General features: G+C 67.3%; 88 protein-coding genes and 1 tRNA gene (1 of these 89 running past the window's edge). 34 read left to right on the forward strand and 55 right to left on the reverse strand.

Annotation, left to right across the window (positions count from 1 at the left end; all coding sequences use genetic code 11):
* The 3 genes from BZF59_RS04620 to BZF59_RS04630 form a co-directional block, all read right to left on the reverse strand.
* On the reverse strand, positions 1–5,928 hold a 5,928-nt coding region (locus BZF59_RS04620), incomplete at its 3' end, for a beta strand repeat-containing protein (protein WP_086607092.1).
* 1 nt (position 5,929) lies between these two features.
* Positions 5,930–7,774, reverse strand: coding sequence for a ShlB/FhaC/HecB family hemolysin secretion/activation protein (locus BZF59_RS04625; RefSeq protein WP_245806025.1), 1,845 nt, complete (start codon positions 7,772–7,774; stop codon positions 5,930–5,932).
* A 280-nt stretch (positions 7,775–8,054) separates the two neighbouring features.
* Complete coding sequence (locus BZF59_RS04630; RefSeq protein WP_086607094.1) at positions 8,055–8,906, reverse strand: hypothetical protein; 852 nt, start codon at positions 8,904–8,906, stop codon at positions 8,055–8,057.
* Positions 8,907–9,161: 255 nt separating this feature from the next.
* Here BZF59_RS04630 and BZF59_RS04635 point away from each other — a divergent pair, with 255 nt between their 5' ends.
* The 3 genes from BZF59_RS04635 (at position 9,162) to BZF59_RS04645 (ending at position 15,157) form a co-directional block, all read left to right on the forward strand.
* Positions 9,162–11,300 carry a S46 family peptidase gene (locus BZF59_RS04635; protein ID WP_086607370.1) on the forward strand — a complete coding sequence of 713 codons (2,139 nt, stop codon included), beginning with the start codon at positions 9,162–9,164 and terminating at the stop codon, positions 11,298–11,300.
* A gap of 99 nt (positions 11,301–11,399) precedes the next feature.
* Positions 11,400–12,386 carry a glucokinase gene (locus BZF59_RS04640; protein WP_086607095.1) on the forward strand — a complete coding sequence of 329 codons (987 nt, stop codon included), beginning with the start codon at positions 11,400–11,402 and terminating at the stop codon, positions 12,384–12,386.
* Positions 12,383–15,157: a phosphoenolpyruvate carboxylase gene (locus BZF59_RS04645; protein ID WP_086607096.1), complete on the forward strand. Its 2,775-nt coding sequence runs from the start codon at positions 12,383–12,385 to the stop codon at positions 15,155–15,157. The genes BZF59_RS04640 and BZF59_RS04645 overlap by 4 nt, the downstream gene beginning before the upstream one ends.
* Before the next feature lie 181 nt (positions 15,158–15,338).
* On the opposite strand, the gene BZF59_RS04650 is transcribed toward BZF59_RS04645, so the two are convergent.
* A complete protein-coding gene (locus tag BZF59_RS04650) occupies positions 15,339–16,358 on the reverse strand; it encodes a LacI family DNA-binding transcriptional regulator (RefSeq protein ID WP_086607097.1) in 1,020 nt (339 codons plus the stop codon).
* Between the two features lie 166 nt (positions 16,359–16,524).
* Between BZF59_RS04650 and BZF59_RS04655 the strand changes: the two genes are divergently transcribed.
* From BZF59_RS04655 to eda, 4 genes are all read left to right on the forward strand, one after another.
* Positions 16,525–17,958, forward strand: coding sequence for a sugar MFS transporter (locus tag BZF59_RS04655; protein ID WP_086607098.1), 1,434 nt, complete (start codon positions 16,525–16,527; stop codon positions 17,956–17,958).
* 88 nt (positions 17,959–18,046) lie between these two features.
* A complete protein-coding gene (gene zwf, locus BZF59_RS04660) occupies positions 18,047–19,486 on the forward strand; it encodes a glucose-6-phosphate dehydrogenase (protein ID WP_086607099.1) in 1,440 nt (479 codons plus the stop codon).
* Positions 19,479–21,293 carry a phosphogluconate dehydratase gene (edd, locus tag BZF59_RS04665; protein WP_086607100.1) on the forward strand — a complete coding sequence of 605 codons (1,815 nt, stop codon included), beginning with the start codon at positions 19,479–19,481 and terminating at the stop codon, positions 21,291–21,293. The genes zwf and edd overlap by 8 nt, the downstream gene beginning before the upstream one ends.
* Before the next feature lie 2 nt (positions 21,294–21,295).
* Positions 21,296–21,904 (forward strand): bifunctional 4-hydroxy-2-oxoglutarate aldolase/2-dehydro-3-deoxy-phosphogluconate aldolase, encoded by a 609-nt coding sequence (gene eda, locus BZF59_RS04670; protein WP_086607101.1) that lies wholly within the window; start codon positions 21,296–21,298, stop codon positions 21,902–21,904.
* A 108-nt stretch (positions 21,905–22,012) separates the two neighbouring features.
* On the opposite strand, the gene BZF59_RS04675 is transcribed toward eda, so the two are convergent.
* From BZF59_RS04675 to BZF59_RS04690, 4 genes are all read right to left on the reverse strand, one after another.
* Positions 22,013–22,936: an alpha/beta hydrolase gene (locus BZF59_RS04675; protein ID WP_086607102.1), complete on the reverse strand. Its 924-nt coding sequence runs from the start codon at positions 22,934–22,936 to the stop codon at positions 22,013–22,015.
* Between the two features lie 51 nt (positions 22,937–22,987).
* Positions 22,988–23,848: an ROK family protein gene (locus BZF59_RS04680; protein ID WP_086607103.1), complete on the reverse strand. Its 861-nt coding sequence runs from the start codon at positions 23,846–23,848 to the stop codon at positions 22,988–22,990.
* Entirely contained in the window at positions 23,848–24,939 is a 1,092-nt protein-coding gene (locus tag BZF59_RS04685) for a glycoside hydrolase family 68 protein (protein WP_086607371.1), read from the reverse strand. Before BZF59_RS04685 ends, BZF59_RS04680 begins: the two co-directional genes overlap by 1 nt.
* A gap of 111 nt (positions 24,940–25,050) precedes the next feature.
* Positions 25,051–27,525 carry a TonB-dependent receptor domain-containing protein gene (locus BZF59_RS04690; RefSeq protein ID WP_086607104.1) on the reverse strand — a complete coding sequence of 825 codons (2,475 nt, stop codon included), beginning with the start codon at positions 27,523–27,525 and terminating at the stop codon, positions 25,051–25,053.
* Between the two features lie 177 nt (positions 27,526–27,702).
* Between BZF59_RS04690 and BZF59_RS04695 the strand changes: the two genes are divergently transcribed.
* From BZF59_RS04695 to BZF59_RS04710, 4 genes are all read left to right on the forward strand, one after another.
* On the forward strand, positions 27,703–29,031 hold the full coding sequence (locus BZF59_RS04695) for an MFS transporter (protein WP_086607105.1): 1,329 nt from the start codon (positions 27,703–27,705) through the stop codon (positions 29,029–29,031).
* Between the two features lie 8 nt (positions 29,032–29,039).
* Positions 29,040–30,062: a LacI family DNA-binding transcriptional regulator gene (locus BZF59_RS04700; RefSeq protein ID WP_086607106.1), complete on the forward strand. Its 1,023-nt coding sequence runs from the start codon at positions 29,040–29,042 to the stop codon at positions 30,060–30,062.
* Positions 30,063–30,102: 40 nt separating this feature from the next.
* A complete protein-coding gene (locus tag BZF59_RS04705; protein ID WP_086607107.1) occupies positions 30,103–30,378 on the forward strand; it encodes a hypothetical protein in 276 nt (91 codons plus the stop codon).
* Between the two features lie 133 nt (positions 30,379–30,511).
* A complete protein-coding gene (locus BZF59_RS04710; protein WP_086607108.1) occupies positions 30,512–32,308 on the forward strand; it encodes a DEAD/DEAH box helicase in 1,797 nt (598 codons plus the stop codon).
* A gap of 7 nt (positions 32,309–32,315) precedes the next feature.
* On the opposite strand, the gene BZF59_RS04715 is transcribed toward BZF59_RS04710, so the two are convergent.
* From BZF59_RS04715 to BZF59_RS04750, 8 genes are all read right to left on the reverse strand, one after another.
* On the reverse strand, positions 32,316–32,972 hold the full coding sequence (locus BZF59_RS04715; protein ID WP_086607109.1) for an NrsF family protein: 657 nt from the start codon (positions 32,970–32,972) through the stop codon (positions 32,316–32,318).
* A gap of 2 nt (positions 32,973–32,974) precedes the next feature.
* Positions 32,975–33,499, reverse strand: a complete 525-nt coding sequence (locus tag BZF59_RS04720) for a sigma-70 family RNA polymerase sigma factor (protein ID WP_086607110.1) — start codon at positions 33,497–33,499, stop codon at positions 32,975–32,977.
* 103 nt (positions 33,500–33,602) lie between these two features.
* The gene (locus BZF59_RS04725) at positions 33,603–34,733 is read right to left on the reverse strand and encodes an acyl-CoA dehydrogenase family protein (protein ID WP_086607111.1); all 1,131 of its coding nucleotides are present in this window, start codon (positions 34,731–34,733) and stop codon (positions 33,603–33,605) included.
* 24 nt (positions 34,734–34,757) lie between these two features.
* A complete protein-coding gene (locus BZF59_RS04730; RefSeq protein ID WP_086607112.1) occupies positions 34,758–35,954 on the reverse strand; it encodes an acyl-CoA dehydrogenase family protein in 1,197 nt (398 codons plus the stop codon).
* 171 nt (positions 35,955–36,125) lie between these two features.
* Positions 36,126–37,211: an LLM class flavin-dependent oxidoreductase gene (locus BZF59_RS04735; RefSeq protein ID WP_086607113.1), complete on the reverse strand. Its 1,086-nt coding sequence runs from the start codon at positions 37,209–37,211 to the stop codon at positions 36,126–36,128.
* A gap of 117 nt (positions 37,212–37,328) precedes the next feature.
* Positions 37,329–38,243, reverse strand: coding sequence for an aldo/keto reductase (locus BZF59_RS04740; RefSeq protein WP_086607114.1), 915 nt, complete (start codon positions 38,241–38,243; stop codon positions 37,329–37,331).
* A gap of 2 nt (positions 38,244–38,245) precedes the next feature.
* Entirely contained in the window at positions 38,246–39,250 is a 1,005-nt protein-coding gene (locus tag BZF59_RS04745; protein ID WP_086607115.1) for a LacI family DNA-binding transcriptional regulator, read from the reverse strand.
* Entirely contained in the window at positions 39,247–41,235 is a 1,989-nt protein-coding gene (locus BZF59_RS04750; RefSeq protein ID WP_086607116.1) for an alpha-glucosidase, read from the reverse strand. The genes BZF59_RS04745 and BZF59_RS04750 overlap by 4 nt, the downstream gene beginning before the upstream one ends.
* A gap of 164 nt (positions 41,236–41,399) precedes the next feature.
* Here BZF59_RS04750 and BZF59_RS04755 point away from each other — a divergent pair, with 164 nt between their 5' ends.
* The 8 genes from BZF59_RS04755 to BZF59_RS04790 all read left to right on the forward strand — a co-directional run bounded on the left by BZF59_RS04755 (position 41,400) and on the right by BZF59_RS04790 (position 50,453).
* Positions 41,400–43,712 (forward strand): TonB-dependent receptor, encoded by a 2,313-nt coding sequence (locus tag BZF59_RS04755; protein ID WP_086607117.1) that lies wholly within the window; start codon positions 41,400–41,402, stop codon positions 43,710–43,712.
* Between the two features lie 96 nt (positions 43,713–43,808).
* Positions 43,809–45,071 carry an MFS transporter gene (locus BZF59_RS04760; RefSeq protein WP_086607118.1) on the forward strand — a complete coding sequence of 421 codons (1,263 nt, stop codon included), beginning with the start codon at positions 43,809–43,811 and terminating at the stop codon, positions 45,069–45,071.
* Positions 45,072–45,145: 74 nt separating this feature from the next.
* Positions 45,146–46,237 (forward strand): YeiH family protein, encoded by a 1,092-nt coding sequence (locus tag BZF59_RS04765; RefSeq protein WP_086607119.1) that lies wholly within the window; start codon positions 45,146–45,148, stop codon positions 46,235–46,237.
* The gene (locus BZF59_RS04770) at positions 46,234–47,724 is read left to right on the forward strand and encodes a glycerol-3-phosphate dehydrogenase (protein WP_086607120.1); all 1,491 of its coding nucleotides are present in this window, start codon (positions 46,234–46,236) and stop codon (positions 47,722–47,724) included. The genes BZF59_RS04765 and BZF59_RS04770 overlap by 4 nt, the downstream gene beginning before the upstream one ends.
* The gene (locus BZF59_RS04775) at positions 47,721–48,293 is read left to right on the forward strand and encodes an NADPH-dependent FMN reductase (RefSeq protein ID WP_086607121.1); all 573 of its coding nucleotides are present in this window, start codon (positions 47,721–47,723) and stop codon (positions 48,291–48,293) included. The genes BZF59_RS04770 and BZF59_RS04775 overlap by 4 nt, the downstream gene beginning before the upstream one ends.
* Positions 48,293–48,916 (forward strand): 3,4-dihydroxy-2-butanone-4-phosphate synthase, encoded by a 624-nt coding sequence (locus BZF59_RS04780; RefSeq protein WP_086607122.1) that lies wholly within the window; start codon positions 48,293–48,295, stop codon positions 48,914–48,916. The genes BZF59_RS04775 and BZF59_RS04780 overlap by 1 nt, the downstream gene beginning before the upstream one ends.
* Positions 48,913–50,127 (forward strand): molybdopterin-dependent oxidoreductase, encoded by a 1,215-nt coding sequence (locus tag BZF59_RS04785; protein ID WP_086607123.1) that lies wholly within the window; start codon positions 48,913–48,915, stop codon positions 50,125–50,127. The genes BZF59_RS04780 and BZF59_RS04785 overlap by 4 nt, the downstream gene beginning before the upstream one ends.
* On the forward strand, positions 50,124–50,453 hold the full coding sequence (locus BZF59_RS04790; protein WP_086607124.1) for a hypothetical protein: 330 nt from the start codon (positions 50,124–50,126) through the stop codon (positions 50,451–50,453). The genes BZF59_RS04785 and BZF59_RS04790 overlap by 4 nt, the downstream gene beginning before the upstream one ends.
* A gap of 10 nt (positions 50,454–50,463) precedes the next feature.
* Here the strand turns inward: BZF59_RS04790 and BZF59_RS04795 are convergent, their stop codons facing one another.
* Together BZF59_RS04795 and BZF59_RS04800 are read right to left on the reverse strand one after the other, a co-directional pair.
* Positions 50,464–52,806 carry a putative bifunctional diguanylate cyclase/phosphodiesterase gene (locus BZF59_RS04795; protein ID WP_158094274.1) on the reverse strand — a complete coding sequence of 781 codons (2,343 nt, stop codon included), beginning with the start codon at positions 52,804–52,806 and terminating at the stop codon, positions 50,464–50,466.
* Positions 52,803–53,462, reverse strand: coding sequence for a cupredoxin domain-containing protein (locus BZF59_RS04800; protein WP_245806027.1), 660 nt, complete (start codon positions 53,460–53,462; stop codon positions 52,803–52,805). The genes BZF59_RS04795 and BZF59_RS04800 overlap by 4 nt, the downstream gene beginning before the upstream one ends.
* 119 nt (positions 53,463–53,581) lie before the next feature.
* Here BZF59_RS04800 and BZF59_RS04805 point away from each other — a divergent pair, with 119 nt between their 5' ends.
* Together BZF59_RS04805 and BZF59_RS04810 are read left to right on the forward strand one after the other, a co-directional pair.
* Positions 53,582–54,619, forward strand: coding sequence for a DUF3034 family protein (locus BZF59_RS04805; protein ID WP_245806028.1), 1,038 nt, complete (start codon positions 53,582–53,584; stop codon positions 54,617–54,619).
* Between the two features lie 22 nt (positions 54,620–54,641).
* The gene (locus BZF59_RS04810) at positions 54,642–55,181 is read left to right on the forward strand and encodes a group I truncated hemoglobin (RefSeq protein ID WP_086607126.1); all 540 of its coding nucleotides are present in this window, start codon (positions 54,642–54,644) and stop codon (positions 55,179–55,181) included.
* Between the two features lie 66 nt (positions 55,182–55,247).
* Here the strand turns inward: BZF59_RS04810 and BZF59_RS16190 are convergent, their stop codons facing one another.
* From BZF59_RS16190 to BZF59_RS04835, 5 genes are all read right to left on the reverse strand, one after another.
* Positions 55,248–58,388 (reverse strand): autotransporter outer membrane beta-barrel domain-containing protein, encoded by a 3,141-nt coding sequence (locus tag BZF59_RS16190; RefSeq protein ID WP_086607127.1) that lies wholly within the window; start codon positions 58,386–58,388, stop codon positions 55,248–55,250.
* A gap of 77 nt (positions 58,389–58,465) precedes the next feature.
* Positions 58,466–60,919 (reverse strand): TonB-dependent receptor, encoded by a 2,454-nt coding sequence (locus BZF59_RS04820; protein WP_086607128.1) that lies wholly within the window; start codon positions 60,917–60,919, stop codon positions 58,466–58,468.
* A gap of 4 nt (positions 60,920–60,923) precedes the next feature.
* The gene (locus BZF59_RS04825; protein WP_086607129.1) at positions 60,924–61,859 is read right to left on the reverse strand and encodes a FecR family protein; all 936 of its coding nucleotides are present in this window, start codon (positions 61,857–61,859) and stop codon (positions 60,924–60,926) included.
* A 39-nt stretch (positions 61,860–61,898) separates the two neighbouring features.
* Positions 61,899–62,432, reverse strand: a complete 534-nt coding sequence (locus tag BZF59_RS04830; protein ID WP_245806029.1) for an RNA polymerase sigma factor — start codon at positions 62,430–62,432, stop codon at positions 61,899–61,901.
* A 119-nt stretch (positions 62,433–62,551) separates the two neighbouring features.
* Entirely contained in the window at positions 62,552–63,955 is a 1,404-nt protein-coding gene (locus tag BZF59_RS04835; RefSeq protein ID WP_143738094.1) for an NAD(P)-binding protein, read from the reverse strand.
* 113 nt (positions 63,956–64,068) lie between these two features.
* On the opposite strand from BZF59_RS04835, the gene BZF59_RS04840 reads away from it, so the two are divergent.
* The 9 genes from BZF59_RS04840 (at position 64,069) to BZF59_RS04880 (ending at position 75,633) form a co-directional block, all read left to right on the forward strand.
* Entirely contained in the window at positions 64,069–64,659 is a 591-nt protein-coding gene (locus BZF59_RS04840; RefSeq protein ID WP_086607374.1) for a TetR/AcrR family transcriptional regulator, read from the forward strand.
* Between the two features lie 272 nt (positions 64,660–64,931).
* Positions 64,932–66,566, forward strand: a complete 1,635-nt coding sequence (locus BZF59_RS04845) for a TldD/PmbA family protein (protein ID WP_086607132.1) — start codon at positions 64,932–64,934, stop codon at positions 66,564–66,566.
* Positions 66,567–66,589: 23 nt separating this feature from the next.
* Positions 66,590–67,912 (forward strand): TldD/PmbA family protein, encoded by a 1,323-nt coding sequence (locus tag BZF59_RS04850; RefSeq protein WP_086607133.1) that lies wholly within the window; start codon positions 66,590–66,592, stop codon positions 67,910–67,912.
* Positions 67,913–67,940: 28 nt separating this feature from the next.
* Positions 67,941–68,672: a DUF4159 domain-containing protein gene (locus BZF59_RS04855; RefSeq protein WP_245806030.1), complete on the forward strand. Its 732-nt coding sequence runs from the start codon at positions 67,941–67,943 to the stop codon at positions 68,670–68,672.
* Positions 68,673–68,686: 14 nt separating this feature from the next.
* The gene (locus BZF59_RS04860) at positions 68,687–69,670 is read left to right on the forward strand and encodes an AAA family ATPase (protein ID WP_211277351.1); all 984 of its coding nucleotides are present in this window, start codon (positions 68,687–68,689) and stop codon (positions 69,668–69,670) included.
* 3 nt (positions 69,671–69,673) lie between these two features.
* Positions 69,674–70,570 (forward strand): DUF58 domain-containing protein, encoded by an 897-nt coding sequence (locus BZF59_RS04865; RefSeq protein WP_086607135.1) that lies wholly within the window; start codon positions 69,674–69,676, stop codon positions 70,568–70,570.
* Positions 70,571–70,580: 10 nt separating this feature from the next.
* Positions 70,581–71,723: a BatA domain-containing protein gene (locus BZF59_RS04870; RefSeq protein WP_086607136.1), complete on the forward strand. Its 1,143-nt coding sequence runs from the start codon at positions 70,581–70,583 to the stop codon at positions 71,721–71,723.
* A complete protein-coding gene (locus BZF59_RS04875) occupies positions 71,720–73,828 on the forward strand; it encodes a DUF4175 family protein (RefSeq protein ID WP_086607137.1) in 2,109 nt (702 codons plus the stop codon). The genes BZF59_RS04870 and BZF59_RS04875 overlap by 4 nt, the downstream gene beginning before the upstream one ends.
* Positions 73,828–75,633, forward strand: a complete 1,806-nt coding sequence (locus tag BZF59_RS04880) for a hypothetical protein (protein ID WP_086607138.1) — start codon at positions 73,828–73,830, stop codon at positions 75,631–75,633. Before BZF59_RS04875 ends, BZF59_RS04880 begins: the two co-directional genes overlap by 1 nt.
* On the opposite strand, the gene BZF59_RS04885 is transcribed toward BZF59_RS04880, so the two are convergent.
* The 12 genes from BZF59_RS04885 to BZF59_RS04940 all read right to left on the reverse strand — a co-directional run bounded on the left by BZF59_RS04885 (position 75,614) and on the right by BZF59_RS04940 (position 92,581).
* Positions 75,614–78,952 carry a S41 family peptidase gene (locus BZF59_RS04885; RefSeq protein ID WP_086607139.1) on the reverse strand — a complete coding sequence of 1,113 codons (3,339 nt, stop codon included), beginning with the start codon at positions 78,950–78,952 and terminating at the stop codon, positions 75,614–75,616. The genes BZF59_RS04880 and BZF59_RS04885 overlap by 20 nt on opposite strands.
* A gap of 110 nt (positions 78,953–79,062) precedes the next feature.
* Positions 79,063–79,860, reverse strand: coding sequence for a lipase family alpha/beta hydrolase (locus tag BZF59_RS04890; protein ID WP_086607376.1), 798 nt, complete (start codon positions 79,858–79,860; stop codon positions 79,063–79,065).
* Between the two features lie 35 nt (positions 79,861–79,895).
* The gene (locus tag BZF59_RS04895; protein WP_086607140.1) at positions 79,896–81,371 is read right to left on the reverse strand and encodes a WS/DGAT/MGAT family O-acyltransferase; all 1,476 of its coding nucleotides are present in this window, start codon (positions 81,369–81,371) and stop codon (positions 79,896–79,898) included.
* Positions 81,372–81,484: 113 nt separating this feature from the next.
* Positions 81,485–82,480, reverse strand: coding sequence for a DUF2891 domain-containing protein (locus tag BZF59_RS04900; RefSeq protein WP_086607141.1), 996 nt, complete (start codon positions 82,478–82,480; stop codon positions 81,485–81,487).
* Positions 82,471–83,421, reverse strand: coding sequence for a DUF979 domain-containing protein (locus tag BZF59_RS04905; protein ID WP_086607142.1), 951 nt, complete (start codon positions 83,419–83,421; stop codon positions 82,471–82,473). The genes BZF59_RS04900 and BZF59_RS04905 overlap by 10 nt, the downstream gene beginning before the upstream one ends.
* The gene (locus BZF59_RS04910) at positions 83,418–84,089 is read right to left on the reverse strand and encodes a DUF969 domain-containing protein (protein WP_086607143.1); all 672 of its coding nucleotides are present in this window, start codon (positions 84,087–84,089) and stop codon (positions 83,418–83,420) included. The genes BZF59_RS04905 and BZF59_RS04910 overlap by 4 nt, the downstream gene beginning before the upstream one ends.
* Positions 84,086–87,655, reverse strand: coding sequence for a hydantoinase B/oxoprolinase family protein (locus BZF59_RS04915; RefSeq protein ID WP_086607144.1), 3,570 nt, complete (start codon positions 87,653–87,655; stop codon positions 84,086–84,088). The genes BZF59_RS04910 and BZF59_RS04915 overlap by 4 nt, the downstream gene beginning before the upstream one ends.
* A gap of 100 nt (positions 87,656–87,755) precedes the next feature.
* On the reverse strand, positions 87,756–88,964 hold the full coding sequence (gene manD, locus BZF59_RS04920) for a D-mannonate dehydratase ManD (protein ID WP_086607145.1): 1,209 nt from the start codon (positions 88,962–88,964) through the stop codon (positions 87,756–87,758).
* A 101-nt stretch (positions 88,965–89,065) separates the two neighbouring features.
* The gene (locus tag BZF59_RS04925) at positions 89,066–90,556 is read right to left on the reverse strand and encodes a mannitol dehydrogenase family protein (protein ID WP_086607146.1); all 1,491 of its coding nucleotides are present in this window, start codon (positions 90,554–90,556) and stop codon (positions 89,066–89,068) included.
* Positions 90,553–91,989: a glucuronate isomerase gene (gene uxaC / locus BZF59_RS04930; protein ID WP_086607147.1), complete on the reverse strand. Its 1,437-nt coding sequence runs from the start codon at positions 91,987–91,989 to the stop codon at positions 90,553–90,555. The genes BZF59_RS04925 and uxaC overlap by 4 nt, the downstream gene beginning before the upstream one ends.
* Before the next feature lie 35 nt (positions 91,990–92,024).
* Complete coding sequence (locus BZF59_RS04935) at positions 92,025–92,216, reverse strand: hypothetical protein (protein WP_143738095.1); 192 nt, start codon at positions 92,214–92,216, stop codon at positions 92,025–92,027.
* Positions 92,217–92,490: 274 nt separating this feature from the next.
* A tRNA-Ser gene (locus BZF59_RS04940) sits at positions 92,491–92,581 on the reverse strand.
* 222 nt (positions 92,582–92,803) lie between these two features.
* Between BZF59_RS04940 and BZF59_RS04945 the strand changes: the two genes are divergently transcribed.
* On the forward strand, positions 92,804–93,907 hold the full coding sequence (locus BZF59_RS04945) for a peptidylprolyl isomerase (protein WP_086607149.1): 1,104 nt from the start codon (positions 92,804–92,806) through the stop codon (positions 93,905–93,907).
* Between the two features lie 7 nt (positions 93,908–93,914).
* Here the strand turns inward: BZF59_RS04945 and BZF59_RS04950 are convergent, their stop codons facing one another.
* From BZF59_RS04950 to pdeM, 9 genes are all read right to left on the reverse strand, one after another.
* The gene (locus BZF59_RS04950) at positions 93,915–94,754 is read right to left on the reverse strand and encodes an SDR family NAD(P)-dependent oxidoreductase (protein ID WP_086607150.1); all 840 of its coding nucleotides are present in this window, start codon (positions 94,752–94,754) and stop codon (positions 93,915–93,917) included.
* A 129-nt stretch (positions 94,755–94,883) separates the two neighbouring features.
* On the reverse strand, positions 94,884–96,197 hold the full coding sequence (locus BZF59_RS04955; RefSeq protein WP_086607151.1) for a cystathionine gamma-synthase family protein: 1,314 nt from the start codon (positions 96,195–96,197) through the stop codon (positions 94,884–94,886).
* A gap of 169 nt (positions 96,198–96,366) precedes the next feature.
* A complete protein-coding gene (locus tag BZF59_RS04960) occupies positions 96,367–97,869 on the reverse strand; it encodes an SLC13 family permease (RefSeq protein WP_086607377.1) in 1,503 nt (500 codons plus the stop codon).
* Positions 97,870–97,959: 90 nt separating this feature from the next.
* A complete protein-coding gene (locus BZF59_RS04965; protein ID WP_245806032.1) occupies positions 97,960–99,051 on the reverse strand; it encodes a DUF547 domain-containing protein in 1,092 nt (363 codons plus the stop codon).
* A 218-nt stretch (positions 99,052–99,269) separates the two neighbouring features.
* Complete coding sequence (locus BZF59_RS04970) at positions 99,270–100,469, reverse strand: DUF547 domain-containing protein (protein WP_245806033.1); 1,200 nt, start codon at positions 100,467–100,469, stop codon at positions 99,270–99,272.
* A 90-nt stretch (positions 100,470–100,559) separates the two neighbouring features.
* On the reverse strand, positions 100,560–101,669 hold the full coding sequence (locus BZF59_RS04975; RefSeq protein ID WP_143738096.1) for a DUF547 domain-containing protein: 1,110 nt from the start codon (positions 101,667–101,669) through the stop codon (positions 100,560–100,562).
* An 85-nt stretch (positions 101,670–101,754) separates the two neighbouring features.
* Positions 101,755–102,882, reverse strand: coding sequence for a DUF547 domain-containing protein (locus BZF59_RS04980; protein WP_086607153.1), 1,128 nt, complete (start codon positions 102,880–102,882; stop codon positions 101,755–101,757).
* Between the two features lie 260 nt (positions 102,883–103,142).
* Positions 103,143–103,661 carry a translation initiation factor IF-3 gene (infC, locus tag BZF59_RS04985; RefSeq protein WP_086607154.1) on the reverse strand — a complete coding sequence of 173 codons (519 nt, stop codon included), beginning with the start codon at positions 103,659–103,661 and terminating at the stop codon, positions 103,143–103,145.
* A gap of 97 nt (positions 103,662–103,758) precedes the next feature.
* Positions 103,759–104,466 (reverse strand): ligase-associated DNA damage response endonuclease PdeM, encoded by a 708-nt coding sequence (pdeM, locus tag BZF59_RS04990; protein ID WP_245806034.1) that lies wholly within the window; start codon positions 104,464–104,466, stop codon positions 103,759–103,761.
* A gap of 102 nt (positions 104,467–104,568) precedes the next feature.
* Between pdeM and hemF the strand changes: the two genes are divergently transcribed.
* On the forward strand, positions 104,569–105,426 hold the full coding sequence (gene hemF, locus BZF59_RS04995; RefSeq protein ID WP_086607156.1) for an oxygen-dependent coproporphyrinogen oxidase: 858 nt from the start codon (positions 104,569–104,571) through the stop codon (positions 105,424–105,426).
* 13 nt (positions 105,427–105,439) lie between these two features.
* On the opposite strand, the gene BZF59_RS05000 is transcribed toward hemF, so the two are convergent.
* Positions 105,440–106,327, reverse strand: a complete 888-nt coding sequence (locus tag BZF59_RS05000; protein WP_086607380.1) for a glycoside hydrolase family 16 protein — start codon at positions 106,325–106,327, stop codon at positions 105,440–105,442.
* 136 nt (positions 106,328–106,463) lie between these two features.
* Between BZF59_RS05000 and BZF59_RS05005 the strand changes: the two genes are divergently transcribed.
* Positions 106,464–108,554, forward strand: coding sequence for a RelA/SpoT family protein (locus tag BZF59_RS05005; RefSeq protein WP_086607157.1), 2,091 nt, complete (start codon positions 106,464–106,466; stop codon positions 108,552–108,554).
* Between the two features lie 27 nt (positions 108,555–108,581).
* On the opposite strand, the gene BZF59_RS05010 is transcribed toward BZF59_RS05005, so the two are convergent.
* The gene (locus BZF59_RS05010; protein ID WP_086607158.1) at positions 108,582–109,115 is read right to left on the reverse strand and encodes a J domain-containing protein; all 534 of its coding nucleotides are present in this window, start codon (positions 109,113–109,115) and stop codon (positions 108,582–108,584) included.
* A gap of 198 nt (positions 109,116–109,313) precedes the next feature.
* Between BZF59_RS05010 and BZF59_RS16195 the strand changes: the two genes are divergently transcribed.
* A complete protein-coding gene (locus BZF59_RS16195) occupies positions 109,314–109,463 on the forward strand; it encodes a hypothetical protein (RefSeq protein ID WP_158094275.1) in 150 nt (49 codons plus the stop codon).
* Positions 109,464–109,466: 3 nt separating this feature from the next.
* Here BZF59_RS16195 and pal read toward each other — a convergent pair whose 3' ends face one another.
* The 9 genes from pal to hisF form a co-directional block, all read right to left on the reverse strand.
* Entirely contained in the window at positions 109,467–109,988 is a 522-nt protein-coding gene (gene pal / locus BZF59_RS05020) for a peptidoglycan-associated lipoprotein Pal (protein WP_211277352.1), read from the reverse strand.
* A gap of 25 nt (positions 109,989–110,013) precedes the next feature.
* The gene (gene tolB / locus BZF59_RS05025; RefSeq protein ID WP_086607160.1) at positions 110,014–111,396 is read right to left on the reverse strand and encodes a Tol-Pal system beta propeller repeat protein TolB; all 1,383 of its coding nucleotides are present in this window, start codon (positions 111,394–111,396) and stop codon (positions 110,014–110,016) included.
* Positions 111,396–112,217 (reverse strand): hypothetical protein, encoded by an 822-nt coding sequence (locus BZF59_RS05030; protein ID WP_086607161.1) that lies wholly within the window; start codon positions 112,215–112,217, stop codon positions 111,396–111,398. Before BZF59_RS05030 ends, tolB begins: the two co-directional genes overlap by 1 nt.
* A gap of 12 nt (positions 112,218–112,229) precedes the next feature.
* On the reverse strand, positions 112,230–112,670 hold the full coding sequence (locus tag BZF59_RS05035) for an ExbD/TolR family protein (RefSeq protein WP_086607162.1): 441 nt from the start codon (positions 112,668–112,670) through the stop codon (positions 112,230–112,232).
* Complete coding sequence (tolQ, locus tag BZF59_RS05040; protein WP_086607163.1) at positions 112,670–113,368, reverse strand: protein TolQ; 699 nt, start codon at positions 113,366–113,368, stop codon at positions 112,670–112,672. Before tolQ ends, BZF59_RS05035 begins: the two co-directional genes overlap by 1 nt.
* 4 nt (positions 113,369–113,372) lie before the next feature.
* Positions 113,373–113,825 (reverse strand): YbgC/FadM family acyl-CoA thioesterase, encoded by a 453-nt coding sequence (locus tag BZF59_RS05045; protein ID WP_086607164.1) that lies wholly within the window; start codon positions 113,823–113,825, stop codon positions 113,373–113,375.
* A 91-nt stretch (positions 113,826–113,916) separates the two neighbouring features.
* Entirely contained in the window at positions 113,917–114,297 is a 381-nt protein-coding gene (locus BZF59_RS05050) for a histidine triad nucleotide-binding protein (protein WP_086607165.1), read from the reverse strand.
* Positions 114,297–114,614 carry a phosphoribosyl-ATP diphosphatase gene (locus tag BZF59_RS05055; protein WP_086607166.1) on the reverse strand — a complete coding sequence of 106 codons (318 nt, stop codon included), beginning with the start codon at positions 114,612–114,614 and terminating at the stop codon, positions 114,297–114,299. Before BZF59_RS05055 ends, BZF59_RS05050 begins: the two co-directional genes overlap by 1 nt.
* A 309-nt stretch (positions 114,615–114,923) precedes the next feature.
* Positions 114,924–115,343, reverse strand: partial view of an imidazole glycerol phosphate synthase subunit HisF gene (gene hisF / locus BZF59_RS05060; RefSeq protein ID WP_086607167.1) — the 3' portion only. Its footprint extends 345 nt past the window's final position; 420 of the gene's 765 nt are visible here — the last part of the coding sequence; its start codon lies off the right edge, out of view; its stop codon occupies positions 114,924–114,926.

Raw genomic sequence — 115,343 nt, forward strand, 5'->3', positions numbered from 1 at the left:
CTCCCCGGTGATGAAGGTGCCCGCATCGGTCAGGCGGCGGCCATAGGCGAAGACATCCAGCGGCGCGGGGTTGGCAAAGCCCCCCACGCCCGACCCGCCCTGATTGACCGCAGGATCGAAGCCGATGATCGACAGGCCCCCATTACCCACCAGAATCCCGCCCTGTTCGAGCGCGGTCCCGGTGTTGCGCACCAGCAGCCCGCGGCTGAGGGCGATGTTGACCTCGCGCGCCCGGATATAGCCGAGCGGATCATTGCTCCCCGGTGCGGCAACGGCGAGCAGCGCGTCGCGTCCGGCGAATTCGGGATCGAACCGCAACTGCGCGATCATGTCGGCATCGGCGACCCAGATATAGCCCGATTGCAGCGACAGGATCCCGGAGAGCGCATTCGCTTCGTCGGTGATGCGGATGCTGCCCGGCGTGACCAGTTCGATCCGCTCGCCCGAGCGGATTGAAAGCTCGTCGGCTAGGCCGGCGCCGATCAGGGCGAGATCGCCCTCGATCCGGATAATCCCGCTGGCGAATGCCCCTGCGCGGATGCTAACCCCGGCGAAACCGCCGTCCTGGCTGCCAATCAGCGACAGGTCACGGATGATAAGATCGGGCTGGTCGGGGTCGCTGGTGGCGGTCACCTCAGGCACCCGGATCGTGAGCCCGCTGCCGGTGATCCGGCGCGCCTCGTCCGCGGTGAGGCTCCAGCCTTCGCCTTCCGTATTGCCGCCCAGAATCGCGGTGAAATCGGTGTTGAGCGAGGTCAGCACCACACCGGCCGCGGCGATGCGCGCTCCGGGAAGGATGTCGATCTGGCGCGAGGTCAGTCTGATCCTGTCGCCCCGGAGTCCGGCGAAGCCATCATCATCGCCCAGAATGGCGATCGCGCCCTGACTGGTGATGTCGATCACGGTCACCGGCTGCGCGGTGTTGGCGGGCGTACCGATGAAGCCGGCCTGACCGGTCTCGATCCGGATATTGCCGGTGGCATTGGCGCTCAGCGTATCGGCAACAGCGATGATGCCGCTGATCGCGCTCAGCACCGATGAAGGCGGCGTGCCGTCGACCCGATCGCCGGTGGCCAGCGCGGTCAGGTTGACGGCATTGACCACACCGCTGGCGATATCGACCACGAAGCGCCCGGCGAAGTTCTCTGGCAGGGCGTCTGTCGATCCGCTGGCATTGGCGAAGAGGTTGATTGTGCCAGCGGTGATGGCCGCATCGCTGTCGTCGCGGATCTGCAGCACGGCAGTGCCGCCGAAGGCTTGGCCGGTGGCGCCGGTGACGGCATTGGCCGCAATCTCGATCAGGTCGGCGCCGATCTGCGAGGTGCCGCCAATGGAGACCCGCGCCTCGCCCGCACGCGCGATTCCCCCCTGCCCGCGCTCGGCGAAGGCATTGGCGGTGACAAACAGCTCGTCAGCCGTCACCGTGGAGCGAGCAAGATTGAGCTCCACCCGCGCGCCGGTGGCATTGCCCGAGGTCGCGCCCTCGCCGCCGCGATAGATCGATTCGACTCGCAGGATCCCGGCGCTGCTCTGATTCTGGTTCACGGTCAGGCTCGAGTTGTTCAGCGTGACGCTGACCGGGCCCTGATTCGAGTTGATCGGCAGCGCATTGCCGCCCCGCAGCGCGCCATCGCCGCCGGTGACATTGTTGGCGATCAGCAGCTCGCCGCCGACGGTGAGGTTCGAATCGAGCAGATCGACGAACAGGAACCCGCTCTCGGCATCGCCGCCCACCCCGTCTGTCGCCTGTGCATCGCCGCCGCGTGCGGTGGTCTCGATCCGCAAGGTGCCGCCGCTGAAATCGGTCTGCGACAGGTTGAAGCTTGCGCTCGCACCCTGCGCATCGCCGCCGCGCGCGAAGCCAAGCCCGCCCTGCGCCGCGCCGCCCAGCACGATCCCGCTCTGGCCCTGCCCGTCGGGCGTGAAATTGATCGTCGCGCCGCTGGCGCTGAAACTGACCACCCCGGATTCGCCGTTGCTGATCGCATCGCCGCCGCGCTGGCCGCTGCCGCCGGTGATCTCGTCACGCACCGTCAGCACGCCGATCACGTTGAGTGTCGCGTCGCGCACCTCCACCTCGTTGCGCCCGCCAAAGGCGTCGCCGCCATCGCCGGTGCCCGAGCCATCGCCGCCGATCCCGCCGCTACCGCTGCCGATCAGCCCGAGGGTCGCCTCGGCCCCGTTCAGGACCCGGATCTGGCGCGAGCCGCCGAAAGCTGTCCCGCCGTCGACGTTGCTGGTCGAAGCCCCGCTGTTGCCGCCTTGCGAGAAGACAGTGAAGACCGTCTGGCCGGTGATGATCCGCGATCCGGCCCCATCGGCCAGTATCTCGGCAAACCCGCCCCCGCCGAGGCCGCCGGTGCCGCCCTCGACCGAAGAGCTTCCGCCGAACCCGCGCGCCGTCAGGGTGATCACCGGGATCGCGCCGATATCCGCCGCCGGATCGAGCGGCAGTTCGATGCCGCCGCCTGCCTCAGCACGCAGGCGGATGGTGCCGCCGTTGCCATCGCCGCCAAAACCGTCGCCGCCATTGGTGCTCCCACCGAATCCGTCGGCGTTGAGGATCGCGCCATCGCCGGGGGCGAACTGGAGGTCGGTCGGGACGTTGCGCTGCACGATCAACCGGCTGCCGGCGCCGATGCTGACAAGCTCGGCCTGCCCGCCAAAGCCGTCGCCGCCTTCGTGCACCGCGCCGGTGCCGCCGCGCCCGGTGGCGATGGCTTGCAGCGAGCCGAAGGTGAGGCTCGTCCCCCCCTGCGCCTGCACCAATGCGCGTCCGCCCGTGCCATTGCCCGCGGCAAAATCCGTCTGGCTTTCGCCCCCCTGTCCGCTGGCGAACAGCTGGGTGTGGCCTGTAGCGGTGAGGCTGCCGGGCGCGGTCGCCCCGATGTTGCCGATGAAGGCATCGCCGCCCAGCCCTTCGCCGCCCGCGCCGTCGGCGCTGGTTCCGCCGGTGCCCGAGGTATCGAGCAGCACGCTGCCGAGGGTGATGATGGTGCCATCGGTCTCGATCGCGGCGCGCCCACCGATCCCGTCGCCGCCGCGCCCGAGATTGGCAAAGCCGCCCGATCCGGTGGCCAGCAGGCTGAGGTCGAGGCTGTCGAGCCGCCCGCCCTGCCCGCCGACCACGCTGGCCGTGCCGCCGAGCCCGGTGCCGCCCGTGCCGCCAGTGCCGCCGGCGCCGAGCGCCTGAATCAGGACCTCGCCGACACTCACCGCCCCGGCGTTGAGCTTGAGCGAGGCATTGCCGCCGCTGCCGTCTCCGGCACGACCGGCGCGCAGATTGACGCTCGCATCCAGACCGCCGCTACCGCCAAAGCCGCTGGAGTCGATTGTGAGGAAGGCAAAACCGGCCGTGCCGTCACCCAACGCGCCGGTGCCGCTTAGCAGCGCCACGCCCGCTTGCGCGGTCCCGCCCGTGCCGTTGCCGCCGCGTCCGGCAGAGGCTGCGGTGGCCCCCGCACCGCCGGTCCCGCCTGTCCCTTGCGCCGAGGCGAGCGCATTGCCGCCGACGCTGAGTTCGCCGAAATCGCCGTCGGCCAACAGATAGGCCCCGCCATTGATGGTGGGATCGGCCTGATTGGCGGTTCCGGCATCGCCGCCGAGGCCATCACCACCCGCGCCGCCTGCGCCGCCGCCTTCGCCGCCGAACCTGCCGTCCCCCCCGCGTCCGTCGACACGGACGCTGGCGAGCCCGGCGATGGCGAGACGCCCGCCCTCGTCGGCGGAGCCGACTGCCTGAAACAGCGCCGTGCCGCCGCGGCCGATCCCGCCTGTACCGCCTACGCCGAATTCGGCATTTCCGCCGCTGGCCGAAGCATCGGCGGAAGCGTTACCGCCGAGTTCGATCGTTCCGCTTTCGGCCAACGCGCCCGCCACGCCGCCGAAGGCATCGCCGCCGGTGACACCGCCGCCGCCACTCGCCCCGGCCTCTGCGAGGAACGTGCCGCCCACCCGCGCCAACCCGCGGTCGCGGGCGATCATCCGCGCCACCCCGCCAAGTGCGAGCCCGCCGCTTCCGCTGACGTTCTGCCCGCCCGAAGCGAGCGCCAGCAGGTTGAGCGCGCCCTCGATGGCAAGCACCCCGTTCCGGTCGACCACAATCGTCGCCTCGCCCGCATCGGCCAGCGCGCCCGGGCCGGTGATGCTGGAACTGGCATTGGCAAAGGCATTGGCGCTGAGAACGGCATCGCCGCGCACCGTGATATTGCTCGATCCGGTGATCGCGATCCGGGCATTGCCGCCGAAGGTATCCGACGCGGTGGAGGGGCTGGTCGTGTCGCCGTTCGCTCCGGTCGCATCGGCCAGCACGAACAGGTTGCTGCCGAAGCTTGCCTGCCCGCCGCCGCTCACCAGCACTTGCGCGGTGCCGCCGCGCGCTTCGGCGCCGGTGCGGATATTGCCGAGCGTGGTGCCGAACGCCCCTGCGCGCACGTTGGTGAGCCCGCCGATCGTCACCTGCCCGCCGTCAATCGCGATCTCCGCCAGCCCGCCGCGCGCGCTGCCGGCGGTGCGGTTGAGGTCCTCCGCCCCGCCAAAGGCCTCCGCGGTGACCGTCACCCGGCCACCGATCGTGAGCACCGAGGTCGACCCGCTCGACACGATCCGCGCGGTTCCGCCGGTAGCATTGATCTCATCAAGCGATTGCAGGCTGGAACTCACCACCCCGTAATCGCGCGCGTCGACCAGCACGTCGCCGTCGATCGTGAAAGTGCCGCCCGACACCGATCGGACCGCTGCGCCAAGGCTGCCGACCAGCCAGAGGTTGCCCGCATAGGAGGAATTGCCAGCGGCGGTTTCAGCCACCGTCTGCCCGGTGCCGATCGCCAGCACGTTCGATGTCGCGGCCAGATCGCGCAAAGTGATATCCGCCCGCACGTCGCTGGTCGCGCGGGTACCGCGGAACTCGACCGAATCGAAATCGTCGCGGATCGAGCCGGTGTCGACGTCGCGGCCCGAGACGTCGTAATTGGCCGCCAGAATGATCTCGCCGTTGATCACGCCTGCGCTCTGCGCCGGATCGAAGCCGAGATTGCCCGAAAACAGCATCGAAATCGGATCCTGCGAGGCACGGGCCAGCGCGTAGATCATGTGATTGTCGCCCGCGCCGGTGCTCGACGGGCCGCCGATATTGCCGTCAAGCGTCACCACCTGCCCGCTCGCCGCGGTGCCGACGGGGATGGAGATATCGAACAACCCGTTCGACAGGCGCAGGTTCACTACCTCGCCCGCGACATAGGCGTGGGTGCCGTTGACCCGCGCCGTGCCGGACATCTGCACGTCTGCGGCGACAACGGCAAAGAAGGAATTCTCCGCCAGCGCGCTGATCCGCGCGCGCGGGTTCACCTGCACCCGCGCAGTCGATCCGGGCTGGCCCTGCAGGGTCAGGAACCCGCCGCCGACGAAATCGTCGAAGCTCTGCGGCGTGGTGTCGAGCGTGGTCAGCAGCAGACTGCCGACATCGAAAGTCGCGGTCTCGCCCACCAGAATGCCGGTCGGCGAATAGAAGGCGAGAAACCCGCCCGGCACGAACTGGCCCGATGCATCGCGCACCTGCCCCAGCACGCTGCCGTTGATGACGACGATGTTGTTGTTCTGGGTCGGCAGGATGCGGTTGAGCACCGCGAAATTGTCCCCCTGCGCGGCGCGGAAGATCGCGGTGGCCCCGGTGCGCAAGAAATCGAGCGCATTGCCCGAATTGTCGACATCCGGTGTCCAGTCGATCACCGCGGTGGGCGAGAACACGTCGACCTGCGTGGTGGTGCCGTTGGGGGTGGTGATCTCGGCCGATCCGACCACGACATTGCCGCCCGCGGCAATCCCCTGCGCCGCCGCGCGCTGGGGCACGCCCAGCACCAGCGCGAGCGCCAGCGCCGTGCTGCCGCAACCGACCATCAGGCGTGAACGTTTGGCATGCGTGCGGGTCATCTCAGAATCTCCACGGGAACAGGCGGGCGGTGAGCGTGAACATGAAGCGCACGTCGCCCCTTTCGGCAGCAAGATCGGGGCGGGTCAGGGGCACCGCGACGAGGAAATCCCCCTGCACCCCCGGCCCCCAGGCCATGCGGACCCCGGCGCCGGCCGACCACAGCCGGTCGGGGTTGGTCGCGCGGCGGCTCGGGTCTTCGTTCCAGACATGGGCCACGTCGGTGAACAGGTAGGTCTGCCAGGCAGTCGCGGTGATGCTTTCAGGCATCAGGGTGCCGAAGCGCACTTCGAAACTGTTCATGATGCCGCTGTCACCCAGCACCGCGCCCGGATCATAGCCGCGCCCGATCGAGAAACTGCCCGCCGCGATCTCCTCGAAGGCGGGGAGCGCATCGCCGGTGATCTGCGCCTGATTTTCCAGCACGAAAGCGAGCTTGGGGATCGGGCGATATTCGAGATCGGCGTTGAGCCGCAGCAGGCTGGGGGTGGGATCGGCCTCGATCCGGCTCGGCGGCGCCACCCCGCCGAACAGGCAGGCGAGCAGGTTGGGACGGCAATCGGGACTGGCCGAGAGCACATCGAGCCCCTGCCGCGCCTCAAGCGCATAGCGCAGCCGGAATTTAGGCTCGAACGGGGTGTAGCCGTCCCCGCGCTGCACCGAACCGCGGTCCAGCACCTCGCCCGCAACCCGCGCAAAGACCATCCGCACCCGGTCGCGCGTCAGGGCAATGTCGTTCACATCGACATCCTGATCGACCAGATCGACCCCGCCATCGACATAAAGGCTGTGCTGGCGCGAGCGGATGATCGGATAGCTGGCGAACAGGCTGGCAAACAGCGTGTCGGCCTCGACATCGAAGCCCGCGATGCCGGTGTCGGGATCGGTTTGGCTGAGCGTCAATTGCCCGCCCAGCCGCAGGCCTTCGCTGCCCACCCGAAAATCGTGGCCGATCTGGACGGTCTGCTGCTCGCGGAATTCGAGCGTGCTGAACACCGCCACAGACGTGCGGTCGCCGAGGCCCGTGACGTCGTAGATCTCGCCCCGCACCGTGCCCCCGAACCGCCCGATCGCGCGCGAGCCCAAATTCTGGACGTTGACATCGACCATGCCCTTCTGGCGCAGCACCGCGATCTCGCCCACCAGATCGCCCGGCGCGCCGCCCGCAGCCGGACGCAGCGACAGGCGCACGTCGAGCCCGGGCAGATCGTCGGCGAGCAGCAGGTAACGCTCGGCCTCGTTGGTGTTGAACACCTCCGCTTGCGTCAGCTTTTCGAGATAGCCCGCGACCAGCCGTTCCGAAGGCCCCGCCTCGCCGCGCACGCGCACTGCCGTCAGCCGTCCGAACACGACCGTGAAATCGGGGACGCCATCCGACAGGCTCTGCTCGGGGATTTCGACCGTGGCGAGATAGCCTTGGCGGCGCAGGATGGCGTTGGCCTCGGCGCGGATGTCGCACAGCACCGCCACCGGCAGTTCGCGCCCGACGTAATCGGCATAGGCGCCTTCAAGCGAGAGGCCCGGCACTCGCTCCAGCCCGGCAAAGGCCGCGCCTTTCACGGTGAAGCGGATGTCCTTGAAGTCGGGCCGGTCGAGCGCGCAGGGCGGGCGCTCCATGTCGCCACCGATGGTGAGCGTCGGGGCCTGTTCGGCGCGGCGCAGTTCGGGCGGGATCAGATCGGTGCGGTTGGGCGGGGTGATGCCGGGCGGCAATTGCTGCTGGGCAAGCGCCGGGCTGGCCACAGCCGCCAGCGCGGTGGCCGACGCGGCGAGCGCGAGCAGACGGCGGAGCGCAAGCGGCACGGGGCCGGGCCGCTCAGCTGGCAGGCTGGTAAGACGGTGCAGCAATGTCCCCCCCACAAATGTGCGGGACGACAAGAGGGCAGGCAGTGCGCAATCCCCCGTCGTCACGCCCGTTGGCAACAGCACGAGCGACACGGCACTTCCCTTGTGCCGGTCGTCGTTTCGTTGCGACCCCTTCCTTGCGGCGGAACCTACTCTTGCGTCCCGCAAACACAAGCGCACAGCGCACTTGCCGTGCGTCGGCAGGACACTTTGTCGCGTTTACACAAATGTTAGCGCTGTCACCGGCGCGCAGGTGGAGTGCGAGGCCGGTGGGCGGGGCCCGTCAGCCAGCCGCGGAGAGCATCACCTTGGCCGAAGCGCCCGACAAGGCGCCGGGCTCGGCGGGGAGCTTGGCCGGGCGGGCCGCGCCGGGATAGGCCTGCTTCAGAAGCGCCAGTGCCTCAGTGATGCGGGCATGGGCGGCGGGGTTCTCGGCCTTGATCGCCGCGCCGTGGGTGGCAAAGGCGCTGGCGGCGACGGCGGCAAAGCCATAGCCGTCGAGATAGGGCTCGTAGGCGTCGTTGCTGGCAAGCTGGCGATACATCGCGCTCGACCGCTCGATCATGTCGGCGATCACCCCGGTGGCGACCTTGGCGCTGCTGGCGTCGCTCTTGGGCGCCTTGGTCGCGGCCTGACGCAGCGCGGCGATGATGGCGTCATAGGCTGTATTGACCTCGGCCACCGGCTTGCCCGCAAAGGCCGCGTCGGAGGCAGCGGTGAACAGCGGCTTCACATCCTTGACTCCCAGCTTGGTGAAGGTCGGGTCTATTTCGACCAGCACTTCGCTGACCGGGTGGGCGAACATCTCGGCAGCGGCCTGCTTGTTGCCCGCCGCATAGGCATCGCGCGCGGCGGCGACATGGGCTTCGGCGACCGCAAGCGCGATGCCATAGGCGACCGGATCGGTGGCCGCATCGGCAGCTGCGACGCCGCCCTCGCCTTCGCCGCCTGCCCCCACAGCGCCTTCACCCTCGCCCCCGGCGCTCTCGCCGCTCTCGCCCGCGACTGCCGCGCTTTCGCCGCCAGCCTCGCCCCCGGCCTCACCGCCCGCTTCGCCGCCGCAGGCCGCGAGCAGACCGCCCGCCAGCGCCGTGCCGAGGCCGAGCTGGGTCCAGAGTTTGAGCGTGCTGTTCATGACGGGCGTGATCCTTCGGTGGGGAGAAATTACGTAGTGCGCTCCCCATGGAGCAGATGATAATGGTTCGCAAGAGCCTATCGCCTGGAATGTCGCTCGCCGAACGGCGTGGGCGGTTCGTCGATGGCGCACAATGCCTCTTCCCAGCCGCTGCGCATCTGGCCTAACAGCGCGCCTTCGCCCGTCCGCGGGCCAAGCCATAGCCACTGCGTCCCTGCGGGCGCGGTGCAGCGCAATACCAAGGGGAAGCACCTGATGAAGAATTTCCTGCTCGCCGGGGCCAGCGCCCTGATGATCGCCGCGCCCGTCGCAGCCACTGCCGACGAAGGCATGTGGCTGCCGAGCCAGACCGGCGCCATCGCCGAAGACATGAAGGCCGCCGGGCTTGAACTCGACGCCAAGACGCTGGGCGACCTCAATCGCCCGCCGCTGACCGCGATCGCCTCGCTCGGTGGCTGTTCGGCCGCGTTCCTTTCGCCGCAGGGCCTCGTTGCCACCAACCATCACTGCGTTGCGGGCTCGCTGCAGTACAATTCCTCGCCCGAGAACGATTATCTCACCAACGGCTTTCTCGCGAAGACGCTGGGTGACGAACTCCCCGCCGCGCCGGGCAGCCGGGTCTATGTGATCGAGGATCTGCGCGACGTGACCACCGCGATGCTCAAGGGCGCCGACAAGCTTGAAGGCCGCGCGCGTTACGACCGGCTGCAGGCCAACCGCACCGCGCTGATCGAGGCGTGCGAGAAGCAGGCGAACCGCCGCTGCGACGTGCGCGCCTATTTCGGCGGCGCCCAATATTGGCTCCAGCAGCAGCTCGAGATCAAGGACGTTCGCCTTGTTTATGCTCCGGCGGCAGGCGTCGGCAATTTCGGCGGTGAGAAGGACAACTGGATGTGGCCGCGCCACACCGGCGATTTCTCCTTCTACCGCGCCTATGTCGCGCCCGATGGCTCCTCGGCCGATTTCTCGAAGGATAACGTGCCCTTCAAGCCCAAGGCGTTCCTGCCGATCGCCAAGACCGGCGTGAAGGAAGGCGACTTCATCATGGTCGCAGGCTTCCCCGGCACCACCGAGCGCCTGCGCACCGCCGAGGAAGCGCGCTTCGAATTCGCCGAACTGCTGCCTTACCAGCAGCGGATGCTGGCCGAATATGGCGATCTGATCGACGCGCTGACCGCGGGCAACCAGGCCGCCACCATCGCCTATGCCGCGACGCTGCAGGGCGTTGAGAACTACGAGAAGAAGATCGCGGGCCAACTGGCCGGAGCCGATGCCATCTCGCTGATCGAAAAGAAGCAGGCCGAAGAAGCCGCCTTCCGCGCATGGATCGCGGCCGATCCCAAGCGTGAGGCGCAATATGGCGCAGCGCTGGCCGAGCTCGATCGGCTGATCGCCGAAGAAAATGCCGAGGCGCTGGCCGATGCCCGCCGCGGGATGCTGGGGCGCAGCCAGATGCTGGGCGCCGCCACGCGCCTCTATCGCTGGGCCAACGAGCAGGCCAAGCCCGAAAAGGACCGCGAGCCGGGCTACCAGCCGCGCGACAAGGCCTTCTTCGTTCAGTCGATGCAGCGCATCGAGCGCCGCTATGTGTCCGAGATCGAGCAGGCGATCTGGGCCGACGCGCTGGAGGAATATCGCCAGCTGGCGCCGGAAGACCGCAACCAGAGCTTCGATGCCTATATGGAAAGCCGCGACATCGCCTCGCTCTATGCCGCCACGCAGCTGGGCGACACCGCCACGCGCATGGCATGGATGGACAAGCCGGTCGCCGAATTCCGCGCCAGCAACGATCCCTTCATCCAGCTGGCGGTCGCCATGTATGACGAAGGCCTCGCCAATGAAGCCGAAGCCAAGGAACGCTCCGGCACGGTCCAGAAGGCCCGCTCCAAAGTGATGCAGGCCCGCCTCGCCTATGCCGCCGCGCAGGGCAAGACCATGTATCCCGACGCCAACGGTTCGCTGCGCTTCACCTATGGCAAGGTTACCGGCAAGGCGGTCGACGGGCAGATCTGGACGCCCTTCACCACTGCCGAGGGGATCGTCGCCAAGCACACCGGCCGCGGCGAATTCGATGCGCCCGACACAATGATCAAGCTGATCAAGGCGAAGGATTACGGCCAGTATGCCTCGCCTGAGCTGGGCACCCTGCCGGTCGATTTCATGTCGACAGTCGACATCACCAACGGCAATTCGGGCTCCTCGACGCTGAATGCGCGCGGTGAGTTCGTGGGGCTGGCTTTCGACGGCACGATCGAGGGCGTGGTCAGCGACTGGATGTATGATCCCGCGATCAACCGCACCATCCACGTCGACAGCCGCTTCATGCTGTGGACCATGGAAAAGGTCGACGGCGCGACCCGTCTGCTTGAGGAAATGGGCGTCGCCGCCGAGTGAGCGGGACCGCTAAAATCTGAATAAGTATGCGGCGCGTGGGATTTCCACGCGCCGCCTGCTATTGCTCCTCGCCAGACGGCAACAAGCGGGGAGAGAGCAATGCAGGACGTGGTGGTGGTCGATATCGGCGGGACGCACGCCCGCTTCGCGATTGCCAGCATCGCTGCCGATGGCGCGATTGCTCTCGACGAGCCCGAAACGCTCCACACCGCCGATCACGCCAGCTTTCAGACCGCCTGGCAGGCCTTCCGGGAGCGCAAGGGCGGCACCCTGCCCAAGGCGGTGAGCATGGCGATTGCCGGGCCGGTTGGCAGCCCCGGCAAGCCCAATCCGGTAATCCGTTTCACCAACAATCCGTGGATCATCCGCCCCGCGCTCATCAACGAAAAGCTGGGGGTGGAGCGCTTCACCCTCGTCAATGATTTCGCCGCCGTGGCCCATGCCGTTGCGCGTGCGGATGACAGCCAGTTCCTGCATCTCGCCGGCCCCGACCAGCCCTTGGGCCGCGAGGGCACGATCAGCGTGATCGGCCCGGGCACCGGGCTTGGCGTGGCGCATCTCTACCGCTCGCCCGGCCACTACCGCGTGCAGGCGACCGAGGGCGGGCATATCGACTTCGCCCCGCTCGATTCCATCGAGGACGCGATCCTTGCCCGGCTGCGCCAGCGACATATCCGGGTCTCGGCGGAGCGTGTGGTCGCCGGCCCCGCCATCGTCGACATCTATCAGGCGCTCGCCGCTCTGGAACACCGCACCGTGCCCGAACAGGACGCAATCACGATCTGGAACCTTGGCACCAGCGGCGAAGACCCGCTCGCCGCCGCTGCGGTCGACCGCTTCTGCCTCTCGCTGGGCTCGGTCGCGGGGGACCTGGCGCTGGCGCAGGGCGGCTTTGCGGGCGTGGTGATCGCCGGCGGGCTCGGCTACCGCATCCGCGAGACGCTGCTCGCCTCGGGCTTCGGCTCGCGGTTCAAGGCCAAGGGGCGCTTTGAAAGCCTGATGGCGGGCATCCCGGTCAAACTCATCGTCCACCCGCAGCCCGGCCTGTTCGGCGCGGCAGCGGCCTTTGCTTCGGAACATTCATGAAAACCATCGCCTCCCTCGAAGCCCGGCTGGGCGACCTGCACCAGCGCACGCGCGAGACCCCGCTGTTCAACCCGGTGTTTCAGCTGTCGCTCGATCTGTCGCGCGCGCTGGAGGGGGGCGAGGTCAGCCTCGACGATCTGACCGCGCTGGTCGCCGAGCTGGAATGCGATGGGCTGAAGGCCCGCGCGGGCAAGCTGCGGCGGCTGCTGGCCCCGCCTGCTGACCCCGCGACGCTCGCCGAAGATGGCGAGGATTTCGAAAGCTTCGCCGCGCGCTGGCAGCGTCCGCAACTGCATGCGGTGTTCACCGCGCACCCGACCTTCCTGCTCACCCCGGCGCAGGGCGAGGCGGTGGCGCGCGCGGCTTCGGCCGAAGGCGCGATTGGCGATGCCGCCTGCACCGTTTCGGCGGCGCGCGAGCCGGTGACGCTCGATTACGAACACGGTGCCGCGATGGCCGCGATGGCCCGCGCGCAGGACGCGCGCGACGTCATCACCGCCCGCATCCTGACCGAAGCGCAGGGGCGCTGGCCGGACGAATGGCGCTCGCTTCGCCCCCTGCCGTTCCGCTTCGCCAGCTGGGTCGGCTACGACATGGACGGGCGCACCGATATCGGCTGGCACACCTCGATCGGCTTCCGCCTCGCCGAGAAGGCCGAGCGGCTGGCGCGCTACACCGCCAGCCTTGAAAGCCTCGACGCCGCCCACCCGCTGCTCGCCACGCTGAAACCCGCCGCCGCCTTCGCCAGGGCGCGCGCCGAGGATTTCGCGGGCGACCTCTCCAGCGCCGATGCCCTCGCCGCCGCCGCCAACCGGCTGACGACGCACAGCGCGGACAACCTGCTCTCGCTCACCCCGCTGATCGCTGCGCTGGAAAGCGAGGCCGAGACCGCCGCGCCTGATCTCGCCGTCAAGCTGCTGACGCTCGCCGCCGCGATGCGCGCCGATGGGCTCGGCATGGGCTGGATCCACTTCCGCGTGAACGCCAAGCAGCTCCACAACGCGATCCGCCGCCGCCTCGGCGAGGACGAGCCGATCGACCTCGCCAGCAAGGGCGCAATTGCCACGCTGCGCCGCATGGTCGAGGAGGCGCGTCCGCTGCGCACCAATTTCGCCGCGCTCGCCACCGAAAGCTCGACCGCGATCCGCCAGTTCCTCGCGATGGCGCAGATTTTGAAGCACATCGATGCCGACGCGCCGATCCGGATGCTGGTCGCCGAATGCGAACAGCCCGCCACGGTGCTCGCCGCGCTCTATTTCGCGAAGCTGTTCGGGGTGGAGGACAAGGTCGATGTCTCGCCCCTGTTCGAGACCGAGACCGCGCTGGAGCACGGCGGCCGCTTCCTCGACGCGCTGCTCGCAGAGCCCGCCTACCGCGCCTACGCCCGCACCCGCGGGCGCGTGGCAGTGCAGACCGGATTTTCGGACGCGGGCCGCTTTGTCGGCCAAGTACCCGCCGCCCTCGCGATCGAGCGCTTGCAGGGGCGTCTCGCCGAAGCGATGGCCGCCAACGGCCTCGGCGATGTCGCTGCGCTGGTGTTCAACACCCACGGCGAAGGCATGGGCCGCGGCGCGCATCCGGCGAGTTTCGCCGACCGGCTCGAATGGCCGCTGTCCCCTTGGGCGCGGCGGCGATTTGCACGCGCCGGCATCCGGCTGGAGCCCGAGGTCAGCTTTCAGGGCGGCGACGGCTATCTGTTCTTCGCCACGCCCGAACTGGCGCTCGCCACGCTCACCCGCATCGCCGAACTGCGCCCCGCCGAAACCGACATGGCCGCGCCCGCCGATCCCTTTTACCACCGCACCGACATCAGCCTCGATTTCTATCGCGCGATCAAGGAGCATCAGAGCGATCATCTGGCCAGCCGCACCTATGCCCGCGCGGTGACGGCTTTCGGGCTCGGCCTCTTGAACCCCACCGGCAGCCGCGTCTCGCGCCGCCAGAGCGACATCAACGCGGACCGCGAGATGAGCCTGCGTCAGATCCGCGCGATCCCGCACAACGCGATCCTCCAGCAGCTCGGCTACCCGGTCAACATCATCGCCGGGATCGGCAGCGCCGCCGACACCAACCGCGAGGAAATCGCCGCGCTGCTGACCGATTCTCCGCGCGGACGGCAGATCATGCGGTTGGTGAGCGCTTCCAACGCGCTCGCCAGTATCAAGACCGTGGCGGCCTATGGCGAGCTCTACAATTCGGCCTACTGGGCGAGCCGCACCTATCGCGGGACCGAAGATCACTTGGCGGGTGCCTGCGCCGCGCTGGCCGAATATCTGGTCGGCGACGACCGGACGGGCGTGTTTCGCCGCCTCGCCTCGCGCCTCAGGATCGATGCGATCAAGCTCCACCGGCTGACCGACCTGCTGCCCGAAGCGACGTGGGGCGCAGCGCGGGACGAGGCGCGCGAGCATGTGCGCCGCCGCATCGGGGTGTTGCAGGCGCTGCGTCTCGCGCTGCTGCAACACATGTTCCTCAAAGCCGTCGCCGTCCCTGCCTTCAGCCGCGCCAACGACATCAGCCGCGGCGACGTGATCGAGATGGTGATGACCTTGCGCGTCGAGGAAGCCCTCGCCCAGCTGCGCCGCGCCTTCCCCGTGCGCGTCCCCGGCCCGCGCGATTTCCCGCTGGACGAGGCGAGCGACTACCCCGACGGCGGCGAGGAAGGCTATGGCGCAATCGAGCGCGACTTCATGACGCCGATCGCGCGGGCGCATGAATTGTCGCTGCGGATCAGCACCGCGATCGCGAATGAGTTCGGCGCGCACGGGTAATCCCGATCCGACCCGCACTCGCCGGCTAAGCACTGGTCGGTCGCGGAGCGACCGCAAGGGCGCCAAAGCTTTCAGGCGCCCGCCCGCAGCGGAAGCGAAGCTGAACAGCCGAAGGCTGGACACCCGGCCTTAAGGCCGCATGAGCGAGGATTTCGCACGCCGGATGGCGTGCGAAAAACAATTACCTCACCGTACTGCCCCGCACGATCAGGCTCACCGGCACGCGGCGGCGCGCTGCGGCGGTGTCATCCAGCACGGCTTCGACCAGCGCCGTGCCCGCTTCGGCGGGATCGGGCGCAATCGTGGTGAGCGGCGGGCGGCTGTAGCGGCCTGCCACCAGATCATCGAAGCCCATCACGCCGATATCCTGCGGCACGGCAATATCGGCGGCAGCAAAGGCCTCGATTGCGCCCAGCGCCATTGCGTCGCAGGCGGCGAAAAGCGCGTCGATATCCTCTCCCCGCTCGATCAGGCGCCTCGCCGCGCGGCGGCCTTCCTCCTCGCGGGTCGGGGCGTTGACGGTGGGAGCAAGGCACGGCTCGAGGCCCGCTGCACGCATGCCTTCCGCATAGCCTTCGTAGCGTTCGGTAAACTGCACCTGAGGGGTATTGAGCGCGCCGAGGAAGCACGGTCGCTTGTAGCCCGCCGCCAGCAAATGCTCGACCGCCAGCCGCCCCGCCGCACGATTGTCCGAACGCACCCAGTCGAGCTCGTCGAAGGGCGATCCCCAATAAGCCACCCGCCGGCCTTCGCTTTCGAGGCTGCGGAAATGCTCCCACGCCGCCTGATTGGTAGTGGTGCCGATCACAACCAGCCCGTCCGCGCGGCCCTGTTCCTGATGGTGACCGAAGAATTCGCCGGGCCGTGCCTGAAAGCTCACCAGCGTCTCGAACCCGCGTTCCGAGGCGGCGACGCACACAGAGCCGAGCAGGGCATAGGCGAAGGGATTGATGCTCGCCGCGCTGTCGCCTTCGCGGCAGATCACCACCACCGCGAGCGTTCCGGTCGAGCCCCGGCGCAGGCGCGCGGCGCGTTCGTCGACGAAATAGCCGAGCGCCTCGGCCGCCTCGATCACCTTGCGGCGGGTCGCCTCGGCAATTGCGGGGCTGCCCGACAGCGCACGGCTGACGGTCGGCTGGCTCACGCCCGCCCGCTCCGCCACATCGAAGGATGTCGGCCGTCTTTTCGGTCCCCCGTTCATAGGCCAAGCTTCTAGGGCGGGAAGGCGCGCGCACGCAAGCGCGGGCGTGCATTTGCCCTGCATTGCTATTCGCACTGGATTTGTGGGGCGAGGTCTTGCATTTCTCGGACAGCGCGCGGATTGTGAACGTTAGCAAAAATATTGCGCGCTATGGGAGAGAGCGACAATGGCGATGGCACCTGGGGTGAGCGCGGCGGCGACGGCGGGGGATGAGCTGGGCGATGAACGCCAGATCCATGCTCCGGGGCTGAATTATTTCGTCTTCGCGCTGTTCTTCATCTTCGGCGGGATCACCAGCCTCAACGATGTCATCCTGCCCAAGCTGAAAGAGCTGTTCACGCTCAGCTACACCGAGGCGATGCTGGTGCAGTTCTGCTTTTTCACCGCCTATCTGCTGATCGGCATTCCCGGCGCGGAGCTGGTCAAGCGCGTGGGTTATATGCGCGGCGCGGTGGTTGGCCTCTTGACGATGATGGCGGGATGCCTGCTTTTCATTCCGGCAAGCCAGACCGCGACCTACGGCTTGTTTCTGGGCGCGCTTTTCATTCTCGCCAGCGGCGTCGTGGTGGTGCAGGTCGTCACCAATCCGCTGATCAGCCTGCTCGGCCCGCAAAAGACCGTGCACAGCCGGTTGACCTTCGCGCAGGCGTTCAACAGCCTCGGCACCACGATTTTCCCGCGCGTCGGATCGGGCCTGATCCTCGGCGGGTTGGCAGGCGTGTCCGCCGCGGAGCTGAGCGGCGCCGAGCTCGACGCCTATCGCACCGCCGAAAGTTCGGCGATCGTTTCGACCTATATCGGCCTTGCCGTGGCGCTGGCAGTGATCGCGGCGGTGGTGTGGATCTATCGCAACAAGCTCCCCGCCGATGCCGGGGCCGGCAACGAAGCAGCGCTGACGACGCCCGGCCGCTATGTCGCCGGTCTGGTGCCGATCGTTCTTGGGGGCTGGCTGGTCATTCAGGGCGGCTACTGGATCGCGGGCAGCGAACTCATCGGCATCGCGCTGCTGATCGGGGGGCCGGCGGTGTGGTTGTGGGGCAACCCGCTGCTGACACGCACGCGCTTCTCTTATGGCGCGGCCTGCATCTTCCTCTACGTCGGCGCGGAAGTCGCGATTGGTTCGCTGATCGTCAACTACCTGATGCAGTCGAACGTCATGGGCCTCACTGAACGGGCGGCGGGTGATCTCATCTTCCTCTACTGGGGCGGCGCGCTGGTCGGGCGGGTCATCGGTTCGGCGGTGCTGCGCTTCGTTAGCCCCGGCATGGTGCTGGCGGGCGTGGCGGCAGGCGCGATCCTGCTGGTCCTATTCTCCACCAACGCCACCGGCACCACTGCGGGCTACAGCCTGCTGATGGTGGGCCTGATGAATTCGATCATGTTCCCGACGATCTTCAGCCTCGCCTGCGAGAAACTGGGGGCCAAGGCCGCGGATGGATCGGGGATCATCAACATCGCCATCTTCGGCGGCGCGGTCATCCCGCTGCTGACCGGAATGCTCGCCGATGCCAGCGGCAGCCTCGGCACCGCGATGCTGCTGCCAATCGCCTGCTACGCGGTGATCGCGGGCTTCGGCTTCTATGCGAGAAGGCCCGCCTAAGCCATCGCCCGACTTGAATAAGTATGCGCCCACTGGCGGATAATTCCTCGTGCGCCTAGGTAGGGCGCACGAGGAAAGGGCACTCTGCATGAGCTTCACCGCTGACCGTCTGCTGCTGTTCGGAGCCACCGGCGACCTTGCGCAGCGGATGCTGCTGCCGAGCCTCTTCGCGCTCGACGCCGACGGGCTGCTCGCGCCCGGCCTCAAGATTATCGGCACTGCCCGCAGCAGCATGTCCGACAGCGAATACCGCAATTTCGCGCGCGCGGCGCTGGAGAAATATCTCCCCGCAGACCGGCGCGGGCGGATGGCGGATTTCCTCAACCGGCTGAGCTACCAGACGCTCGATGCCACCACGCTCGAAGGCTATGACGAACTGGCGAAGAAGGTCGGCACGCCCAAGCGCGGCCTTGCGATCTTCCTATCCACCGCGCCCAGCCTGTTCGGCCCCACCATCAAGGGCCTCCAGTCCGCCGGGCTGACGGGGGCCAATGTGCGGATGTGCCTCGAAAAGCCGCTCGGCACCGATCTTGCCACCAGCTGCGAGATCAACGACGCGGTCGCCGAGGCTTTCCCGGAAGAGCGGATTTTCCGCATCGACCACTATCTCGGCAAGGAGACAGTGCAGAACCTGCTCGCCTTGCGGTTCGCCAACATCATGTTCGAGCCGCTGTGGAATGCGGCGCATATCGACCATGTGCAGATCACCGTCGCCGAGACCGTCGGTCTCGAAGGCCGCGTCGCCTTCTACGACGATGCCGGCGCGATCCGCGACATGGTGCAGAACCACATGCTCCAGCTGCTCGCGCTCGTGGCGATGGAGCCGCCCGCCCACTTCGATGCGACCGCGGTGCGTGACGAGAAGGTCAAGGTGCTGCGCGCGCTGCGCGATGTCGACAAGGGCGAGACCGTGACCGGCCAGTACCGCGCGGGCGCGATCGGCGGGCAGGCGGTGCCGGGCTATGACGAGGAGCTGGGCAAGGACTCAGACACCGAAACCTTCGTCGCGATCAAGGCGCATGTCGACAACTGGCGCTGGAAGGGCGTGCCCTTCTACCTTCGCACCGGCAAGCGGATGCCCAAGCGCGTGACCGAGATCGTGATCCAGTTCCGCTGCGTGCCGCACTCGATTTTTGCTGGAAAGGGCGCGACCATGCAGCCCAACCGGCTGGTGATCGGCATCCAGCCCGAAGAGAACATTACCCTGTCGCTGATGGCCAAGGTGCCCGGCCTCGACCGTGAGGGCATTCGCCTGCGCTCCGTGCCGCTCAACATCGCCATGCCCGATGCCTTCAGCGGCGCGGTGCGGCGCATCGCCTATGAACGCCTGCTGCTCGATCTGGTCGAGGGCGACCAGACCCTGTTCGTCCGGCGTGACGAGGTCGAGGCGCAGTGGGAATGGGTCGATGCGATCCGCGCCCTGTGGGATGCCGAGGGCCTGACCCCCAAGACCTATACCGCTGGCAGCTGGGGCCCCTCTGCGGCCATCGCGCTGGCCGAACGCGACGGAGTAACGTGGCATGAGTAAGCCTCTCAACGATACCCTCCACCGGGTCACGCAGCGTGTGATCGAGCGTTCGAAGCCCTCGCGGCAGGCCTATCTCGACCTGATCCGGCGCGAAGGCGACAATATGGGCGAGCGTAGCGCGGTCTCGTGCTCCAACCTCGCCCACGCCTATGCGGGTGCGCTGGAAGATCAGACGGCGCTGATGACGGGCAAGGGCGCCAATATCGGGATCGTCACCGCCTATAACGACATGCTGAGCGCCCATCAGCCCTATGGCCGCTATCCCGACCGGCTGAAGATTTACGCGCGCGAGATCGGCGCCACCGCACAGGTCGCAGGCGGGACACCCGCAATGTGCGACGGGGTGACGCAGGGCGAGACGGGCATGGAGCTCTCGCTGTTCAGCCGCGACGTGATCGCACTCAGCACCGCGGTCGCGCTCAGCCACGCGATGTATGACGGCGCGCTGATGCTCGGCATCTGCGACAAGATCGTGCCGGGCCTGTTGATGGGTGCGCTGCGGTTCGGGCATTTGCCGACCATCTTCGTGCCCTCCGGCCCGATGCCCACCGGCATACCGAACAAGGAAAAGCAGCGCGTCCGCCAGCTTTATGCCGAAGGCAAGGCGACCCGCGCCGAACTGCTCGAAAGCGAGATGAAGAGCTACCACTCGCCGGGCACCTGCACCTTCTTCGGCACCGCCAATTCCAACCAGATGATGATGGAGATGATGGGGCTGCACATCCCCGGCAGCGCCTTCATCCAGCCCGGAACGCTGCTGCGGCAGGCATTGGACCGCGAGGCGGTGCACCGGGTCGCGGCGCTGGGGCGCAAGGGCGAGGATTACCGTCCGCTCGGCCACGTCGTGGACGAGAAGGCGATCATCAACGCGGCCGTCGGCCTGCTGGCGACCGGCGGATCGACCAACCACGCGATCCACCTGCCCGCCATGGCGCGCGCGGCAGGCGTGATCTTCGATTGGGACGATCTCAGCGAGCTTTCGGGCGCCGTCCCGCTGATCGCGCAGGTCTATCCCAATGGCTCGGGCGACGTGAACAACTTCCACAACGCCGGGGGCATGGGCTACGTGATCGGCGAATTGCTCTCCGAGGGGCTCGCGCATCCCGACATTCTCACCGTCGGGCGCGGCGATTTCTCCGACTACGCCCGCGAGCCCGGCCTTGATGCAGAGGCGCTGGTGTGGCGCGAGGTCGGCCCCTCAGGTGACGACACGATGCTCCGCCCGGTCACGAACCCGTTCAAGCCCGATGGCGGGATGCGGCTCCTGCAAGGCAATCTTGGCCGCGCCTGCTTCAAGACCTCGGCGGTGGATGAAAGCCGCTGGACGATCGAGGCGCCGGCCCGCGTGTTTCAGGATCAGGCCAGCGTTGCTGCCGCCTTCAGGGCGGGCGAGCTTGACCGCGACGTGGTGGTTGTCGTCCGTTTTCAGGGCCCGCGCGCCAACGGGATGCCGGAACTGCACAAACTCACCCCGGCCCTCGGCGTGTTGCAGGACCGCGGGTTCAAGGTCGCGCTGCTCACCGACGGGCGCATGTCGGGCGCGAGCGGCAAGGTGCCCGCCGCGATCCACTGCACGCCCGAGGCGCTCGGCGGCGGCCCGCTTGCGAAATTGCGCGACGGCGACATCGTCAAGGTCTGCGCATTCACCGGCACGCTTTCGACCACCGCCGATCTCGCAGGCCGCGAGCCTGCCGCAGATCCGCAGCCAGACATGGGTACGGGCCGCGAATTGTTCGGCATGATGCGCCGCTTTGCCGACGGGGCCGAACAAGGCGCCAGCGCGATGCTCGCCACCGGAGGAATGTGACAATGAATATCGACGCCATCATGCGCACCGCGCCGGTCATCCCGGTGATCGTCATCGACGATGTCGCTCACGCCGTCCCGCTGGCCGAGGCGCTGGTGGCAGGGGGCCTGCGCGTGCTCGAGGTCACGCTGCGCACGCCTGCTGCGCTCCCCGCGATCCGGGCGATGAAACAGGTCGAAGGCGCGATCGTTGGCGCTGGCACAGTCACCAACCCGCGCGAGCTGGACGCGGCGCTGGAAGCGGGGAGCGAATTCATCGTCTCTCCCGGCCTCACCGAAAACCTCGGCAAGGCTGCGGTGGCGGCAGGCGTGCCCTTCCTCCCCGGCATCGCCAATGCGGGCGACATCATGCGCGGGATGGATCTGGGGCTGGATCGCTTCAAGTTCTTCCCGGCGATGGCGGCGGGCGGATTGCCCGCCCTCAAGGCTTTGGCTGCACCTTTCGGCCAGTGCCGTTTCTGCCCCACGGGCGGGATCAGCCTCGACAACGCGCCCGAATGGCTCGCCTTCGATCCGGTGCTGTGCGTGGGCGGTTCCTGGGTCTCCCCCAAGGGCGCGCCGGACAAGGCCATGGTGGAGCGGCTGGCGAAAGAGGCTTTCGGCTTGCGCTGATTGCAGACACCGTTCGCCCTGAGCCTGTCGAAGGGCCGCATTTTCTTTCGGCAATCGGCGCAGAAAAAGAACGGTGCTTCGACACGCTCAGCACGAACGGCGTTTGTTTTACTTCTTCAGCAGCCAGCCGAAAATCTCCGGCAGGCGCGCGGCCCAGGCGTTTTCTTCGTGCTCGGCGCCTTCATAGACCCGGCTCTCCCAGTCGCGGCCCCGCTGCCAGCCTGCCGCGGCAAAGCGCGCGTCGACGACCTGCTGATAGGGCGCATAGAACTGATCGAGCGTCGCGGTGCCGTGGTCCAGCCACACCCGCCGCCCGTCGGGTGCGCCCAACCTTGCGGCGAACCATGCGTCCCACAGCGCCTTTACGCTCTCGCTCTCGCGTTCAACGCTACGCGGATCGACCGCTGGCCAGTGCGACGAGACGCAGCCTGCCCGGCCGAACACTTGCGGCGCTTCGAGGAAGGCATAGCAGCTCATCAACCCACCCATGCTCGATCCGACGATGGCGGTATCGTCGCGCCCCGGCCGGGTGCGGAAGGCGGTGTCGACCCATGACTTGAGCGGCCCGGTGAGCCAGGCGAGATAGCGGTCCGACACAACCTCGCCGCCCGCCGCCGCGTCCATCTGCGCCTTGAGCGCCGGCGGTGCGGCGTCATAGGCGCTGCGGGGGAGATACTGGCGATAACGGTCCGCTCCCGGTGCCCAGATGCCGACGATGATGTGCGGTTCGACCGTGCCGCTCGCCATCGCCGCCAGCATCGCCTGATCGGCGGCCCAGATCTTGTTGAAGTTGGACTTGGCCACGTCGAACAGGTTGTGCCCGTCATGCATGTAGAGGACAGGATAGCGACGTTCAGAGCCGTCGTAGCCGGGGGGCAGCCAGATCGTCAGGCGTTGGTCCGGCAGGCCCGCTGCGGGGAACTGCTGATACTCGATCAGCCGCGCCGGATACTCGAAGACAACGGGGGCCTCGGCGTGGAGCGGTGCGGTCAGCCCCAGCAGGGCCAGACATGCGACAAGCCAGCGAAACATCTGCAACCCTCTCTCCGGACAGGCCGACTATCGCTGCGAGGGGGCGCGGACTCAAGCCTCGAGCGCGGCCTCGGCCAGCATCAGGGCTCCGGTGATCCCAGAATCGCCACCGAGCCGCGGGCGGATGATGGCATGGCGCGCGCCGCCGGGGAGGTAGCCCGCGTCGAGCTCCCGGGCGCGGGCGGCGATGCGCTCGACGAGGCTGGGGGTGTTCGACACGCCGCCGCCGAGCACCACCTCGCCCACCGCGAGGCTGGCGAACAGGGTGTGGCAGGCCTGCGCGATGGTCTCAGCGATGATCGCGTGAGCCGGGTGATCGGCGGGCAGTTCGGAGAGCGAGGCACCCCAGCGCGCGGCGATGGCGGGGCCGCTGGCGAGCCCTTCGAGGCAGTCGCCATGCACCGGGCAGATGCCGGGAAAGTCGCGGTCGTCCGCGTGGCGACGCGGGAAGAAATGGCCCATCTCGGGGTGAGCGATGCCGTGGACGGGCTTGCCATCCAGCACCAGCCCGCCGCCGATGCCGGTGCCGATGGTGAGGTAGGCAAGGCCCCCCTCGCCTCCGCCCGCTGCGGCGTGCTCAGCGAGGGCGGCGGCGTTGACGTCGGTGTCGAAGCCCACCGGCACGCCCAGCGTCTGGCCGAGCCAGCCGGCGATATCGCAGTCCGCCCAGCCGGGCTTGGGGGTGTTGGTGATGAAGCCCCACTTGGGCGCACGGCGATCAAGCTCCACGGGGCCGAAGCTGCCGATGCCGAGCGCGGTGAGGCCGCCCTGCCCCGCCAGCCACTCCGCCGCCTCGGCCAGCGTGGTCTCGGGCGTGCGGGTGGGGATCGTGTGGCGAGCGAGGATACGGTCCGGCGAGGGGCCGACCGCGAGCACGAACTTGGTGCCGCCCGCCTCGATGCCCGCGAGCATCAGGCGGCGCGCTCGGGCGCAAGCGCGGCGAGGTGCGCGCGCTCGCCATCGAGCGTCAGTTTGAGCAGCGGCGCGGGCACCCCGCCAAAGCCGCCGCCCGGCAGCACATCGACGAAGGAACACACGGTGAGGCTCGCATCGACATACCAGCTATAGGTCTGCTGCGGCCGGTCCGCCGGGTTGGCGAGCACCAGTCCGGTGCCGTTCAATGGCCGCCACGGTCCTGCCATGCTGTCTGCGACCATGCCGTAGAGCCCTCCCGGTGCGTGGCGCAGGCCTTCCGCGAAGGTCACGGTCTGCGTCGACCAGAAGGCGTAATATCGTCCGGCGTGAAACACCAGATGCGCGCGTTCGAGCTCGTTGTTCACGCCCTCGGCGTGGAGCAGCGGGGCGGCCAGTTCCCAGCCCGCCGCACTCTTGCGGGCGAGGCCGAAGGCGCCGTTGAAGGCGTTGGTCGATCCCGCCAGCGAGGCGGTGAAGGCGATGTAGTCGGTGCCATCCGCCGGGTCGCGGAAGAAGGCGGGGTCGCGGAAGGCCTTGATCTTGCCTGCTTCGCCCTCATGCGCGTCGGCGGGCATGTAGTGCGGGCCGTAGCCCGTCACCAGCGGGGCGGGCTGCGACCAGTTCTGGGGCCAGCCATCCGCGCCGAGCCGTGCGTGCGAGGCCCACAGCTCCTGCTGGTAGCCCCCCGCCTTGGCGCTCGTCCCGGCGGCGGTGAAGAACAGCGTCAGCACGCCGTCGTCGAGCAGCGCCGAGCCGGCCCACTCGCGCTCGTAAGGCACGGCGAAATCGGGGAGCACCGGGCCGCAATCGGTCCAGCCATCGCCGACGCGCTCGATCCAGTGGATCTTGGCCTCGAAGTGCCGCAGCGCCGGATCGCCGCGGTCGGGCGCGGTGAGCGCCATCCACATGGTGCGGCCCGCCAGCATGACGCGCTGCCCGGCGGCGTACTGCACCGGCCACATGTCCCAATAGTAGCGCGCCGGATCGAGCCCCGAGCGGTCGGGCGCGCCCACCGGCGGGATCAGCGCCGCGTCGCTACTCGCGGGCCCGAGCGCGCGCACATGTTCGGCTGTCCAGGCGCTGGTCATGGCGGCAGTCTGTCCCACTTCATGCATCACAAGACAGGCTGGCCGCACGCACCCCAAGTCTTGGGGGAGATCAGGTGCGGCGGCCAGCCCATGGGCCTCGGCGGCGGTTCGTCAGAAGTCGAACCGCACCGAAGCAAGCACCGTGCGCCCGGCGATCGAGCGGGCCCGGACGATGTTGTTGCCCGGGATCGAACCTTCTTCTGCCTCGGTATAGCCGGTGGCGTTGAACAGGTTCTGGGCGTTCAGCCCGACCTCGATCCGCTCGATCGGGCGGAAGGCGAGGAAGGCGTTGACCTGCGCGAAGGCGGGCAGGACGAGATCATTGTTATCCTGCGTGAAGCTTTCGGTGGTGCCCACGATGTTCGCGCCCAGCGTGAACATGTCGGCATCGTATTGCGCGGTCGCTTGATAGACGAGATCGGCCTGACGGCGCGGCGTGTTGCCGATGGTGGCCGTGTTGAGCGCGTCCTTGATCTCGGCATCGGTCCAGGTCGCACCCGCCGAAAGGCTGAACGGCCCGCTGCGATAGCTGCCTTCCAGCTCGATCCCGAAGGCCTCGAAAGTGGTGTCGAACAGCACCAGCGGGGCGATGTCGACATTGGTTTCCGAGGTTTCGGCATAGAAGCCGGTGGCATAGAGCGCGAGCCCGCCGGATTGATACTTCAGACCCGCCTCGAGCTGGTCGACCCGTGCGACCACCCCGGCATCGCCGCCCGGCAGGCTGCCGTCGGTGGTGCTGACCGCCGGGCTGAACAGCGAACGGTCCGCGGTGTGGCGGCCGCCCTGACTGTAGCGCGCGAAGATCCCCAGATCGTCGGTGAGCAGATAGTTCGCGCCCAGCGAGAAGCTGAAATAGTCGAAGTCGTAATTGACCGGGCGCGCATTGGTAAGCGGGAGCACGGCGGTCTGCGCTTCGGCGGGGCTGATCGTCCCGTCATTGTCGAAGTCGAAGCTGGCGATCCCGGCGCCGAAGCCGCTGTCCGATCCGGTGATCGTGCCGCTGGCATCGCCATAGTCGTAACGGATCGAGGCGTCGATCGTCAGGCGGTCGAAATCCAGCGAGACCGAGGCGAAGGGCGCATAGGTCGAATAGTCGACATCATAGCTGCGGCGGCAGCAATTGCCGAAGAAGCTGGCGCTGTAGCCGACCGTGCCGTTCTGGGTGACGAGATCGCCGCCCGCATCGCGGATGTCGACCAGCACCGCCTGCCCCTTGCCTTCCACGGTCTGCACATGGCTGGTCCACAGCCAATCGGTATCGACCGTCTGGCGCGACATGTAGAAGCCGGTGGTGAAGTTCGCCGTGCCGCCGCCGAAATCGAATTCCTTGTTCACGCGGAAATCGTTGGTGACGTTGTCGAGGCTGTTGAGGCGGACGTTGAAGACCACGATGTTGGCGAGCAAGCCATTGCCGCCGATATTGGCCGCGTTGGCAACCTGCCCGGCATTGGGGCCAGTGGCGAATTCGATGGTCGAGCCTGCGCCGCCGATGCCGTTGGCGATGGTCTGCGCAGAATCGGCCCCGGCCGGGAAGGGCGACTGGAAGCTGCCCGAATTGTCGGCGAAGCGGAAGCGGTTGGTCAGCGTCCAGCCGCCGCCCACGTCGATCTCGGCCTCGATCCCGAAGGCCTTGGACTGCACCGAAAGACCGTCACGGAAGTCGTAGCTGGCCGGGTTGTTGCCCCCGTCAAGGCTGACGGCCGGGGTCAGGAAGGGGCTGTAGAGCGAATCGGTGCGCGGGTCGAAACCGGGGATCGCCTGATAGTCGGGATTGCCGCCCGAGCCCGTGACGCGCACCGGCTGGGGCAGGATCGTCGGGGTCTTGTCGTCGAGATACTTGGCATGGAAGCGCACGTATCCGCCGTCGAATTCCTTGGTGATATTGGCCTTGATCTGGCCGCCGTCATAGCCGTTGTAGCCGATGTCGCGCGGGCCTTCGCCGGTGCGGTAGAAGCCGCCGACGTGAAAGTAGAGATCGTCCGCGAGCGGTGCGCCGTAATCGAAATCGAGCCGGTAGCTTTCGAAATCGAGGCCGACCGAACCCTGGATCGCGCCGCCTTCCTGCGCGCCGGTCTTGGAAATGAAGTTGATCACCGCGCCCGGCGCGTTCGACGCAAAGGTCGAGGCCGAGCCGCCGCGCACCGCTTCGACGCGGGCAACCGAGCGGTCGGCGCGCAGGAAGTTGTCGGCGTTGCCGAAGATGATGTCGCCGAATTCGAGGATCGGCAGGCCATCTTCCTGAAGCTGGATGTAGCGCGCACCGCCGGTCGAAACCGGGATGCCGCGAACCGCGATATTGGCGTTGCCCTCACCGCCCGATGCTTCGGAGCGGATGCCCGGAATCTGGCGGATAAGATCGGCCGAGGACGGCGCATTGAGATTGGTCAGGGTGTCGGCGCCGATGGTGCTGACCGAGACCGAGCTTTCGATCCGGTTCTGCCCGCGCGCAACCGCGGTGACGATGATTTCTTCGCCCTCGGCCTCGTCCATGGCGGCATCGCCGGTGGCATTGTCCTGAGCAAAGGCGGGGGTCATCAGCAGGCCGGACAGGGCTGCACTGGCGCAAAGCGCATAACGCAATTTCATGGCTGTTCTCCTCTCGGGTGCGCGCTTCTTTGGCGGCGACGACCTATGGCCTAACCAACTTGCAAACGTTTGCAACAGGAATCTTGCAAACGTTTGCAAATGACGTGGAAACATGTCACTTCTGTGCCACAGCATGGCATAGACCATGCAGCAAAGCTTTTGGGATTGAGGGATCATATGTCGGAAAAGCCGCGCCTTTCGCTGCTGCGAATCATCGAGATGAATATCGGCTTCTTCGGCCTGCAGTTCAGCTTCGGGCTGCAGCAGGCCAATATGGGGCCGATCTACGGGTTTCTCGGCGCGGACGAGGCGGAGATGCCGCTTTTGTGGCTGGCTGGGCCGATGACCGGCCTCATCATCCAGCCGATCATCGGCGCGATGAGCGACCGCACCAACACCCGTCTCGGCCGCCGCACACCCTATTTCCTGATTGGCGCGGTGATCTGCACGCTCTCGCTGTTCGCCATGCCTTATTCCTCGGCGCTGTGGATGGCCGCGAGCCTCTTGTGGATCCTTGATGCGGGCAACAACATCACGATGGAGCCCTACCGCGCCTATGTCGCTGACCGGCTCGCGCCCGACCAGCGATCAACCGGGTTTCTGACTCAGAGCGCCTTCACCGGCCTTGCCCAGACGCTGTCCTACCTCGCCCCCAGCCTGCTGACCGCCTTCGTCGCGAAGGACGTGCTCGACGCCAACGGTATTCCGGTGATCGTGCGGGTGGCTTTCATCATCGGCGCGATCCTCTCGATCTCGACCATCGTGTGGTCGGTGTGGCGGGTGCGCGAACTGCCCCTCTCCGCCGAGGAACAGGCCGAGCTGGCCGCCAAGCCGCTGACGGTGCGCGCCACCTTCGCCGAAATCGGTGACGCGATCCGCGACATGCCGCGCCCGATGCGCCAACTGGCCGGCGCGATGCTGTGCCAATGGTATGCAATGTTCGCCTATTGGCAGTACATCACCTTCGCGGTGGGCCGCTCGCTCTACGACACCAGCGATCCGGCGAGCTCTACTTTCCGCGACGCGACGCTGACCACCCAGCAGGCGGGCGCGTTCTACAATTTCATCGCCTTCCTCGGCGCGCTGGTGCTGATCCCGGTGGTGCGCCGCTTCGGCGCGCGCCACACCCACGCGGCGTGCCTTGCCGCCTCGGGCGCGGCGATGCTGCTGATACCGGGCGTTTCCACTCCAATCGCGCTGTTCGTGCTGATGATCGGGATCGGGATCGGCTGGGCCGGAATGATGGGCAACACCTACGTCATGCTCGCTGACTGCATCCCTCCGGAACGCAACGGCATCTACATGGGGATCTTCAACCTCTTCATCGTGATCCCCATGCTGATCCAGACGCTCACCATGCCGCTGATCTACCGTCCGCTGCTGGGCGGCGATCCGCGCCATGTGCTGATGCTGGGCGGGGTCTTGATGCTGGCGGGCGCTGTGGCTACGCTGCTGGTGGACGCCGGGCATCGTGCCCCGCGCGGACGGGAACTGTCCCTTCACTAGGAACCACCATGCCCGACCGGGACACCAAGGCGACGGTTCGCAACATCACCGATCTGGCCCGGCTGGCGGGGGTCTCTCCCGGCACGGTCAGCCGCGCGCTGGCGGGCAAGAGCCTCGTGAACACCCAGACGCGTGAAAAGATTCAACGTCTGGCGCGCGAACATGGGTTCCGCCCCAACCAGATGGCGAGCGGCCTCAGGCGCCAGAAGACCGGGGTGATCGGCGTGGTGATCCCGCTGGGGCATGACAGCCGCCAGCAGATTTCCGACAGCTTCTTCATGACCCTGCTAGGCTTCCTCGCCGACGAGCTGACGCGCCACGGATACGACCTGATGCTGCGCCGGGTGGTGCCCGAAACCGACGCCGACTGGCTCGACCGTTTCATCGGTTCGGGCATGATCGACGGGGTGATCGTGATCGGCCAGTCCGACCAGTTCGATCGGATCGAGGAGGTCGCCGACGGCTACACGCCGATGGTGGTCTGGGGCAACCATGCCGAGGGCCAGCGCCACTGCGTGGTGGGCAGCGACAACCGGCTCGGTGGCAGGCTCGCAGCGGAGCGGCTGATTGCGGCCGGTGCGCGGCGGATCGCCTTTCTCGGCGATACCACCGCGATCGAATTCGCCGCGCGCCTCGCCGGAGCGCAGGATGTCGCCGCGCGCATGGGCCTGCCCCCGGTGCTGGCGCTCCCCACCCACCTCTCCCCCGACCGGGCGAGCGAGGAAATCGCAGGCCACCTTGCCGCCCATGCCGGTGAGATCGATGGGATCTTCGCCGCCACCGACACGCTTGCCGCGCTGTGCCTGACCGAATTGCGCCGCCAGGAAATCGCCGTGCCCGATACCGTGCGGCTGGTCGGCTTCGACGATTTGCCGATCGCGCGCCAGACCGTGCCGCCGCTCACCACCGTGCGGCAGGATATTGCCGCCGGCGCGCGCGGGCTGGTCGATCTGCTGCTGCGGCGGCTGGCGGGGGAGACCACCGAAAGCCTCGTCCTGCCGCCCGAGCTGGTGGTGCGCGAAACCGCCTGAGCGCTTGCCACCGGCATCGCCCACCCCTAGGCCCGCCGCGATGGACATGGCCGACCTTCTCCAGCGCTATTTCGGCACCCGCGACCTTGCGGAGGTCTCACCGGCGGCGCTACCTGCCGGGACCGAGCGGATGCGGGTCGATCTCGGCATGACCGCCGATCCCGGCCACCGCTTTGCCCTGTGGAGCCTGCTGCTGGTGCTGGGCGAGGGCCCCGATCTCGATGTCGCCTTCAAGGACGAGGAAAGCCGCGAGGCTGCGCGCAACCTGATGGACCTCATCAACGCTGCCCCGCCGGAAGATGCCCCGACTGAATAGGTCTGCCCTTGCGATGAAAGCGCAAGCCAAACCCGGCAAAAGCGTGTATGGGGCCCGCTTTGACGCTTCGCGCGTCCCCGATTTTGCCTGTCCGCCTGGTGCGAACGGCCCTTTTTCCTGAAAGCTTGCCTCCATGTCCTTTCCCGATCTGCCCGCTGGCCTCGCCGAGGCCCTGACCGCGCGCGGCTATGAAACGCTCACCCCTGTGCAGTCCGCCGTGCTCGAACCCGAAGCCCACGGGCGCGATCTCGTCGTCTCGGCGCAGACCGGCTCGGGCAAGACGGTCGCCTTCGGCCTCGCCTTTGCCGATCAGGTGCTGGGCGAGGATGGCCGCGTGGCCCGCGCGTCGGGCCCGCTCGCACTTGTGATCGCCCCGACGCGCGAACTCGCGCTCCAGGTCGCGCGCGAGCTTGACTGGCTCTACAAGTCGGCAGGCGCGCGCATCGCCACCTGCGTCGGCGGCATGAGCCCGCAGGTCGAACGCCGCGCGCTGCAAGCGGGCGCGAGCATCGTCGTCGGCACGCCGGGCCGGTTGCGCGATCACCTCGAACGCGGCGCGCTCGACCTTTCGGCGCTCGCTGCCGTGGTGCTCGACGAGGCGGACGAGATGCTCGACATGGGCTTCCGCGAGGAGCTGGAAGAAATCCTCGACGCGACGCCGGATGAACGCCGCGTGCTGATGTTCTCGGCCACCATGCCCCGCCCGATCGAGGCGCTCGCGCGCCGCTATCAGCGCAATTCGCTGCGGATCGAGACCGGCGGCTCGGAGCGCGGGCACGGCGATATCGCCTATCAGGCGGTCACCGTCTCGCCTTCGGAAATCGAGAACGCGGTGGTCAATCTGCTGCGCTTCCACGAGGCGGAAACCGCGATTTTGTTCTGCGCCACCCGCGACAATGTCCGCCACCTCCACGCAACCTTGCAGGAGCGCGGCTTCGGCGTCGTCGCACTGTCGGGCGAGCATTCGCAGCAGGAACGCAACCAGGCCTTGCAGGCCCTGCGTGACCGCCGCGCGCGGGTGTGCGTGGCGACCGATGTGGCCGCGCGCGGGATCGACCTGCCCAGTCTCAGCCTTGTGGTTCACGTGGAGATCCCCCGCGATGCCGAAACGCTCCAGCACCGTTCGGGCCGCACCGGGCGCGCGGGCAAGAAGGGCATTGCCGTCCTCATCGTCCCCTTTCCGCGCCGCAAGCGGGTGGAATCGATGCTCCGCCACGCGCGCATCAACGCCGAATGGATCGGAGCGCCGAGCCGCGAGGATATCGTCGCGCAGGATCGGGTGCGGCTGCTCGACAGGCTGATGCAACCGGTTGAAGTGACCGATGGTGACCGCGAGCTGGCCGACAAGCTGCTCGAAACCAAGAGCCCGCAGGAAATCGCGGCGATGCTGGTGCAGGCGCACCGCGCATCGATGCCCGAGCCGGAAGAACTGCTGGCGCAAAGCCAGGAGGCCCAGCGCGAGGCGCAGAAGGCCCGCCACCGTGAAGGGTTCGAAGACACGGTCTGGTTCCGGATGGATATCGGCCGCCGCCAGAACGCCGATCCGCGCTGGATCATGCCGCTGATCTGCCGCCGCGGGCACATCACCCGCAACGAGATCGGCGCGATCCGCATCGCTCACGCCGAAACCTATTTCCAGATCCCGCGCGCCATCGCAGGCAAGTTCGCCGAGGCGGTCGCCGCAACGGCAGGCAGCGAGGAGAACGGCGGCTATATCGCGATCGAGCACTCGCAAGAGCCGCCGCGCATGGCCGCGCGCGAAAATGCCCGGCGTGGCAAGCCCAATGCCGGTCCCGCGCCGCAGCGCCACTTCAAGGCCAAGCCTTCCGCACCCGGCGGCGCCCACGCCAAGCCGAAGCACTTCGCCAAGGGGCCCGGCAAGCCGGGCGGCCCGTTCAAGGGCAAGGCGAAACCCAAAGACCGCGGCTGACGCGTCTCTACCAGCGGATCAGCCGGGGCACGATCGCGCGGCCCAGCAGCGCCATCGCGAACACCGGCGCGCTGTGCCACAGCCCGATATGGACGATATCATTGTCCGGGCAGTGGAGCGCAAAGGCAAACGTGCCGAAGGCCCCGGCGGCGATCCCGGCGACCAGCCCCGCCCGGTCAGGCGCGGTTGGCGCGCCCCGGCGCAGCCACATGACCAGCGCGGCGAACACGATCAGCGAAGCCGCCGCGCCCACGGTGAAACACTGCACCCCGTGATTGGCAAGGTGGAGCGGGATCGTGTCCCCGCCTCGGCTCAGCCCGATAATCAGCGCCGCCAGCGGCAGCGCACCGGCCATCCCTGCCGCCCAGCGCCATCCGCCATGTTCGTTGCCCACCAGCGGACGGCTCATCACGATCACGGCGAAGCTGGCGGCAAGGCCGAGGCCCAGAAACAGCCCCGTCGATACGAGATGCATCGGATCGAACCGGCCCGCCGCAAGATCGGCGCGCAGCCCGTACATTGCCACGACCAGCACCGTCGCAGCAGCGGCCGCGATCAGCGTCAGCGCCATGCCGGTCCCGAAGCGCAGCGGCTTCACGGGCTCAAGCCCGCCGACCAGTTCTGCAATCAGGGCCTCGGAGTTGCGGGAGGGGGTGCGGGGCATTGTCATTCTTTCTCAATCATGTGGGCGAGCTTCTTCAGCCCGCGGTGAATATTGACCTTGACCAGCGCCTCGCTCTGCCCGGTCGCGGCGGAGGCTTCGGCGATGCTCAGGCCCTCGATCTTGACCAGCGCGATCACCCGTTCCTGCGCAGGCGGTAGCAGGCCGAGCAGCCGGTCGAGGCTGATGCGCGCCGCGATCGCGGGCTCGTCGTCGGTGCCGATCAGCTCCTCGTGCAATTCCTGCGCATCGGCGCGGTAGAGGCGGCGCAGGTGATCGACCCAGCGATAGCGCGCGATCGCTGCGAGCCACGGCAGGAATGGCCGCGCCGGGTCCCACGAAGCGCGCTTGGTGTGGAGCGCGATCAGCGTTTCCTGCACCAGATCGTCGAGCTGCGCGGGCGCGATCCGGCGGCTGTAATAGCCGCGCAGCCAGCGCTGGCAGCTTTCGAGCAGCGTCGCATAGGCCTGCCGGTCCCCGGCTTGCGAGAGCGCCATCAAGCGGGCGAGCGTGGCTTCATCGGCTCTCATGCCTCGCGGTTCGCGCAGGCGCGGCGCAAGGTTACACCGCGCAGCAAAAAGCCCCGCCCTCGGCTGGCCGGGAGCGGGGCTTTTTGCATTTGGGCAAGCGTCCTCAGCTGAGCGCGACGTGGCGCTTCAGGTGGTGGTCGACATTGCCGAACTCGCTGTCGAAGATCGTCAGCCGCTTGAAATAGTGGCCGATGGCATATTCGTCGGTCACGCCGTTGCCGCCGTGGATCTGCACCGCTTCCTGCCCGATCAGGCGCGCGGCCTGCCCGACGCCGACCTTCGCCGCGCTGACCGCCTTCTTGCGCTCGACCTCGTCCGAGCCGAGGCGCAGCGTCGCGAGATAGGTGAGCGAGACGGCCTGCTCGTAAGCGGTGTACATGTCGACCATGCGGTGCTGGAGCACTTGGAAGGAGCCAATCGGCACGCCGAACTGCTTGCGCTGGCGGCTGTATTCCACCGTCATCGCATGGGCGACCTTCATCGCCCCGCAGGCCTCGGCGCACAGCGCGGCGATGGCTTCGTCGGTCACGAGCTCGATCAGCGCCAGCCCCTCGCCCTCGGCACCGATCAGCGCTTCGGCAGGGACCGACACGTTCTCGAAATAGACTTCCGAGGCGCGGCGGCCATCGACCGTCACATAATCGCGGGTTGTGACCCCAGCGGTGTCCTTGGCCAGCACAAAGACCGAGACGCCCGAACGATCCCGCCGCTCTCCGCCGGTGCGGGCGGTGACGATCAGGTGGCTCGCCCAAGGCGCGCCGATCACGACCGCCTTGTGGCCATTGAGCACATAGCCCGCACCGTCCTTCTTGGCGGTGGTTTCGAGGTCGGCATAGTCATAGCGGCCCTTGGGCTCGGCATAGGCAAAGGCGAAGACGCAGCTGCCCGCCACGATCCCGCCGATATGCTCTTCCTTCTGCGCCGCGGTGCCGCCGTGCTTGAGGAAGCCGCCCGCGCAGACCACGGTGGGCAGGAAGGGCTCGATCACGAGGCCCTTGCCGAACTCTTCCATGATGACCATCGCATCGACCGCGCCGCCGCCGAAGCCGCCGTCGGCTTCGGAGAAGGGCATCCCGAGAATGCCGAGCTCGGCCAGCTGCGCCCACACTTCGGGCCGCCAGCCTTCGCTCGACGCGATCGCCTTGCGGCGCTGCTCAAACCCGTATTGCTCACGCACCAGCCGCGAAAGGCCGTCGCGCACCATGCCTTGTTCTTCGGTGAAATTGAAATCCACGAATTCTCTCCCGTCGTCAGCCGCTTAGAGGCCGAGGATCATCTTGGTGATGATGTTGCGCTGGATCTCGTTCGATCCGCCATAGATGCTGGTCTTGCGCATGTTGAAATAGGTCGCCGCAGCATGGGCCGCATAGTCCGGGCCGACCGGGTGCTCGTTCGACCCGTTGTCGTTCGACACCCCGCCCATGTACGGCGCAGAGTATGTGCCGACCGCTTCCAGCGTCAGCTCGGTGAGGCGCTGCTGGATCTCGGTGCCCTTGATCTTGAGGATCGAGCTTTCCGGCCCCGGCCCCTTGCCCGCCTGCTCGCCCGCCAGCGTGCGCAGTTCGGTGATCTCGAGCGCGGCCAGATCGATTTCGAGCTGGCTCACCTTCTTGGCGAAATCGAAGTCCTTGATCAGCGGCGCGCCGTCCAGCGTCTCGTGCGTGGCGATCTCGCGCAGCTTTTCCACGCCGCGCTTGGAGCGGGCGACGCCGGCAATGCCCGAGCGTTCGTGGGCGAGCAGGAACTTGGCATAGGTCCAGCCCTTGTTCTCGACCCCGACAAGGTTTTCGACCGGCACGCGCACGTCAGTGAGCCAGGTCTCGTTGACCTCGTAGCCGCCGTCGAGCAGCTTGATCGGCTTCACTTCCACGCCCGGCGTCTTCATGTCGATAAGGATGAAGCTGATGCCTTCCTGCGCCTTGGCGGTGGGATCGGTGCGGCACAGGAAGAAGCCCCAGTCGGCGTGCTGTGCCAGCGTCGTCCAGGTCTTCTGGCCGTTGATGACGTAGTGGTCGCCGTCACGCACCGCGGTGGTCTTGAGGCTGGCAAGGTCGGAACCCGCGCCCGGCTCCGAGTAGCCCTGACACCACCACACTTCGCCGCTGCGGATGCCCGGCAAGTGCCGCGCCTTCTGCTCTTCGTTGCCGAAGGTGTAGATCACCGGGCCGACCATCGACACGCCGAAGGGCAGCGGCATCAGCGCGTTCACGCGGGCGTTCTCTTCCGACCAGATATAGCGCTGGGTCGGGGTCCAGCCGGTGCCGCCGTATTCCACTGGCCATGCGGGCACGGACCAGCCCTTCTGGCCCAGCACCTTGTGCCAGGCGAGGAAGTCTTCGCGCACCATGTCCTCGCGCATGCCAAAATCGGCGAGGTGCTTGGGATAGTTCTCGGCGATGAAGGTGCGCACTTCCTCGCGGAAGGCCTGCTCTTCGGGGGTGAATTCGAGGTTCATGGTCGCTCTCTCCAGATGGCCGTTTGTGCTTTGACATACGCTTTGTCATGCCCGGCGGACGCGGAAAAGAGGCAATTGTGAGGGCCCGCGTCGCCGTAGCGGCAAGGCGAGCGGTATTAGGCGACGGGGCGAGCCAAGGGGGCGAATCGGGCTGCGCCGATTCCCCCGATCTCACATTTCGAGCGGGCCATGCTGGATATGCGGCAGCACGTGCCGCGCGAAGAGATCGGCTTCCTGCATGTGCGGATAGCCCGATAGGATGAACGCCTCGATCCCTTCAGCCTGATAGGCGCGCAGCTTGGCGAGCACCTGATCGGGCGTGCCGACGATCGCCGCCCCGCAGCCGGAACGCGCCCGGCCGATGCCGGTCCACAGGTTCTCCTCGACGAATCCGTCGCCGTCGGCAGCCCCGCGCAGTTCCTGCTGCCGCTGGACACCGTAGTTTTTGGCATCGAGGCTCTTCTCGCGGATCGCGCGGCCCGCCTCGTCGTCGAGCTTCGAGAGCAGCCGGTCGGCATAGGCGCGCGCCTCGTCCTCGGTCTCGCGTACGATCACGTGGACGCGGTAGCCGAACTTGAGCGTGCGGCCATAATTGGCGGCCCGCGCCTTAAGGTCGGCGATGTTCTCGCGCACCTTGTCCATGGTGTCGGGCCACATCAGGTAGACGTCCGCCGCCTCGGCCGCACATTCGCGCGCTTCGTGGCTGAGGCCGCCGAAATAGAACGGCGGGCACTTGCCGCTGAGCGTGGTGATGCGCGGCGGATCGAGCTTCAGCTTGTAGAACTCGCCTTCGAAATCGAGATGCTCGCCGTTCAGCAGCGTTTTCACGATCTTCATGATCTCGGTGCCTCGGCGGTAGCGCGGGCCGCTCTCGATTTTCTCGCCCGGCATGTCGGACGAGATGATGTTGACGTTCAAACGCCCGCCGGTGCCGGCGGCATTGGGGCCGAGGATGCGGTCCAATGTCGCGATCCGGCGCGCGAGCTGCGGCGGCCAATCCTCGCCCATGCGGGTCGCCCACAGCAGCTTGATGCGCTTGACCTGCGTGGCGACGGCGGCGGCGAAGATCGTGGTGTCGACGCCAAGCTGGTAGCCCGAAGGCAGCAAGATGTTATCGAACCCGCCCTCCTCGGCGCGAGTGACGATGTTGCGGCAATGCTCCCAGCTGGATTGCAGATAGGGATCGGGGACGCCGAGTAACTCGTAATCATCGTCGCACAGCGCGGAAAACCACGCGATTTCGCATTGTTGGGTCATATCAGGTTCCTCCGATTTCCCGTTCGCCCTGAGCTTGTCGAAGGGCCGTTTTTCTTTTGGGCTGGGGTGGAAAAGAATGTGCAGGGCTTCGACAGGCTCAGCCCGAACGGTGAAAGGTCAAGGCAAAGGCACGCCCCGCGCCGCGATCAGCACGGCGTACCAGTCGGTGCGCGTCCAGCGCACCTTGAGCGCCTCGGCCCCTTCGGCGATCCGCGCGGCGTTCTGCGAGCCGATGATCGGAATGATGCCCGCCGGGTGTGCCATCAGCCAGCTATAGGCACAGGCCGTGCGCGAGACGCCTTGCGCCTCGGCCACAGCATCGAGCGCCGCCGCCACAGCCTTTTCGCGAGCGGTTTCCGGCGCGGCGAGCCTGCCGCCCCCCAGCGGCGACCATGCCATCGGGGTGAGGCCAAGCATCATCGCCTGATCGAGTTCACCGTTCTCGAAGCAGTCGATCCGCAAGGGGCTGATCTCGGGCTGGGTCGTCGCCAGCTTGTTTCCGAGGAAGTGCTGGAGCGCCGCGATCTGCGCTTGCGTGAAGTTCGAGACGCCCAGCGCGCGCACCTTCCCGCTCGCCACGGCGTCGTCCAGCACCCGCGCGACCTCCTGCGGGTGAGCGAGAATATCGGGGCGATGGATCTGCCATAGATCAACCGAATCCACCTGAAGGCGGCGCAGCGAATCGTCGATCGCCTTGCGCAGATAGTCGGCGCTCTGGTCGTAGGGCAGCGGCGGGAGAATGCCGCCCTTGGTCGCCAGCACCATGCGGTCGCGCAAGGCAGGTTCGGCGGCGATCACCTCGCCCAGCAGCACCTCGGCATCGCCGAAGCCGCCAGAACCGTCAAAGCCATAAATGTCGGCGGTGTCGAGGAAGGTGATCCCGGCATCGAGCGCCGCATGCACAAGCTTCGCGGCGTCCGCTGTGGTGCGCCCGTCCTCGGCCAACCGCCACATGCCCCAGGCGATGGGCGAAACCTCGATAGTGCTCGCGCCAAGGCGGCGCGTTGCAGGCGGCAGGGGCAGTTCACTCATGGTCAGTTCCTCTTTGGGGGCGCGACCGAGGCGCGCTCGACAAGGTCGTGGGGCAGGCGCTTGTGGGTGATGTCCCCGCCTGTGATCAGGATTTGGGTGGCGGTGCGGGCAAGCTCGGCCATCGGCTGGTGGATGGTGGTGAGCGGCGGCCACACGGTGCGCGCCAGCGTGGTATCGTCGAAGCCCGCGACCGACAGTTGATGGGGCACGTCGATCCCGCGATCATGCGCCACGGCGAGCACCCCGGCGGCCATGTCGTCATTCGACGCGAAAATCGCCGTCGGCCGGTCAGGCAGGCCCAGCAGCGCATTCGCCCCGGCGACACCGCTGTCGAAATCGAACGCGCCATCGACCACGAGGCCGGGCTCGAACGGAATGCCCACGCGGTCGAGCGCGCGGCGGTATCCGAAAAGGCGGTCGTCAGAGGCCATGTGGTTGGTGTGGCCCTTGATGAACCCGATCCGCCGATGCCCTGCGTTGATCAGATGCGTGGTCATGTCGTCGGCGGCCTGCGCGTCGTCCATGAACACGCTCGAGGTCAGCGCATGATTGGTCCCCGGCGAAATCCGCACGAAGGGCACGTCCATCCCCTCCAGCGCGCGCAGCACGGGATCGCAATCGGTGACGGGGGAGGAGAGGATGATGCCATCCACATGGGTCTCGCTCACCAGCCCGCGCACCTGATCGCCGACCCGCGGATCGGCGACGTCGACGGGCTGGGCGAGCAGGCGGATGCCGGCCTCGTGGCACACATCCCAGCAGCCCTTCTGGATCTGGAACATGTAGTACGGGCTATGATTGTCGTAGATCAGCGCGACCTGATTGGACTTTGCGCCCGACAGGATGCGCGCGGCGACCGAGGGGCGGTAATCGAGATCGACCATTGCCCGCTCGACCCGCTCCCGCAGCTCGGCACTTACGTAAGGGTGGCCGTTGAGCACCCGGCTGACGGTCTTGACCGCCACCCCGGCGCGTGCGGCGACATCCCGGATATTGGCGCGGCTCATGCGGCTACTCCCGCGAACAGGGATGCGAAGGCACTTTCGGGGCGGTAGAACACCGGCGGCTGCCCGATGGGCGCGGATACGTCGTGCCAACCCGGCGCGTAATCCGCGCCGCTCCACAGGTGCCGCCAATCGCCATCCGGCAGATAGACCTTGCGCATCACCGCCCCCGCCTCGATCACCGGTGCCACCATCATGTCCGCACCATAGAGGTATTGGTCCTGAATGGTGAAGCTCTGGCGGTCGTCCGGGTAGTGCAGGAACAGCGCGCGTTGGGCCGGAAGCCCCGTGGCCCGCGCCTCGGCGACGAGGTGCTGCACATAGGACGCGAGGTGCGCGTGGATGCGGCTGCAGCGGACGAAGCCTTCGATCAGTTCGGCGGTGGAATCGATCTGGAGGTTTTCGTCCGGCCGGTTGCCCTCATGCGTGCGGTACACCGGGCTGAAGGCGCCCAGCTCGTACCAGCGCAGCAGCAGTTCGGGCGTGCGGATATTGCCGAACAGGCTGGTGTAGCCGCCAACATCGGAATGGCTGAAGGCATTGCCGACGAGGCCCGATGACAGCGCGGCGGTGATCACGGTGCCGATGCCGTCATGGCGCGAGAAGTCGACCGACTGGTCGCCCGCCCACAACAAGGGGCAATGCGCCTGCACCCCCGTGTGCCCGGCGCGCATGAACCATAGGACGTCGCCCGTCCGCCCGCGCGAGGCAACTGCGCGCGCGTTGACCTCTGCCCAGCGCACCGGCCAGCGGTTGTGCTCCTGCATCGGGTCGCCATCGAACAGGCGCAGATCGGTGGGGAGGTATTCGCCGAAGTCTGCCATCCAGCCATCGAGCCCGAAATCGAGCATCCGTTGGCCGATCACCTCCTCGGCGAACCATTCGGCGGCGGCGGGGTTGGTGAAATCGACCACGCCCGCGTGAAACTCGCCGAAGTCGACGGCATAGGGCTCGTCGCTGTCGAGGCACTTGGCGAAGTATCCCTTGGCGGCAGCCTCCGGGTAGAGCGGGCCGTCGACCGCGAGATAGGGGTTCACATAGCCAAGGAAGCGAATGCCGCGCGCCTTCAGAGCGGCGATGCGCGCGGGGAGATCGGGATAGCGCTCGGCGTTCCACTGCCAGTCCCAGAACAGGCGGCGACCGAAGCTGGTCTCGCGGATGCCGACCCAGTCTTCGCACCACAGGCCCGCGACCGCGGCGCCTGCGTCAATCAGGGCTTCGAGCCGCTCGAAGCTCGCCTCACCCTGCTTAAAGCCGACGATCGCACCCCCCAGCGCCCACTCGGGCAGCGCCGGGCGCGAGCCGAAGCGTGCGCCAAGCTGCCGGGTGAGATCGGCGGGCGCGCCTTCGAACAGGTCGATGCGGGCCTCGTGCGACCAGACATGAACCCGCAGCCGCCCGGCTTCGCGCGCGTCGAGTTCGACATATTCGGCGTTGGCGAGGCTGATCGCCCACCCGGCCGAACACAGCACCGTTGGCTCGGGATAATTGGTCGTCCAGTAGTCCCCGCCGGCAAAGCTGCCGTCCGCGCTCGCCTGATCGGTCAGCGGCGTTCCCGGCTCGCGCCCGACACCCGGCTCGCTCGTCCACATCGGGAAATTGCGGCCATTGAGAACGAGGTAGCTCATCTGCTCGCCCCCACCCCACAGCACATCATCGGGCGCGAGATCGAAGTCGATGGTGACGCGGTCATGTCCGGTCGGCGCGACGAGAGTGAGCCGGGATGCATCAGGCGCAAGATTCGCGGCCAGTTTCACGCTGCCATCGGCGCTCGAGAGCACCATCGCGTCCTCCCCCGCCACTTCGCACTGCGATAGTGGCATCGCCGCCACAGGGGCATCGGCGAGGCGAAAATTGCCGCGCACCATCGTCACCTGAGGATCGCCCGAAGCCACGGAAATAGCGAGGCTTTCAGGCCGGTGTCGCAGCACAACCCGCCCGGCCAGCCGCAGGTCAAAACCCCCCTCGCTTGGCGTCAGCTGCACCATTCCAGCCCCGTAATCCTCCGCAGACCTGTCCCTTGGCTCTGTCTGACACCGCTTGACAGATCGGGGTAGAAAGCGCAACCCGAAGGCTGAAAGATCGACCGCACGGGCGATGGTCTTGTGACACGCCCGAAAGAACCGATCACGACGCAGGGGAGAACATCACGATGCCGACCACCACCCGTATTGCGCTCAAAGCGTTGGCCCTGTCGGCCAGTTCGCTCGCGCTGATCACCACTGCCCCTGCCATGGCGCAGGTCGAGGAAATCATCGTTACCTCGCAAAAAGTCGAGGAAAATGTGCAGGATGTGCCGATCGCCATCACGGCGGTGAGCGGCGACCGGCTGGATCAGGCGCTGGTCTTCAGCCTCGAGAACATCTCGACCGTCGTCCCCTCGGTGACCTTCCGCAAGGGCACCACCAGCGCCAACAGCGCGATCGTGATGCGCGGCGTCGGCACCATCAGCTTCTCGGTCGCGGCCGAGCCCAGCGTGTCCACCGTTGTCGACGGCGTGGTGCTGAGCCGTTCGGGCCAGGCCTTCATGGACCTTGTTGACCTAGAACGGCTCGAAGTGCTGCGCGGTCCGCAGGGCACGCTGTTCGGCCGCAACGCCTCGGCCGGCCTCGTCAATATCGTGTCGAAGGGCGGCACCGACACATTCGAGGCTCAGGCCAGCGCCGACTGGTTCGAAGGCGACGAATACCGTCTGCGCGCCGCAATCTCCGGCCCGCTGGCCGAGAACATCAGCGCGCGCCTGACCGGTTTCTACGGCACCTTCGATGGCAACATCACCAACATCAACGGCGGCACCAACAACACCGTCAACGGCTATGAGCGCTACGGCCTGCGCGGGATCGTCGATTATGACGACGGCAGCAACAAGGTCCGCCTGATTGCCGACTATTACGAGGCGGACGACGACTGCTGCGCCGACGTGACCGGGGTCAGCCGTGGCAATGCGGTGCAGGATGCCGAGCTCGGCCTGCCCGGCGGCCCGGCGCAGGGCGAAGACCAGCGCTTCATCAACCACAACCTCGTCACCCGCACGCAGGACAAGCAGTGGAGCCTGACCGGCACCGGCGATTTCGACATCAGCGACACTTACACGCTGAGCGTGGTGCTGGGCTACCGCAACTGGTTCAACCGCGAGCTGCGCGAAGGCGACTTCCTGCCCCGCGCCATCGTCGGCGTGGGCGAACTGCACGATAACGGCGTGGTCAAGACCGAGCAGGTCTCGGCCGAAATCCGCATCGCATCGGACCAGAGCAAGGCCTTCTTCTATCAGGCGGGCGCCTTCATCTGGCAGTCGGACAACACGCAGGACTTCACCCGCAACAACATCACCTGCGCCAGCTCGACCTTGCCGCTCGCCCCCAGCGGGGCGCGGCCGTGCAATCTCAACGATCCGGTCAACACGATCTTCCCGACCGCCACCTCGCGCAGCGAAGTGCGATCGGTCAACTACGCGCTGTTCAGCCAGGCGACCTATCGCTTCACCGAGCAGCTCTCGCTGACCGGGGGCCTGCGCTACACGTGGGACGATCTTGAGTTCACCCACACCCGCGCGCCGGGGATCAACCGCACCACCGGCCTCCCGGCGACCGGTCCGGGCGTCAACGGCAACCCCGCGGGCGGCACCATCGCCAACGGCGGCAACGGCACCAACACCTCCTCGGGCGAGACCACCAACGGCAACCTCTCGGGCCGCGCGGTACTGCAGTTCGAGCCGTCGGACGACATCATGCTCTACGGCTCCTACACCCGCGGCTACAAGGGCCCGGCGTTCAACGTGTTCTTCAACCACACCGCGCCCAACAACGCCCGCCCGATCGACGAGGAAATCTCCGACAGCTTCGAAATCGGGGTGAAGTCGCAGTTCCTCGATCGCCGGGTGCAGCTGAACGTCGCCGCCTTCTCGGTCGAATATGACGGGTTCCAGGCCAACAACTTCGTGCTGATCAACGGCGCGACGGTGTCGAACCTGACCAATGCCGGGACGGTGAAGAGCGAAGGCTTCGAAGCCGATCTGATCGTCAACCCGGTTGGCGGGCTGAACCTGCGCGCGAGCGCGGCCTATGCCGATGCCCGCGTCAAGGAGTTCAACCCCAACCCGCTCACCAATGCGCCGAGCGCGATCAACGGCACTCAGCTGCCGCTCGCGCCCAAGTTCGTCTACACTCTCGGCGGCGATTACACTGCCGATCTGGGCGACAAGGCGGTGCTCTACCTCAACACCGATTTCCGCCACACCAGCCGGCAGTTCTCCGATCTGGGTGAGGCGGGGCCGATCGATCCCTATGGCATCTGGAACGCCTCGGTCGGGTTCTCCGATCCGGAGGACAAGTATCGCCTGACCTTCCACGTCCGCAACATCACCGACGAGAGCTACGTGCTGCTCAACGTCGAGAACGGACGCCGCCTGCAGATCCCGCGCGATGCGGATCGCTATTTCGGGGTCAGCTTGCGCGCCCGGATGTGATGAGCACCTTCAGGTCGTGACATCACCAAACGGGGCCGCCGGAGCGATCCGGCGGCCCTTCTTGTCTGCCCCCGCGATGAAATCTAGGAACCCTTGATGCACGCCAACCCCTCGCCCATTGCCGCGCGCCTGCGCTGGTCGCTGTTCACGGTGCTGTGCATCGCGGGGGTGTTCAACGCGATGGACCGCCCGATCATCGCGATCCTCAAGCCCGACATGATGGCCGATTTCGGCTGGAGCGACAGCGATTTCGGCGATCTGGCCGCAGTCACGCAGTTCTCCGCCGCCTTCGCTTTCCTGTTCACCGGCTGGCTGGTGGACCGGCTGGGGGTCAACCGCTCGATGCAGGTGGGCGCATCTGCCTGGAGCCTTGCTGCGATGGCGCACGGCTGGGCGCTGACGACATGGCAGGTGGTCGCTGCGCGCGTGGGTCTCGGCGTGACCGAGGCGGTGCAGACCCCGCTCACCATCAAGACCGTCGCAGCGCTGTTCCCGCCCGACAAGCGCAGCTTCGCCTTCGGCTTTGCGACATTGCTAGCGGGCGCGGGGACGATTGCGATGCCCTTCGTCATTCCGGCGTTGGCGCTCAGCGTCGGCTGGCGCGGGGCGCTGGTGGCGGGCGGGATCGGCGGCTTCATCTCGCTGCTCGCATGGATGTGGCTCGCGCGCGGCATCAGCCAGCTGCGCCAGCGCGGCGGGGAGGAAACGGCGGCGGAAACCGCGGGCGGCGAGGCCTATGGCCCGATCCTGATGAACCGCCAGACCTGGGCGATCGTCGGTGCCAAGGCGCTGTCGGACATGACCTGGTGGTTCATCAATTTCTGGCTCGCCGATTACTACCGCAAGGAATTCGGGCTCTCAACCCTGGAACTGGCGGTGCCGCTGGCGATTGCCTTTGCCGGATCGGGCCTCGGCGCACTGCTGGCTGGCTGGGCCTCGACCCGCTTGCTCGAAGCCGGGTGGAGCCCCAACCGGGTGCGCAAAGGCGTGATGCTGGTCTCGGCGCTGATCGTCGCTCCGCTGCCGCTGGTGCTGGAGCTGAACGCGTTCTGGCCGGTGGCGGTGATGATCGGCGTGGTGATGGCCGGGCATCAGGGCTTCTCGCTCTCGCTGTTTTCGACCATCACGGACGTCGTGCCGCAGGTTAAGGTCGGGCGGGTGACGGCCTTCGGTGCCTTCATGGGCAACATGGGCGGCGTGGCGATTTCGCTCGTCGCGGGGCGGGTGCTCGATGCGGGGCTCGGCTTCGTGCCGCTGTTCATCTTTGCCGCTTCGTCCTATCTGGTGGCACTGGCATGGTTCCAGTGGCTGCTGCCGGAGATCCGCCGTCCGGAAGAAGCGGACGCCGTCTTCGCCTGAGGCCGGGCGGTTGCCAAACCGGGCGACGCGGGCTAGGAATATGACACCGTGAGACAGATAACGGATCAGCCGGCATGAAGCGCGACGCGCGCCCCGATTTCGAGGCCTTTGCCGGCGATCTGTTCGGCGAGATGGTGCTTGCCGAAAGCGCGGCCGCCACTCCCCGCGCGCGCCGTCCGCTCTCGCGCTTCGTCCCCGGTCTTGCGATTGCCGCCATCGCGGGCGCGGCGGCGGCGTGGCTGGCGCAGAACTACGGGGTGCCGGTGATCCTCGCCGGGCTGCTGATCGGCCTCGCGCTCAATTTCGTCGCGGGCGATGTGCGCACCCATGACGGGCTCGACGCCGTCTCGCGCCATGGCCTCAGGGCCGGGATCGTGCTGCTGGGCTTTCAGGTGACGGCGATGCAGGTGATGGGCATGGGCGCGGTGCCGTTCCTCGGCCTCGCGCTGGTGATGGCCGCCGCGCTCGCCGCCGCGCTCGCCGCGGCGCGGGTGACGGGGCAGAGCCCTGCCATCGGCCTGCTCGCCGGGGGCGCAACCGCGATTTGCGGCGCATCAGCGGCGCTGGCGCTCTATGGCGTGATCGGGCGCGAGCGGGTCGATCAGGCGCAGTTCACGCTGACGCTGGTGATCCTTGCCGCCGCATCGGCCATCGCGCTGGTCACCTATCCGATGCTGGCGACCGCGCTCGATTTTTCCGACGCGCAGGCCGGGTTCCTGACTGGAGCCGCGATCCATGACGTCGCGCAGTCGATCGGCGCAGGCCTTGCCGTGTCCGACGCGGCAGGCGCGCAGGCGACGGTGGTGAAGCTCACCCGCGTCGCCCTGCTTGCCCCGCTGGTGACGCTCGCCGCCTTGTGGATCGCGCGCGTGCAGCCGCTGCCCGCCGGGGTGGGCAAGGCGCGCGTGCCGCTGCTGCCCGGGTTCATCCTCGCATTCCTGGCGCTGGTCGCGGTGAATTCGCTCGTCACCCTGCCCGCCCCGCTGGCGGCGCACGCGCTGACAGCCTCCAAGACCCTGCTGCTGCTCGCTGTCACCGCCACCGCGATGCGCACGCGCACCGACCTGCTGCTCGACCTCGGCTGGCGCGCGGTGATGCCGGTGCTGGCGGCGACCATCGCTTCACTTGTGGTCGCGCTCGCCTTCGCGATAGGGGTGATCCCATGAGCACGATGTTCGATCTGGCCGTGATCGGCGGCGGCGTGAACGGCGCAGGCGTCGCGCGCGACGCCGCCGGGCGAGGGGCGCGAGTGCTGCTGCTGGAACGCGGCGATCTGGCCGAGGGCACTTCGTCCAATTCGACCAAGCTGATCCACGGCGGCCTGCGCTATCTGGAGCATTACGAATTCAGCCTGGTGCGCGAGGCCTTGACCGAGCGCGAGGTGCTGTGGGGCATCGCGCCGCACATCATCTGGCCGCTGCGCTTCATCCTCCCCCACCGCCCCGGCCTGCGCCCGCGCTGGCTGCTGCGGCTGGGGCTGTTCCTCTACGATCACTTGGGCGGGCGGAAATATCTGCCCTCGGCCAAGAGCATCGATCTGGCGAACCACCCCGCGGGCGCACCGCTGAAGCCCGAATTCAACCGTGCCTTCGCCTATTCCGATGGCTGGGTGGACGATGCGCGGCTGGTGGTGCTCAACGCGCGCGACGCCGCCGATCGCGGCGCAGAAGTGCGCACCCGCTGTGAAGTCACCGCGCTCAGCCGTGAGGGCGATCACTGGCGGATCGCGGCGGGGGGCGAGACCTTTACTGCCCGCGCGGTCGTCAACGCAGCCGGGCCGCGCGTGCTCGATCTGCTGGGCCGGGCAGGCGAGCCGACCACCCAGCGGATGCGGCTGGTGCGCGGGTCGCACATCGTGGTGAACAAGCTGTTCGACCATAACTTTGCCTATTTCTTCCAGCTGCCCGACGGGCGGATCTTCTTCGCCATTCCCTACGAGAGCGACTTCACCCTAATCGGCACCACCGATGTCGATCACACCGGCAGCCTCGACGAGGTGCACGCCAGCCCTGAAGAAATCGCCTATCTGTGCGAAGGCGCCTCGGAATATTTCCGCACGCCCGTCACCCCGGCCGACGTGGTCTGGACCTATTCCGGGGTGCGCCCGCTGATCGATGATGGTTCGGGCAAGCCGGAAGCCGCGACCCGCGGCTACAGTTTTGAGCTTGATGGCGGGGCGGACGGCACCGCGCCGCTGCTCTCGGTGTTCGGCGGCAAGATCACCACCTATCGCGAACTGTCGACCGAGGCGGTGGAGAAGCTGGCGCCCTTCCTGCCGGTGCTGCAAGGCGCGGACTGGACAGGCAGCGCGCCCTTGCCCGGCGGTGATTTCGGGCGCTTCGATGCCCCTGCTCTCGCCCGCGAACTGATGGCGCAGTATCCCTTTCTGAGTGAGCACGACGCGGCGCGGCTGGTGCGCCTCTACGGCACGCGGGCACGGTCGATCCTCGGCACCGCCAGCACCGCCGCCGACCTTGGCGAGGATTTCGGCCACGGGCTTACCGCCGCCGAAGTCGACCACCTTGTCGCACACGAATGGGCCCGCACACCCGATGACATCCTGTGGCGGCGCACCAAGCTGGGGCTGCGCTTCACGCCTGAACAGACGGCCCGCCTAACGACCTATCTCGCTGAAAGGATCACCCCTGCATGACCCGCATCGTAGCCCTTGGCGGCACGGTCAATCCCGGCTCCTCCACCGAGCAGGCGCTGCGCCTTGCCGCCAGCGTCGCGGCTGCCGAAGGGGCCGAGGTGACGGTGTTCGGCGGCGAATACCTCACCGCCCTCCCCCACTATCTCGGCCCGGATCACAGCGCCGGATTGGGCTCGGAAATGGTTGCTGCGGTGCGCGCGGCGGACGGACTGCTGGTCGCCGCACCCGGCTATCACGGCACTATCTCAGGCGTGGTCAAGAACGCGCTCGATTACCTTGAGGATCTGGCGAAGGACGAGCGCCCCTACCTCGATGGCCGGGCCGTGGGTCTGATCGCCACGGCTTTCGGCGATCAGGCCTCGATGTCGACGCTGCTGACGATGCGCGCCATCACCCACGCCCTGCGCGGCTGGCCGACCCCGATGGGCGCAACGATCCGCACCTATCGCGGGCTGTTCTCGCCCGACGGCGAGTGCCTTGACGAGCGCGCGCGCGGACAGCTGGAACTGGTCGGCAAGCAGGTCGTGCTCGGCGCGAAGAGCTTTGCCGCCGGGCGGGATCTGGCGTGATGACCGCGGCGCTCGACCACGATCTCGACGGCGCGCTCGCGGCGATTGCCGCGGGGCGGATCGTCGTGCTCGCGGGTGACCGGCTGCGCGGCGGGGATATCGACTTCATGTGCCCGGCCAGCGCGGTGACGCCCGAGGTGATCAACTTCATGGCCACCCACGGGCGCGGCCTGATCTGCCTCGCGGTGACGCCCGAGCGCGCCGCGCGGCTGGGGCTGACGCTGATCAATCCCGGCCCGCACCGCCAGACCGGGCGCCCCTTCGCCCGCTCGATCGAGGCGGCGCATGGGGTCTCGACCGGCATTTCCGCCGCCGACCGCGCGCATACCGTGCAGGTCGCCATCACCGAAGGAGCGTGCGCGGCGGACATACACTCGCCCGGCCACGTCTTTCCGCTGATCGGTCAGCCCGGCGGCGTGCTCGCGCGGCCCGCTGCCTGCGAAGCTTCGATCGACCTCGCGCGGATGGCGGGCGTGGGCGATGCGGCGGTGATCTGCTCGATCATGCGCGACGATGGCGAAATGGCGCGGATCGACGATATCGGCGATCTGATCGCCGCGCACCGGCTCGCAGTAGCGGATATCAGCGCGCTGATCGAGCGGCTTGAAAGGGCAGACGCATGAGCGAGGGCAAGCTCACCCGCCGCACGCTGATCGCCGGGGCAGGCGTTACCGCGCTGGCCGCACCGGTGCTGGCGCAGCAGGCCGGACGGCTGATCGACCTTGGCCTCCCCGGCGGGCCGAGCCTGCGCCCGCTGGAACCCGTCTTCCCCGGCAAGGGCGAAATGATTGTCCACCGCGTCCGCCCGCCGGTGCTGGAAACGCCGATGAGCGCCTTTCGCGAGGGCGTGATCACGCCCAATGACCGGATGTTTGTGCGCTGGAACTGGCCTTTCCCGACCGAAATCAAGGCGAACGAGCACCGCGTGGCGGTCGGCGGCGCGGTGAAGCGGGCAGCGTCGCTGACGCTGGACGAGGTGGCCGCTGCGGGCGAGCATGTCTCGGTCGTCGCGGTCAACCAATGCGCGGGCAACGGGCGCGGGCTATCGCAGCCGCGCGTCACCGGTGGGCAGTGGGGCAATGGCGCGATGGGCTGCGCGAAGTGGACCGGCGTGCGGGTGCGCGATGTGCTCGCCAAGGCCGGCGGCACCGCCCCCTGGGCCAAGCGCGTGCGCTTCGCCGGGCTCGACGTGCCGCTCACCGACGGCGCGCCGCAATTCATCAAATCGCTTCCGATGGACATGGCGATGCGCGACGACGTGCTGGTCGCTTGGGCGATGAACGACGAACCGCTCCCGATCCTCCACGGCTTCCCCTTGCGGATCGTGGTGCCGGGGTGGTTTTCGACCTATTGGGTCAAGATGCTCGCCACGATCGAAGTGATCGATGACGAGGAAGACCCGAGCCACTATATGGCGGACACCTATCGCTTTCCGGCAGCGCCGGTGCAGCCGGGCGACAAGGGCTTCCCCACCGTCCCCATCACCACCATGCCGCCGCGCAGCTTCATCACCAGTCATGCCGACGGAGACACCGTCGCGCTCGGCAAGCCGCTGGTGCTGGAGGGGATCGCCTTCGGCGGCGATGCCGCACTCGACCGGGTCGATCTGGTCGGAATGGGCTGGGAGATTCCCTGCACCCTCGCCCCGGATGACCTTGGCCCCTACGCTTTCCGCCGGTGGTGGGTGGAGCTGCCGCAGGTCGCGGGTGATTTCGAACAGGTCGGCGTGCGCGCCCGCAACGTGAACGGCGCGGTGCAGCCCGAAACCTTCGTCTGGAACCCTTCGGGCTATGCCCGCAACGTGATCGAACGCATCACCCTGAGGGCACAATGAGAGCGCTTGCCATCCTCCCCGCACTCGCGCTGCTGGCCGCCTGCGACAGCGCGCCGGGCGTCTCCTTCGCCGACGCCAGCATCACCCTGCCCGACGATCCCGTCGACCTTCCCGAAGGCCCGGGGCGCGAGGAAGTGCTGGCCAATTGCACTGCCTGCCATTCGCCCTCGACCATGTTGCAACAGCCCAAGGTGCCCCGCGAAAAGTGGGAGGGCATCGCAAAGAAGATGATCGAGACCTACAAGGCCCCGGTCGACGAGACGACGATCCCGAGAATCGTGGATTACATGGTGTTCGTGCAGGAACAGGGCGAAGCGGCGCAATAGGCAGCTGCTCTCAGGCGCGCAGCTCGCGCTGATAGCCTGCCCCGTCGCGCAGCAGCCCCGCGACCGCGTCGGCGGCGACAGGTCTGGAGAAGAGATAGCCCTGAATGTTCTGGCATCCCTCGCGTTCGAGCACTTCGAACTGGGCGATGTCCTCCACCCCTTCAGCCAGCGTTTCCATCCCCAACGCGCCTGCAAGCATGGTGATCGCACGGATCATGGCATGGCCATTGGTGCTGGTGCCGAGGTCCTCCACGAAACTCCTGTCGATCTTGACCTTGTCGAAGGGGAAAGAGCGCAGGTAGCTGAGCGATGAATAGCCCGTGCCGAAATCGTCGAGCGCGATCTTGACCCCAAGATTGCGCAAGCTGTGCAGCGTCGACAGCGTGGTGTCGACATCGGCGATGAAGATGCTTTCGGTGATCTCCAGCTCGAGCCGGTGCGGCGGCAGGCCGCTGGCCGACAGCGCCGACAGCACCGTGCTGGCGATCCCGCTGGCGGCGAACTGCTTGGGCGAGACATTGACCGCCACGCTGACATCATCGGGCCACATGCTCGCCTGATGACAGGCCTCGCGCAGCACCCATTCGCCGATCGGGATGATGAGGCCGGTTTCCTCGGCCAGCGGGATGAATTCGACTGGATTGACCCGCCCGCGTTTGGGATGGTTCCAGCGGATCAGCGCCTCGAACCCGGTCAGGCGCTTTTCCGCCAGCGAATAGAGCGGCTGGAAGTGGAGCTCGAAGCCGCCGTCCTTGATCGCGGCGCGCAGGTCCAGCTCCAGCTGGCGGCGCTGGCGGGCGGCTTCATCCAGCGCGGGTTCGAAGAAGTGATACCCCGCCTTGCCTTCGTGCTTGGCCCGGTAGAGCGCGAGGTCGGCGTTCTTCATCAGCGTGATGCCGTCCTCGCCATCGACCGGGGCCATCGCGATGCCGATACTCGCCCCGCAGGTCGCGGCCTGACCATTGACCGAAAGCGGACGATCGAAGCTGCGCTGGAGTCCGTCGGCGATGTTGCCGAGGCTCGCCTTGTCGTCGATTCCATCGATCAGGATAGCGAATTCGTCGCCCCCCAGACGTGCGATCAGGGCATCGGGGTGGTCTTCCCTGAGGTGATCGGCGACCATCCGCAGCAGTGCGTCACCGGCGGGGTGGCCAAGCGTATCGTTGACCATCTTGAAGTCATCAAGATCGACATAGACGACCATCACCCGCTCCCCCGCACGGCGCCGCGCGAGGGTGTTGGCGAGCTGTTCGGTAAACAGCTTGCGGTTGGGAAGACCGGTCAGCCCGTCATGCAGGCCGACATGGATGATCTGCCGCTCGCGCTCCTCGATCGCGGCGACCATCTTGTTAAAGCTTTCCGCCAGCCGCCCGATCTCATCATCGGTTTCGACCGCAAGCGTGACTTCGCGCCCCTCGCCGATCAGCCGGGTGGCGGTATCGAGCTGCTGCAGCGGCTCGGTCACGGTGCGCGCGACCTTCCAGCTGAGGCCCAGCACCAGCGCGATCCCGCCCGCGGCGAGCGCGATCAGCCAGCCCTTGAGACTGCTGTAAGCGGCGAGCGATTCGTCCAGTGCGTGGCGCAGCACCAGCCGCGGGGCGATCCCGTCTTGCAGCACCGCCAGATCGGAAACGTGATAGAGCGAGCGTTCGCCTGCGGCTTCGCGTTCGAACACGGCATCGGCGGCGGCGTCTTTCAGCCACGGGGCCTGCGCACCCGCTTCGACCACCTGCGCATCGAGCGCGATCGGGGCGAGTTCCACCAGCCGGTCAAGCTCGGCGCGGTCGAGGGGTTGGGCGATCACCAGCCAGCCGATCAGATCGGGCGCCTCGATCGGCGCGGCGGCGGCGAGGGCCAGCCCCTTGTCCGACGCGATGATCCCGCGGGTGCCGCCTTCATCGAGCCGGGTCCACAGCGTTTCAGGCGCGGGGACACCGCTGGCATCGGCGGCGAGCACCTCGCCCTCCAGCGTCAGCACGAAGGCCATGTCGCTGCGCACCCGGCTTTCGAGGCTTTCGAGCGCGCTGGCGATAGTCGGCGCATCACCGGTGGCGACCGCCTCGCGGAAGCCGAAATCACGCGCCAGCACTCCGGCCTGATCGCCCATCTGCCGCGCCCGGCCGGCGAGGATTTCGTCGAACACGCGGGCATTGGCACCAAGGTCGCGCGCCGCACCTGCCTCGGCAAAGCGTTCCAGACCGCCGGCGGCAAGGCTCACCACCAGTCCCAGCACCGCCGCAAACAGCCCGGCGTAAAGCAGCGCGATGCGCGCGCGCAGCGATCCGAAGCGCAGCCCCGACACGCGCGCCCATGCCGCGCGCGCGGGCAATCGCACCAGCGCCGCCGGGCTCACTTCACCGCGACCTTGAGCTTGTGCGCCTGCGCGCCGCCGGTGATGGTGATCGCGGATTTGCTCTCGTTGGCCATCCCGCGCAATTGCGGGTGCCATACCGTCAGGCTCGCCCCGCCGCCCGCCATGCCGGTGAGGGTGACATAGCCATTGCCATCGGTCTTGCCCGTAAAGGGCGTGTCTGTGACGCGGATGTAGCCGCGCATCTGATCGTGGATATTGCACCCCAGCTTGACGCTGCCGGTCACGGCAAAGGTGTGGCTGCGGGTCTGATCGCGCCCATAGAGATCGATCTCGAAGCGGGCGGGCTTGGAGAAGGAATAGATCGAATGGCGCACCGTATCGAGATTGGGAAAGGCCACGGTGCTGCCGCGGGCGACGATCAGCGTGCCGGGGGTGAATTGCAGGCTCTTCTGCGCCATGCCCATCTTCCAGGGGAAGCGAATCGCGCCCGCCGGGGGCTTGGCACTGCGCAGTTCCACCACCGCATCGCGCACCGGCAAGCCGGCCTCGTCGACCACCTGCACGCGCAAGCTGGCAGGGCCGGCTGCTTCGGCCAGTGGCGCGCCTGCGAGCACGATCCCGGCGGCGGCGAGGCCAGCAAGGGCAAGTGCCGCGCGGGGGCGGGAGACGGTGTGGGGGAGGCAAATCGGGCGCATGGCTGAGGGTGGCCTTACGGCACACCCCTTAAGAAACCTTCGCCGCATGGTTTAGGGCAATTTTACCCTTTCAGGCTAGCCGGGCAGGCGAGATGACGATGTGCCTTGCCAGCCTGATAGTGCTTGCGACTGCCGCGAGCGCTGTCCCCACCCTGCCCGCCGATCCCGACGCGCCCGCAGCGACGGCCCCCGGCGTGCTTCCACCGCAGATCGCCTATATCGAGGTGCTGGACGCCGAGATTCCGGCGATGACTCCGGCCCCGCCACCGCTCGCCGCCCCGGCCACGGCGCGCGCGCTGCAACCGCTGGGTGAGAGCACGGCGCTGGCGGATGAGGGCTTGCGGCTGGGCAAGGTTGATCTGTTCAAGGGCGGCAAGCTGCTGCTCACCAATGGCGTGACCACTGTCGAAGGTTCATCGGGCGGGGGCCTTGCGCGCTGGGCGACGATCGGCGGGCGGCAAATGCCCGGCGGGATCGGGGTTTCGGCCCATGCCACTGCTGTCGAACTGCCCGACTATGGCTGGCGCTCCTACGGCGTGGCGATCGGGCTCGGCGACCGGGTGGAGCTCTCCTACGCCCGCGCCAATTTCGACACCCGCGATGTCGGCGCGCTGCTGGGCATCGGGCAGGGCTATACCTTCAATCTCGACACCTTCGGCGCAAAGCTGCGGGTGGCGGGCGATCTTGTTTACGGCGAAAGCTGGCTGCCGCAGATCGCGGTTGGCATCGAGCACAAGCGCAGCGCCGACGGCGCGCTGGTGCGCGCGCTGGGGGCGGCGGACGACGAGGGCACGGACTACACGCTCAGCGCCACCAAGCTGCTGCTCGCGCAAAGCCTGCTGGTGAATGCGACGCTGCGCTACACCGAGGCGAACGAGCTCGGCCTGCTCGGCTTCGGATCGGCAGCGGGGGCGGGCTACAGGCTGCAATTCGAAGGCTCATTGGGCTACCAGCTGTCGCGCCGCGCGCTGGTGGGGGCGGAATATCGCTCCAAGCCCGACAATCTCGGCCTCGGCGATGATGACTGGATTGACATCTTCGCCGCCTATGCCCTGACCAACAATCTGACCCTGACGGCGGCCTATGTCGACCTGGGTTCGATCGCCACTTTCTCCGATCAGCGCGGCGGGTTCCTGTCCGCGCAGGTCGCGTTCTGACACTGCCTCCGGAGTTTTTGCCATGCTGCTGCTGACCGCCACCACTGCCGCCGCATTGCTGATCGCCCAGCAGGCCCCAGCCGAGGGGACCGACTGGGACGCCGAATTCGGGGTCGAGGTAAAAGAGCGCGATCCGGTAACGGGCGAGCTGCCGGTTGATCCTTACGAACAGTCCAACGCCAACGCCGGGGCCGCGCCCTATGACAGCGCCGCGCTGGTCGCCGACTTCGGCGGGCGCGAGGGGATCCGCCGGATTGCCGAGCGCACAGTCGAATTATCCGAAGCCGATCCGCGCATCGCCGATATCTTCGCCGCGCATGACATGGTGCGTCTCAAGCGCACGCTTGGCGAACAGTTCTGCTACCTGCTCGGCGCGGGCTGCGATTACACCGGGCGCGACATGGCGGCCTCGCACGCCGAAATGGGCGTGACCAAGGCCGACATGAACGCGCTGGTCGAGAACCTTCAGACCGCGATGCGCGAGGCGGGCGTGCCCTTTGCCGCGCAAAACCGACTGCTCGCCAAGCTCGCCCCGATGTCGGGCAAGGTGGTTACGCGATAGCGATCAGAAAAGCGGGTGCCGACGGGGCCTGCGGGGGGGCATTGGGCGGTCGGCACCCGGCGCGCATCACCAGCCGAAGCGGATCGATGCGCGCAAGCTGTAGCCGATCTCGCCGAACTGTTCTTCCAGTCCGAGCTCGCCTGCGATCTTGTAGCTGCCATCCCCGCCCAGCGCGCGGGCGCGCGCGAACCAGCCGCTGTCGCGTCCTTCGGGGTTGAGCGTGAAGAGGTTACCCTCGCCATAGCGCGCGCGGGTCGCGCCGAGATCGCTGGTCAGCAATTCGCGCCAGCCGCCTTCGGCCTCGAGCCGGAACCAGCCGGTATCGCGCGCCTGCATCCCCCACAGGTCCGCACCCACGGTAACCGCGCCGTTGATGCCGACTTCCTTGCTGGCGCGGTCCTCGACCGTCAGGTTCAGCGCATCGCCGCCGCCGGTCTCGGTGTAGCCGTCTTCCTTGAGGCGCAGATAGTCGATCACCAGCGAGGGGCGGAAGAAGAAGAACTGCGACCCGCCCTCGATCGACACGCCGCCGGTGGCGGTGACGAAATCGCCGCTCCAGTCGCGCTGGATGGTGTAGTTGACGGCATCAGTGCCCGTCCCCCCGGCAAACACGCGGCTGCCCGAGAAATCCGCCTTGCCCGCGCCGACGCGCGCAAAGCCGATCACCGGGCCGAATTTGCCGCGCCAGTGGACGCCGGCTTCATAGCTGTCGCCGAGCACCGAATTGTCGAACGGGCCGTTTGTGTGCTTGCTCCACAGCCAGCTGCCGGTCACGCCGACCGCGCCGAAGCCGGTGAGGTATTCCGCCCCGCCCCGGAACCCCAGCCCGGTAAGGTCGAAGGCCGCCGAATCCCCGCGCGCCTTGTCGAGATTCCAGTTGGCGAAATCGGCGATGATGCGGAACTTGCCTTCCTCGTCGAAGGGCGTGTTCGGGTCCATGAAGTGCCGGTCGAAGGCGCGCAGGCCCTGGCTCAGCCCTTCGAAGGTGCCCCCGGCGTGATCGGGCAGGGTCTGCGCGACATAGGCCTGAAACACTTCGGCATTGTTGATCCCGAGGAACAGCCCGGCGACCTTGTCGTCCTCGTCCAGCGCGGCGAACAGGCTGTCGAAGGCCGCACTTTCCGAAGCGTTGAGGCCGAGGTCGGCGGTCGCCTTGCGGGTGATCGCGACATTGATGTTGTTGCCGCTGACCGCCAGAGCGGCCTTGTAGAGGAACGGCACCAGCGCGCTGTCGGCGGTGAGGTTGCTTCCCCCCGTCAGGCTCCCGGCCGAGATCACCGTGTAGGTGCCGCCCGCCGTATCGAGATCGGCAAGGCGGATGCGGATCTTCGATCCCGTGGCGAAATTCGCGGTGCCGGTGACGGTGATTGCGGTGTCGGTGCCCGCCGCGCCGCCCAGCGTCGCGCCGATGACGCCGTTCGCGCCGATATCGAGGCTGGCGATCGTGGCCGGGCCGGTCAGCGCGAGCGTGCCGCCCGCGAGATTGACCGCGACATTCTGCGCATTGGCCAGCCGCCCGCCGAAGCCTGCCGTGTCTGCAATCCGCAGCGTTCCCGCGCCGCCGCCGAAATCGGCGGTGCCGCTGAAGATCGCATCGCCGCTCATCAGGAGCTGGTTGGTGCCCCCGCCGAAGCTGACCGTGCCGCTTGCCCCGCCGTCGAGCAGCTCGAGCAGGTCATTGCCGCTGCCGAAGCGGATGTCGCCGATGATCGAAGGCGCGGGATTGCCGCTGCTGACTGCGGTCTGGCGGACAATGCTGCCCGCGGTGCGCGCCGACAGGTCGATGGCGACATTGCGGTTCGAGGCCGTGTCGGCCCCGCTCGCCGAGATGGTGCCGCTGTTCTCGATCAGCCCGAGCGTGCCCGAACGGTCGAGAATGGCGACAGCCGATCCGGCCTTGGTGGTGGCCGCCGTGATCGACCGCGAATTGCGCAGGATGCCGAGGCTCGCATTCTGGTCGACCAGCAGCGCGGTCGCCTGGCCGGTGGTGGTGTCGGTGCCCGCGACGCTGGCGGCGATGGTGCCCGCGTTGTTGATCACGGGCACGGTGGTGCCAGCGCCGAGTTCGAGCGCGGTAGCATTGGCCGCGCGCGCCGCGCCGCCGATCTGGCCGTTGATCTGGATCCCGTTGACGATGGCGACGTCTCCGCCGCGCCCACCGATCCGCATCCCCGTGCCGGTGACGCCGCTATAGACCCCGTCGCCCAGGATCGTTCCTGCCATGACGATGCCGAAATTGTTTGAGGTGCCCTCGGTCGCGCCGATGGCGATGTCGTTTGCGCCGCCGATCTGCACCGCCGGAGCCGCGCCATAGGCGATGATGCGGGTGTTGCCTTCCTTGGCGTCCTCGATCCCGTCCTTGTCCTCGTCATTGTCGTTGGGCAACGCGTTGGCGGGTGCGATCTCGAAGATGATCCCCTTGGCGACATTGCCCTCGATCACCAGCGCGCTGCCGCCTTGCAGCAGATCGTCGGCATCGAGCCGCGAGACATCCGCCGGAGCAGGTACGGTCCGATAGCCGCTTACCGTGATCGCGCTCTGGACTTTCAGGGCACCGCCGAGATTTCCGCCCAGCACTGCCCCTTGCGCATTCAGCCCACGCGCGGTGATCTCGCCCGCCAGTCGGACGTTGCCCGAGATGTCGCTCATCGCCACGCCAACCGAATTGTTGCCGGTCACGGTGGTCTTGCCTTCATGCGTGAAGGTGCCGGTGATCGGCCCGGTCGCGCGGATGCCGGCGGAATTGTTGCCCTCGACCAGAATCGTGCCGGTGTGGCTGAGATTGCCGGTCAGCGCGCCGTCTATGCGGATCGCGGTGCGGCCCGTACCGATCGCGAAGAGCCCGTCGAGATCGCCGTCATTGTCGGTGTCGGTCGCGGTGTAGGTCTCGTCGATGGTGATCGTGCCGGAATTGGTGATGTTGGCGGTGCGCGGCCCGGTCACCAGAATGCCGGTGGCGTTGTCGGCATTGCTGATCGCGATATTGCCCGCGTTGGTCACCGAATTGTTGCTGTCGACCGTCACCGCCGTGCCGCTCGTCACTGTCACCGATCCGGTCGTCTCGATCCGCACATCGGCGGGCTGGCCGTTGTTGACGGTCGAGGTCACCACCGGGGTTGTGCGCGCGGTGGTGATGACGGTCTGCGCGGCCAGCGGCCCTGACAGAGCGGCAAGCGCGGTGCCAGCCAGAAGCGTGCGGGTGTTCATGTTCGGGGTTCCTCCTGATCCTTTGTCTCAGGAGACGGAGACCTTGCGCGCGCGCCTTGGCCCGATGTGCAAAAAAGTCAGAACCGCGTGTCGAACCCGATGCGGATGGTGCGCGGCTGAAGCGGGGTGATCTGCGCCCGTCCGGTCGAGAAGGGCGTGCCCAGCGCAAAGCGATTGCCCTGACTTTCGAACAAGTTGGAAAGCGTCAGCGTCAGCCCGGCATTGTCGCGTCCGAAGCGCACGATCAGCCCGCTGTCGAGGTAATCGCCCTGCAATTCGCCCAGCTCCGGCCCGACCCCGAGGCGGGATTTGCCGACATAGCTGATCCAGCCATCGGCCAGCAGCGCGGTGCCATTGCCGAACTCGCGCCGCCATTGCAGCCCGGCCCGGCCCGAAACCTGTGCGATATTGGGGATGCGCCCCAAGCGCGGCGCAGCAAGAACGCGCGCTGCGCTTTCGGCCCCGCGGGGCGGCACGATATCGAATCCGGCCAGCGAAAACGGAGTCAGCGCGAAGAATTGCGGCACGTCGACCCGGCTGTCATTGATCGTCGCACCCGCATCGAGCCGCAGCCCCGGCGCCAGGCGCACGCTGCCCGACACGCTCGCCGCGAGGATCGTGCCGTTGCCGATATTGGCGGTCGAAGGCAGGCCGCCCTCGTCGATGAAATCGGCCTGAATGTCGCGCCAGCGGGTGTAGGAGAGGCTCGCCGAGACATCAAAGTCGCCCCGCCCCGGCACGCCCCAGCCGCCTCCCAGCTCCACCGTGCGGGCGTGGTCGGATGTGAACTGGCGCACGAAATCGCCCGACACCGCCAGCCCGCCGGGGCGGAAGCCCTCCTGATAGCGCAGCCAAGCGCGGCCATCATCGCCGACATCGACCAGCGCCGAGGCTGAGGGAAGCCACGCGGTCTGCCGCCGGGTCGCCGTCACCGCCCGACCTGCGATCGCGACCGGCAGCGGCACGTTCTCGCCCTCCCCGCCCAGCTCGACACTGGTGACACGCAGGCCCGCCGCCAGCGTCAGCACGGGCAGCAGGCGGTAGCTCGCCTCGCCATAGCCGGTGATCTCGAACACGGTGTTCTCGACCCCGGTGCTGGCCGTTTCGGGCTCTCCCGCAGGCCCGATCCCGCGGGTCAGTGTGTTGCGGTTGTCGATGATGCTGCTGCCCAGCACCCAGCCGAGCGCACGCCCCGGCAGGGCGGGCTGCCAGATGCGGGTCTCGTTGGCGATCATGCGCGTTTCATTGCGCTGGCGGAACACCCGTGGGATGCCGCCGGGCGCGGTCGCGTCGTAGCGTTCGGTCAGATCCTGCGCGCCGATCCCGGTCGAGGACTTGATCCTGACCCCGCCGATCGCGCCGTTCACCACCAGTTGCGCCTGGCCGTATTGCGCGCGGCTGCCTTCGGTGACGCGGGCCGAGCTTTCGAGCCTGCGTCCCTCGCGGTCGGCATATTGGCTGTCCTGGCCCTCGGTATCCTGCCCCAGCAGGATCACATCGGCGCTCCAGTCCGGCGCAAGATCGAGCCTCAGCGCTGCCCGCCCGGCGAGGATCTCGGTGCGGTTGACGTTGCGCTGGCCCAGCGCGGGCTTGTCGATATAGCCGCCCAGCGTCGCCGCATCGAAATTGAGCCTCAACGTCGCGGTCTCGCCGACCAGCGGCAGGTTGATCGTGGCATTGGCATCGCCGCCCGGCTCGCCCCCGGCGATCAACGCCGCCCCGCCCGAGACCACCAGACTGGTCTCACCCGGCTCCGGCGCACGCGGCACCAGCCGGATGATCCCGCCAAGCGATCCTGCGCCATAGAGCGTGCCCTGCGGCCCTTCGAGGATCTCGACCCGCTCCATGTCCGACAGGCGCAGATCGGGATCGGGCGCGTTGTAGGACAGGCGCAGGTCGCCGAAATATTGCCCCACCGTGGCCTGCGTCGGCCCGGTGAAGCTCGAATCCGCGATGCCGCGAATGAACAGCTTGTTGCGCCCGCTGCCCAGATAGGTGGAGCTGACCGCGGCGCTGCGCTGCATGATCTTCTCGGTCCCCCCCACCCCGCCGCGGGCGAGCATTTCGCCGCCCAGCAATGTCACCTGCGCTGGCACCTCGGTGAAGGTGAGGTCGCGCTTGCTGGCGGTGACGATGATCGGCGGGCCCTCGGCCTCGGGAAGGGGTTGCGGCGCGGCGGCGGATGCGCGCGGTGTTTCGGCGGCGGGGCGCTGTCGCCCGGCCTTTGCGGTGCGCGGCGGAGCGGCCACCAGCCGCCATGCATCGGGGCCGACCTTCACCGCCTGCATCCCGCTCGCGCGCGCCAGTTTCCTGACAGCGCTCGCGGCATCCATCCGGCCCTTGATCGCGGCGATCTTGCGGCGTCCCAGCGCCGGATCGGCGATGACGATGCTGGCATCGGTCGCCCGCGCGATCGCGATGGCGGCCTCGGCCACGGTGCCGGGCGGAATCGCAAGCTCGACCGGACGCGCCGCCAGCCCAGCGGGCGCGGCGAGGACGGCTATCGCGGCAAAAGGGACGAGCTGACGCATCGGATTAACGGGCCGCGATCACCCAGCCATCGCCGCCATTCTGCGGCTGCACCCGCACCCCCAGCAGCGGCTCCAGCGCGCGCGGATCGGCGCGCATACTTTCAAGCGCGATGCTGCCCGACAGCCGGGTTGCCCCGTCATCGCTGGTGAAGTCTATGCCGGTCGCGCGGGAAAGTTCGGCGGCGATCTCGGCGAGGCTGGCATCGGCAAAGCTGATCCGCCCGCGTCGCCATTCGCCCACTGCCGCGACGTCGACCGGGGCGACGTTAAACCGCCCTCCGGCACTGCCCACGGCCCGCTCGCCCGCATCGATCCTGACGGCCTGCGCTTCAGGGTCGATGATCACCGCGCCCTCGGCCACCGCCACGTCTAGCCCCTCGCCCGCAAGGCGCACGTCGAAGACCGTTCCGGCATCGACCAGCCGCGCCCCGCCCGCTTCAAGGACGAAGGGGTCCGCCGCATCATGTCGGATCGTGAACAGCGCCTGCCCGGCTTCGAGCCGTGCGGCGCGTGCGTCTGCGACCGCCAGACGGCTCCCGCCGCCAAGTTCGACTGTGCTGCCATCATCCAATGCGATCATCCGCGTCTCGCCCGGCGCGGTGGTGTAGAGCGTCTCGCCCTGCGGCCAGACACCGAGCAGGAAAGTGGTCGCCAGCACCAGCACCGCCGCGACCGCTCCGCCCAGCCACACGCGGTGCCCGGCCAGCCAGCCGGGGTTGTCATTGGCGGCGCTCGGCGCTGGCTCGGCCTCGGCTTCGGGTTCAGGAACCAGCGCTGCCGCCTCATCCAGCGCGGCCTGCACCGCATCATAGGCGTCGGCGTGCGCAGGGTCGGCCTCAAGCCAGTCCGTAAAGCCGTCCCAATCGGCAAAGTCGGGCTCGCCCGTCCTGATCGCCCAGGCAAGCGCTGCATCGCGGATCGCGGTCTGGTCAGGTGTCATTTCGAACAGTCTCCTGACTGCAAGACGGAGTCGCACGCCTCAAACCTCATCGAACGCCTTCCGAGCCTCAAGGATACGCGCATAGGCGCGCCGCAGATCGCTCTCGACCGTGCTCAGGCTGACGCCGAATTCGGCGGCGATGTCGCGCTGGGCGATGCCATCGACACGGTGGCGGCGGAAGATCGCGGCGGCGCGCGGGCCGAGATCGGTCAGCGCGGCCTCTATCGCGGCGACCTGCTGGCGCGCGGCGATTGCGCGCTCGGGGCCGGGCGCCGGGGCGATATTGTCGGCTAGGCCCGGCTGCGTATCGGCCCAGGCCTTGTCGCGCAGGCGGGACTGGCGCTCGGCACGATAACGATCGATCATCAGCCGGTCGGCGGCCCGCATCATGTAGCCGATGCCCGCCGCCGCCTCGGGATCGGCCGCGCCCGACAGCCGCAGCCACAGCTCATGCAGCAGGTCCTCCGCCGCCTCCCCAGCCCCACGCGCACGCAGAAAGCGCAGCAGCCGGTCGCGCTCGGCGAGAAAGGCCTCCGCAAGCGGGGCGTTGGGGGCGGCGGGCGGTTCGAACACGGGACTCGCGGGGTCAGCATTTGACGGCCCGCTGGCTGAACGCGGGCCGAATGCCGCCCTCATAGGCACAAATCAAAGGCCCGAACAGGCCCGAGCAAAAGCCTCGGCGCGCCGCGCGATCAGCCCTGCTGCGCGAGCCGCATGAGGTTGCCGACCGCCTGCGGCCCCGTCGCGCGCAGCTCCTGCAAGACCGCCACCCGCGCCGCATCGCTGCGGTCGACCCCTGCGGCGATCTTGCCGAACCCGTCGAGCCGGCTGCGGCGAATCCATGCGCCCAGGCGCTCATCGCCGAACCACGCGCCCTGATTCATGATGTTGACGATGTTGGTGGTGAGGTAGCTCTTGAGATCGTGCGGGAAGGGCACGGTGCGGCACAGAGCGTTTCTCGCGGCATCGTCATCGGGGTAATGCGCCTCGACAAAGGCGATCAGCGCCGCCGAGAAGCATGGCTGCGGCACGCGCACCAGCTGGGGGACGATGCGGTCGCCTTGGAAGATCGGCACGGCAGCGCGCGGCTCGACCGCCGAGGCGGTGCAGTCGATATAGAGCGCACCCGCCACTGCCGGTTCGCTGCCCTCCTCCAGCATGATCGCGTCAGGCGTGATCGCAGTCACCCGGCCCTTGCGCACCACATTGGTCACGCGCCGCAGCTCGGCGACTTCACCGTGCGAGATCGTGGCATAGTGGAACATGGTCGGAGTCACGTCCGGGTCGATCCGCAGCACCACGCCCGCCGTTTCGAGCCGGGCGAAGATATCCTCAGGCGACGTCCCCTCGGCAAAGGCCCGCATCTGTGCGAGCTGGCGGCCGAACACCGCGTCGAAGAACTCCTCACCCGGCTGGGTGCCGGAACGGTCGATCAGCCAGCTGTCGCGCGGCTTGATCCACTGAATTGCTTCGGAAGGCGTGCCCATCGCGAGCAACCAGCCGATCGCATCCATCGCGGTTTTGCCCGCGCCGAGCACCACGAAGCGCGTGGGCCGCTCGCTTTCCAGCCACAGCCGGGGGAGCGCACCGGGGGGCACCATCCTGACGCCCTCCTCCACCGCGAAGCGCGGAGTGTGGTTGGCGGGAATGACCGGGCTGTTGTGGGTGGTGTCGACCGTCTTGCGGCGCACCGTGATCGCCGTCTCCTCGCCCGACATCAGCGACACCGCCCGGCCATCGCCGCGCCACTCGGTCATCGGCAGATAGGTCACCCGGCCCGAAGCCAGCAGGCTCTGGCGCATCACGCGGTCATAGTAGCCGCTCACCTCCGCGCCAGACGCGAGTTCGTAGAGCCCCGCGTTGACGCCGTGCGTGTCCTTGCGATTGGCGCCCAGCGGCAGCGAGTTCACCCCGTAAAAGGCCGAGGGCTGGTGCAAAGCAACGAAGCCATAGGCATCGTTCCAGTGCCCGCCGGGCCGCGACTGCCGGTCGATGATCGTGATATGGGCATCGCTCTCGGCGAGGAGCGTGTCGGCAAAGGCCATTCCCACTGCGCCAGCGCCGATGACGAGATAGTCGGTTTCAAGGGACGTCACGAACGGCTCCGATCCTGGGTTGGATGATTCGATTTACAATGTAAATTTACACTGTAAGCTTGATCCGTCAAGTGATCGCTGCAAACCTGCCCTGGACTTCGAAAGGCCCCCACGTGTCCCGCCCGCTGACCGACGACGAACTCCACGCCTTCAAGGCGCGCCTGTGCGACGTGGCCGAGGGCCTGTTTGCCGAGCGCGGGGCGGAAAATGTCTCGCTCCGCCAGATCGCCGCCGCGCTGGGGGTCAGCCCGATGACACCCTATCGCTATTTCGCCAGCCGCGACGCAATCCTTGCCGCAGTGCGCATCCGCGGGTTCGCGCGCTTTGCCGAAAGGCTCGAGGCCGCCCATGCCGACACCCCGGGCGACGGCGCGGCCAAGGCGCTGGCGATGGGGCGCGCCTACATCGCCTTCGCGCTGAGCAACGCCAACACCTACCGCCTGATGTTCGAGCATCACCAACAGGAGGACACCGATGACGGCCCGCTGGGCCGCGCCGTGGCCCGCGCCCGCGCGACTCTGTCGGTGATCGGCGACCGCTTGATCGCGCGCGGCCTGCCCGAAGCCGAGGCCCGCGCGACCGAGGCGCTGATCTGGTCAACGCTGCACGGCGCGGTCGCGCTCGAACTGGCGGGCACCATGCCGCCGGGGTCGGCTGAGGACACTCTTGCCCTTCTCGCGCGCAGGCTGGCTCCTTCGCGCTGACCGCTGTCCGCCTTGCCCTGCCGGGTGGTGGCCTGTTCGTCGATAACATCATGCGTTTCGTCGTGTGCTGCCCCCACAGCCCGCCGTCCGGTGGTTAGGACAGGGCAACGCGGGGCTTTGTCACAGGTCGCATGGAAATTGCCTCGGGCCGGGTCAAAGCCTTTGACCTGCCTCGGCTCCATCGGCCATCATTCCCCCGCCGCAATGCAATGGCAGCCATCGCCTTGGGGAGTGCCCGGGGGACGAGGCTGGCCCGGTCGGGGAGAATTCACGTGGACAGACGGGACTTTTTGGCGCTCAGCACCTTCTTCACGGGCGCTGCGCTTTCACCCTCGATCTTCGGCAAGGCGATTGCGGCTGAGCAATTGCAGGACCGGATCGACATCGCCGTGAAGAAAAGCCTCGCCGATGCGGCGCTGGCTGCGGCGACGAGCGCGGGGGCAAGCTACTGCGACGTGCGCGTAGGCCGCTATCTGCGCCAGTTCGTCATCACCCGCGAACGCAATGTCGAGAACATCGTCAACACCGAAAGCACCGGCACCGGCGTGCGCGTGATCGCAGACGGGGCATGGGGCTTTGCCGCGACCGACGTGATGACCGAGGACGCGGTCGCCGCCGCCGCCCGGCAGGCGACCGCGATCGCCAAGGCCAATGCCCGCATCCAGACCAGCGCCGTCCAGCTTGCCCCCACTCCGGGCGTGGGTGAGGTCAACTGGCGCACTCCGATCAAGAAAAACGCGATGGAAGTGCCAATCGCCGACAAGGTCGCGCTGCTGATGGATGTGAACGATTCGGCGCTGAACGCCGGGGCGAGCTTCGTCAATTCGCTGCTGTTCCTCGTCAACGAGCAGAAATATTTCGCCTCGACCGACGGTTCCTACATCGATCAGGACGTGCACCGCATCTGGGCGCCGATCACCGTCACCGCGGTCGATACCACCACCGGCAAGTTCCGCTCACGCGAGGGGCTTTCGGCGCCGATGGGGCTGGGCTGGGAATACATGGACGGGCGGGCCGAGGACAAGTTCGTGCTGTCGAACGGCCTCACCACCTACGGCATGTCCTACGACATGAAGGAAGACGCGATCGCCGCCGCGAACGAGGCGCAGGCCAAGCTCAAGGCGCCTTCGGTCAAGCCGGGCAAGTATGACCTCGTGCTCGATCCCAATCACCTCGGCCTGACGATCCACGAAAGCGTCGGCCACCCGCTCGAGCTTGACCGCGTGCTGGGTTACGAGGCGAATTACGCCGGCACCAGCTTCGCGACGATGGACAAGCGCGACGAGGGCTTCAAATACGGCAGCGACATCGTCAACCTGTTTGCCGACAAGACCCAGGTCGGCAGCCTCGGCGCGGTCGGTTACGACGACGAAGGCGTGAAGACCAAGCGCTGGGATCTCATCAAGGACGGCGTGCTGGTCGATTACCAGACGATCCGCGATCAGGCGCATATCGTCGGCAAGAACGAGTCCGACGGGTGCTGCTATGCCGACAGCTGGTCATCGGTGCAGTTCCAGCGCATGGCCAACGTCAGCCTCGCCCCCGGCAAGACCAAGATGAGCCCCGAAGACATGATCGCAGGGGTCGAAAACGGCATCTACATCGCCGGGCGCGGCAGCTTCTCGATCGACCAGCAGCGCTACAACGCGCAGTTCGGCGGGACGGTGTTCTACGAGATCAAGAACGGCAAGCTTGGCCCCATGATCGAGGACGTCGCCTACCAGATGCGAACCCCCGAATTCTGGGGCTCCTGCTCTGCCATCTGCGACGAGACTGACTATCGCATGTTCGGCTCCTTCTTCGACGGCAAAGGCCAGCCAAGCCAGATTTCGGCGGTGAGCCACGGCTCTTCGACCACCCGTTTCGACGGGATCAACGTCATCAACACCGCCCGGTCGCTGGGCTGAGCTGCGCGCGAGGAGAGACAGACATGAGCATTCTGACAGAAGCGCAGGCCAAGGCCATTCTCGACAAGGTGATCGCCTTTTCGACCGCTGACGAAATCAGCGCGCAGATCGGTGGCGGGATCAGCGGCAATGTCCGCTTTGCCCGCAACGATATCTCCACCTCGGGGATCGTCGACAGCACATCGCTGGGCGTGCAGGTCGCCTTCGGCAAGCGGGTGGGCACGGCCTCGATCAACCAGTTCGACGATGCCTCGCTTGAACGCGTGGTGCGCCGGGCGGAGGATCTGGCGCGGCTGGCTCCGGAAAACCCGGAATTCATGCCCGCGGTCGCCAAGCAGACCTACACCCCGACCGACACCTACAGCGCCGCCACCGCCGCGCTGACCGCCGAGGCGCGGGCCAAGATCGCCGAAGCCTCGATCCTGCCCTGCCGTGAGCGCGGGCTGATTGCGGCGGGCTTCCTCGAAGACGGCGCGAGCTTCTTCGCCCATGCCAATTCCAACGGCAATTTCGGCTATCAGCAGTCGACCGTCGCCGACTACACCTGCACCGTGCGCACCGAAGACGGCCGCGGATCGGGCTGGGTGGCGAGCAACGTGCAGGACGTGAGCGAGCTTAATGCCGGCGACGACGTGCAGATCGCGATGCGCAAGGCCGCTGCCTCGGTCGAAGCGCAGGCGCTGGAACCGGGCAAGTACACCGTCATCCTCGAACCGGCGGCGGCTTCGGGCCTCATCAGCTTCATGATGAATTTCTTCAGCGCACGCTCGGCGGATGAGGGCCGCAGCTTCCTGTCGAAGCAGGGCGGCGGCAACAAGCTCGGCGAACAGATCATGGACCCGCGGGTGATGATCTACACCGATCCCGCCCACCCCGGCGTGCCCGCCATGCCGTGGGACGACGACGGCTTGCCGCGCGAAAAGACGATGATCATCGACGCGGGCAAGGTCGCCAACCTGCAATACTCGCGCTACTGGGCGAACAAGCAGGGCAAGCCCGAGACTGCCGGTTGGGGCAACACGATCATGGAAGGCGGCACCAAGTCGACCTCCGAACTGATCGCGGGCACCGATCGCGGCATTCTGGTGACGCGCACCTGGTACATCCGCATGGTCGATCCGCAGGCCGTGCTGCTCACCGGCCTCACACGCGACGGCACCTTCTACATCGAGAACGGGCAGCTGAAATATCCGATCAAGAACTTCCGCTTCAACGAAAGCCCGGTGATCATGCTCAACAATATCGAGGAACTGGGCCGTTCGGTCCGGGTCGAGGATGGCAGCATGATGGTTCCGGCGATGAAGCTGCGGGACTTCACCTTCACCTCGCTGTCGGACGCTGTCTGACGGTGCATCATGAACGGGCGCGGGTCACATGAGCCACAGCGGCATGACCCGCGCCGGTTTCCTGAAGCTGCTTGGCGGCGCGATCGCGGGTGCGGCGCTTCCCGGTCCGCTGGCCGCCCTGCGCGCGGGCGGGCCCGGCATGGGCGGCTACGACTTCTGGTTCACGCGGCTCAAGTACAATTCGGGCGACTGGGACGTCGACCAGCGGATGCCCGCCAACCTCATCACGTCACTGATCGATTACACCTCCCTGCGGGTCGATCCCAAGGAGCACGTCGTCGACCTCGCCGACCCCCGGATGCTCGCCGCGCCCTTCTGCTATCTCGCCGGGCACAAGGCGGTTGAATTCTCCGACGCGGAACGCCGCAATTTCGAACGCTATGTGAGGAACGGCGGCTTTGTCTTCGTGGATGATTGCAACCACGACATCGACGGGCTGTTCGCCAAGTCCTTCGAAAGCCAGATGGGCCGCATCTTCGGCGGCGATGCGCTGAAGAAACTGCCGAACACCCACCCGCTCTATTCGAGCTTCTTCACATTCGACGGCCCGCCTGCGACGTCATTTGAACTCAACGGATGGGGCGATGACCTCATTCACGATTACCTCAAGGGCATTACCATCAATGGCCGGCTGGGCCTGCTCTACAGCAACAAGGATTACGGCTGCGAGTGGGACTACGACTGGCGCAACAAGCGTTTTCTGGCCGAGGACAACACCCGCTTCGGGGTCAACATCATCATGTATGCGCTGAGCAATTGAAGGGTTCGCAAGGAGTGACGCAGATCGAACAGCAGACGGGCAAGCTTGGCGAATTGAAGCACGCGATCGCGACCGCGATCGTCGGGCAGAAGGACGTGGTCGAACAATTGCTGATCGGCCTCCTGGCGGGCGGGCATTGCCTGCTCGAAGGTGTGCCCGGCCTCGGCAAGACGCTGCTGGTGCGCACACTGGGCGAAGCGCTGAAGCTCGATTTCCGGCGGGTGCAATTCACCCCCGACCTGATGCCGAGCGACATTCTCGGCACCGAGCTGCTGGAAGAGGATCACGGCACCGGCCATCGCTCGTTCCGGTTCCAGAAGGGGCCGGTCTTCACCAACCTTTTGCTCGCCGATGAACTCAACCGCACGCCGCCCAAGACGCAGGCCGCGCTGCTCGAGGCGATGCAGGAAAAGACCGTCAGCTATGGCGGGCAGACCTACCAGCTGCCCCGCCCCTTCTTCGTGCTGGCAACGCAGAACCCGCTGGAGCAGGCGGGCACCTACCCCCTGCCCGAAGCGCAGCTCGACCGGTTCCTGCTGCTGGTGCGCGTCGGCTATCCTACCGCCGCGGAGGAGCGCGATATCCTTGCGCTCACCACCGGCAAGGCCGGGGATGCCGTGCCCTGCGTGATGGCAGCCGAGGACGTGCTGGCGCTGCAAGCGATGGTGCGCGAGGTCTATCTGTCCGACGACCTGCTCGAATGGATCACCACGCTGGTGCGCGCCACGCGCCCCGGCGATGCGCACGCCCCTGCCGATGTCGCGACCTATGTGCGCTGGGGCGCAGGGCCGCGTGCGGGGCAAGCGCTGGTGCTGTGCGCCAAGGCGCGCGCACTGCTCCACGGCCGGCTCGCCGCCACGCGCGAGGATATCGCCGCCCTCGCCGCGCCGGTGCTGCGCCACCGACTGCTGCTCAGCTTCGCCGCCGAGGCCGAGGGCAAGAGCACCGACGACGTGGTCGCCGCCCTGCTCGCGCACCTGCCCCCGCCCGCGGCCTGATTGATGGCGCGCGCGCCGCTCACCATCCCGCCGGAAATCCGCAGCCGGCTGAAGCGGCTGCGGCTGACGACCCGCCGCGACATGGGCTCACGCGGGTTCGGGATGCACGCCAGCCGCAACAAGGGCGCGGGCCTCGAATTCGCACAATACCGCGCTTACGAGCCGGGTGACGAGCCGCGCCGGATCGACTGGAAGCTGTTCGCCCGGTCGGACAAGTTCTTCGTGCGCGAGGCGGAGCAGGAAAGCCCGGTCTCGGTCTGGATCCTGACCGATGCGAGCGCCTCGATGGCGCAGGCCGACCGCGCGCGGCCCGATTGGCAGCGCATCGACGCTGCCGGGCTGCTCGCGCTGTGCACGGCGCAACTTGCCTTGATGCAGGGCGACCGCTTCGGCTGGATCGCGTTGCGTGATCATGGGCTGGTCGTTGCCGATCCGCACCGAGGTCGTGCGCAGTTCGAACGGATGCAGATCGAGCTTTCGCGGCTCGAAGGCGCGGGCGGTTTTCCCGACGCGCACGCCCTCGCGCCGCTGTGGGAGCGGATCGGCGCGAACGACCTTGTGCTGTTCCTCTCCGACTGTTTCGACGAAGGCGGGATCGCGCTGATCGAGCGGCTCGCCAAGGCCGGGCGCGAGGTGCTGGCGGTGCAATTGCTGACCGTCGAGGAGCGTGATTTCCCCTTCGATGGCGGCTACCGCTTCCTCGAACCGGAGACCGGCGAGGCGCTGATCGGTGACGGCAAGGCCCTGCGCGAGGATTTCCTCGCCCGCTTCGCCGCCGCGCGCGCCGCGCTGGCCGAGCGGCTCGACAAGGCCGGCATCCGCCACACCGCGCTGGTGCTCGACGAGAGCATCGACCGGCCACTCCACGTCTTTTTCGGCCGTGGAGCGCCGCCCCCGTGACCCCGCAAACATGACCCCGCTGCTGCTCGCCCCGCTCGGCCTTGCCGCGCTCGCTGCGCTGTTGGTACCGCTGCTGATCCACCTGCGCCGCCGGACCGAGGAGGTGCCGGTGGAGTTCGCCGCACTGCGCTGGCTCGACCCACGCCCGCGCCCGCGCAGCCGCTTGCGGTTCGACGAGTGGCTGCTGCTCGCGCTGCGGCTGCTGCTGGTGGCTTGCCTCGCGCTGCTGCTGGCGCGGCCTGCGGTGCTGGGATGGCATGACGACACGCCGCAGGTGCTGGTCGCCCCCGGCGTCGATCCCGCCGCTGCGCGCGCCGCTGCCGGCGAAGATGCAGAGTTGCGCTGGATCGCGCCGGACTTCCCCGATGTGGCAGACGGCACGCCGGTCCCCGATACGCCGGTATCGAGCCTCATCCGCCAGTTCGATGCCGAGCTGCCGGAAGGCACACCGCTGACAATCCTCGTGCCGCCGGTGCTGGGCGGGGTCGATGCCGGGCAGCTGCGCCTGACGCGCGAGGTGACCTGGCGGATCGTCGACAGTCCCGCCCTCCCGGTCGAAGCCGCTCCTCCACCAGCTCCGGCGCTGGCGGTGCGCCATGCCGAGGGACAGACAGCGCCGCTGCGCTACTTCCGCGCCGCTGCGCAGGCGTGGAGCACAGCGCCGCGGTTCGAGGCGGCAACCGGCGATGCGCTGCCGCCAGCCGATCAGGTGCTGGTCTGGCTCACCCCCGGCCCGGTTCCGCAGGCGGTCACCGACTGGATCGACGACGGCGGCACCGCGCTGCTCGGCGACACCGCCGCCATTGCCATGCCGGCGACCACGCAAACCCTGTGGGCGGACGAGGCCGGGCAGCCGCTGGTGGAGGGCGGGCCGCTGGGCGCAGGCCGGGTGCTGCGCTTCACCCGTCCGCTGGTGCCCGCGGCCATGCCCGACCTGCTCGCCCCGACCTTCGCCGAGAGCTTGCGCGATCTCGTCTCGCCCCCCGCCCCGCCCCCCGCGCGCGTCGACGCAGCCGCCTACGCGCCCACGGCAGGCGCCGCGCCCTATCCCCTGCCGCCGCGTGAGCTCTCCGCCTGGCTGGCGGTGCTGATCGCGCTCCTGTTCTGCGTCGAACGGTTCCTCGCCACCCGTCGCAAGCGGTTCGCCACATGAGCCGCCCGGTCGCCGCTGCCGAATGGCTCCGCCCGGCCCGCCGCCGCGCAGTCGCGGATCATGTCGCGATCTGGAGCCCGCTGGCGCTGGTGCTGGGCGCGCTGGGCTGGGCGCTGGAAGGATTCGCGCTCGCGCTGGGCCTGTTTGCGCTGGCCGCACTCGCGCTCGCATGGAGCGCCAAGAGCGTCGCCGCAAGGCTCGACCGGACATGGCTGGTGCGCAGTCTCAATGCGCGCGAGGCGGGACTCGAAGACAGCGCCGCGCTGGTCTTTGCCGCCGACGCGTTGACACCGTTTCAGCAGATGCAGGCCGACCGCATCGCCGCGCGACTCGCCACGCTCGACCCAGAGCGGCTGGCCGATAGCTGGTCGCAGCGGCGCATCGCGCTCGCCTGGGCGCTTGGCGCGGCGGCGCTAGCGGCCATTGCTTGGTGGCAGACGCAGCAGTCCGCCCCGCCCCCGCTCGCCCCAACCGCCGAGGCAACCGCCACGCCCCCCGCCGCGCCGCGCCTCGTCGGACAGCGCGTGCGGATCGTGCCCCCGGCCTATACCGGCCTCGCGCCCAGTTTTTCCGACAGCCTCGACATCCGCGCGCCGGCGGGATCGCGCATCGAATGGACGTTCGGCTTCGACCCCGCCCCCGCCTCCGCCGCGCTGCAACTGGTCGGCGGCCAGCGTATCCCGCTGTCGCAAGGCGACGACGGGTGGAGCGGCGCGCTGCGGCTCGATGTGCCCGCGCTCTACCGGGTCACTGCGGCGGGAATGGAAGGCGAACTGCCCGCCCACCGGCTCGAACCCATCCCCGACGAGCCGCCGCAGGTGCGCGTAGTCGAGCCTGCCTCGGGCCTCGTCACCATGACCCCCGGTCAGCGCAGCTGGCGTATCGTCTTCGAGGCGAGCGACGATTACGCGGTCGATCCGCTCGCCCGGCTGACACTAACCACCGCGATCGGCCAGGGCGAGAACGTGCGCTTTGCCGAGCGCAGCCAGACCGTGCGCGGGACGGGCGATCCGCGGCGGCGACGCTTCGTGATCGACCTGCCGCTGGCAGCCTTCGGGCTCGAGCCGGGGAGCGATCTGGTCGCCCAGCTGACCATCGCCGACACGCGCTCCCCCAGCCCCCAGATGGTGCGCGGCCCCGGCTTGATCCTGCGTTACCCCGCCCCGCAGCCACCGCAGGCCGAGGGGCTCGACCTCATGGCCAAGCAGCAGATGCCCGCCTATTTCCGCAGCCAGCGGCAGGTGATCATCGACACCGAGGCGCTGATCAGGCAGCGCGGTAGCCTCTCCGCCGATGAATTCATGGTGCGCTCGGACACCATCGGGGTCGATCAGCGGCTGTTGCGGCTGCGCTACGGCCAGTTCGTCGGGATGGAGGCGGAAGAGGCACCGCGCCCGCCGCTCCCCACCGCCGACAAGGACGAGCCCGCCGAGCCCGAGCACTACGATGGCGACGGCCACGATCACGGCGCGGCACCCGAAAGCCCGATTTTCGGATCGCTCGGCGATGTCACTGCCGAATATGGCCACGTCCACGACGAGAGCGAGGCGGCGACCCTGCTCGATCCCGATACGCGGGAGCTCCTGAAGAAGGCGCTCGATGCAATGTGGCAGGCGGAGGTGAGCCTTCGCACCGGCAAGCCGGAAGCGGCGCTGCCGTTCGAGAACACAGCCCTCGACTATATCAAGCAGGTGCAGCAGGCGAGCCGGATCTACCTGCCGCGCATCGGATCGCAGCAACCGCCGATCGACATGACGCGGCGGCTGACCGGCAAGCGCGCAGGGATCGTTGGCAAGGGCGCACAGCTGACGCCCTTTGCCATCGACGATGCCGTGCCCGCGACCGCATGGCGCGCGCTGGCGCAGCCGGGGGCGATCGACCTTGCCGGGCTCGACCAGTGGGTGCGCGCCAACACTGGGCGCATCCGCGATCCGCTGAGCGTGCTCGCCGCGATTGATCGGCTGCGCGCAGCACCGCAATCGCGGGCCCTGCGCGAAAAGCTGCGCGGCGCGCTGTGGACGGTGCTCACCCGCCCGCCGACGACCGTCCACCGCCGCCCTGACGGTGGCACGCTGGGCCGCCGCTACACCGAGGGCCTGCGTTGATGCCCGATGCGCAAACCCTAGCTGCGCTGCTGATCGGCGCAGGTGCGCTGGCAGCAGCGGTGCGGCTCCTGCTGCTGCGGCGCGGGTGGGCGGGCGGCGCGCTCGCGGCACTTTCGCTGGCCAGCGGGGCGCTGCTCTGGCTCACGCTGTTCCCGCCGCTGCTCCCGGTGGGGGGCGAGACGCTGGTGGTGGCGACCGCCGAGAGCCCTCCCGGCACCCGTGCCGCGCCCGGAGAGCGGCTGGTCGCCCTGCTCGAAGCCCCCGCCCTCGCCGGGGCAGAGCGCGTGCCCGATCTCGCAACCGCGCTGCGCCGTCATGGACAGGTGCAGCGTTTGCGGATTGTGGGACGCGGCCTGCCTGCGCGTGATCGTGACGCCGATGCCGGACTGCCCACCCGCTTTGACCCGCTGCCCCTACCGCGCGGTCTCGTCCGGCTCGATCCGCCTGCCGACACTCCGGCGGGAGGGGTGTTCGCGCTGGGCGGCGCGGCGCAGGGCTTGGAGGGCGGGACGGCGGAGCTGCTCGATCCGGCGGGCCGCGTGGTCGATAGCCGCGTGATCGGCGCAGACGGCGCCTTCACGCTCGGTGCCGCCGCCCGCGCACCGGGCCTCGCGACCTTCACGCTCAGGCTGCGCGCAACCGACAAGGCGCTGGTTTCGGACACCCCCGTTCCGCTGCGCACCCTCGCCGCGCCTGAGCCCTTGCGCGTGGCGCTGATCGGTGCCCCCTCGCCCGAGGCGAAGTATCTGCGCCGCTGGGCCGAGGATGCGGGGTTCGACCTTGGCTCCAGACTCAATGCGGGGGCAGGTGTCGATCTGGGCGGAGGCGGCGGCGTACGGCTCGATGCCGCCTCGCTGCGCAAGACCGATGTGGTGATCATCGACGATACCGCGCTCGCCGGCCTCGGCGGCGGCGGGCGCGCGGCGCTGGCGCAGGCGGTTGCGGGCGGGCTCGGCGTGGTGGTGCGGATGACCGGCCCGGCCTCGGCGGCCAGTCGCGGCCAGTGGCGCTCGCTCGGGCTGGCCGTGGAGGGCGGCACCGAGGCCGCGCCGATCGCACTTCCCCCTCTCGCCGCAGACGCCGATGCGCTCGCCGCGCTGCGGGGGCCTGGGAGCGGGGATGCGCCCGCCGGTCTCAACACGCTCGAAGACCCCGTCCCCGAACTTGGACGCTGGGCCGTCAGCGCCGGGTCGCAACTCGTGCCGGCCGTCACCGATGCCGAGGGCGCTTTGGTGGCCGGCTGGCAGCAGCGCGGACAGGGTCGGGTGTTGCTGTGGACGATGCCCGAAAGCTTCGCGCTGGTGCTGAGCGGGCAGAGCGATCGCTATGCGCAATGGTGGAGCAGGGCCCTCAGCGCCGTGGCCCGGCCCGACCGGCAATTCCGCCCGACGCTGGCACCGCTGGTGCAGACGGGCGAGCGCATGGCGATCTGCGGGCTGGCCGAGGGCGCTCGGATCACCGCTCCCGACGGCGCCGAAACCGCGCTTGCCATCGATCCGGCGGCAGGAGCGGCGGGCTGCGCGGCGTTCTGGCCCAAGGTCGCAGGGGTCTACACGATCCTCCAGCCCGGCGATGAGGCGGAGGCTCGGTTCGACTTTCTCGTGCTCGTCGAAGGGGCCTTGCAGACGATCCGCGCGGCCGAGACGGGCGCGGCCACCGCCCTCTGGGCGGCGCGGCAAGATGCCCCCTCCGCCCGCACCCCGCCCGAGCGGCGCGGGCCGGCGTGGCCGTGGCTGCTCGGCTGGCTGGCGCTGACCGCAGCTCTATGGTGGGGCGAGCGCCGCCTCAGGAACGCGGCGGCCTGACATCGCCTCCCGGCGTGCCGAGCGGCGGGAGCGGCTGCGGCACCAGCGCGGGCACCGGCTCGCGCGCGATGGTTTCCTTGAGGAGACCAACCGCGGCTTCAAGCTGCGCATCGCTGCCCTCGAAGGTCGCGTGCGGCAAGTTTTCCACCTCGCGGTCGGGCGATACTCCGCGCCCCTCGACGATCCAGCGGCCGTCGATCGCATATTGCGCGTTCTCCGCCGCACGCACCATGCCGCGATCGGCGAGGCTGTTGCGGTCCGATAGCCAGATCCCCGCTCCCGCCGTGCGCGTACCCACCAGCGGGGCGATGCCCAGCGCCTTGACCGCCGCGGCAAAGGTCTCGCCATCGGAATAGGTGCGCTCGTCGATCAGCACCGCGACATGGCCGCGATAGGCGTTCTGCATGTTGGTGGTGGCAATTCCGCTGCCATCGGGCTCGGCCCAGAAGGCCCAGGCGCGGCGCAACAGCATGGCGACGATGAAGCTGTCGATATTGCCGCCGCTGTTGCCGCGCACATCAATGATCAGCCCCGGCTTTTCGAGCAGCGGGAAGTAGTCGCGGGCGAAGCTGGCAAGATCGTTCGGCCCCATCGCGCGCAAGTGCAGATAGCCGATCTGCCCGCCGGAAAGCTGCGCGGTCGCGGCCCGCTTGGCCTCGACCCAGTCGCGGTAATGCGCGATGTAATTGCCATCCAGCGTCATCGGCTCGACAATCGCACTGAGCCTGCGCCCCGCACGCGTCAGATCGAGCCGCACCTGCTGCCCAGCCTTGGCGGCGAGCGCGGTCTGGAGGTCGGCATGGGTGGCGACCGCACGGCCATCGATCATCCGGATCACGTCGCCCTCGCGCACGTCGACGCCGGGGCGGCGCAGCGGCGGGCGCAGGTCGACCAGATCGGCCTCGGCGCGCAAAATCGTGTCAATCCTGAGCCCGCCTTCGACCGGTGTGACCTTCGCACCGAGGAAGGCCATCGCCGGGTTCTCGCGGTCGCCCGGCACCTCGCCCCCGCGCACCTGACTGTGCAGGATCCCGATTTGCGAGGCCATCTCGCCCAGCACCACATCCAGCTCGGCGCGGCTGCCGATCCGGTCGAGGAACGGCTCGCGCGCGGCCCGCACCGCGTTCCAGTCGACCCCGCGCAGCGCCGGATCGTAGAGGAAATCGCGATGCAGCCGCCACGCGTCCACGAACATCTGCCGCCATTCGGCGCGCGGATCGATGGTCAGCCGCCAGTCGCCCAGCCGCACCTGATGCGGCCCCGGCTTGTCGGGCTGCTTGGCCGCTGCCGGAACCAGCCACAGCTGCGGCTTGTCATTGGGCCCGCCGAGGATCAGCGCCGTCTCGCGGTCGGCGGACAGCTCCATGCCCCGCGCACCGGGGGCGAAGACCTCCTCGCGCGGGTCCTTCTTGTCGATTGCGATCGAGACCAGATTTTCGTCGCGCCGGGTGTAGAGGAACTTTTCGGTCGCCAGCAGGAAGCCCTCGACCCCCGGCTTGACCGGAAGCTTGTAGAGCCGCTCGGCCACGCCATCGAGCACGATGTTGGCTTTGGCTTTATCGGCCTTGGCGCCCTTGTCCTTGCCCTTGCCGGCCTTTTGCGGGGTCTCGTCCGGGGCGGCGGTCTCGCTCGCTTCGGTTTCGGCGTCGGGCTCGGCGGTGCGGGTCAGCTCGTTGTCCTCGCGCATCCGGAACGCGGCCTTGGGATCGAGCTGGAGCGCATAGGCCTCGCCGCGTTCGCGGAAGGCGGGGCCCATGTTGCGATCCCCCCACGGCGCACCGGGCGAGGGGGTGAAATTGCGGTCGGAGAGGAAATAGAGCCAGGCCCCGTCATGCGCGAAGGCCGGGGCATAGCTGTTGTACTTGCCGGAGGTCGCCTGCACCCGCTGCCCGGTTACAAGGTTCTGGATGATGATGTCGGCGGTGTTGCCGCCATTGGTCGTTCCCGCTTCGGCATAGGCGATGTGGCTGGAATCGGGCGCGAAAGCGAGGTCGAAGAAGGCATCGTCGCTCCCCGTGGCGTTGCGCGCCAGCAGCGTCACGCGGCCGGTGGCGACATCGACCTTCTGCAGCCGCGCTTCCTTGTCCCAGACCACGATCGTCTTGCCGTCGGGGGCGATGGCGAAGGACCAGATGTGCGCATCATAGCCCTTGGTGATCGGAACCGGCGTGCCGGTGCCATCGGCGGGCATGGCGACGATGTCGCCGCGATCGCCGGAATCGAGGATCATCATCACCCGCTTGCCATCGGGCGTCGGCACCGCCTGCCGCGCGCGGGCGGCGAGCGGCACGGGCAGTTCCACGCGCCGGATCTGGCCCGGCGCGGCGAGCGTGGTGCGCCCGCGCGCGGTCACCGCCACGCCTTCGCCCGACGGCGCGATCCGCGCACTCTCGAACCAGCGCAGCGGGTCTTCCAGTGCGCGCACGCGGGTCTGTTCGCGGTCGGTGACGAGGTCGATGCCGATCTTGCGCAACTCGCCGGTACTGGCGCTGAACACGTGGAGATCCGCGCCGTTCTGGAGGAAAATCTCGCCCGCATCCTGATAGGTCTGCAGCACCGGGAAAGGGAGTTCGCCCGACATCCGGCGCACGTCGCTGCCATCCTCGGCGACCGACCAGACCGCGTCCTTGCCGCTCTTGTCGGAGACGAACCAGATGCGCCCGCCATGCGCCATCGGCATCCGGATCGGCGCACCGAAATCGGCGAGCAATTGCACCGCCTCGGCCTCGGAACCGCCATCCCAGCGCCACAGCTGCTCCATCCCCCCGCCGCGATAAAGCACGGCATTGTCACGCGCCCGGGCATAGAGCCCGCGCCGGGTGACGAACAGCGTCCGCCCGTCCGCGCCATAGGTCGCATCATTGGCGCGCCACAACGGCACGGGCTGCGCCGCGCCGCCTGCCGGATCGACCGTGTGGAGCACCTCCCCCTGCCCGCCGCCGGTGATAGAGGACGAGAAAATCACCCGGCCATCGGGCGTCCAGCCGATCGTGCGCACAAAGCCGCCCTCGAAGGTCACCCGCTGCGGCCTGCCGCCGGCGACCGGCATGACATAGACATCGCGGTCGCTGTCGTAGCTGGCGGTGAAGGCGATCATGGTGCCATCGGGCGAGATGTGCGGCTCGCTCTCCTCGCCCTCGTGATTGGTGAGCCGGATCGCGCTCCCACCGCTGCGAGCGCTGCGCCACAGATCGCCTTCGCTGGCGAAGACCAGCACATCGCCGCTGGCCGCAGGGTGCTGGTAGAACCCCTCCTCGGCGGTCGCTGGCAGTGCGGCAAGGGCAAGCAGGCTGGCGGCACCGAGGAACAATGGCTTCATCGAAAGGCTCCGTGAATGGCTGTCACGGAGTGAATGTCGCGCTTTGCCGGATCGCGCAAGCGGGCCTGTGTACGGGGCGTGTCAGCGCAAGCCTTGATCCTCGTGACGGCCTAGTCGAGCGCAGTCTTGGGGAACATCCACCGCGTCGCGGCGGGCGGCGCGAAGGGCTCCCAGTGGCCCTCGGGCTGCGCGAGGCGATCGGCAATCGCAAGCATGACGCTGGGGTTGACCCCAAGCCCGCAATGGCTGGCATAGACCTCGATGTTTTCGGTCGGCGTCGCGCCCGGCTTCTGCACCGATCCGCGCCAGTGGACGATGCCGTCGGTCTTGGTGAGGATCGAGGTGGTCGGCACAGGCGGCGCCTGATCCAGCCGCCGGAAGCGCCCGCCGCGCATTGGCTCGGGCTCCTTGCCGTTGAGCAGTTCGAACAGGCGCGAGGCATTGGTGTGATTGCGGTCGTCCGAAATCGGGCTGCCGAGACTGATCACCAGCCGCACCCGGTCGGGGTGAAGCTTGGCCAGCTCGCGCGCCAGCACCCCGCCGAGGCTCCAGCCGACCAGCGAAACCTTGCGCCCGCTATCGTCGTTCAGCCGCATGAGCTGCGCTTCGAGCCGGGCGATCAGCGCATTGTCGACCCGGATATTGCGCCCGCTGTCCCAGCCATGCGCGTCGTAGCCCAGCCGCGCCAGCAGCCGCCGCATCGGCACGGTGGAGCTGTTGCTGGCCATGAAGCCCGGCAGCACCTTCACCGCGTGTCCATCGCCCTTGGGCAGATGCGCGAGCAGAGGTCGGCTCATGAAAAACGCGCCCAGCTCGAACATGGCACGCCCTTCGGCGAGCGTCCAGATCCGGTTCGGCGGGCGCGGCGGCGTTTCGAAGATCGTGTCAGTCGCGGCGGCAGTGGCCATGCTTTTGTCCTTTGTTGTTATGGTCTTGCGGCCGGTCATGCAGGCTGGGCTTTGCCGGTGGCGCGTTTGCGCCGCTTGGCAGGTTCGGGCTTGGCTTCAGGAGCGGCAGCAGCGGTGGCTGCGGCCAGCAGCTCGGCGAAACTGTCGGTGATGCAACCGACGTAGACATCGGGATCGGGGAGCAATTCGCGGTCGGCGGTGAAGGCGATGGTCGCCTCGTCGCAATAGGATTGCACCACATGGCCGAGGCCGAGCCCGTCGGTGAGGCACAGCAGCCCCATCATGCTCTCCAGCCGGGCGCCTGCAAAGTGGATCGGCACCGGCGGGCCGGGCACGTTGGTGACGATGGTGGTGAACGGCGGGGCCGCGCCGCGATTGGCGAGGCCCAGGCGGGTGTAGAGCTGCGCGCCCAAGGCCATGAACAGCGCCGGGGAAACCTTGCTCATTTCAGTCATGTTGCGCGCGCCGATGGCGTCGGACATGGCCTTGGAATTGGCGGTCTGCGAATAAACGAACGCGAGCCGCCCGGCCGGGTCTTCGATATGCGTGCCGAGCGGCGCGATCATGGCTGCGACCTGATTGCCCATGTCGCCCTTTTCCGTGCCCGCGCGGACCGAGATCGGGGCCATGGCGGTGAGCGTCTTCTTCGGCAGGTCGTCCTTGGAGAGGAGATAGCGGCGCAGCGCTCCGCCGATGATGGCGAGGAACACGTCATTCACCTTCGCGCCTTCCGCCAGCGCGCGGATCGCCTTGATCTCGGCGAGCTTGAAGCTCTTCCCCTCGACCACGCGGTGCGGGCTGATCGCCCGGTTGAAGCGCGACTTGGGCGCGATGAGATCGGGGCTGACGGTGAAGTCCTTGACCACTAGGCCTTTGATTGCCTTCGCCAGTCCGGGCGCGGCCTTGGCGGCGACTTCCAGTTGCTTGAGCGGATTTGTCACCGCGTTGAAATAGCTCTTGCCGAGCAGTTCGATGGGATTGGGGATGCGCTCGGGCTTCCACGTATCGGGGGTGCTCGGAGGCGGATCGCCGGGGCGCAGGGTGTGGAGCGCCTCCATCAGGTCGATCCCGCTCATCCCGTCAATCGCGGCGTGGTGAACCTTGGTCACCATCGCGAAGCTGCCGGGGGTTACGCCGGGGACATTGTCCAGCCCCTCGACCACGGTGAACTCCCACGGCGGGCGATCGAGATCCAGCGGGCGGGCGAAGATGCGCGCGGCCTGAATGCAGAGCTGCCGCCAGTCGCCGGGCTTGGGCAGGGCGATATGGCGCACGTGATATTCGAGATCGAAGTCCGGATCCTCGACCCAATAAGGGTAATCGAGATCGAACGGCACCCGCACCAGCCGCTGGCGCATGGTGCGGCTCAGCTGCGCGCGCTCGCCGATAAATTGCAGGATGTCCTTGAAGCGCACGAAGCTGCCGGGCGCGGTCTCAGGATTGTAGACGAGGATCGAGCCGATGTGCATCGGCGAATTGCGCGTTTCCAGCGCCACGAAGGACGCATCCATCCCCTGCAATTGGCGCAAGGTTCTCTCCCCGGAATGCCCTCTTGATGAGGATTTATTGCGCGCAAGGCTAACAGACGCACTGGCGCGGTCAACTTGCCGCCCCCGTAAGGCGCTTACGTCGCGGCGCGGGGAAGCAGCGCCAGCAGCGCGAAGCTCGCCAGCCAGTGTTCGCCCATGTAATCGCCCGCGACATGGGGGAGCGCGGCGGCGAGGTGGTCTGCGGCGCGGCGTTGCAGGAGGTCGTCCGGCGCGGTGCGGCCGAGCGCGCGGGCGATGTCCTTGAGGCACCAGGCGCGGCTGAGGTTCAGCCCGTCGAGGTGCGCGATCTTGCCGTCCGAGCGGTCGGAGACGGTGACGGAGCGGCATTCGCGCTCCAGCCAGCCGTTGGCCTCGACCAACCGCTCGAACCACGGCGCGAAGGCGAGGTGGGGCAGGACCTCGCTCATCAGCAGCGCAGCAGTGAGGACGGGGGAGAGGAATTCGTCGCCGCCCGGCTCCCAACCGGCATAGTCGCGCCGGTGGGCGAAGGCGCGGGTGGCCCAGTCGTCGATCAGGGTGACGAGTTCGGGGTCACGCTCAATCGCCCAGCGCCGCGCCAGCACCAGCGCAAAGGCGGTGTTGAAATGCGTGCCGACGGTGATCGGATAGGTGAGGATGTTCAGATAATCGTGTAGCCGCTTGGCAAAGGCGCGCGCCAGCGGTTCGAGCCTTTCGCCCCACGCCTTGTCTCCGTGCCGCGCGGCTTCGTGATGCAGATACATCAGCCAGCCCCAGCCATAGGGTCGCTCGAACCCGCGTGCCGAGGGGCGTTCCAGATAGGCCAGTTCCGTCGCCAGCTTCTCGGGCGTGAAGGTCGTGTCGGCCAAGGCCTCGATCTGCGCAGCCTCAGGCATGTCGGGATAGAGCCGCCGCAGCGTCAGCAGCGTCCACCAGCCGTGGACGCAGGAATGCCAGTCGAAACTGCCGAAGAACACCGGATGCGCGGCTTGCGGCAGGCGCAGATCCTCCGGCCCGGTGAAGACATGGTCGTCCTTGTAGGGAAAAGGCCGCGCCACATGGCCCAGCGCAATCGCGGCAAAGCGGCGGGCGGTGTCCTCGGTCAGTTCCACAGCCAGAAGCCCCCCACATAGATGATCACGACATTGCACGCCCACAGCGGCACGGCGGTGCCGATCTGCTGGCGGATCACGCCGTTCTCGTCCTTCAATTCGAGCAGCGCGGCGGGGACGATGTTGAAATTCGCCGCCATCGGAGTGAGCAGCGTGCCGCAGAAACCTGCCAGCATCCCGACCGCGCCGATCACTGCCGGGTTGCCGCCATATTCCCCGATCAGCAGCGGGATACCGATCGCCGCCGCCATCACCGGGAAGGCGGCGAAGGCATTGCCCATGATCATGGTGAACATCGCCATGCCGAGGGCGAAAACGACGACGGTCAGGAACACACTGCCTTCAGAAATGATGCCCTGCGCCACGCCGCCGATGATCTCGCCCACTCCCGCCAAGGCGAAGACCGCGCCCAGCGCTGCCAGCATCTGCGGCAGGATCGCCGCCCAGCCGATCGAATCGAGCAGCCGCCGCCCTTCCTCGGCCGGAGCCATCAGCGGCGGACGCAGCCACACCATCGCCCCGGCGAGCGCCGCGACGACGCCCACGCCGAACAGGATCAGCGTCTCGCGCCGCGCCTCGAACAGTCCCGTCTCGCCGAAGGGCGTGTAATTGTAGAGCAACGTGCCCGCGACCGCCGTCAACGGCACGACCAGCGCAGGCAGGAACAATCGGTTGCCGAGCTGCGCTGCAAAGGCCTGCCGCTGCGCGGGCGATGTCGTGGGCGGATCGCTGCGCTTGAGCCCGCCCAGCCCGGCAATCGCGACCATCGCCAGCACCAGCCCGCCATTGGCAAGGTCGGAAAGGTGGCTGCCGAGCAGAAAGCTTGCCGCCAGCAGCCCCCAGAAGGCGGCATTGCCCCAGCGCCTATCCTTCGCCGACAGTGCCGCCCAGACCGCAAAACCCGCTCCGGCGAGCACATAGAGCCACTCGTAAGTGATCATTTGCCCGCCCTCCCCAGCCGCCGGTCGAAGGCGAGAATGCGGCCGGCGTGGATCACGAAGGCGCAGATCGCGGTCGGGATCGCCCAGACCGAGAGTTCCAGCGGCGTAAGCGGATAGCCCGCCGCCTCGAACACGCCCTGGATCAGCAGGATCGAGGCGATGGCGAAGAAGATGTCCTCGCCGAAGAACAGGCCGACATTGTCGGTCGCGGCAGCCATCGCCTTGACTTCGTCCCGCGCGTCCTCGGACAGGTCGCCGTGGGTCTTGACCGCGGCGGCCTCGGCCATGGGAGCGACCAGCGGGCGGACGGCTTGCGGATGCCCGCCGATGTCCTTCATTCCCAAGGCCGAGGCCAGCTGGCGGAAGGCGAGATAGGCGACCAGCAGCTTGCCCATGGTCGCCCCGCGCATCCCTTCGATCACCGCGCGGGCGCGCTGCTGCAGACCGTAGCGTTCGAGCAACCCAATCACCGGCAGGATGATCCACGTCACCGAGATATAGCGGTTGTCGTTGAAGGCCTTGCCCAGCGCCTCGATCACCGCGACGAGGTCAAACCCCGCCAGCACGCCCGTCGCCAGCGCGGCGCTGACCACCACCAGCAGCGGGTTGAAGCGCAGCGCAAAGCCCAGAACGACGATGGCGATCCCCGCCAGCGGCCAGTAGTTCATTCCTGTGTTTCCCCAAAGCCCCCGCCGCCGGGCGTCAGGATCACGAAGGTGTCGCCCGGCTGCATTGCCGCCGATCCGGTCGCGCCCAAGTCCTCGCGCGTGCCGCCGGCGCGTTCGATCCAGTTCCGCCCCGGCGCCGGATCGCCCCCGCCCGCGAGCCCGCGCGGGGGCACCTTGCGGCGATTGGCGAGCATGTTGGCGCGCATGGCTTCGAGGAAGGTCACGCGCCGCACCACGCCATCGCCGCCGCAATGCCGCCCTGCCCCGCCCGATCCGCGGCGGATGGCGAATTCGTCCAGCCGCACCGGCAGGCGGGTTTCGAGGATTTCGGGATCGGTCAACCGGCTGTTGGTCATATGGGTCTGCACTGCGCTTGTTCCGTCATGGTCCGGCCCCGCGCCGGAGCCGCCGCAGATCGTCTCGTAATATTGGTGCGCTTCGTTGCCGAAAGTGAAGTTGTTCATCGTTCCCTGCGACGGCGCGAGCCTGCCGGTGGCGGCGAAAAGTGCGTCTGTGACGACCTGACTGGTTTCGACATTGCCCGCCACCACCGCCGCGCCGGGGCGCGGGTTCAGCATCGAGCCTTCGGGCACGATCAGCGTCACCGGCCGCAGGCAGCCGTCGTTCATCGGGATCGCGTCGTCGATCAGCGTGCGCAGCACATAGAGCGCGGCGGCGCGGGTGATCGAGCGCGGGGCGTTGAAATTGTCGGGCAGCTGATCGCTTGTGCCGGTGAAGTTGAACACCGCCGAGCGGTCCTGCCGGTCGATGCGGATCGCCACCTGCACCTGCGCGCCATTGTCCATCGGATAGGCGAAAGCGCCATCCTCCAGCCCGCTGAGCAAGCGGCGCACGCTTTCCTCGGCATTGGCGAGGACGTGGTTCATATAGGCGGCGAGCACCTCTGCTCCATGCTCGCGCGCTGCGCCTGCGAGTAACTCCGCACCGCGCGTGCAGGCGGCGAGCTGCGCGCGCAGATCGGAAAGGTTGCGGTCGGGATTGCGGGCGGGGAACTGCGCTGTCGCCAGCGCAGCGCGGATGGCCGCCTCGCAGAACCGGCCCTTGTCGACCATCAGCAGATTGTCGATCAGCACGCCCTCGTCGGCGATGGTGCGGCTTTCGGGGGGCATGGAGCCGGGGGCGATCCCGCCGATATCGGCATGATGCCCCCGCGCGGCGACGAAGGCGTCAGGCTCCTCGCCCGCATCGCCATAGAACACCGGCACGATCACCGTGATGTCGGGCAGGTGTGTGCCGCCGCGATAGGGATCGTTGAGGACATAGGCGTCGCCCCTGCGGAAGCCCCTGCCATCCCGCGCCGCGCCTCTGGCCTCAATCACCCGCGCGATGGAGTCCCCCATGCTGCCCAGATGCACCGGAATATGCGGCGCATTGGCGATCAGCGCTCCGCTCGCGTCGAACAGCGCGCAGGAGAAATCGAGCCGCTCCTTGATGTTCACCGAGGTCGCGGTGGATTGCAGCACCACGCCCATTTCCTCGGCGATGGCCATGAAGAGGTTGTTGAAAATCTCGAGCCGTACCGGGTCGACCGCCGTGCCCGCCGCCCGTTCGCGGGCGAGCGGCGCGGTGCGGGTGAGGACGAGGCTACTCTCGTCCGCCAGCCGCGCCTGCCAGCCTTCCTCGACCACGGTGGTCGAGCCGGGGTCGATGATCAGCGCGGGCCCGGCCACCGTCTCGCCCGGCTTCAGCGCGGTGCGCGCCACCACCGGCCAGTCGCCGGGCAGCATCGCCGCGACCTCAGCCGTGGTTGCGGGAAGGCCCGCAGCCCCTGCCAGCCCGCCCGACCGGCCCCGCGCCTCGACACTCAGCGCCTCGACGATGATCGTGCCTTCCGCATCGGAATAGCCGAAGCGTTCGCGGTGGAGTCGGCGGAAGGCTGCATCCATCGCCGCCGCCTCGTCGCAGGGGATCGCCAGCAGGCTGTCGCTCCCTGCAAAACGGAGGCGTGCGCGAAGCTCGGTGCGGATCGCCTCGGCGGCGATGCCCTGATCCAGCAGATCGCTCCGCGCCTGTTCTTCCAGCGCGGCGAGTTCCTTCGCGAAACTTTCGCCCAGTGGCCGCATCAGGCTGACCTCGCGGATCGCTTTCACCGGGGCGAGACCGATGCCATAGGCCGAAAGCATCCCGGCGAGCGGATGCACCAGCACGGTCTCCATCCCCAGCGCATCGGCGACGCGGCACGCATGCTGGCCGCCCGCTCCGCCGAAGCAGGCGAGCGCATAGGTCGTCACGTCATGCCCGCGCGCGACCGAGATCTTGCGGATCGCCGCCGCCATGTTGTCGATGGCGATGGCGAGGAAGCCTTCAGCGATAGCTTCGAGGCTGCGCGGCTCGGGGAGTGCGGCGGCGACCTCCTCCAGCCGTGCGCGGGCCGCTTCGGGGTCGAGCGGTTCATCGCCGTCCGGGCCGAACACGGCAGGGAAGAAGGCGGGGTCGATCCGCCCGAGGAACAGGTTGCAGTCGGTGACCGTCAGCGGCCCGCCCTTGCGGTAGCAGGCGGGGCCGGGGTCGGCACCGGCGCTCTCCGGCCCGACACGAAAACGCGCACCGTCGAAGCGGCAGATCGAGCCTCCGCCCGCCGCCACGGTGTGGATCTGCATCATCGGTGCGGCGACCCGGACACCTGCCACCACGCTGTCGCCGGTCAGCTCGACCGCACCCGCATAATGCGCGACATCGGTGCTGGTGCCGCCCATGTCGAAGCCGATCAGGCGGTTGTGACCGAGCGGTTCGCACGCTGCCACCATCCCCACCACCCCGCCGGCCGGGCCCGAGAGGATCGCATCCTTCCCCCGAAACGCGCCGACCTCCGCCAGCCCGCCATTCGATTGCATGAACCTGAGCGCCCCCGTCGCCGGCAGGCTCGCCGCCAGCTGATCGGTGTAGCGCCGCAGTACGGGGGAAAGATAGGCATCGACCACGGTTGTATCCCCGCGCGGGATCAGGCGGATCAGCGGCGCGACCTCGTGGCTGACGCTGACCTGCGCAAAGCCTGTTTCGCGCGCGATCTCCGCCAGCCGCGCCTCGTGCGCGCGATACTGCCAGCCGTGCATCAGCACGATGGCGAGCGCATCGAAGCCCTCGGCGCGAAGCCCCTCGAAGGCTGCGCGGGCCGCAGCCTCGTCGAGCGCGCGCAGTACCGTGCCGTCCGCTGCGACGCGCTCTTCGATCTCGACCACTCGCGCGGGCAGTTGCTCGGGGAGCACGATATGGCGCGCGAAGATGTCGGGCCGCGCCTGTGTGCCGATCCGCAGGGCATCGGCAAAGCCGCGCGTGATCGCCAGCGCCAGCCGCTCGCCCTTGCGCTCCAGCAGGGCATTGGTGGCGACCGTGGTGCCGATCCTGAGCTCGGCGACCGGCCCATCGCCATATTGCGCCATAAGCCGCCGCACCGCCTCGCTCGCGGCGTCGGCATAGTGGCCCGGATTTTCGGACAGCAGCTTGGCCGTCACCAGCTGGCCGTCAGGCGTGGTGGCGACGACATCGGTAAAGGTGCCGCCGCGGTCGACCGCAAAGCGCCAGGCGGGAGATTGTGTCACAGGCATGCCGCCCGAGTGTCGTCCAGTGCTGGCAACAAAGCAACCGCGGCGTCCGCCCTACCCGATGTTGGTTGAGGCCCTCGAACTGTAGCGCCTAGCCAGCCCGTCACCAGTTCCACATCGTGCCATCGGCCAGCCGGGCGACGGGCAGTTGCATCGGCGTGTAGGGATACTTCGCCGCCAGCGCCTCGTCGATCTCGACCCCGTGGCCTGAGGCTTCGCCGACGATCATGTGGCCGTCTTCAAACCGGTAATCATGCGGGAACACCGCATCGGTCTCGGGCGTGTGGCGCATATATTCCTGAATGCCGAAATTGGGCACCCAGCTATCGAAATGGAGCGCGGTGCCCATCGTCACCGGCGAGAGGTCGGTCGCGCCGTGGCAGCCGGTGCGCACCTGATAGAGGCTGGCAAGATCGGCGATGCGACGCAGATGCGTCACGCCGCCCGCGCCGACGATGGTGGTGCGGATATAGTCGATCAGCTGGTTCTGGATCAGATCCTTGGCATCCCAGATCGTGTTGAACACCTCCCCTACGGCGAGCGGCGTGGTGGTGTGCTGACGCACCAGCTTGAACGCCTCCTGATTCTCGGCAGGGGTGCAATCCTCCAGCCAGAACAGCTGGTAGGGCTCAAGTAGCTTGCCAAGCTGCGCAGCCTCTTGCGGGGTGTAGCGGTGATGCGCATCGTGGAGCAAGTGGTGATCGAAGCCATAGGTATCGCGCAGCCGCTCGAACAGCTTGGGCACATAATTCAATGCCTTGCGCGTGTCCCACCCGGTGACCGAGGGCAGCGCCGCATCCGCCGGCTCGTAGAACAGCGTCCCCCGGCCCACGCCATAGGCCTTCTCGACCCCCGGAACGCCGCTCTGCGCGCGGATCGCCTTGTAGCCCATGGCGATGTATTGACCGACCGCTTCGACGGTGGCGTCGATATCCTCTCCGTTGGCGTGGCCATAGACCATGATCCGGTCGCGGCTCTTGCCGCCGAGCAGATCGTAAAGCGGCATCCCGGCCGCCTTGGCCTTGATGTCCCACAGTGCCACGTCGACCGCCGCGATCGCGCGCATCGTCACGGGCCCGCGCCGCCAATAGGCACCGCGATAGAAATACTGCCAGATATCCTCGATCCGCCGGGCATCCATCCCGATCAGCGCCGGGCAGACGTGATCCTCGAGATAGGAGACAACCGCCAGCTCGCGCCCGTTAAGGGTCGCATCGCCGATCCCGGTAAGCCCGCCTTCGACCTCGATCTTGAGCGTGACGAAATTGCGCCCCGGGCATGTCACGATCACCCGCGCCGATTTGATCTTCATCGCTGATATTTCCTGTCGTGTCGGGCCGGGCCGGACGATCCGGCAGGCTCTTGTGGTGTGGTTGAGCGGTGCGAGGCGGGGGCCGGGTCTGCCACGTGTGCTCAGCTCCGCGTAGCGGCGAAAGCCCGCACACTCGCCCCCGCGCCGTGCTCTGCGATTGCGATATAGCTGCGGGTCAGCGCTGCGACGAATTCGGCATCGGCAGGAAGGGCATCTCCGAAGATCGCACCGATCGACAGCAGCGAGCGGACCTGCGCAGCCGAATCGCCGCCGGCACGCGCGAGCGCAGCGGCCAATTCCGCGGCGAGCGGATCGTCGACTACAAAAGAAGCGCCAGCATCGTCGCGCCCTCCCTGCCAGCGCATCCAGCCCGCCAGCGCCAGCGTGAGTGCAGGCGGCACCCCGCGTCCGGCCTTGCGATAGTCCTGAATTGTCCGAAGCCAGCGCTGCGGCAGCTTCTGGCTCCCGTCCATCGCGATCTGATGGGTGCGGTGCATCAGCGCGCCATTGGCAAAGCGCGCGCGCAATTGCGCCCGGTATGCGGCAGGATCGAACCCTTCGACGGGATCGAGCGTCGACCCGGCCTCGTCCCACAGGGCGTCGATCAGCGCGCCGAAACCGGGCGCGGCCATGGCGTGGTGGACATGGGTGTGCCCCGCAAGCCCGCCGAGATAGGCGATGGCCGAATGCGCGCCATTAAGCAGCCGCAGCTTGGCCCGTTCCCACCCGGAGACATCGCGGGTGAAGGTCACGCCCACCGCGTCCAGCGCAGGCTTGCGATTGCAGAACCAATCCTCGACGACCCACTGGGCGAAGGGCTCGGTCTTGACCAGCGCCTCGTCGCGCCAGCCGGCCGCGCTTTCGAAATTGTCGCGGTCGTCGGGCGTGGTCGCAGGCACGATCCGGTCGACCATCGAGGACGGGAAGGCAACCTCCGCCGCGATCCACTGGGCGAGCGCCGGATCGATCGCTGCGGCAAGTGCGATCACCGCCGCGCGGGTGCGTTGGCCGTTTTCGGGAAGGTTGTCGCAGCTCAGTACGGTGAAGGGGGCCGTCCCCTCTGCCCGGCGCGCGGCAAGTCCCGCGACCAGATAGCCCGGCGCCGTCTGCGGGGCGGCGATGTTGGCGATGTCGGCCGCAACCGCCGGATCGTCTTTGCGCAGGGCGCACGTCACGGGGTTGAGGCAATAGCCCTTCTCGGTCACGGTCAGCGTCACCAGTGCCACGGCCGGGTCGGCCAGCGCGCGCACCAGCGCCGCCGGGTTGTCCGGCGCGAACAGCACCTCGCGGACCGATCCCACCACCTGAGCGGTCTCTTGCCCGTCATCGCAGACCAGCATGGTGAAGAGGCCGTCCTGCGGGTTCATCGCCTGCGCCACATCCGCCGACCGCAGGCTTGCGCCGCGGATCATCCAGCCGCGATGCCCCGCCGCCGTCAACGCATCGAAATACCACGCCTGATGCGCGCGGTGGAACGCCCCCGTGCCCAGATGCACCACCCCGCAAGGCTGGCCTCGATCATAGTCGGGCCGCCCCCAAGTGGCAGGCAAATCCGCCAGCACCGCATCCGACAGGCGTGAGGCCCGCTTCATGCGCGCGGTTCGCCCAGCTTGTAAGCAGCCTTGACGAGATTGTAGGCGAGATCCTGTGCGACTTGGTGCGCGTCGTCCTCCAGCATCCGGTGCTCGGCCACTAGGCGCGCGAGGAAAGCGCAGTCCATCCGCCGCGCGACATCGTGGCGGGCGGGGATCGAGAGAAACGCGCGGGTGTCGTCGTTGAAGCCGACCGTGTTGTAGAAGCCCGCCGTCTCGGTCGTGTTCTCGCGGAAGCGGCGCATGCCTTCGGGGCTGTCATGAAACCACCACGCAGGGCCGAGCTTGAGCGCAGGATAATGCCCGGCAAGCGGAGCCAGTTCGCGCGCATAGGTGCTCTCGTCGAGCGTGAAGACGATGAGGCTGAAGCGCGGATCATTGCCATGCCGCGACAGCAACGGGTGCAGGGCGGTGACGTAGTCGGTGCGCATCGGGATATCCGCTCCCTTGTCGCGCCCGAAGCGGGCGAAGACCTGCGCGTTGTGATTGCGCGAGGAACCGGGGTGGAGCTGCATCACCAGCCCGTCCTCAAGGCTCATCCGCGCCATTTCGGTCAGCAACTGCCCGCGGAATATCTCGGCGTCCTGCGGCGAGCCTTGGCCTGCCAGCACCCGGGCGAACAGCGCCTCGGCCTCCGCACGGGGCAGATCGGCGGTGGTGGCGGTGGGGTGGCCGTGATCGGTCGCGGTGGCGCCGTGGCGTTTGAAATAGGCGCGGCGATCGATCAGCGCGTCGAGATAGCCCTGATAGGTCGTAGTATCGCAGCCGGTGATCGCACCCAGCTGCGCGACATTGGCGGCGAACCCTTCATATTCGGGATCGAGAACATTGTCCGGACGGAAGGTCGTGATCACTTTCCGCCCCCAGCCATCGCGCTGCAATCGGGCGTGATGCACCAGCGGGTCGAGCGGGTCTTCCGTGGTCGCGATCAGCGCGATATTGAACCGGTCGAACAGCGCGCGCGGGCGGAAATCGTCCTGTCGCAACTGGGTGGCGATTGCGTCGTAATAAAGGTCGGCCGTCGCTTCGCTGAGCGTTTCGGTGAGGCCGAAGACCTCGGAATAGACCCAGTCGTGCCACAGCCGCGACGGCGTGCCGTGAAACAAGTGATAATGCGCCGCAAACAGCCGCCACACCTTGCGCGGGTCGGTCTCCACCGGCGCGCCTTCGGTGCCGGGCAGCCCCGGCACGCCCAGAGCCTCGAGCGGGATGCCCTGACTGTACAGCATCCGGAATACATAGTGATCGGGGGTGATCAGCAGCGCCGCTGGATCGGGGAACGGCGCATTCTCGGCAAACCACGCGGGGTCGGTGTGGCCGTGAGGGCTGATGATCGGCAGGCCGCGCACCCCGGCATAAAGCCGCCGCGCGATCGCCCGGGTTGCGGGATCGGACGGAAACAGCCGGTCCTCGTGCAGTTCAAGCCTTGCCACTTCGATCCCTCTCCCCGCCAGCCCAGCTTATCCTTTCACCGCATCCGCGCCGGTGCCATCTTCGGCGCAAGCAACTGGATGGCGGCAAAGGCGATCAGATCGCCCAGACCCGCATAGATGACGATCGGTACATAGGACCTGGTGAGCTCCAGCGTCCAGCCGGTTGCCTGCGCAATCAGGATTCCGCCAATGGCGACGAAGCGCCGGGGATACATGGCGGCGATCATGATCGATGATGTCTCAAGGGAGACCATCAAATGCCACTCAAAGTGCGGCATCGGATGTGGTGCCAACTTTCGCAAGAAAGCGTTTTGTTTTGTAAACACAACGCTTTAGAATGCTCGATTGGTAGCTGAGAAAGGGACCGCATTAGCCAGGGCGCCACCACATCAACCGCCCTCACTCAGCAAAACAGGCGACACCTGACATGAGACCGCGAGTGAGGCCGATCAGAGAATACCTCAGAAAACGTCTTATTCTCAGTATTTTATTGAGGGTAGGTGGCGGAGCAGGAGGGATTCGAACCCTCGATACGCTTTTGACGTATACACACTTTCCAGGCGTGCGCCTTCGACCACTCGGCCACTGCTCCGTTTGCCGGTTAGGGCAAGGGCGGCGCACTAGCGGCGAAATGCGAGCTTCGCAAGGCGGCACGGTTTGGTGGGCTATCGGAATCATGGTAAGGGAGTCGCATTGGCAAGCGCTGCGCGGATCCGGCATTCCCTGCGAACGCTGCCTTGAAAGCCCCTTTCCGCTCCTCGGACGTGCGGAAAGGGGTTTTTGCTTTAGCGATGTGTGTGGCAGAACGCTTGCCATGAGAACCGCACTCCTAGCCGCTGCGGCGGCCCTCGCCCTTGCCCTTCCCCTCGCCGCGCAAGAAGAGCCCAAGGGAGCACCCGCGCCGTCGGAAATCGTCGCCGCAGCGCCCAAGGCAGACTGGGTTGCGATCCCGGCGGAGGATCTGCTGGTGATGACCCTCGCCCCCGATGCCGAGGGCAAGTCGCGGCAGGTGGTGATCCAGCTGATGCCCGCGCCCTTTTCGCAAGGCTGGGTCCACAACATCCGCCTCTTCGCGCGGTCGGGCTGGTATGATGGCATCTCGGTCAACCGGGTGCAGGACAATTACGTCACCCAATGGGGCGATCCCAATTACGACAACCCGGAGGCGACGGGGAAGCCGAAGCCCCTGCCGGAGGGGCTGAAGGTGATGGGGGAAGCGGAGTATGTCGCCCCCGATATACTCGCCATCTCCGACGCGCGCGGACGGCCGCGCTTCAATTATGCGTTGGGTGCGACCGTGATGCGCAATGCCATGATCGCAACCAACAGCGGTGTCTCAGTCCCACGAGAGCTGCAGGAAGCGTTGAAAAGCGGGAAACCTCCCGCGACCGAAGAACCGCCACGAATGGGCGATGCCTATGCCGACTTCGTAACGCTGGCACTGGGCTGGCCGCTTGGCGGAACAATGGGGGAGGAAGGCAACCCGTTCTGGCCCGTCCACTGCTACGGCATGGTCGGCGTCGGGCGGAACTATTCGCCGGACACCGGCTCAGGGGCGGAGCTTTATACCGTGATCGGCCATGCGCCGCGCCATCTCGATCGCAATATCGCGCTGGTGGGCCGGGTGATCGAGGGGATGCAGCACCTCTCCAGCCTGCCGCGCGGGTCAGGCGCGCTCGGGTTCTACACCGACGAGGAAGCAGACAAGCGCACCGCCATTACATCGGTACGAGTGGCCAACGACCTGCCGACGAGTGAGCAACCACGCTTCGAATACCTATCGACCGAGAGCGATACCTTCGCGACCTATGCCGAAGCCGTCGCCAACCGCCGCGATCCCTTCTTCATCGTGCCCGCTGGCGGCGCGGATATCTGCAACATCCGCGTTCCGGTGCGGCGGGTGGCGGGAGCGCAATAGCCCGCCTTCAATCGGTGCGCGGCCCCGCAAAACCCTTGCCGCGGCTGTCGATCTGGGGATCGGGGTTGTCGTTCCACCACGGCACGTCGGTCCAGGGTCGCACGTCGACCTCGTGGCTCCAGCAATTGCGCGGCTGGTGCGCGAGGTGCCAATAGGTCCCGGCCAGCGCCGCCGGGTCGATCACGCCGTCGGTGCCCTTCCCGGCCTTGAAGGCATCGAACTTGTCGCCCAGCAGCTTGCCGAGCGTGTCGGGAGCATCGACCGGGCCGTCGACGATCACATGGGCGACGTGGATGCCCTGCGGTGCGAACTCGGCGTTCAGCGTCTGGCACAGCATCCGCCGCCCGCCCATCGCCGCCGCATGGCTGTGCTGCCCGGCATTGCCGCGCACCGCCGCGGTCGCTGAGGTGACGAGCAGCGTGCCGTGCGGGCCTCCGTCGCGGGCGCGCGCCACCATGTGTGGGAACAGCGCGTGGGCGAGGCGGAACACGCCGTAGGTGCCGAGCCGCCAGCCCAGCTCGAAAATGCGATGCGGGGTCTGTTCGAGCGCACGGTTCCCGATCTGCGCGCCGAGGTTGTAAAGCGCGCACGCGATCGGGCCAATCTCGGCCTCGGTGCGCTCGACCAGCTCCTCGATGCTGCCATCCTCGGCGGCGTTGAGCAGCGTGCCTGAGGCGCTTCCGCCCGCGGCCTCGATCTGCGCAACCATCCGCGCGAGGCCCGCCTCACCCGAGCGGCGCGCGAGCACCGTGTGATAGCCCCCGGCGGCAAAGCGCATGGCGGCATTGCCCCCGATCCCGGCCCCTGCGCCGATCGCGAGGAACACGGGCTTGCGGCTGTCGGTCATCGTTCCCTCTCCCGTCATGCTGAACTTGGTTCAGCATCCATGGCGAGGCTTGGCTCGTCTTGCTTGAAGACAGAGCCAGCCCGCCAAATGGACCCTGAAACGAGTTCAGGGTGACGGCAAGGAGCAATTTTACACCGTCTCCAGCGCCTGTGCGAAATCGGCGATCAGGTCGTCGGCGTCCTCGATCCCGACACTGATGCGAACGAGATTGTCGGTGATGCCAAGCATGTCCTTCCTCGCCTGCGGCACCGAGAGGTGCGTCATCGAAGCGGGGTGGCTCGCCAGCGTCTCCGTCCCGCCGAGGCTGACTGCGAGCTTGGCGATGGTGAGGTTGTCGAGGAAGCGGAAGCACTCCGCCTCGCCGCCCTTGATGAATACCGAGAAGGTCGAGCCCGCACCGAGGCAATGTCGGTCGTAGATGTCCTTCTGACGCGCGTCCTCGATGAATCCGAGATATCCCAGCCCTTCGACCTTGGGATGCGAGCGCAGGAAGTCGCAGACCTTCGCGGCGTTCTCGCCCGCCCGCTGCATCCGCAGTTCGACCGTCTCCAGCGAGCGCAGCAGCATCCACGCGGTGTTGGGATCGACGATCCCGCCCATCGTGTTGCGCAGCGCGCGCACCGGTGCGATCCACTTTTTCGCGCCCGCAATCGAGCCTGCAACAAGATCGGAGTGCCCCCCGACATACTTCGTCAGCGAATAGGCGACGATGTCCGCGCCATGCTCCAGCGGGCGCGACCAGAGAGGGCCGAGGAAGGTGTTATCGATCGCGATCGGGCATTCGGCCAAAACCGCATCGCGCGCGTCCCTCACCGCTTCGACATCGACCAGCGCGTTGGTGGGGTTGGCCGGGCTTTCAAGGTAGATCATCGCCACCTTGCCGCCCTGCTCGTCGGCCTGCGCCTTGGCCTTGGCCAGCACGGTGTCGAGTTCCTCGCGGGTCGCTCCGGCGGGAAAATCGACATAGCTGACCCCGAAGCGCGAGAGCACCTTGGCGACGAAGCCCTCGCTCGCCGCGTAAAGCGGGCCGGAATGGACGATCACGTCGTTCGCGCTGGCATAGGCCATCATCAGGATGCAGATCGCGGTCATGCCGCTGGAGAAGGTCAGCGCGTCCTCCGCCCCGTCCCAGACCGCGAGGCGATCTTCGAGGATCTCCTGATTGGGCCCGTTGAAGCGCGAATAGACAAGGCCTTCCGCCCCGCCTTCGCGCAGGCCGGTGATGCCTTCGAAGTGGCGCTTGCCCGCCGCCGCGCTCTCGAAAGCGAAGGTGCTGGTGAGGAAGATCGGGGCCTTGAGCGAGCCTTCGGACAGCACCGGATCATAGCCGTGGCCCATCATCAGGGTTGAAGGCTTCAGCGGGCGGCCGCCGATCTCGCGCTTGGCGGGCTTGGGCTTGCGGCGGGGGGTGGGGGTTTCGACGGCGTCGACGGCGTCAGTCATGACAGCGCATCCTTCCTTGTGCTCACGCTCCCAGGAAGGCGGGAGCCGGTCGCGGTGGGCCGGGCGCCCGTTCCTAACCTCCGCAGGAACGCTTCTCCCAAAGCCGCCGCTGTGCTGGAGAAACGACTATCGCGCGCGCACGATCCTTTCAAGTGCAGCACCGATCATTTCACACGAGCGACGCAATTGCCCACACCACGCCGACGATCAGCACCACCCCGGCGAGGTCGATCAGCAGCCCTGCGCGCACCATCGATTCGATCCGGATGCGGCCCGTCGCCCAGGCGATGGCGTTGGGGCCGGTGCCCGCGGGAAGCATGAAGCCCCAGCTCGACGCCAGCGCCGCGGGTAGCGCGAGCAGCACCGGATCGGCCCCCAGTGCCACCACCAGCGCCGCCACCACCGGCATGATTCCGGTCGCGGTGGCGACATTGCTGGCGAATTCGGTCACCACGATCACCAGCGCCACCACGGCGAGCGCGATCGCGATCAGAGGCCAGCTGGCGAGCGGGAGCAAGGCCTGCCCGATCCAGTCGGCGAGGCCCGAAGCCTGCATCCCGCCCGCCAGCGCGAGCCCCCCGCCGAACATGAAGATCACGCTCCACGGCGCGCGCTCGGCCTCGGGCCAGACCAGCAGCGGGCGGCCCGTGCCGTCGGGCAGCAGGAACAGCGCGAGCGCGGCGATCACGGCGATCGTCCCGTCGCCCCACGCGCCCTTGGGCAGCATCGGAGCCACGAGCGGCTGCGTGACCCATGCGAGAAAGGTCAGCCCCACCAGCAACGCGACCCGCATCTCGGGTGCGCTCCAGGCAGCCTTCCCGGCCATCGCGGCGCGGGCGGCGGCGAGGTCGAAAGGATGCTCGGCCACGCGCTGCACCCGGGCGATGATCCCCGCCGCCAGCGGCACCGCCAGCAGCACCAGCGGCACGCCATAGAGCGACCACTGCGCAAAGGTGATCCGCACCCCGGCAATCTCGTCAAGCAGGCCGACCGCGATCGCATTGGTGGGCGAGCCGACAATCGTCCCGAGCCCGCCGATGCTGGCGGCAAAGGCGATCCCCATCGGCAGGGCGCCGAAGAGGCCATCTTGCCGGGTCGCTTCGTCGTCCTGGAGTCCTTGTCGCCCTACCGCTGCGCTACTTGAGGGCGATGCTTGTCGCCCTACCGCTGCGCTACTTGAGGGCGCGCCCCCTTCCAGCACCGCCAGCGCCATCGGCATCATGATCAGCGCGGTCGAGGTGTTGGAGATCACCATCGAAAGGAGCGCGGCGGCGATCATGAAGGCCAGCAGCAGCCGCGCCGCGCCGCCTCCCGTGCCCACCAGCCGCAGGATCGCGAGGCTCAACCGGCGGTGCAGCCCGGTGCGCTCGATCGCCAGCGCGATGAAGGCTCCGCCCAGCAGCAGGAACAGGATAGGCGAGTAATAATCCGCCGCGGTCGCCTCGGCGCTGGCCACCCCGGCGAGCGGCAGGACGACGAAGGGCAGCATCGCGGTCACCGCCAGCGGCACGGCCTCGGTCATCCACCAGGCTGCCATCCATGCGACCAGCCCCGCGACCAGCCACGCTTCGCCCGCCATTCCGGCAGGCGGCGCGGTCACCGCCGTCAGCACCAGCGCCAGCGGGCCGAGAAACAGGCCGAACACGCGCGGGCCGATCCGGCGTGCTGTCATCCGATCTGGCCCTTCCCCGCGCATCACGGCGACAGGCCTATCAGCACGAACGCACGGCCGGCAAGCCGAACCGCCCGCCGCTGGCCCGGATTATTCGACCGCGTTCTGGTTGGGCGGATCGTCCGGCAGGCTGATATTGGAGACGAACACCCGCCCGGTGCGCTCGCCGCGGCGCTCCATGTTGCGCAGCTTGGTCTCGCGCGCCTGCATCAGGTCGCAGGCCGCGAAACCGATCTCTTCCGCACAGCCGATCAGCGGATCGTCCATCGCGCCCGGCGCAGATGCGGCGAACAGATAGTTGGGCGGCCGCGCCCCGCCGTGCAGGTCGGCGATGTCGTGCTCGCTGATCGTCGCCCTGACCTCACGCGTTCCGGCCAGCATCTCCACCGTGGGCCCTTCGGCGAAGGCGGCAAGATGGCTGCGCAGATCACCCTCGAAATCGCGGAAATAGAACGGAGCGACCTCGGCATAGAGGCTTGCCACCTCAAGCCGGTCGCCGCGCATCTGCGTGCCGCGCAGGGAATTGACGAAGTCCGCCGCCGCGACATCGAGCAGCGAGCTGACATTTTCCGCGTTGAAGGCATGGCGCTGCAATTCCGGCCCGCCGATCTCGCCGCGCCAGAAGCCATAGATGACCTTGGGATCCTTCCAGTTGCGGAAGACGATCTCTTCCCGGATATCGCGCAGCGAGACGTGGATACCGCGCAGCGTGATGAACTTGGCGTCATCCAGCGGCACGCCGCCCACCTTGATCTCGCGCGGTTCGCGCACCGGCCATTCCTTCGCGATCATTTCCATCATCGCGACGTTGTGGAGGTTGAGCCAGAACGCCAGCTGCTCGTTGCGCGGCAGGGCGGAAATGTCGAGCGTGCCTGCCACACGCTCCAGATCCTCGCGATATTCGGTGAAGCTGTTGATCACATCCTTGTCGAAGAAGCGGAACAGCACCATCGAGCCTTCCAGCCGGTAACGCGACTGCGGCCCCTGCGCGAGGCGCGAGCCGATCGGCGGATCGGGACGGCGCATCCCCTGCCGGTTGGACGGGCCCATCGCCACCAGAATGTTCTTCAGCGCGTAATCCCAAACCTCGTAATCAATCGAGTGGCGGATCGGATCGCTGGTGGGTGTGAAGATCGCCAGCCGATTATCCGACAGCGACGGTCGGGCCTCAGACTGGGCCATTGCGGGCACATAATGGCGATCTTGGGTGTCGGATTGTCGATGCGTCGCGGGCGCTTCCGCCGCTGCCATCGCAGGCAGGGCCAGCGCGGCGCCAGTCAAAATCAGTTGTGTGAACCTCGAACGCATAGAATCTCTCCCACCAGATCAATCATTCCGTCCGAAAAACAGGATATCTCAAGTCGATAAACCTCACATGAATGCATGTTCATGCAGATAGGTCATTCCACCGCGTTCTTGTTGGGAGGATCGCCGGGCAGGTCGATGTTGGAGAAGAACACCCGCCCGGTCGGCTGGCCTTTGCGCTCCATCGCCTCCAGCTTCCGTTTGCGCGCCGCGATCACGCTGCAAGCTGCATCGCCCCATGCGGAGGGACAGCCGGGGATCTGAACCGCCATGTAGGCCGGCGGACGCGCACCGCCATGGAGATCCGCAATGTCCGGCTCGCTGATCGTCGGGCGGATCTCGCTGGTCCTGGCCAGCAGTGTCAGCACCGGCTCGTCGGCGAAGTCGGTCAGATGGGCGCGCAGGTCGGTCTGGAAGTCGGGGAAATAGAAGGGCGCAACCTCGGCATAGAGCTGCGCGACATCCAGCCTGTCGCCCCGCTTCTGCGTGCCGCGCAGGGAGTTGACGAAATCCGCCCCCGCGATGTCCAGCAACGAGCCGACATTGGCTCCGGTGAAGGCATAGGATTGCAGCTGCGGCCCACCGATGTCGCCGCGCCAGAAGCCATAGATGACCTTGGGGTCCTTCCAGTGACGAAAGACGATCTTTTCGCGGATATCGCGCAAGGACACCGGGATACCGCGCAAGGTAATGAACTTCGCCTCGTCGAGCGGCACCCCGTCCAGCTCGATATCGCGCGGCTGGCGCACCGGCCAATCGCGGGCGATCTGCTCCATCAGGGCGACGTTGTGGAGGTTGATCCAGAAGGCGAGCTGTTCGTTGCGCGGGAGAGTGGAGATGTCGAGCGTTTCGGCCACGCCCTCAAGGTCTCGCCGGTAGTCGGCAAAGCTGGCGATCACGTCGTCGTCGAAAAAGCGGAACAGCACCATCGACCCTTCCAGCCGATACCGCGACTGCGGCCCATGCTTGATCCGGGTGGAGGTCAGAGGTTCCGGGCGCGGCGCGCCCTGCCGGTCCGAGGGGCCCATCGAGATCAGGATGTTCTTCAGCGCAAAATCCCAGATCTCGTAGTCGATCGTGTGGCGGATCGGATCACTGGTGGGGGTGAAGATCGCGAGCCGATCGTCCGACAGCGAGGGCCGCGTATCAGCCGGGCCAGACGCCGGGACGTAAGGCGCAGCGGGCGGTTGTGCCCCCGCGGCTTGATCAGGCGCCGCAGCGGTCTCGGCCGCGGCCATGGTCGGCATGGCGAGGCACGATCCGGCGATCAGCGCGATCGCGACGTTCGACAACATGTCATCTCTCCCACCAGATGAATTGTCCGTCCAAGGCCCCTAATCCGTCAGCCATAATGCCCGAAACAGCACGCATTTCAATCCGCTATTCTATTCGATCTCGTTCTTTTCAGGGGGATCGCCGGGCAGATCGATATTGCTGAAGGTCACGGTGTAGGTGCGTGGCCGGGTGCGCCTGATATATTCCAGCTTGCGGGCCCGCTGCGCCAGCAGGCCAAGCACCGGGGGGCTCAGCCGCCCGTCGCGATAGAAGGCCGAAGGCCGCCGCCCGCCGGACAGATCGGCGATGTCGTGTTCGTAGAGGCTAGCCTTTACCGTCTCGGTCCGCGGCAGCATCTCGGCGACCTTGCCTTCGACATGCGCTGCGAGATGCGTGCGCAGGTCGGCCTCGAAATCGGGGAAGAAAAAGGGTGCGGCCTCGGCATAGAGGCGCGAGACATGAAGCGTGCCCCCGCGCCGCTCGACACCGCGCCGGGAATTGGCGAATTCGCGCGCGACACTGTCGAGCTGTGCCGAAAGTCCCAATCCCTGAAACGCGCGGCGCTGCATCGCCGGCCCGCCGATCTCGCCGCGCCAGAAGCCGTAGATCACCGCCGGGCTTCGCCAGTTGGCAAAGACGATCCGCTCACGGATCTCGCGTGGCGACAGCGGCACCCCTTTGACCGTGACGAAGCGCGCTTCATCAAGCGGCACTTCTGCCACCATTATCTCGCGCGGCACGTAAACCGGCCATGCAGCCCCGATCTGTTCCACCAGCGCGACATTGTGGAGGTTGAACCAGTAGGCAAGCTGCTCGTTGCGGGGCAGGGACTGGATGTCGATCTGATCCGCCAGCGCTTCCAGTTCGCGGCGGTAGCGGGCGATGTTGGCGATGGTTTCGGCATCCATCACATCGAAGCCGACCATTGCCCCTTCGAGCCGGTAGATCGAGTTGTGCCCGAACCTGCGCGACCCGCCCGCCCCGCCGGGCGGCATCTTGCGCAGCGGCGGACCCATGGAGACGACATAGGCGGCCAGCGCCTCGCTCCAGACGCTGAAATCGAGGCGGTCCTCACGTCCTGATGGGCGAGGTGTGAAGGCAGCAAAGCGGTCATCCGGCACCCTTGCCAGCCCGGCTGCCTCGGGAGGCGACGCAAGGGCGTGACCGGGTGCGTATAGCACCGCCGCAGCGATCAGCACTGGCAGGCTATGCTTCGCCACCACCCCGTTCTCCGCCAGCGGAATCCTGACGAAAGCAATGTTATCTCGGGCAAATATACCCTTGATGAACGGAGGCGCCGCGCGGTTACTCCACCTCGGCCGGTTCGCCCTCAGCGCCCGGTGTGGCGACGTTGGTCATGGTCACGGTGCCGGTGCGGCCGCGGCGGATGATTTCCTGGAACTTGGTCTCGCGCTCCTTGAGCAGCGCGGCCATGGCCTGCGGGATGCGGAAGCTCTTCGACATGCCGTCGGTGGTGATGTTGGTGACAGTGGGCTCGCGCACACCGCCTTCGAGGTCGGCGATGTCATATTCGCTCACCACCGGATCGGCCCCGCGCGTCTGGGCGAGGATCGCGGCGGTCTTCTCGTCGGCATAGCGGGCAAGATGCGCGCGCAGGTCAGCCTCGAAGTTGGGGAAGAAGAACGGCGCCGCCTCGCGGTAGAATTCCGAGACCTGCAGCGTTCCGCCGCCATCCTGCGTGCCGCGCAGCGAATTGACGAAATCAGTCGCGCCGCGCGCCAGCAGGCGGGCGACGTTTTCGGCGTTGAAGGCCTCCCGCTGAAGCGAGGGCCCGCCGATCTCGCCGCGCCAGAAACCATACATGACTAGCGGATCGTTCCAGTGGCGATAGACGATCTTCTCGCGGATATCGCGCAAGCTGAGCTTCACGCCCTCGACCGTGATGAAGCGCGCGTCATCGAGCGGCACGCCATCGATCTTCAGCTCGCGCGGCTGGCGCACCGGCCAGGCATTGGCAAGCTGTTCGACCAGCGCGACATTGTGGAGGTTAATCCAGTAGGCAAGCTGTTCGTTGCGGCTCAGCGCCTGAATGTCGACGATGTTCGCCGTGTTCTCCAGATCCTTGCGATACTCGGTGAAGCTGGCGATCACGTCCTTGTCGAGAAAGCTGAACATCACCCGCGTGCCTTCCAGCCGGTAGCGCGAGACATGGCCATATTGCCGCCGCGAGCCGAAGCTCGGATCGGGCCGGGGCGCGCCTTCGCGCAAGCTGGGGCCCATCGAGATGACGATGTTCTTCATCGCCTCGTCCCAGATCGAATAGTCGATTCCGTCGTTGTTCGGGGTCTTGGACGGCTCGAAGGTCGCCAGCTCGGCCTCGGTCGGAGCGGCGGCGTGGGCCGGGAGGGCGAGACCGAAGGCGGCACCCGCCAGCAGGGCGGTGCGCAGAAGGTGAGGGGGCAGGAACGGCATCGGGGTATGGTTTCCTGTCAAGGCCAGCGCCCGCAGAAGGGGTGCCGACGGGGATCGGTTAGGGGCTTGGCAGGGTCAGGACAGGGCTCGCACCCTTCTCTCCCCCACCGGCACGGCAATAGCACCGATAAGTGCAACGGTGTTGCCCGTAATCGGTTTCCGTCTGCATCCTGTCGAAAGGACAAGCCGTTGGTCGGCTGAGGTTGTTTGCATGGCGGCGGGTGGCCAGACGCTGGCCACCCGTCATCGCAGGGGTGCGCCTATTTGGGCGCGAGCACCATCAGCATCTGGCGGCCTTCCAGCCGCGGGAAGGCTTCGACCTTGGCGTATTCGGCAACATCGTCCTGCACCTGCTTCAGCAGATCCATGCCGAGGTGCTGGTGCGCCATTTCGCGCCCGCGAAACCGCAGGGTGATCTTCACCTTGTCGCCGTTTTCGATGAACTTGTGCACGTTGCGCATCTTCACGTCATAATCATGCGTGTCGATGTTCGGGCGCATCTTCACTTCCTTGATGTCCTGGGTTTTCTGCGTCTTGCGCGCCAGGTTGGCCTTTTTCTGGGCCTCATAGCGATACTTGCCGACATCGAGGAACTTGCACACCGGCGGGTCCGCGTTGGGGGACACTTCGACGAGGTTCAGGCCCTTTTCATTGGCCTGTTCGATCGCTTCGCGGGTGTACATCACGCCAAGGTTTTCGCCTTCGTCATCAATGACGCGGACCTTGGGGACGTTGATCATGCTATCAAAACGAGGGCCGCTTTTTACGGGCGGGGCCATCGAGCGCCGGGGTGGACGTGATATGGGGTGTTCTCCTGTGGTTATGACTTGTCGGGCGCTCCTTAGTCCGAAACGCGCAGCAACGCCAGATGGAGTCTTACGCGGCCGCCTGCCATAGCGGAAAGCGCGCAATCTGGCCGCGTGCGGGCATCAGCGCTTCGATCGCGCGGGCTGGCGACAGCGCGGCGCGGATTTCAGGCGCGGCGGCGTCCATCCCGCCGGTGAGCGTACCGAAAGCGGGGAGGATCATCCGCTCGGCCCCGCTGCCAGAGCGACCCATGACGGCGCAGGGGCGCGCAATATGGCGGTTGCGGACATTGACCCTGAGCTTGGGGTGATAGTGGCCCGACAGCTCGGGCGCGGTCTCTCCGGCGCGGGCTTCATGGCGCAGGATGATCCCGCCCAGTTCAAGCTCGGGCAGGATCGCCCCGCCGAAGCCCTTGGGCAGCGCCTCGTCATGATTGCCGGTGATCCACACCCAGTCGAGCGACCGGGTCAGCGCTTCGAGCATTCCGGTGCAATGCGCATCGAGCCGCAATGCGCCCGCATCATCGTGGAAATTGTCCCCCAGCGTGATCACCCGCCGCGCGCCCGTCTGCCGCACCGCATCGGCCAGCCTCTCGAGCGTGTCGCGGCTGTCATAGGGCGGGAGCATCTGGCCGCGCTGGGCGAACCAGCTGGCCTTTTCCAGATGGAGGTCAGCAACCAGCAGCGCGCGTTCCGCCGGCCAGTAGAGCGCACGCCCCTGCCCCAGCAGAAATTCCTGCCCGGCAAAGGCGAAGGGGGCGAACATAGCGCGAACCATGACGGGCCTCTGCCCGCAAATTTTCGGCTTTGCAACACAGTCAGCGCTCTTGTGCCCGACGCGCCATCGCCTATGGTGCGCGCGAATGACGGACGGGGATGTATGACGGACTGGACACCTTACACGGAGCGCGCGCGCACGTGGTTTGAAGACTTGCGCGATCAAATCTGCGCCGAATTCGAGAGCATCGAGCGCGAGGCAGGCTCCGACGCCGCCTTTCAATACACGCCCTGGCAGCGCGAGGAGGAAGGCAATCCCGACCCCGGCGGCGGGGTGCAGGGGCTGATGAAGGGCAAGGTGTTCGAAAAGGTCGGCGTCAACGTGTCGACCGTGCGCGGCAGCTTTGCCAAGGAATTTGCGGGCAGCATCAACGGGGCGAGCGCCGAGAACCCCGGCTTTGTCGCCACCGGGATCAGCCTTGTCGCGCACATGAGCAATCCGCACGTGCCGGCGGTGCACATGAACACCCGCTTCCTCACCACCACCAAGGCATGGTTCGGCGGCGGCGCGGACTTGAACCCCCCGCTCCCCTATGAGGAGGACACCGCGCAATTTCACGCGGCGATGAAGGCCGCCTGCGATCCGCACGGGGCCGACTATTACGATCGCTACAGCAAGTGGGCAGAGGAATATTTCTACATCCCCCACCGGCAGGTGCACCGCGGGGTGGGCGGGCTGTTCTGCGACCATCTGGAATGCCCCGACGATGCGGCATGGCAGGCCAATTTCGCCTTCATTCAGGACATCGGCAAGCAGTTCCTCGAAGCCTTCCCCGCGATCGTGCGCAAGCGCATGAACCAGCCCTTCGACGCCGCCGACGAGGCGGAGATGTTCGAATACCGGGGCCGCTACGCCGAGTTCAACCTCGTCTACGACCGCGGCACGATCTTCGGCCTCAAGACCGGCGGCAATATCGACGCGATCCTGATGAGCCTGCCGCCGCGCGCGACGTGGTCATAGGGCAAGGCGGCGATCAGTCCTGCAAGGGTGCGTAGACCCGCACCCAGTCGACATACATTGCCACCTTACCGGCTTTGATCGCATCAACCGTGGCTTGCGGCATGCCGTTATAGGGGTGTTTGATGCCGTTGGTCTTGAATGGATAGGCACCGCCGATCGCGAAATTGAGGATCAGGTGCTTCTTGTTGTCGAAGCGCCATGGGCCGTAATGCTCCACCATCGGCCGCGTGACGCGATAGGTCAGTCGGCCATCGACTTCGAACAGGACAGACTGGCTGGTCCATTCGACGGCATAGGTGTGCCAGTCGGTCACATCGGTTTCCGGGGCGAATACAAACTTGTTCACCAGCGGCGTCTCGCCCGAATAGCCCGGCCCGTGCAACGCCACGCCAGTCCAGTCGAGTTCGCCGACATATTCCATGATGTCGATCTCGCCGGTGCCGGGCCACTCGCCGTTGCCGAGCATCCAGAAGGCTGGCCACACGCCAACCGCATCGGGCATCCTGATCCGCGCCTCGATCCGGCCGTAGGTGAACTCGGCCTTGCCCTGTGAATTGACCCGTCCCGAGATGAAGTCGGCTTTACGATCCTTGCGCGTGTCCACGCCGGGCCGGTAGACTGGCCGCAGCACCAGCGCGCCGCCTTCGGCACCGGCGACATCGCGGGCGATCTGGATCGTGTCGGGGCTGTCGAGATAGGCCTGCTGCTCGTTGTTGACCCAGAAATCCATGCCGACAACGTTCCACTTGCTGCGATCAAGCGCGGGGCCGTCGAATTCGTCCGCGAACAAAAGTGCGCGCGCTTCGCTACCGGTGGAGGCCTTCGGGTGCTCCGCTGCGGCGCCAGTTCCGGCAATCAGGGCGAACGCCGCTATGGTTGCATGGCGAACGGCTCGGTTCATGGTGATGTCTCTCCGCTTGATCCCGCTCATGCGATAGCATTGCCCGAGGCGCGTGCCATCCGGCTGAAGACGAATTCAACCATGCCGGGCATTTGCCGCTTGCCCGTGTGCCGTGCGGGACACATATTCGCTAGCGATGCTCCGCCAATACGAACTCGTCGAGAAGGTCCTCGAATACGACCCTGACGCCGACGAGGCGATGCTCAACCGCGCCTATGTCTATACCGTGCAGAAGCACGGCTCGCAGAAACGCGCGAGCGGCGATCCCTATTTCTCGCATCCGGTCGAAGTCGCGGGCCTGATGACCGACCTGAAGCTCGATCAGGCGACGATCATCACAGCGCTGCTCCACGACACGGTGGAGGACACCCTCGCCACGATCGACGATATCGAGGTGCATTTCGGCCCCGAAGTCGCCCGGCTGGTGGACGGGGTGACCAAGCTCTCCAAGATCGAGGCCATGCCCGAGAACGAGCGTGCGGCCGAAAACCTGCGCAAGTTCCTGCTCGCCATGTCCGAAGACATCCGCGTGCTGCTGGTGAAGCTCGCCGACCGGCTGCACAACATGCGCACGCTGCACTTCATCAAGTCACCCGAAAAGCGCCAGCGAATCGCGCGTGAGACGATGGATATCTACGCCCCTCTCGCCGAGCGGGTGGGGATGTATGAATACATGCACGAAATGCAGGCACTGGCCTTCCGCGAGCTGGAACCGGAGGCCCATGCCACCATCACCAACCGGCTCGAACAGCTGCGCTCACAGGATGGCGGGCAGGTCGATGCGATTGCGCTGACGATCAAGCAGCGCCTCGCCGAAGCGGGGCTCAAGGTCGAGGTCTACGGGCGCGAGAAGCACCCCTATTCGATCTGGCACAAGATGGCCGAGCGCCATGTGAACTTCGAACAGGTCACCGACATCATGGCCTTCCGCGTCCTCACCGAAACCGAGGAGGACTGCTACCGCGCGCTCGGCATCCTGCACACCACGTGGCAGTTCCTCCCCGGCAAGTTCAAAGACTACATCTCGACGCCGAAGTCGAACGGATACCGCAGCTTGCACACCTCGCTGATGTACGAGAATTCGATGCGGGTCGAAGTGCAGATCCGCACCCGCGACATGCACCGCACCAATGAATTCGGCCTTGCCGCGCACTGGGCCTACAAGCAGGGCGACCAGCCCGATGGCGCGGTGGGCTGGCTGCGCGACCTGATCGAGATCGTCGATGCGAGCCACGATGCCGAAGAGCTGCTCGAGCATACGCGCATGGCGATCTATCAGGATCGCATCTTCGCCTTCACCCCCAAGGGCGCGCTGTTCCAGATGCCCAAGGGCGCGACGGCGGTGGACTTTGCCTTCGCCGTCCACACAAATCTCGGGCTTCAGACCGCGGGGGTGAAGATCAACGGCCGCCACATGCCGCTGAGGACCCCGCTCGCCAATGGCGATGTGGTGGAGATCATCAAGAACCCGCATGCCTCGCCGCAGCTGTCATGGCTCGCCTTCGTCGTCACCGGCAAGGCGCGCGCCGCGATCCGCCGCGCGGTGCGGGCGAAGGAGCGCGCCGAAGTCGCCACCATCGGCTCCAAGCTGTTCGACGAGATCGCCGCGCGCGTCCCCGCCCGCATCGGCAAGAAGGCGATCCGCGCCGCGATCGAGCGGCTCGGCATGGAGGAGCCCGACGATCTGATGTACGCGATCGGCGCGGCCAAGATCACCGACCGCGAGGTGATGGAAGCGCTGGTCCCCGGCTGCACCGCCGAGATCGCCGAGGACGAACAGTGGGAGCGGCGCGAGCGCGCGATCTCGATCCGCGGCCTCACACCGGGCGTCGCCTTCGACCTCGCGCCCTGCTGCCACCCCGTCCCCGGCGACCGCATCGTCGGCATCCGGCGCAAGGGGGAGACCGTGCTGGTTCATGCGATCGACTGCATGGAACTGGCGAGCGGGGTCGACAGCGACTGGATCGACCTCGCCTGGGGCAACCAGTCTTCCGGCGCGGTCGGGCAATTGTCGGTGACGATCTACGACCGGCTGGGCACGCTGGCGGAAATGGCGGGCATATTCGCGCAGAACAAGGCCAACATCATCACCCTGATGCAGGCCCAGATCGATCACCCTTTCGTGACCTATGATGTCGAGGTCGAGGTGCAGGATTCGGTCCACCTCAACCGCATCATCTCCGCCCTGCGCGCCAGCGACGCGGTGGCGCAGGCCGAGCGGCAGTGAAGGCGCGACGCCGGCTGGGTTAGCCGATCAGCCGCGCCATTCGCGGCGTTCCTCCGCCGCGCGCAGGACTTCGTAGCTGGTCTGGATCAGCTGGAACTGCTTGGCGGCCTCGGCATCGCCGGGCTTCACGTCGGGGTGCACTTCCTTGGCGCGGGCACGGTAGGCTTTCTTGACCGCGTTGAAATCGGCGTCCGATTCCAGCCCCAGCACCTCGAGCGCGCGCATCTCGTCGGCCGAGCGCGAGCCGTCGCCCGATCCGGCCCAGCCGTAATGCGCGCTTTCGGCATAGCCCGCACTCTCGGCGCGTTCGGCCTTGGCGCGTTCTTCCTTTTCGGCGGCTTCCAGCCCTTCGAAGTAATCCCACTTGGAATTGTATTCGGCCGCGTGCTTCTGGCAGAAATACCAGCGGTCGGGGCTGTTGGGGGCCTTGGGCGCGGGGCAATTGCCCGGCTCGTCACACCCGTGGCGGTCGCAGATGCGGACATTGGTCGCTTCCTGCGAGGAGCCATAGGGCCGCCAGCGCGGGAAGCCCCAATCCATCGATCGGCGCGCGCGGCTCATCGGCGAGCCCGGAGGCGGAGCCGGGTTCGGGGTGTGCGGGGGGGCATGTCGTTGGTCGATTGTCTCACGCGCTCAATCTAGGCGAGGTGGCCGCCAATGGGAAGGCGTGAGATGCGGGAACCAGTTGCAATGTGAAATGTTGCATTGCGCAAAGCCCACCATCCGGCGCAGGTCTGCGCTGCGTCCGAAAGTTTGATCATGAGCCCGCAACTGACCCTCTCCAGCCTGTTCTGCGTGCTCGCGCTTGCGGGTCTGTGCGTGGTCACCTCGGCGCGCGAGCTCAGCGGATTCGGCGCGCCGGTCGCCGAGCGGCAGGCCGAGGTCGCCCCCGGCCTGCTCAACGGCTAGCAATCAGTTGATGATCACGCTCGCGGCGCGGCGGTTCTGCGCCCAGGCGCTTTCGTTCGAGCCAAGCGCGACCGGGCGTTCCTTGCCATAGCTCACCACCGCGATGCGGTTGGCGTCCACGCCCAGGCTGACCAGATAGGCCTTGGCCGCATTGGCACGGCGCTCGCCCAGCGCGATGTTGTATTCGCGGGTGCCGCGTTCGTCGGCATGGCCTTCGATGGTGAAGGTGATCTGCGGATAGCGCGCGAAATACTGCGCCTGCGCCTGCAGCGCGGCGGCATCCTGCGTGTCGATATTGTAGCGATCAGTATCGAAATAAATCGTGGTCGAAGAACCGACGGCCGCCGCAAAGTGCCCCTGCGTGCCCACGGTCGGGCCGGTGGGCGTCACGGTCGGGGCCGCCGTCGCGGCTGGGCGCGGGGTGCTGACCGGATCGGGCGGGAGCACCTCGGGGGCCTTCTTCGAACAGGCGGCAAGGCCGGTGGCCGAGGCGAGAAGCAGGATCGTCGCAAGCTTGGTGTTCATCGCTCTTGTTCCTTTCACGAGAAAATCAGGGGCGGATCGGGCCCCAGGCGGGGTCGGAGGCGTCGACCGGGGTCGGCAGGCGGCGTTCGTTCTGGCCGGTGAGATCGACCTGCCAGATGCCCGAACGGCCGGTGTTCTTCTCGGTGCGGAAGAACTGGATGATGCGGCCATTGGGCGCCCATGTCGGGGCCTCGTCCTGCCAGCCGCGAGTCAGAACGCGCATATTGCCGCCAGAGGTATTCATCACCGCCACGTTGAAATCGCCGGCGATGCGCGTGAAGGCGATCTGGTCGCCGCGCGGGCTCCATTCAGGCGTGGCACAGCGCCCGCCGAAGAAGCTGATACGCTTCTGGTTGCTGCCGTCGGCGTCCATCACATAGCACTGCTGGCTGCCCGAACGGTCGCTTTCGAACACGATCTTGGAGCCATCGGGCGAATAGGAGCCGCCGACGTCGATCCCCGGCGAATCGGTCAGCTTGATGCTCTGGCCGCCGGTCGCAGGGACGCGGTAGACATCGGTATTGCCCGCCACCGCCATCGAATAGAGGATATACTTGCCATCGGGCGACCAGCGCGGGGCGAGGGTCGGGTTGCGGTTCTCGGTCACCAGCACCTGCTTGCCGCTGCCGATGTCATAGACATAGATCCGCGGATTGCCGTCGACATAGGAGAGATAGAGGATCTTCGAATAGTCGGGCGAGTAACGCGGGGTGAGCGCGGTGGCGCTGCCCAGCGTCAGGAAGCGGTGGTTCGCACCGTCCGAGTCCATCACCGCCAGCCGCTTCACGCGGCGATCCTTGGGGCCGGTCTCAGCGATATAGGCGATGCGGCTGTCGAAGAACGGGCTCTCGCCGGTGAGGCGGCTGAAGATGAGGTCGGAGCACTTGTGCGCCGCGCGCCGCCAGTCGGCCGGGCCGACCACCCAGCCCTCGCGCACCAATTGCTGCTGCAGCGCGACGTCGAACAGGTAGCAGCCGACCACCAGCTTGCCGTCGTCGCGCGCGCGAACATAGCCCTGCACCAGCATCTCGGCGCTGCGCCCGCTCCAGGTGCTGTAGGCGGGCGCCGGGATCTGCGCGAAGCTCGGCTGCGGCAGGCTGTCGGGGCCGACCGGCTTGAACAGCCCGTTGTTCCTGAGGTTGGCGGTAATAACCCGCGCCATCTCGCGCCCCAGCGCGCCGGTGCCGTCGGCATTGGCCGGGGTCGCGCGCTCGCGATCAGTGGCGAAGGCGGGGATGGCGATGCCGATGTCAGACCATGCCGCCTCGTCGGTGATGCGGATGACGACATCGTCGCTTTCGCTCTCGATCACCTCGACCGGCCCGCCTTCGGATTGCGGCGCGCCCAGATCCTGCGCCGACACTGAGACTGCGGTTCCGGCAAGCAACAAGGCAAGCAGCGCCTTCATCACGAATTCCTATCAAAATCTAAAGTGAATGTGTTCTGGTCGGCTGGCACCGGAAAGGGAACCGTGAATTTGCCAACCAGCTTGATCGCGCGCACCGCTTCCTCGCGGTGGCGGTCGACCTGATTGCGGTTGAGATCGGTCACGCCCCGTGTGGCGCCGACCAGTTGCGGCTCGCCCGCCAGCGTGCCGTCAGGGTTGAGTTTGAAACGCACGCGCGTGACCAGCTTTTCGGCATCGGGCCCCTGCGGCACGCGGCCCTGCCACTTGAGGCGCACCTGCCGCCCGACCGCGCTCTGGAGCGAGGCGAGTTCATTGGGGCCCAGCGTCTTGGCTGGCGGACGGGTTTCCGTTGCCGTTGTGGAGGAGCCAGCGCCCTCGCCAAACGCCTCGTCGAACCGCGATCCGCCCCCGGCCTTGGTGGCAGGCTTGGACGGCGCGGCAGCAGCCTTCTGCGGCGGGGTGCGGTCCGGACGCGAGCGGTCGCGGCTGGGTGCGGGCTGCTGCGCGGCGGGTTTGGGCTTGGGCTGCGTCGTCGGCACGGGCCGGGCGGCAGGCTCGGGCCGGGCGGCCGCAGCCTCGGGCGCGGGAGCCGGGTTGAGGTCGAGCGTCGGCGCGGTGGAGGGACGGCTCTCCGCGACCGGATCGGGCGCCGTTTCCTCGAGGCCGACATTGGTCGCGAGGCTGACACTGATCCGCTCGGGAAACACGGTAACCTCCGAGCGGATGGTCTGCATCAGCAGCACTGCCACCAGCGCGCCATGCAGCACGACCGCTGCGGCCAGACCGATCTTCTCTTCGTTACGGAGCGCGATGTCAGCCATACTCTGCCCGGACTATGGAGCCGAAACTGAACCGTCGGTGACCAGCGAGATCTGGGTGAAGCCAGCCCGGCCGAGCTCGCCCATCACCGCCATCACCCGGCCATAATCGAGATTGCGGTCACCGCGCAGCACGATGAGCGGCGGCTCGCCCCCGCGGTCAAGTGCTTCGAGCGCCGCCGGAAGCCCGCCAATCGGGACCGGCGTATCCTCGATATAGATCCGGCCCACGGCATCGACCGAAATGGTGATCTGCTCGGGCTTTTCCTCGACCGGCGCGGCGCGGCTGTCGGGCAGGTCGATCGGCACGCCGACGGCGGGGAGCGTAACGGTGACCATGAAGATGATCAGCAGCACCAGCATTACGTCGACCAGCGGCGTGACGTTGATCTCGGCCATGGCAGCGCGGCGGCCGCGCTTGCCCCGGCGGCGACCAGAAGAGACGCCCATCCCCATTATGCGCGGTCCAGCTCGCGGCTCAGCCCGGCGTGGAGCCGGTCGGCAAAGCGCTGAAGCGTCGCCTCGTAACGATCCACCGCCCCCCCGAAGCGGTTATAGGCGATCACCGCAGGGATCGCCGCAAACAGGCCGATGGCGGTGGCGAACAGCGCCTCGGCAATGCCGGGGGCGACCACGGTGAGGCTGGCGCTCTGCTGCGCGCCGATCTGGAAGAACGAGTTCATGATCCCCCACACCGTGCCGAACAGGCCCACGAAGGGCGCGACCGACCCGACCGTGGCGAGGAAGTTGAGCCTCCCGGCGAGATCGTCGGCCTCCTCGGCGATCTGGCTGTCCATCGCCGCGGCGATACGCTCGCGGGTGGCGGCGCGGTCGACTGGCTGCTTGGCGGTGGACTTGCGCCATTCGTCCAGCCCCGCAGCCGCGACGCGGGCGGCGGGGACTTCCTTGCGCGCCTGCTTGGTCAGCAAGCCCTCACGGTCGCGCTGCTCCCAGAATTCCTCCTGATAGGCCTGCGACTTCTTCGACAGCGCGCCGATCCTGAGGGAAAAGGAGACGATGATCGTCCACACCCACAGGCTGGCGAGGATCAGGCCGACCATCACCGCTTGCACGATGATGTCGGCAGTCAGGAAGAGTTCGACCGGATCGAGCCGGGTCGGGGCGGCAGCGGCGCTGAGCAGGGCAAGCGTCACGGTGTCAGTTATCCTTGTTCATGAAAGTCTGGAACGCAGCGCGCCACTCTGGCGGCTGGCGGCGCGGGCGGCCGTCGAGGGTGATGAAGCCGACGCGCAATGTCGCCTCGCACAGGTCCTCCCCGCCCCGCCGAGCGATCTGGTGCATCCGGCAGGAGGCCGCGCCCAGTTCGGTGCAGCGGGTTTCGATCACCACATCATCATCGAGCTTGGCGGGGCGCAGGTATTTGAGGTTGACCTCGGAAAGGGCATAGGCCCCCTCCCCCGTCTCGATCGCGGCGCGCTGGTCGATCCCCAGCAGCCGCAGCAGATCGCTGCGCGCCCGCTCGAACCAGCGCAGGTAATTGGCGTGGTAGGTGATCCCCGACAGGTCGGTATCCTCGCAATAGACCCGCACCGCATAAAGGTGCCGCGCGCCATCAAAGACGCCGCCGGGAGGGTTGGGACGGAATGTCATGCCGATGCGCTCCGCCTTAGCCTACCGCCGAGAACCGGGGCAAGTATGGGATTTTCACATTCAACCGGTGTGGCAGTCATCCCGTCGCCGCTTAGCGCCGCGCGATCATCGGGCCCAATGGCTCTCCGCCGAAGATATGGACGTGCAGGTGCGGCACTTCCTGCCCGCCATGCGCGCCGATATTGGCGAGCAGGCGGTAGCCGGGCTCGACGAGACCTTTCATCCGCGCCACCTTACCCACCGCGCGCACGAAACCGGCGATTTCGGCGTCGGAGGCCTTGGCGCTGAAATCGTCCCAGCTGACATAGCGGCCCTTGGGGATCACCAGCGTGTGCACCTCGGCCTGCGGGTTGATGTCCTCGAAAGCGAAGGCCCAGTCATCCTCGTAGACTGTTTTCGAGGGGATTTCGCCGCGCAGGATCTTGGCGAAGATGTTGGCATCGTCATAGGGCTGGGTCGGGTCGATCGGCATCAGTCTTGGCTCCGTGCGGCTTTCTCGGCGAGGCCGGACAGGCCCTCGCGCCGGTCGAGTTCGGCGAGAACGGCGGAGAGCGGCACGCCCTTCTCGGCAAGCAGCACCAGCAGGTGGAAGAGGAGATCGGCGGCCTCACCCACCAGTTCGGCCTCATCACCGGTGAGCGCGGCGATCACCGTTTCGGTCGCCTCCTCACCGAGCTTCTGGGCGATCTTGGCGAGGCCCTTGGCATGGAGCTTCGCGACGTAGCTTTCGTCAGGCGAGGCGGTCAGGCGCTGGGCTATCGTGGCTTCGAGGCGGGTGAGGGTGTCCATTGGCTGTCCATAGATTGGCGGCGCGGGGACTTAAAGCCCCCCCTTATCGGCATTCCGGGAACGAAAAGGGTTTCACGCAGAGGCGCAGGGGAAGCAGAGGCGCAGAGAGGTTCCGCCCACAGCAAAGCCGCTTTCATTATCACACGAAGACACGAAGATGTCGCACCGGGCCGCATCGCGCACTGCCCTCTTCGTGTCTTCGTGTGAACTCCATGAAGGCCGCCGACGCGGCAGGGCGCTACACCTCTGCGCCTCCCCTTTCTTCTCTGCGCCTCTGCGTGAAACACCCGCGGCGCAGCCGCGTAACTTCTAAACGCCCCGCGCCGGAAGTCCTGCCGCCCGCAGCGCCACGTGGGCTTCGGCGATGGTGTGGTGGCCGAAGTGGAAGATGCTCGCGGCGAGCACCGCGCTGGCGTGGCCCTTGGTCACGCCTTCAACCAAGTGGTCGAGGCTCCCCACCCCGCCGCTCGCGATCACCGGCACGCTGACAGCGTCGGCGATTTCACGGGTGAGTGCGAGGTCGTAGCCCTTCTGCGTCCCGTCCCCGTCCATCGAGGTGACGAGCAACTCGCCCGCGCCCAGCCCGGCGACTTTCAGCGCATATTCGACCGCACCAATCCCCGTGGGCTTGCGCCCGCCATGGGTGAAGATCTCCCAATTGCCGCGCGGCGTGCGGCGCGCATCGACGCTGGCGACGACGCACTGGCTGCCGAAGCGCTCGGCGATCTC

Origin of the sequence: Erythrobacter donghaensis (genome assembly GCF_002155425.1) — a bacterium.
GTDB classification, from domain to species: domain Bacteria; phylum Pseudomonadota; class Alphaproteobacteria; order Sphingomonadales; family Sphingomonadaceae; genus Erythrobacter; species Erythrobacter donghaensis.

Bases quoted from the DNA above. Each gene is read 5' to 3' on its own strand.
- BZF59_RS04970 (WP_245806033.1), bottom strand. From the start codon at position 100,469: ATGTTGTCGAACGTCGCGATCGCGCTGATCGCCGGATCGTGCCTCGCC.
- BZF59_RS04905 (WP_086607142.1), bottom strand. From the start codon at position 83,421: ATGATCACTTACGAGTGGCTCTATGTGCTCGCCGGAGCGGGTTTTGCG.
- BZF59_RS04865 (WP_086607135.1), top strand. From the start codon at position 69,674: ATGGCGCGCGCGCCGCTCACCATCCCGCCGGAAATCCGCAGCCGGCTG.
- BZF59_RS05035 (WP_086607162.1), bottom strand. From the start codon at position 112,670: ATGGGGATGGGCGTCTCTTCTGGTCGCCGCCGGGGCAAGCGCGGCCGC.
- BZF59_RS04810 (WP_086607126.1), top strand. From the start codon at position 54,642: ATGCTGCTGCTGACCGCCACCACTGCCGCCGCATTGCTGATCGCCCAG.
- BZF59_RS04850 (WP_086607133.1), top strand. From the start codon at position 66,590: ATGAGCATTCTGACAGAAGCGCAGGCCAAGGCCATTCTCGACAAGGTG.
- BZF59_RS04745 (WP_086607115.1), bottom strand. From the start codon at position 39,250: ATGAGCCGCGCCAATATCCGGGATGTCGCCGCACGCGCCGGGGTGGCG.
- tolB (WP_086607160.1), bottom strand. From the start codon at position 111,396: ATGAAGGCGCTGCTTGCCTTGTTGCTTGCCGGAACCGCAGTCTCAGTG.
- BZF59_RS05010 (WP_086607158.1), bottom strand. From the start codon at position 109,115: ATGAGCCGCGCGCGCCGATCGATGGATTGGGGCTTCCCGCGCTGGCGG.
- BZF59_RS04720 (WP_086607110.1), bottom strand. From the start codon at position 33,499: ATGAGAGCCGATGAAGCCACGCTCGCCCGCTTGATGGCGCTCTCGCAA.
- BZF59_RS04750 (WP_086607116.1), bottom strand. From the start codon at position 41,235: ATGGTGCAGCTGACGCCAAGCGAGGGGGGTTTTGACCTGCGGCTGGCC.
- BZF59_RS05000 (WP_086607380.1), bottom strand. From the start codon at position 106,327: ATGAACCGAGCCGTTCGCCATGCAACCATAGCGGCGTTCGCCCTGATT.
- BZF59_RS04800 (WP_245806027.1), bottom strand. From the start codon at position 53,462: ATGCGCCCGATTTGCCTCCCCCACACCGTCTCCCGCCCCCGCGCGGCA.
- pdeM (WP_245806034.1), bottom strand. From the start codon at position 104,466: ATGGTTCGCGCTATGTTCGCCCCCTTCGCCTTTGCCGGGCAGGAATTT.
- BZF59_RS04640 (WP_086607095.1), top strand. From the start codon at position 11,400: ATGCAGGACGTGGTGGTGGTCGATATCGGCGGGACGCACGCCCGCTTC.
- BZF59_RS04695 (WP_086607105.1), top strand. From the start codon at position 27,703: ATGTCGGAAAAGCCGCGCCTTTCGCTGCTGCGAATCATCGAGATGAAT.
- BZF59_RS16195 (WP_158094275.1), top strand. From the start codon at position 109,314: ATGAGCCCGCAACTGACCCTCTCCAGCCTGTTCTGCGTGCTCGCGCTT.
- BZF59_RS04780 (WP_086607122.1), top strand. From the start codon at position 48,293: ATGACCGCGGCGCTCGACCACGATCTCGACGGCGCGCTCGCGGCGATT.
- BZF59_RS04755 (WP_086607117.1), top strand. From the start codon at position 41,400: ATGCCGACCACCACCCGTATTGCGCTCAAAGCGTTGGCCCTGTCGGCC.
- BZF59_RS16190 (WP_086607127.1), bottom strand. From the start codon at position 58,388: ATGAACACCCGCACGCTTCTGGCTGGCACCGCGCTTGCCGCTCTGTCA.
- BZF59_RS04705 (WP_086607107.1), top strand. From the start codon at position 30,103: ATGGACATGGCCGACCTTCTCCAGCGCTATTTCGGCACCCGCGACCTT.
- BZF59_RS04935 (WP_143738095.1), bottom strand. From the start codon at position 92,216: ATGATCGCCGCCATGTATCCCCGGCGCTTCGTCGCCATTGGCGGAATC.
- BZF59_RS04820 (WP_086607128.1), bottom strand. From the start codon at position 60,919: ATGCGTCAGCTCGTCCCTTTTGCCGCGATAGCCGTCCTCGCCGCGCCC.
- BZF59_RS04735 (WP_086607113.1), bottom strand. From the start codon at position 37,211: ATGACCCAACAATGCGAAATCGCGTGGTTTTCCGCGCTGTGCGACGAT.
- BZF59_RS04945 (WP_086607149.1), top strand. From the start codon at position 92,804: ATGAGAACCGCACTCCTAGCCGCTGCGGCGGCCCTCGCCCTTGCCCTT.
- BZF59_RS04790 (WP_086607124.1), top strand. From the start codon at position 50,124: ATGAGAGCGCTTGCCATCCTCCCCGCACTCGCGCTGCTGGCCGCCTGC.
- BZF59_RS05030 (WP_086607161.1), bottom strand. From the start codon at position 112,217: ATGGCTGACATCGCGCTCCGTAACGAAGAGAAGATCGGTCTGGCCGCA.
- BZF59_RS04910 (WP_086607143.1), bottom strand. From the start codon at position 84,089: ATGAACTACTGGCCGCTGGCGGGGATCGCCATCGTCGTTCTGGGCTTT.
- edd (WP_086607100.1), top strand. From the start codon at position 19,479: ATGAGTAAGCCTCTCAACGATACCCTCCACCGGGTCACGCAGCGTGTG.
- BZF59_RS04915 (WP_086607144.1), bottom strand. From the start codon at position 87,655: ATGCCTGTGACACAATCTCCCGCCTGGCGCTTTGCGGTCGACCGCGGC.
- BZF59_RS04760 (WP_086607118.1), top strand. From the start codon at position 43,809: ATGCACGCCAACCCCTCGCCCATTGCCGCGCGCCTGCGCTGGTCGCTG.
- BZF59_RS04785 (WP_086607123.1), top strand. From the start codon at position 48,913: ATGAGCGAGGGCAAGCTCACCCGCCGCACGCTGATCGCCGGGGCAGGC.
- BZF59_RS04885 (WP_086607139.1), bottom strand. From the start codon at position 78,952: ATGAAGCCATTGTTCCTCGGTGCCGCCAGCCTGCTTGCCCTTGCCGCA.
- BZF59_RS04730 (WP_086607112.1), bottom strand. From the start codon at position 35,954: ATGAACCTCGAATTCACCCCCGAAGAGCAGGCCTTCCGCGAGGAAGTG.
- BZF59_RS04825 (WP_086607129.1), bottom strand. From the start codon at position 61,859: ATGACACCTGACCAGACCGCGATCCGCGATGCAGCGCTTGCCTGGGCG.
- pal (WP_211277352.1), bottom strand. From the start codon at position 109,988: ATGAACACCAAGCTTGCGACGATCCTGCTTCTCGCCTCGGCCACCGGC.
- BZF59_RS04700 (WP_086607106.1), top strand. From the start codon at position 29,040: ATGCCCGACCGGGACACCAAGGCGACGGTTCGCAACATCACCGATCTG.
- BZF59_RS04655 (WP_086607098.1), top strand. From the start codon at position 16,525: ATGGCGATGGCACCTGGGGTGAGCGCGGCGGCGACGGCGGGGGATGAG.
- BZF59_RS04890 (WP_086607376.1), bottom strand. From the start codon at position 79,860: ATGGCCACTGCCGCCGCGACTGACACGATCTTCGAAACGCCGCCGCGC.
- BZF59_RS04895 (WP_086607140.1), bottom strand. From the start codon at position 81,371: ATGGATGCGTCCTTCGTGGCGCTGGAAACGCGCAATTCGCCGATGCAC.
- BZF59_RS04965 (WP_245806032.1), bottom strand. From the start codon at position 99,051: ATGGCCCAGTCTGAGGCCCGACCGTCGCTGTCGGATAATCGGCTGGCG.
- BZF59_RS04645 (WP_086607096.1), top strand. From the start codon at position 12,383: ATGAAAACCATCGCCTCCCTCGAAGCCCGGCTGGGCGACCTGCACCAG.
- manD (WP_086607145.1), bottom strand. From the start codon at position 88,964: ATGAAGATCAAATCGGCGCGGGTGATCGTGACATGCCCGGGGCGCAAT.
- BZF59_RS04630 (WP_086607094.1), bottom strand. From the start codon at position 8,906: ATGAACAGCACGCTCAAACTCTGGACCCAGCTCGGCCTCGGCACGGCG.
- BZF59_RS04675 (WP_086607102.1), bottom strand. From the start codon at position 22,936: ATGTTTCGCTGGCTTGTCGCATGTCTGGCCCTGCTGGGGCTGACCGCA.
- BZF59_RS05045 (WP_086607164.1), bottom strand. From the start codon at position 113,825: ATGACATTCCGTCCCAACCCTCCCGGCGGCGTCTTTGATGGCGCGCGG.
- BZF59_RS04680 (WP_086607103.1), bottom strand. From the start codon at position 23,848: ATGCTCGCGGGCATCGAGGCGGGCGGCACCAAGTTCGTGCTCGCGGTC.
- BZF59_RS04690 (WP_086607104.1), bottom strand. From the start codon at position 27,525: ATGAAATTGCGTTATGCGCTTTGCGCCAGTGCAGCCCTGTCCGGCCTG.
- BZF59_RS04740 (WP_086607114.1), bottom strand. From the start codon at position 38,243: ATGAGTGAACTGCCCCTGCCGCCTGCAACGCGCCGCCTTGGCGCGAGC.
- eda (WP_086607101.1), top strand. From the start codon at position 21,296: ATGAATATCGACGCCATCATGCGCACCGCGCCGGTCATCCCGGTGATC.
- BZF59_RS04855 (WP_245806030.1), top strand. From the start codon at position 67,941: ATGAGCCACAGCGGCATGACCCGCGCCGGTTTCCTGAAGCTGCTTGGC.
- BZF59_RS04775 (WP_086607121.1), top strand. From the start codon at position 47,721: ATGACCCGCATCGTAGCCCTTGGCGGCACGGTCAATCCCGGCTCCTCC.
- BZF59_RS04710 (WP_086607108.1), top strand. From the start codon at position 30,512: ATGTCCTTTCCCGATCTGCCCGCTGGCCTCGCCGAGGCCCTGACCGCG.
- hemF (WP_086607156.1), top strand. From the start codon at position 104,569: ATGACGGACTGGACACCTTACACGGAGCGCGCGCGCACGTGGTTTGAA.
- BZF59_RS04770 (WP_086607120.1), top strand. From the start codon at position 46,234: ATGAGCACGATGTTCGATCTGGCCGTGATCGGCGGCGGCGTGAACGGC.
- BZF59_RS04685 (WP_086607371.1), bottom strand. From the start codon at position 24,939: ATGACCAGCGCCTGGACAGCCGAACATGTGCGCGCGCTCGGGCCCGCG.
- BZF59_RS04960 (WP_086607377.1), bottom strand. From the start codon at position 97,869: ATGACAGCACGCCGGATCGGCCCGCGCGTGTTCGGCCTGTTTCTCGGC.
- BZF59_RS05055 (WP_086607166.1), bottom strand. From the start codon at position 114,614: ATGGACACCCTCACCCGCCTCGAAGCCACGATAGCCCAGCGCCTGACC.
- BZF59_RS04715 (WP_086607109.1), bottom strand. From the start codon at position 32,972: ATGCCCCGCACCCCCTCCCGCAACTCCGAGGCCCTGATTGCAGAACTG.
- BZF59_RS04880 (WP_086607138.1), top strand. From the start codon at position 73,828: ATGCCCGATGCGCAAACCCTAGCTGCGCTGCTGATCGGCGCAGGTGCG.
- BZF59_RS04955 (WP_086607151.1), bottom strand. From the start codon at position 96,197: ATGACTGACGCCGTCGACGCCGTCGAAACCCCCACCCCCCGCCGCAAG.
- BZF59_RS04980 (WP_086607153.1), bottom strand. From the start codon at position 102,882: ATGCCGTTCCTGCCCCCTCACCTTCTGCGCACCGCCCTGCTGGCGGGT.
- BZF59_RS04650 (WP_086607097.1), bottom strand. From the start codon at position 16,358: ATGAACGGGGGACCGAAAAGACGGCCGACATCCTTCGATGTGGCGGAG.
- BZF59_RS04925 (WP_086607146.1), bottom strand. From the start codon at position 90,556: ATGAAGCGGGCCTCACGCCTGTCGGATGCGGTGCTGGCGGATTTGCCT.
- BZF59_RS05005 (WP_086607157.1), top strand. From the start codon at position 106,464: ATGCTCCGCCAATACGAACTCGTCGAGAAGGTCCTCGAATACGACCCT.
- BZF59_RS04875 (WP_086607137.1), top strand. From the start codon at position 71,720: ATGAGCCGCCCGGTCGCCGCTGCCGAATGGCTCCGCCCGGCCCGCCGC.
- zwf (WP_086607099.1), top strand. From the start codon at position 18,047: ATGAGCTTCACCGCTGACCGTCTGCTGCTGTTCGGAGCCACCGGCGAC.
- BZF59_RS05050 (WP_086607165.1), bottom strand. From the start codon at position 114,297: ATGCCGATCGACCCGACCCAGCCCTATGACGATGCCAACATCTTCGCC.
- BZF59_RS04870 (WP_086607136.1), top strand. From the start codon at position 70,581: ATGACCCCGCTGCTGCTCGCCCCGCTCGGCCTTGCCGCGCTCGCTGCG.
- infC (WP_086607154.1), bottom strand. From the start codon at position 103,661: ATGGCCCCGCCCGTAAAAAGCGGCCCTCGTTTTGATAGCATGATCAAC.
- BZF59_RS04950 (WP_086607150.1), bottom strand. From the start codon at position 94,754: ATGACCGACAGCCGCAAGCCCGTGTTCCTCGCGATCGGCGCAGGGGCC.
- BZF59_RS04765 (WP_086607119.1), top strand. From the start codon at position 45,146: ATGAAGCGCGACGCGCGCCCCGATTTCGAGGCCTTTGCCGGCGATCTG.
- BZF59_RS04635 (WP_086607370.1), top strand. From the start codon at position 9,162: ATGAAGAATTTCCTGCTCGCCGGGGCCAGCGCCCTGATGATCGCCGCG.